The sequence below is a fragment of the Paenibacillus sp. NPDC101420 genome, assembly GCF_050277435.1.
In the GTDB taxonomy this organism is placed as follows: domain Bacteria; phylum Bacillota; class Bacilli; order Paenibacillales; family Paenibacillaceae; genus Paenibacillus_AQ.
This window is the reverse complement of sequence record NZ_JBNNSE010000002.1, coordinates 115,344-230,686: the sequence shown is the minus strand read 5'-3', so window position 1 is coordinate 230,686 and position 115,343 is coordinate 115,344. Positions and strand designations below refer to the sequence as shown.

The window sequence follows — 115,343 nt, the reverse complement described above, 5'->3', positions numbered from 1 at the left end:
ACTTTTATGATTTCTGATTCACTTATTTGAGGAGCTTGGTCATTATGTACACCTTCTGCACCTGCATAAATAGGTAAGCACAAGATGAGCATTAAGGCAAAAGGGAATAGTAATAACTTTTTCAACATCTTCATCCTCCAATATTTCAGATTAGGAGCGGCCGTTCCCTATCGAAAATATTACCATATAATTCTTGTAATAATATAGATATTTAGAATTATTTTCTATTTTTAGGTATGTAAGTAATAAGTATCTTTTGTGCTTTTTTATAATTTTTTGTATAACTTTGTCACATTTCTGTTATCGAATAACCCATTTGCTTACACACACTTTATTTGGTACAATTACCACGTCTAAACACGTAAAAAAATACCAAAAAACCCTCTATTCATAATGAATGAGGGCAGAACACGGTTCTGTTCGGACAAGCTCCACCTTGTTGAACAGAGGAGTTTTTAAATAATGCTGTCTATTACTAAAAGGGGAGGTGAACCCTCATGGCAAAAGACGTAATTTGCGAAGTTAACTCCTGCACCCACTGGGCAGAAGAGAACAAATGCAGTGCTGATTCTATCTTTGTAGCTTTCCACAGCTCCCAAGAACCTACACGTGCAGAAGAAACAGATTGCAAGACTTTCGAAAGCAAATAAGGTGATGATTTGAAGGGACCCTCCACGGTTCCTTCTTTTCTTTTCTCATTCTATCAAGAATGAGAATTATTATCAAGTGGCTGAAATAAAAAGCCAGGGAGAAATTCCCCGGCTATGATTTATTGTATACCTCTTATGTTATTTGGAAGCACTAACTCCTGCATTTTCTCTTGCAATAGCGGCAGCCTTTACCATGTTACGAAGTGCATCTTCTGTCTCCTGCCAGCCACGTGTCTTAAGACCGCAATCCGGATTAATCCAGAACTGTTCAGGATCAAGCACCCGCAGCGCACGATCAATATTAGCTGTCATCTCTTCTACTGCAGGAACCCGTGGACTATGGATATCATATACACCAAGACCAATTCCTTTATCATACGCCTGCTCCTCAAAGCTAACGATCAGTTCCCCATGGCTACGTGAAGTCTCAATAGAGATAACATCTGCATCCATCGCTGAAATGGAGTCTATCATGTCATTAAATTCGCTATAGCACATGTGGGTATGAATTTGTGTCGTAGCCTTCACATGATTCGTCGCGATACGGAACGACTTCACCGCCCAATTCAAGTATGCCTCATGATCTTCAGCCTTCAAAGGAAGTCCTTCACGGATAGCCGGTTCATCTACTTGAATCATCTCTATGCCTGCATCCTCCAAAGCTTTAACTTCATGACGGAGCGCTAAGGCAATTTGATTCGCTACTGCTTCCCGACTAAGATCATCACGTACAAAAGACCAATTGAGAATTGTAACAGGACCAGTCAACATGCCTTTAACAGGAAGGGAAGTTAACGACTGAGCATAGACGCTTTCTTTTACAGTCATAGGCTGGATAAAAGCTATATCCGCATAAATAACTGGTGGCTTAACGCAGCGTGATCCGTAGGATTGAACCCAGCCATTGCTAGTAAATAAGTAACCATCCAACTTCTCCCCGAAAAACTCCACCATATCGGTTCTTTCGAACTCACCATGCACGAGTACATCCAGACCCAGCTTTTCTTGGAAAGTGATTGCATCTGCAATCTGCTCACGAACGAACCCGTCGTAACGCTCTTGATTCCATACGCCTTTACGCCATTTCAACCTTGCCTGGCGCACTTCTACAGTCTGTGGAAAGCTTCCGATTGTTGTCGTTGGCAGAAGTGGCAGCTGCCACTTCTCCTGCTGCACCTTCAGGCGTTCAGCAAAAGGTAGGCTACGTTGGTCTGGTAAATCTGTAAGTCCGAGAACTTGCTCGGCCACATCCTTACGACCGCGTTCAGGAAGTGCACGGAAGGCAGTAAGGGCTTCACGACTGGCCGTCAACGCAGCAGCAGCTTCTGCTGTACCCTCTAAGGCTGCAGCAAGCAGGCCAAGCTCTCTAAGCTTCTCATCAGCAAAAGCTAAAGCAGCCTTGACGGTGGCCTTCAGCTTCACCTCACCCTGAACAGTAACCGGAACATGCAGCAAACTGCAAGAAGGCTGTATAATAAGACGATCAAGTGATACATGTACACTCAGCTTCTCGATTAGCTGCAGCTTAGCATCCAGATCTGAGCGCCAGATGTTGCGTCCATCAATAATACCCGCTCCCAGCCACTTATCCTCAGGCCAGCCAAGACGTTCAATCGATGCCAGGTTCGTCCCGCCATCATGGACAAAATCAAGACCTAAACCTTGTACCGGAAGCTTGAACAGTGCCTCCAGCGGTTCAGCAGCTTCAAAGTAAGTCTGCAGAATAATATTTAATCCAGGCACGGATTCAGCAATTTCTGTGTAAATCGAGTTAAGTAAGGATAATTCTGATTCATTAATTCCTGTAACAATCGCTGGTTCATCAATTTGTACCCAGCTTACTCCTTCTTGCTTCAGTTCCTGCAACAGCTGAACGTAAACCGGAAGAAACCGAGCAGCAATCTTCGCAATATCCGCAGATGCAAAACCTTTTGACAACTTAAGGAATGTATAAAGGCCTAAAACCACAGGTTTACCCTCAATTCCCGCTTGGGACTTGGCAAAACGATAAGCAGCCAATGGTTTATTCTCGGTCAGACGCGGCGTTTGTGCACCGATCTCTGGAACGATGTAATGATAGTTCGTATTGAACCATTTAGTCATCTCGCAAGCGGTAGCCTCAGCATTTCCTCTAGCCATCGCAAAATAAAGATCAAGCCCAATATCGCCACCATCATACGCATAACGTGGAGGTACGATCCCGAACATTACAGCTGTATCTAGCACATGATCGTAGAACGTAAAATCATTTACCGGAATTAAATCAATTCCTGCCTCCTGCTGAGTCTTCAAATGCTGAAGCTGAATTCCTGTCATTTCAGTACGGAACGCTTCCTCATTTATTTTTCCCGCCCAGAAGGCTTCCAACGTTTTCTTCCACTCGCGGTTTTTTCCGATTCTTGGATAGCCAAGATTGCTTACTTTTACTTTGTTCGTCACTTTGCAGCTCCCCTTCTCCATCTTCTTATTTTGGACTCGATATCACTTGCATTCCTATAAAAAAGAGCGCCCTTCCCTAAAAAAGTCAAAGGGAAAGACGCCCATAATATACCTATGGTTAACGTCTAACACCTTCCTATCCTCCGTAGGTGAAGCAGTGCTGTTGAAACAGGCAGGTCTCCTGGCTAGCGGTGTCAGCATCCTTAGCAGTCTTCCCAGCAGTAGTAAATTGCCAGTGACATATGTTGCTATGGACTCTTCCGTTACAGTGGCGGGACCGCATCGGCTTCAAACCGAATTTCCCTATTAAGCCTACCGAATTACTAATTTCCGGCAAGCACCTGTCTCCGATATTGTCAAGCTAAAACGCCTTCGGTGTCCTTATACGGACGGTAGGCGTTTATGCGAGAATTATAAGAAAGTATTTCGTGATACTTATACTTTCTTATCATCCATAAGCTAAAACGCCTTCAGCGTCCTTTTAAGGACGGTAAGCGTTTATGCGAGAATTATAAGGATAAAGTGAGTGTCTTAAATCTGATGTCATCATACGTGAAAGCCCCCGTCATCTGCAATAGATTACGGGGGCTTCTGTTATATCGATTCCTTATAACGGATTTAGAAAAACACGAAATATACTACTGCAGCAAGTACTATGCGATATATAGCAAATGGTAAAAGCTTAATCCGGTTGATCAATTTCAAGAAGAAACGCATTGATAATAGTGCAAATACAAAGGCACTGATAAAGCCTGCAATGAAGAACGGCAGGGCATCGATGGTGAAATATTGCCAGTTCTTCATCAGTGAGAGTAAACTGGCGCCTGCCATGATTGGAACAGCCATAATAAACGTGAAATCAGCAGCAGCGCGATGACTCATACCCAGAAGAACACCACCAGAAATCGTCGACCCGGAACGAGAAAATCCCGGCCACAAGGAGAAGCACTGGACCAGACCAACACCTAGCGCCTGCTTATATGTAATCTGATCGACACTCTCCGTTTGAATCTTCTTTGGTCCGAATAGATCCGCAATAATCATTAATACAGCACCGACTACTAGACCGATTAACACGGTGGATGTAGAGAATAAATGCTCGTCAATATAATCATTAAACAGAACCCCCAGCACGCCTGCTGGCACTAAACCTACAAGCACCTGTGTAAGCTTAAGGTGGCCGCCTTTTTCAAGCTGTGGTTGTTGCTCGGTTACAGGATCCAACTGCTTGCGGCTGAAGCGCTTTAAGCCCAGCAATTCAATGAACCTATTTCTAAAAATAACTACAACTGCTAATATTGACCCCAGCTGTATAACCACTTTGAACGTATTGGCCGTATATTGTCCAAATAACTCTGTCGATTTTAACCACATATCATCAACAATAATCATATGACCTGTGGAGGATACCGGAGCAAATTCAGTCAATCCTTCAACAATCCCCAAAATAATAGCTTTAATAATCGTTAATAGCTCCATTTGTTCTCCTCCTTTTAATCATAACTTTTAACTATAAGTCCTTCGCGGCTCAACCTTCGGTGTTCATTTTCCGGCTGCGCTTGCGGAAGAACAAATACCCAAGGATCACTACTCCACCTGCAAGAAGCACGTACACTACGTTGGAGTACATATCCATATACATGGCGATGTCTTCCCAGGACTCACCCAATGCCGCACCAATAAGCACCAGCAATAGATTCCATCCCAGCGTACCAATCGTTGTGAAGATCATAAACACTCCAAATTTCATGCCCGACATCCCTGCAGGGATCGAAATCAAACTACGCACTAGTGGAACCATCCGACAAAATAATACGGTCCAATAGCCATATTTGTCAAACCAAGCGTCAGCCTTGTGGATGTCCTTTTTGCTAATTCGGAGTAGGCCGCCCCAGCGTTCAACGATCTTTTCCAAGCGATTTACATCCAACAAACGACCGATATAATAGAGAATCACTGCACCCAGCAGTGAGCCAAGCGTAGCAGCAATAATTACACCAGGAATGGTCAAATTCGTTGTGGTTGTCATGAATCCGCCAAAAGGAAGGATCACTTCGGAAGGAATCGGTGGAAATATATTTTCAAAAGCGAGCATCAGGAAAATACCAAAGTAACCAAACTGCTCCATAAAATCTGTAATCCATGCTTGCATTTTGTAACCCCCATTATTCAGATCAAGTTCTTCTTCAAGTTGCGTAAATAACGGCTGCGAATAAAAAAGAAGTAAAGTCCCTGGACAGCCAAATATCCCAATAACACCGCCCCGGTCTCCACAGCAATAGATAAGTAAAACAACCGCTGAAGCGCAATAAAGGCAAACACACTATGCAAAATGGCTACCCCAACCGGAACAAAAAACAACAACGACAATTGTATCGTTACAATTCGGTTTAGCTCTTGATCTGTAAGTCCCATTTTGGACAATGTAGAATATTGATGGCGATCATGATCTAGATCTGTATACAGCCGGAAGTAAAGGAAGCTGCCTGCTGCAATGAAAAAGACAGTGCCCACCAGTAAAGAAGCGAATAGCATCGTGTTGTACAATGTTCTTTGTATTTCAAACAGCGTGCCGCTAACAACAATCGCGTATGGCGAGTTACTTTCATAGGACCGTTTCCCTTTATGAGCAAGATCCGCCGCTATACCTACTGTTCGCGGGAAATCATCCATGTAAAATCCTGTATACAAATCGGTCTGTACGGGATGAATGGCCTTGTAAAGCTCATCGCTAATCACAACACCACTGAAATCTCCCCCATCCCTTCCATCCAGCTCCGGCAATAGATATTCGGCAATCGGAACATGCTGGGTATAGCCCATTTCTCGAATGGAAAGACCTTGCTTCAAGGAGTATATCGGCTTTACTCTACCCGCTTGCAGACTCCGGTCTCGTTGCGAACCGATCATCACCAGTCCTTCATCTCCACTTAGAGGCTGCTCATCCGTCGTAAACCCTGCACGAAGCAGAGCAAGCTTATAATCACTGTAAGCAATCAAGGGAAGCCTTAACGTGCGATCTGGCCCGGTCTGAGATTCCACCTCTGCGTATTTAATCGGAATACTAAGTGTCTCATAGGGTAAACCGAGCGTTGTAAGCTCTTCCTGAATTTCGTCCAAATGCTGATCAAAAGGATCCTGCAATTGATTGCCTTTGGATACATAACCAACTGCTGCGGGATAGTCCAATTTCAACTCTCTGGAAAGCGTATGGATCGATGCGAATACTCCCACTGAAGTAAAAGATACTGCAGATACAATCGTCACCATAAAAAACATTCGGGCATTCTCTTTCCAGCGGTAAGACAAGCCCGATAAAGTAATGATATTCGTGTGGTTCCAATACAGGCGCCGGATCGTCTTAAGTAGTTTAACAGTGTAAATACTGAGCTGAGTATAAAAGAGATAGGTACCCGCAACCGTAATTATAACGACGGGGAACATCACCTTTTCAACCGAAGCCGCTTGTGCTGTAGCTGCCATAAAATAGCCCGTTAACAGCAATAAAGCAGACAGTATAGATAACACCAGGGAAACTTTAGGTTCCTCTTCTGCTTTTCGTTCTCCCTGAAACAGCCGCATCAACGATTCATTCCCAATAAAGAAGAAAGTGCTCAGCGAGATTAGAATAAACAACAGCGCAAAGCTGCATATCGTAAGTACAAGCGCCTGCCATGGAAGATGAAACGTTAAAAGAGGTATTCCTAGAAAAGTAGACCCAATCATCAAAAACAGCTTGCCAAGAATTAACCCTAATAAAGTACCTGTCAGGATGGCAGAGGTGCCGATCATCATATTTTCCAAAAAAACCATCGTGTTGAGCTGGCGCTTCGTCATTCCATGCATCAATAAAATCCCAAACTCCATCTTACGAGACTGTAGGAACGATCCGACCGATACGAGAACAAACAAGGAGCAAAACACATAAATAATGGCTTCTGCCGCCATCATCGTATGAGCTGCCGTACTGTACACCAAGCTCTTAGAGATATCCGGATGGTAAATAAACAAAGCGCACACAAAAAAGATCATCACTGAAAAAGCACTGACGACAAAATAAGCCGCATATTTACGCTTGTTACGTGTAACATTCCTATAAGCGAATTGCCGAAAGGTCATGGCTAGTTCCCCCAAGCAGAGACAACATATCAATAATACTTTGGAAGAAAGCGCCTCTACTGCTCCCCCTGTACATTTCACTATAGAAACGTCCGTCTTTAATAAAGATGACTCGGTTACAAAAGCTCGCGGCCACTGCATCATGTGTGACCATCAGCACCGTTGCCCCTTCTTCCTTATTCACCTCTGTCAGCATATTCATGACTTCACCTGAAGCTTTGGAATCCAGATTCCCTGTAGGCTCATCTGCTAAAATCAGAGCAGGACGATGAATCATCGCGCGGGCGATGGCAGTCCGCTGCATTTGTCCACCAGAAATCTCGTATGTCCGTTTTTGCAGCAAATGCTCAATGTCCAGCATACTTGCTACTTCTTTCAACCTGCTCTCCATTTCCGTTACATGGACACCAGCAAGTGTGAGAGGCAGTACAATATTCTCCTCTACAGTGAGCGTATCCAGTAGATTGAAATGCTGAAAGACGAAACCGAGCTCATGGCGGCGAAAGAGTGCCTTTTCTTTTCTGCTAAGCAGATTGGGATCTCGCTCGTTGATCAGAATCTGACCGGAGGTCGGCTGGTCGATGGTGGCGATCGTGTTGAGCAGCGTTGTTTTTCCACTCCCCGAAGGACCCATGATGCCAACGAACTCCCCCTTTTCAACAGAAAAGCGGATATGATTCAATGCCTGAGTGGACACTTTACCCTCATATATTTTTGATAAATTATGAACATCTAGAATGGGCAAGTGTTACCTCTCCTTCTTTCGACTGGATTGCCTTCATTATACAAAGTGTCTACTCAGGTTGCCATTTCTCTAACTTACAATGACCTTACATATTTGTAAGGTAGGACTCCCTAAACACTATCCGCACGGTCGTGCCCTTACCTTCTTCTGAGCAAATGCTCACCTCGTGACCCAGCTTGCCGCAGATCTGTTTCACAAGATATAGACCCATCCCCGTGGATTCTTGAAAGGTTCGTCCATTCACACCTGTAAAATAAGGATCAAACACACGCGGCAGATCACCTGCTGGTATGCCAACTCCTTCATCTCGTATCTCCAGTACAGCTCTTTTTTCCTCTTGTATGTACCCATGAAAATATACATGCTTGCCGACTTCCGTCGTATAACGGATTGCATTCGTAATGATCTGCGTAAGCACAAAACTTAGCCACTTTTCGTCTGTGGTTACGGCAATTCGCTCATCTATTTTAATAGTAGGAAATATTCGGTTACGTATGAACAGACGCTTCTGCTCTGAGGTCACGCCACGTACGAGGGTTTCCAACTCCAAACGTTCCACGTAAAAATCATGCTCAAAAGTATCTAGCCGAGCCGTATAAAGTACGGTGTCCAGTCCTTTTTTCAGACGATCGAGTTCATCTCCTATCGCCGTAAAAGGCGGTCCGTCCTTATCTTGAATCATTAAATGGATGACAGACAATGGTGTCTTCATCCCATGTACCCACTGATTAATAAAGTGAATATGTTCTTCCAGCTTGTGGCGGTAGCTATGTAAATCATTTTTGTAGAGTCGGAATTGTGACCCTAGTAGACCTCGCAAACTCACGGCAAGTGGAGAATCCTGTGAAGGGCCACCCGCTTCATCTAGAGAGGAAGGTACAGTTTCCAGTCGTTCATAGAACGTACGATTGCTGATATACCGATAAGCGAGGTAGCCAAGCAGCAGACAGGTACTGAGAAGAGCAGCGTACAGACTTACGCTCACACCACTGCCCCCATCCAGCCGATATACTAGTGTGATCAAGATGAGCTGTGCTAGATAGACAACAATTAAAGGGATCTGCTCCCTTAAAAATAGCTTCACTCCTCATCCCCCCAATTCGGAATCAAGCGATAGCCTTGACCTCGAACGGTTTGTAGACCGTCCGTAATCTCAAGAGCGGCAAGCTTTTTACGCACACGAGTGACATAGACATTAAGTGTATTCTCATCCACGAAGGCTTGATCATCCCAGATTTTTTCGAGCAGTCTGTCGCGGGTAACGATAGTTCCCGACTTTTGCATCAGCTCATCTAGAATCTTGGCTTCTGTGTGACTTAAGTCCACTTTGGTTTCTCCTCTAGTAAGGATTAGTCGCTCCACATCCAGCGTCATTCCGGCAACGGTCAGGGTTCGCTCATTGTTGCTTCCCGCATAGGTGCCGTACGCGCGTCGTAGCTGGCTTTTGATTTTGGCCATCGCAATTTCATAATCAAAAGGCTTCGTAATATAATCGTCAGCCCCGTTCTCCAGCGCCATCACTTGATCCATTTTGCCATCGCGGGCAGATATAAAAAGGATAGGGCAGGTGGAAATCCCACGAATCTGGCGGCACCAGTAATACCCATCGTATTTTGGTAAATTAACATCTAAAAGAACCAGGTGCGGAGCGAACGTCTCAAACTGAGCACGAACCCGCTCAAAATCATTCACAGCCTGTGTTTCATATCCAAACTTATGTAAATAATCCTGCAGCAGAGCCACCAGTCCACGGTCATCTTCTATAATAAATATTTTGAACATATCATGCCTCCGGTCACAGCCTTAACATTATAGTACGTGTTCAAAAAGTACGGTTTTCAGCACCGAGAAGATTGGATGAAGGTAGAAACTGAGGAGCGGAGCGTAGTGGAAGCTACGTGAGCACCGGAAGTTTCGCCTGAATTCAATATTCGATATCGAATAATCTTCTTGGAATACTTCGTGATCAAAAGCGGACTTTTTGAACAACCTCTTATAAGGGCTTTGCCAAATAATATATACATCGCGGACAGGGTTAGTCAAATTGTTAAGGGGATTGAGCGATAGATCATCAGCGTAAAGCTAGGCAGGTCGCCAAGCGTAACGTGAGGCAGATATATAATGGTTATGAATTAAACTATCCCAAGCCCAACCTCTAAAAAAAGACCCGTGAATGAGCATAATCATTCACGGGTCTCACTATATAGTTAGTTGCAGATACAGTAGCGGTGGACATCACAGAGTCGATAATACAAACGTCGAATGTTGATATCACATCGAACATAAGTAACCAATGTTTTGCTGAAGCAATTAGAATTGGATCCAGCTATTTCTACGGGATTTATACCGTTCTTTTGGCTGGATTCGCTCAATCCGTGCAAATCTAGGGCATTTTTACCCCTCTTTCGCCCCATTTGGGCCAATTCCCAGAAATCTAGGGTATTTTTACCCCTCTTTCGCCCCATTTGGGCCAATTCCCAGAAATCTAGGGTATTTTTACCCCTCTTTCGCTCCATTTGGGCCAATTCCCAGAAATCTAGGGCATTTTTGCCCCTCTTTCGCTCTATTCGGGCCAACACGCACAAGACAAGGGTACTTCTGCCCTTGTCTCCCCCTAATAAGCCCACTCCCTAAAACCGCTCATTCTTTGCCTCGAAAGTTCTACCCTCAACCTCGCCAAAGCCTATCTGCCATCCAGCAGATTGCCGAGTCCCCCAAGTACGCTGCCTTCTTCTTTGCGTCCGCTGTTACCAGCTGCGGACAGAATGCGGTCAGCCATACGGCTGAACGGCAGTGACTGCACCCACACCTTGCCGGGTCCGCGCAGCGTGGCGAAGAACAGGCCCTCGCCGCCGAATAGGGCGGTTTTGACACCTTTTACATATTCAATATTATAATCCACGGAAGACGTCATAGCGACAAGACAACCTGTGTCCAGCTTGAGCGTCTCTCCCGGCTGCAGTGTGCGTTCCATAACGTAGCCGCCAGAGTGTACGAATGCAAGACCGTCGCCCTCCAGCTTTTGCATAATAAAGCCTTCTCCACCAAAAAATCCGGTGCCCAGCTTGCGCTGAAATTCAATACCGATCGAGACGCCCTTCGCCGCACAGAGGAATGAATCCTTTTGACAGATCACTTTTCCAGCATATTGCTGAAGATCGAGCGGGATGATTTTCCCTGGATATGGAGCAGCAAAGGTGACACTTTTTCGTCCATAAGAACCGCTGTGTGTGAATACGGTCATGAACAAGCTTTCTCCTGTCAACAGACGCTTGCCCGCACCCATCAGCTTACCCATCAGTCCGCTTCCGCGCGTCCCCCCACTACCATCACCAAAGATCGTCTCCATCGTAATTTCCTGATCCATCATCATGAAGCTTCCAGCTTCGGCAATTACACTCTCTCCGGGGTCAAGCTGCACCTCCACACACTGAATTTCCTCGCCCATAATGACATAATCAATCTCGTGAGCACTCATCCCGCAGTTCCTCCTTATTATTAAAGTCACCATGTGACTCTTCGAATGAAAATTAATACGCGCGTTGTGATTCACGGTTTCGCCAATCATAACTATCCATGTTATTCGCCTATATCCAGCAAAAAAAGTCAACCAACATTCTGGCTGACCTTAATCGTAGTATCCCCGAAAAATGCAGGTTATCCCAGCCGACAAAACGACTACATCCAACAGGATGAATACAGTACCTACTTTGACTCCTACATCCACTGATCAGCAGCGACAAAATACCGTCTTATCCACTCGCGCCGCCACTTCGCAGACTAATCCCCCATAGGTATGATGATTCAGACATATTCATTGCGCTGTTTTTCTTACTAATATCCAAGTTTCAACCATTACCCAATCAAGAGTATCTTTTTCAAGTCTTGATAATATGTTACAATACTTTTTATACTTAAACGTTTATTTAGTAGTCTAATTCTAATGATAAAGGTGAAAAGAATGAAACCACAATCGGAATATGCAATTCTGCTATACTATAAATTTGTAAAAGTGCCTGATGCCGAACAATTCGCTCAGGAGCATTTGGCTTACTGCAAAGAGCTTGACGTAAAGGGACGAATTCTCATCTCAGATGAGGGCATTAACGGGACACTGTCCGGTACGATTGCCCAAACCGAGCAATACATGAAGGATTTGCGCGCAAATCCGCTGTTTAGCGATATCGTCTTCAAGATCGATGAGGCTGATGGTCATGCCTTCAAAAAGATCTTCGTTCGTTATAAAAAGGAACTCGTGACGTTCCGGGTCGAGGATGAACTGGACCCTAACGTGATCACCGGAGAGCATCTGGCGCCTAAAGATTTCTATGAAATGATGCAGCGCGATGATGTGGTAATTCTGGATGGTCGTACCGGCTACGAATTCGATCTTGGTCATTTCCGCGGTTCCATCCGCCCTGAAGTAGACAGCTTCAAAGAATTCCCGGACTGGATTCGCGAGAATATGAGCGAGCTAAAAGATAAACCAATTCTAACCTACTGTACAGGTGGAATCCGCTGCGAGAAATTAAGCGGGTTTATGATGAAGGAAGGCTTCCAGCAGGTGTACCAGCTGGATGGCGGCATTGTGACTTATGGTAAAGACCCTGAGGTACAGGGAGAACTGTTCGATGGAAAATGTTATGTCTTCGATGAGCGGATCTCCGTACAGATTAATCATACCGACGGGGATATCATTGTCGGACGTTGCCATCACTGCGGTCAGCCAGCTGACCAATTCATCAACTGCGCCAACGATGCTTGCCATCTTCAGCATATTTGCTGTGAGGACTGTGAAGCACAGCACAGTGGTCATTGCTCGGACGAATGCGAAGCTATCACGAATGCGGTGGGCTAAATAAAAGGGCAAGCTGGTCGCAAATTTCTCTACACGATTCAAAGACGAGCACAAGAGAGTCTTAAATTAACTAAAAGGTGGCGCACAGGATTTTCACTGTACGCCACCTTTTGTTATGAGCGAAACGTCCAAGCAACGCCCCTGAGATCTTCAACCCTTTTAATTACGTCACTTATCCAACAAAAAAAAGTCAACCAGAAATTCTGGCTGACCTTAAATGTAGTATATCCCCGAAATAAGCTGTTTATACAGCCTTATTCACATTACCGTACCATCATGCGGTTTACGCAGCGTAGACTGAATCTTTGGCGCCTTCACTAACTTTGGTTTGCCTAAAGAGGTTGTAAAGGTGATCACATAACCTGCGACAACTACCGCCATCACCGTATACATCGTTTCTCTAACAGGCATATAAAAGAGTGATAATGCCAGAACGACTACGTCCAACATGATGAATACTGTACCTACTTTAATTCCCTTCCATTCACTGATCAGCAGCGACAAAATATCGTCTCCACCACTTGCGCCGCCGCTTCGCAGAATAATTCCCGCGCCTAAACCTGTCAGTACGCCAGACAAAAGGGCTGCTAATGCCAAGTTGCCCTGCAAGTTGATGACCAAACCGGAATAACGTTCCATGAGTCCGTAAAAGATTGTAAAAGCTCCTACAGAAACAAAGGTGTTACACACGAACGCTTTCCCTTTGAACATCCATGCAATCAAGAGTACTGGAACGTCTAGAAGCAGAGTTGAAATTGAAGGTGAAATTCCTAATACATATTTGCCGAGTAGCGATAATCCTACGAATCCGCCCTCAGACAAATGGTTCTGAAAATTGATGTGATAATAAGCAAATGCAAGCAAAAATGTTCCAAACAAAATGACTGTCAACCGGAGCAGTACATTCACTCCGTAATTGTGGTTCCTCATACAGGTCTCCCCTTATCGTATATGGCGGCTAAACGTCCCACCAACCTCTACGACGGGTAAAACCGGAGGTATTGCTCCTTCGCATATATATACTCCTTCCCCTCGCAGAGGCGGTTCGTCGAGTAACAACGGTTCACGCACCTTCTACAGGGAAGCTAAGTATAAGACAGATCATAACGTTTCCAAATCGTCCTTTGGGGAATCGTCCTTCGGGGACACATGGTATCCTGATCCTTTCTGTAATTTAATAAGTTCTGAATACATTATACCACGGAGATCCCCTACTCTAAACACTTCGTTATAAAAATAGGCAGGAATCACTCCACGGTACGCAACAAACGATTGACTGTTTCGCGTCTCACACCGATCAATTGTCCAATTTCTTCCTGTGTCAAAAGCTCTGTTAGCGCTGCGCCATGAGAGTAGTCATTGAACCAACGGGTTAAGAGCTCCATACGTTCTGCGGGTGTTCCAACAGTAAGGTGATCTAGCCGAGTCTGCATAAACCTTACCTTCTCCTGAAGAAGGATAGCGATCTCCATCGCTCGACCTTGCTCATCCCGTACCTGTTGATACCATTCCGCTGAAGGAACTGCCTCCACCTCGCTCTTCATCATCGCAACCGCTGTTCCATGCGCCTCCTTTGGCGAAATGAGTGAATGATGGGGAACCATCTCACCAGGATACAAGATGTTGAACAACACCATGTTCCCATTTTCATGAAGCCTTGTTACCTTGAACAGCCCATTTTTCACCTTATATAAGAATTCGCAGCTGTCCCCTTGACGGAACAAGACTTCCCCCTTGTGCAGTATCATCTCGCTCGCTCCTTTGCCCTCTTGTTATATATATTTTCAATTATACAAAAATAAACCTCAATGAAGGAGATTATTCTCGCAAGGGTTGAGGGGCATACGTGGTCAAAGTTTAGGTAAGAAGAACGCCTTCGGCTTCCTCTTAGGGACGATGATCTTTTCTGCGAAAAATAGAAGAATAGTTTTTAGCGTAAGTATAAAAATTCTTATATTTCAAAAAAACTGCCGAGCACCAGAAGAAGCGTCTGGCACCCAGCAGTTCAAATTATTTATTTTATTACTTTGCCTCAAGAGGTTTCTTCCATAATCCGAGCATTAATCCGGAAATAACAGATCCGATCAGAACGGCCAATAGGAACAACAACGCATGACTCGAAAGCGCGGCTACAAAGATCCCACCATGCGGTGCTGGAACGTTGATATTCCAAAACTGAGTGAGACCACCAGCTACAGCTGAACCTAGGATACAAGAAGTCAGGACACGCAGTGGATCGGCAGCGGCGAATGGAATCGCCCCTTCTGTAATGAACGATAAGCCCAATACATAGTTTGTTAACCCTGATTTACGTTCTGATTCTGTAAATTTGTTCTTGAAGAAGGTAGTAGCCAGCGCTATTGCAAGTGGAGGAACCATACCGCCTGCCATTACAGCCGCCATCATGAATCCGTTAGTATTTCCACTGGTAGTGAATACCCCGATGGCAAAAGTGTAGGCCGCTTTATTGAAAGGACCTCCCATATCAATAGCCATCATTCCACCGAGAACGAGACCCAGAATTACTGCATTAACGGTTCCAAGATCGTTAAGCCAATTAATGAGTCCTACGTTCATCCAGCTAAAGATCGGATCGAACAGGTAATACATCAATCCACCGGTTATCAATAGACCAAATACCGGATATAACAGAATCGGCTTTAATCCGTCGAGCGTTTTTGGCAGACCTGCAAACAGTTTGCGCAGACCGATAACAACATAACCAGCCAAGAAACCTGCAGCCAGACCGCCGAGGAATCCAGCGTTGGAATTCAAGGCCATGTAACCGCCAACCATACCTGGCATCAGGGCTGGACGGTCACCAATACTAATCGCAATAAATCCAGCAAGAACCGGAATTAGGAAATGGAAGGCACCATCACCGCCACCAATCGTCTGCAGCAGTTGGAACAGAGGGTGATTCTCTCCACCGACTTGTTCAATCAGGAAGGAGATCGCCAGCAGAATACCACCGCCGACTACAAACGGCAACATGTGGGAGATACCGTTCATTAAGTCCTTGTATATTTTACTCCCGATACTGCCGGACTTCTCTTTCGACTCTCCTTCATTACCACTACGACCTTCATTATGGTAAATCGGTGCATCGCCGTTCATTGCTTTGCGAATGAGCTCTTCCGATTTGCGAATACCGTCACTAACCGGTCTTTGCAGTACTGGCTTACCATCAAAACGGGCCATTTCCACTTGTTTATCCGCTGCCACAATTACACCACTTGCACGCCGAATCTCGTCGGGTGTTAAGACATTTTTGGCACCTTCTGAACCATTTGTCTCTACACGGATATTAACTCCCATTTCCAGAGCCTTCTTCTTGAGCGCATCTTCAGCCATAAAGGTATGCGCAATTCCAGTAGGACAAGCAGTAACAGCTACGACGAATGCTTGGGAATCCGGGTTGCCGACGATTAGCTTTTCAGGTTCTGACTTCTTGACAGCTTCAGCAGCTTCGCTCTCTTTCTCCTTGGCTTCTCCTTCCGCCTGCTTCGCATCGAACAAGGCGGATACCTCATCTGGAGTTCGGTTATTCATCAGCTGTTCAATGAATTCACTATCGATCAACAGTCTGGACAGCGAGGCCAATGTTCGAAGATGCATGTTGCCCGCTCCTTCTGGGGCGGCAATCATAAAGAAGATCCGAGCCGGCTCATCATCAAGCGATTCGAATTCCACGCCCGTCGCACTCTTGGCAAACACAACGGTCGCTTCATTCACCGCTTTAGTCTTGGCATGTGGCATTGCGATACCGCCACCAATCCCAGTACTGGACTGCTCTTCACGCTTGAGGATCATCTCTTTAAATAGAACAGGATCATTGATACGACCACTTGCGGCAAGACTGGCAATCAATTCATCAATTGCACCTTCCTTAGTGGTTGCTTTTAAATCCATAATCATTGTATCTTTTATCATCAAATCCGTAATTCTCATATCTTCCAACTCCCTTGAGTACTTTGAATGCTGTTAGCTTACACTTCTGAGATGTTGATCAGCGGTCTCAGCTGCTCAATGAATGCTCTATCTGCCAGGTCATCAGAGAAAGCTGTTGCGCTACCTGAGGCAACACCTGCACGGAAAGCTTCCATTAAATCTCCAGTCAAAGAAAATGTGCCAACGAATCCAGCGATCATAGAATCGCCTGCGCCTACAGAATTTTTTACTGCTCCTTTTGGAGCATTGGCGTGGTATACCCCCTGTTCCGTAATGAACAAGGCACCTTCACCAGCCATTGAAACTAACACATGCTTCGCGCCAGCTTCGAGCAGCTTGCGGCCATAAGTAATAATTTCTTCCTTAGTCTGTATCGTAACGCCGAATAGCTCTGCAAGCTCATGATGATTAGGCTTAACGAGCAACGGCTGATAAGGGAGTGCCTTTTTCAGCGCTGAACCTGTAGTATCAATGACAAATTCGGCCCCTCTTTGCTTGCATACAGATATCAACTTGTCATAGAAATCAGCACCCAGTGAAGGAGGAACACTTCCGGACAATATCACAACATCGCCTGCATTCAGAACAGCCATCTTCTGTAATAATGCCTCTGCCTCCGTATCTCGGATGATGGGTCCTGCACCATTAATCTCCGTTTCCTCTCCATGCTTAAGCTTGATATTAATTCGGGTATCATCAGAAACAAATACGAAATCACTTGAAATCGACTCTTTCCGCAACCATTCCTCAATATATCGTCCAGTGAATCCACCAAGGAAGCCTATAGCTTTATTCTGAACCTCAAGTTGATTTAACACGCGTGATACGTTGATCCCTTTACCTCCAGGAAGCTTCAAATCACGTTTCATCCGGTTTAAGCCACCTAGTCTCAAATCTTCAACTTCCACGATGTAATCGATGGAAGGATTAAGCGTTACTGTATAGATCATAATTATCCCTCAATTATTTTGGTTTTCTAAGCCATAGATTACCGGCTAAACATGCGGCAAATGTAATTTCTCCAAACGATCTTACAATGATTCCATACCACTCAAATTAAGACATTTTCTAACCGTAGAACATCCTCCACCTAAAGGTCATACCAGCGAGAAATCTACGCCCATTTGCGTAATCTCACGGATGAACTTATCTGACGCACCAGAATCAATAATGCAGTGATCCATTTCCGTCACGTCGGCAACCTTACAGAAGGATACTTGACCGAGCTTGCTATGATCAGCCAGAAGAATTACTTGCTTCGCAACCGAGATCATCTTACGTTTGGTCGCTGCTTCAAGCATATTAGGTGTAGTGATTCCTTCTCGTAAGTCTAATCCGTTGGTTGCAAGAAAGGTTTTATCAACTCTTACCATCTCTAAAGAGCGCTCTGTCATCGGTCCTACAAAAGCCAATGTATCCGGCCGCAACATTCCGCCTGTAATCGAGACTTCTATATTGCGACAATCCCGCAGTTCATTAAGCGCCATAATCGAATTCGTAATGACTTTGATATTAGAAAAAGCCCTCAGCTCTTTGGCAATCTGTAGCGTTGTGGTTCCAGCATCCAGCAGAATAGCATCGCCTTCCTGAATCATCTCTACAGCCTTGCGTGCTATCCTCTGCTTCTCATCCAACAATCGATCTTCCTTATCTGGATAAGTCGCCTCAAAGTTAACGCTCTGCAGGGAAACTGCCCCGCCGTGCGTTCGTTTCAGCAACTTGGCTTCTTCAAGCTCTTTCAGGTCACGGCGCACAGTAGACTCAGACACGCCCAGTTCCTGACTTAGCTCCTGTACCGAAGCTCTTGAATTCTTTTCCACAAAAAGCACGATTCTTTGTTTTCTCTCTTCCTCAAACAACATCGTGGTTCGCTCCTTTAAGTTACAGTGCTATCCCATTTATTAAATGCGCTTATCTTTGGAAATCCATGACCATTATTTGATTATATCTGACTGTTATTGATCATTTGTGCTCGTTTATGATTTTAACAGCGTTTTCATCATCTGTAAAGCGCTTTAACATTAAAAATCATACTCCGGCAAAATGTAATAAATGGAATGATTTCATGCTTCGCTCAAGGTGAAACAGGCCCATAAGAAAATTACATACCAATTGCCTATCTCCTCACTGGTGTTTAAAACATATTAATACTACATATAGGAAAAAGCGGGTGATCAGAAATGGCCAACGGAAGAAACAACAAAAAAATGGGCGGTAACAGCAACGCTAAGAGTAACGGAAATAGTAATGGAAAAAACAACGGGAACGGTAATAGTGAGGAAACAGCAGAATTAAGTGCTGAAGATTATGAAATCATTGCTGCCGCACTGGCCACTTTAGGGGAATTTTTTGCTTTTTTATCTCTCGTCAAGGCAAGACAAGTTACGAAGGAAACCGGAGGCGAGATTGAAGTACCAGAAATATTCACCCTTTCCACGAAGAAGAAACCTTATAGACGGAAGTTAAGATGATCCACAAAGCCCCCGAGTGATTTATATGATGATGTACAGTTATGTGTTGTGAACAACTTACTTGGCGTAGCCTCAGTCATTGGGTCATCCTCCACGGATATGCCAAGAACTACCTATAGGAGAGTAATCCATTCTTTTGAATCAAGTCATGTGAATTAGGGTTATTAAACTACATAGATTATATTTTGAACTTGGGGGATGTTCCTATTGCAACAACAGAAGTATTTTCGGACAAGTCTTGCTATTATCGCTTTTTTACTTATTTTGTACTTGGGCTCCAAAGTAATGTTTCTATTCGCACCACTGGCTGCCATTATCAGATTATTACTCGTTCCCATGGTACTATCAGGTTTCATGTACTACTTATTACGACCGTTAGTAAGAGTTCTTGAGAAAAAAAAATTAAACCGGGCGTTCTCCATACTGCTCATTTATTTCTTATTTGCCGGTTTGTTTATTCTCTTCTGGGTTCTAGTCTGGCCGACACTGCAAGAACAAATTCAGAACTTTATTGATAACACGCCTTACCTTGTTCAGGGATTACAGGATCAGTTCAATACATTAAGGGATAATCCGACACTCTCACGCTTTTTCCAAGGGGACTCCGACATAGCTGCCCGTATATCAGAATATCTTAGCGAGGCTATTACTTGGGTAACCAATTCGATGTCCAATTTGATCGGCGTAGTTTCCAGCATTGTTATTCTAATCGCTACCTTGCCCATCATTTTGTATTACATGCTAAAAGATGACTATAAGCTGTCACCAAAACTACAAAGCTTAATCCCTAGAAAGTACCGTAAAGAAGGCAAAGAAATGTTCGGGGATATCGACAGCGCATTGAGCAGTTTCATCGTCACACGTGTGGTGCTAAACGTCGTACTCGGTATTATGTTGTATATCGGTTTCCTTATCATCGGATTGCCTTATTCACTGCTGCTCGCAGTAATTTCAGTACCGCTCAATTTCATTCCTTATGTGGGTTCTTTCCTTGCGGGAGTACCGGTAGTTATTGTTGGATTCATTGAATCACCCACGATGGCAATATGGTCGCTGGTCGTCATATTCATTGCACAGCAAATCCAAGATAATGTACTCTCACCGATCATTTACGGCAAATCATTAGATGTGCATCCTCTGACCACGGTCCTTCTTGTTCTTATAGGTGGGGATTTCTACGGTATTATTGGTGTGCTTATTGCGCTGCCCGTCTACATGATTGCCAAAATTATTTTTCTGCGAGTGTATGAGATTATTGTTGCAGATCGAGAGGAAGAGGCTGAGCCTCTCAAGCATGAGAATCTATAGCACTTACGAACTGAATGAGGTTCCATAAATAAAAAAAGGTACGTCTCCAATTGGAGATGTACCTTTTCGTGCTTCTTTATAGGATTACTGAAATTAACCTCGCAAAGAACGAACTACAAATATATGATTGCCTTTCATAAGGTTCTGTCCATCCTGAAGTGTAACTGAACCTTTGGTATGCGAAATGATGGTCGTATTCAGAGCAATCAGCCGATCTTCTTTCCAAACACTTACAGCCGATTTAAAATATACTGCATTATCAAATTGCTGCCGTTCCCTCATCACATAACCCACAGAATGCAAGACTGGAGGCAGTGCTCTTTCTCTAGGAGCCAAAGCTTTAATGACCACAATATCCCGAAATGGCACAGCAATTTCCTGATGACCGATGACCGCTACAGAAGCGGAAAGATCCCATTTGCGAAGAATGCCTTTCATGATCGTGTAAGGTTCGTCCCCGCAGTACATGATAACCGGTTTACCAACCCAATGCTTCATTGCTCCCTCCCCCTTCCCAACATCCCATTAGTTATATGTCCGAAATGAACCAATCGATTCCTTTCATTCCCTTCGACTCCAAAAACTGATTGACCTTCGAAAAAGGACGGCTACCAAAGAATCCACGATACGACGAGAGCGGACTCGGATGTGGAGACTGAATAACCTCATGACGACTTTGGTCTATGAAGGCACCCTTTTTCTGTGAATGACTTCCCCATAAAATAAACACCATCGGCGTAGTTCTTTCATTTAACTTCTTCATTATAGTGTCTGTGAATGTCTCCCAGCCTAGACCTTTATGAGAATTCGGCTCTCCCTCACGTACCGTTAGTACCGAGTTGAGCATAAGCACTCCCTGTTCTGCCCATCGCAGTAAGGATCCGTGATTTGGAATTGGTACACCGATATCCTCCGATAGCTCCGTATATATATTACGCAGTGAAGGCGGTATACGCACCCCCGGATTTACCGAGAAGCTTAAACCTTGTGCTTGTCCCGCTCCATGGTATGGGTCCTGTCCCAAAATAACAACCCTTGTCTCACTATAAGGTGTATGCTTTAACGCCGTGAACAGTAATTCTTTTGGCGGATAGACTGTATGTTCCTTATATTCACTTTCCAGATTAGCCATTAGCTCCAGAAAATAGGGCTTTTGCATTTCATCCTGTAATATCTCATCCCAATCGTTGCCGAACATCCCCAATTCTCCTCCTCTAGCCGAAACCCAGAACCTTACTCTAACTATTTCCGACCATAATCTGCTTTAATTTCGCCCCACTCTTTAGTCTGCCACTTAAGCACTTTATTGTCATATGTATTGGTTTGCAACCAACGTTCTGCCCGATCAATAAGTACCCATATTTCCTCTGTTGAAGCATCACGTGGCAAGGTTGTAGCAACCTTTTTCTGCTTTACCCACTTCATTGCATTCACAGAGTCACTGTAGACCGTTTTAGTGCTTCCTTCTTTCTTCAGGAGCGCCAAGGCATGCACAATCGCTAAAAACTCACCTAAATTATTAGTGCCCTTCTTGATCGGCCCACAAGAGAAGATAATATCTCCGGTTTGCGTATCCACACCCTTATATTCGACGGGACCCGGATTGCCACGAGTTCCTACATCCACAGAAATGCTGTTGTAATCGATCTCCGCTGAGGTTTCCACTGTAGCACTTCGTTTAAAAGAACTTGTCCCCTTAGACTTAGCCGCACCGGATGCTGATGACCCTGTTCCCCAATTACCTTTCCAGCCCGCTGTGTATGCCGCATCTGCCGCCGCTTTAGATTCATACGATTTATATTTGGCTCCGGTATAGTGATCGGTCTGCGCCTGGCATTCCGCCCAAGTGCTATAGACTCCCGGCTGCTTGCCTTCCCATACTACATAATATTTCTGTTTAGCCATTGGTACAGCTCCTTTTTTCACCTTAACTTATTGTAATCCAAAATGCTTCTTCATCAAAAGAAGAATGTTATTTTTCGTGAATTCCTTCGAATAATTCATATTTTCCAGGTCATACTATACGCCAGAGATGTCCAGGCCTATATTACCATTTGTAGAATGATCGGTAAATATTATTGTGTACTCAAGCAGAAAAGTCTTCATCGTCTCTCAAGGACGGTAAGCGTTTGTGCTTACACCACATTAATACTAACTAATCAGTCTATATTAAGCTCGAAGGATATCAGTACAATTACTTAGGGAGGTTATACAGATGAGAAAGATAGCAAGCGTAGCCGCAGTATTTGCAATTGTGCTGTTGGTCGGATGCGGAAACTCAACCAATAACAACGCCAACGTTACCCCTACCGCCACTACTACACCTGGTAACACCAATAACGCTGGCAACACTAATAACACCACTGATGCTGTAACCTCAGCGTCGGTAGTGGATAATGAAGAGGCCTTTAAAAAGGCAATCAGTGCGGACGGTACTTGGATTGCTGCTACGCTGAAAGACTTAACCTTCACCGAGGATCTCGTGCTGGACGGACAATTCACGAATAAAGATGAACCTGCTCGAAAAATCGCTCTCTACACACAAGATGCAGAGCACAATATTACTAACTCCTATAAACTAACTGCACCAAAACTTACGATCAAAAGTAAAAACGCCCGTATTCAAGGCGGCACATTTATTGGTGATGTATACGTCGAAGCAGATGGCTTCAGTTTAGTAAATGCAACGGTTGAAGGGAATGTTTACTTCGCAGATGCTAAGTATCAATCCACCTTCGATACCTCGGATCAAGGAAAAGTAACGGGTGTTACAGAAGTGAAAAAATAAGTAAAAAGGTGCTCTCAAGTCGATAAGACCTGAGAACACCTTTTTTCATGACTTCATTATTCTTGATAAAACCCATTTTTGAAAAAGGTATACCATCCATCGATTTGTTCTAATGGCATAACCTTTAACTTCTTCAAGACTTCCCTTGTAAATTCCAAAGAAGCCGTACCATTAGCAGTAATGATATTGTCACTCGAAACGGTCTGTTTTTCTAAAAAATTTGCGTGTCCTTTATAATTAGGAGCGAACTCTTTTAAGTAATCTAATGAATTTCCAGTGTGAGGAATCTCATCTAAATAGCCATGTTCTGCCAAAAAGGTTGATGCGTCACATATAGCCGCTATAGGAGTTCTATTCTGAATACAACTTTCAATCACTGGAGTAATCGCTGAATTATCTTTCCAGCCTGTACCCCCAATTAAAATTAACATTTCAAACTGGGCGGGTAAACTATCTATAGTATAGTCTGGAATAACAGTAAATCCGCCCATAGATTGTACATTGTCGCTATTTAAAGAAACTGTCTTAACTTTGTATTCACTTTCTGGCTTGTTTAGTTCGGCACTTATATAGCCAGCTTCCCAATCTGCATATCCATTAGAAATAAAAATCAATACTTCTTTTTTCATTTACTGATCCCCCTCAAGTTTCAACAACGTATCTGCAACTTCCCGCCCGTTAACCAACAGGACAATCCGATGTTCCCCGGGATAATGACGACGAGTGGTTAAATCCGCCCAGCGATGCGTCCGTTTGCCTGACAGAAATGTACCCCCAGGTACTGTTTTATCCGATAGTAAGAAAGATTTACGAGAGGTTCGACCTGTAGCCTTCACGAAATAGATGCCATATTCTATTCGAACACGGGCAGGAGTTCCTTCACAAACTTGAAGTTCGTATTGTAATTCAGAGTTTTCTCCAATTCGCAATTGGGTAGGATCAATCGTTATAGAAGCACTCGTTATGAGTGGTGTTGCTTCGTCTGCTTGCTCCGCATATCCGAATAAAGCCATAATCTCCGGATTAGCTTTACGGATTAAAGAACGACAACCATGCCGCACAATCCAGTCTGTGAGGGGATCTATACCTATCCAGCGGCGAGCTGTCTCAAGTACCACCTCAGGGTGATCCTTAGCAATATCGTTCAGATTGTTAGCCACGCTTTTGCGCACATATAAGGAGGAATCCTTCTTCAGTTGCTCAAGTACAGGTAACACAGGGGCTGGATCTACCTTAAACATGGGGAGCGCCTGTCCCCATGGTAGACGAGGGCGACAACCCTCACTTGCTAATCGTCGCACATGCTCATCGGGGTGCTTCGACCATACTAGCATTTGCGCCATCATCCGCTCCGGTTCACGCAAGAGAAACGGTCTAACCGCAAACTCTGCTGATGATTTCGGTGTGAACCTTTCCAGCGCCAGCATAGACAACTCCCAATGCTCAGCCCCTTGACCAAATACCTCTACAAAATCTGGAAAGATCAAGTATGGAAATCCCACACAATCCTCAGTAATAGCGAACAGAATCGCCAGCGCTTCCTCATAAGGAAGCTGTAAATGACTTCCCAGTGTCTCCGTAATCCGCCGCATCCTTGCCTTCAGTTCGAGCGTATCCCAAGGTTCCGCCATAGCCGAAATTACAAATGCATCAGTGTCGAAAACACTATGTACACTGCGAATCTTTTCGCCAAAACCATGCAGAAATTGTTCATTGTACATCGCTTTTAAAGGTTCAGCCATTGTGTATCCCTCATTTTCTTCTATAAATCATCAGAAGTTAATCTGTTATGAAATCGTAGCACACCCAATTTGACAACAGTGTGTCAACTTCGGCTATTCCCTAATCTAGAACATTAACCTGCCTAGTATCGAGATTAATCATTCGACTTCTCGTATCATTACGCGAAATATAAATAGGTTGTCCGGTAGAGTCGATCCAATATGAGATGGGAATCGAAATTCCACAATTTCGGTAAGATCCGTCAGCATGGCTTGTCCCAATAATCATCGTGTTATATTTCACAGCAATCCTAGTGGCTTCCTCGATCCATAATTCAAATTGTTCTTCGCTGAACATGCCTACCCCAATCGGATGTGCGATGAAATCTAACGACTTAGCCTGTCCTTCCAAACCAACGTATCCTTGCAGAAGCTCAACACACAGCAAATAACCAATACTGAGGCCATCCGCTTCCGCAACTGACGGGCGATACAGCTGTTCATCCATCGGCGATTTGGCTCGTTCCAAAATGATGTCCCCAGAAGGATGAATCATTAGCGCTCTATCCTTGTTATTGCTGTTCCTATATCCTGTAATGATCAGCTTTTTATATATTTTGGCAACTTCACATAAGGTCTTTACACTGGCTTCATCTGCTACATAACCTTCTGGATACAACACCCCGTCAAAAGAATCCTGTCTGCTCATTTCTTTGAGCAAATGCTCCAAATGTGGTTCGTGATTAGGTTGCGCTACGAGTAATCTCATATTTCCCCTCCAACGGTTAATTAATTAGCACCTTCACCTGTTCTAAGCTTTGCTCTGCACGACTGTTCAAAGCTCTCTTATCTTTAAGGCCAAGCTCCTTAAGCTCATGTCCAGGGTCAATGACCAGCGGCTGTGAGATTACATTTTCGAGAATTTGCACAGCAACTTTACAGGCCTCAAATAATAGTTCTTTTGGGATCACTTGTTTATGAGAGCCAATAATTCCTACCAGTTTCTCTGCGTAGATCAATCTAACCAGACTATCCGCACTCATCATATTCCGCGAGGCAAAAGAAGATACCTTCTCCACAATCCAGCTGTCTTGATAGTTTCTCGATAAGGCATCTAGTGCAGTAATTGCATCCCAATCTCGGATCGACAACTGCTCGGCGTACGCCAAGGCCATTTCATTGAGCCATTCTATCTCTTGTTCTCTAGGAATTTCAAAACTCTTATACTCTTTCAGCAAACCTGCCTTATGCATATCTAAAAAATGACCCAGAAATCGTGTGTATAACTCCTTGGCTCTTTGTAGCTGTTCTGTCATTTGGCGATCATCCTTTCACTACACAAATCATATCCGTCCGCAGGTTTCTTTTCAAACCAGAAAGTAAAAAAAAGGCAGACAGCGAAACAACTTCGCTACCTGCCCTCGGATGATCTTCGGATTTTAATACAATTACAACCAAATTTCGCATATTTTTGACCGAAATCAAGTAATTCCTCCTCAAATTCATCCGCAAATCGTGGTAAAATAGTTCCTTAGGATTATTTATATTCATACATGTTGAAGATATCACCGGAGGGAATACCATGCCACATACACTTAATAAAAATATTGATTTTTTCATAGCCGCTTTATCCCAAACTTATATCACTGCCCTACAGCTTGACCCTGATGGAATGTATTCTGAGGTTGCCTCAGGAATCGTTGAAGAGTTCTCCGATGTACAGGTACGCCTTAGAAGATATGACGGCTCCGTATCACACTATGCTAGGGACAACACAAAATTCCAGCGCAATAAAGGTTAGATGAGAATGCATACCAAAAAGACGTGACTGGAGAAATCATCTATAATGATCTTTCCTCCCGTCACGCCTTTGCATCCTCTATATCCTGCTAGTTAAGTACAATCCATTCCCCTTCGGCATTCGCTGACTGTACTTCCGCCTCTATGATTTCCAAAGAATCTGCTGCACTCTCAGGCGTACAAATGATAATAGGCTTATCTTGAATAATCGCATCCAAGAAATAGACCAGCTCTCTGTAGTAACCCGCATCCGGGGAAAGCTCCACCGTAAAGCCTGCTCCATCATTGGGATTCACCTTGACTCCACTACCATCAAATACAACATTTCCTCGCTCGAAGTTAACCCTGTACCCCATGTAGAATCCAAAGTCGCCCTCCAGCGTCCAGTCCACCTGAGCATTGATCACCTTTGCATCCTTATAAAAATAGTGTGTAGAAGCAATATCATATCCGCTTCCCGGTAGAACATTCCGGCCCAAAGTCGATACTTTATCCGGTCTGCCAAACAGATAGTTAATCATATCCGTATCGTGAATATGCATATCCACAATGCATCCACCGCTTAGCTTCTCATCCAGAAACCAATCTTTAGGAGCCCCTGAACCACGGTAGAAATATCCTTCTGTCACTTTACCAAATTGCTCAGTTTCCACAACTTCTTTCAAATATTCATACCCTGGCCAAAAACGAAGGCACTGCCCGATCATCAATTTCTTTCCACTGCGCTCCGCTGCTTCTACCATTTTCTGTGCTTCTACTGAAGTTCTAGCCATCGGCTTCTCACAAAAGACATGATATCCTCGTTCCAGCAAAGAACAAGCCATTTCAGCATGCAGGTAAGTAGGAACTGCGATATCGATCATATCCAGTTCCTCATTCGCTATCATTTTCTCCAGATCATCATAGAGACTGTAAGCTGTTAAATCATACACTTCTCGAGCGGTACTCATATTGCCGTCCGCTTTACCGTCTTTCAATTCCTCAATTCGCAAGTCACAGATGGCTTTAAGGGCAATGGGATGCCCCTCTTCCGTTAAGCGAACATAATTATCAAAATGCATCCGGCCCATAAATCCAAAGCCAATCAAACCTATTTTCAACATAGTGAAGCCTCCCCAGCTAAATGATTAATAATTAAACAAGCTCTATCCAAGCACCTTCCAGCCCAGCGGATTGTATCTCAGCCTCAATGATTGCTATAGGCTGAGCATCGCCTTCCCCCATACTTTAAGCTTTGAAAGTGGTACGTCCGAGAATGGCATCCATAGCTGCAGAAGTATTAAAAATAATTTGCTCCGTATAATGTGTGTATGACGGTATCATTTCACCGGTAACATAATTGTTGTATCCAATGTCTTCAAGCGCTTTCATGACTGCTGGATAATCCACATCCCCAGCGAGCAGATCAACAAATCCGTGAAGCCCACCAGCCGTCCGACGGTAATCCTTGAAATGCACCTTTTTAATTCTATGGCCTAGAATCCGTATCCACTGCTCTGGATAACCGGAATGCACGATATTTCCAACATCAAGATAGGAACCTACATAACTGGAACCGACCGTATCAATAAAAGTACGTAATTCAAGCGGAGACAGCAAGAATTTATTCCACACATTTTCAAGACCAATAGAAACGCCTGCTTGCTCAGCATCCTTGGCTAAATGACTAATCGCTTCCAGCGCTCTATCATAAGCTTTTTCATAATCAACAACCTCACAGCCCTCGATGAAATCCACACCAACAGCGCCAGGGATGACAAGAATTGTATCTACACCTAGCGCAGCCGCCAGCTCCAGTTGCTTTTTGCATACATCGATTGCCTTGGTTCGATTCGCTTCAGATTCACTAGTCATCGCATAAGACCAATATAGACCTGTTGCCAGCCCCGCGATCTCCAGACCCGTTTCATTAATAGAATCACGAAGGATACGCGCTTCTTTCTCAGTGGTTTGCAGGCCAAGTTCACCTGACTCATTTAATGACAGCTCGATCCCCTCAAATCCAGCCGCTTTGGCTAGACGTACACATTCTTTAATTTCAGTTCCTTCGCGAAACGACCAGATGTTTATTCCCTTTTTCATTTGAATCCTCCTCCTATTTGTTCTTTTCCGTTTTCCACTTCCTAGGCTTAGATGCACTTTGTATCCTTTAATTATTTATATTATACTAGATTCTAAATTCGATTTATTTAGGCGAAGAAGAGACTTTTTGCACTATTCCGGTCTATTCTATTAAACATTCAGGAGGCAGTGACATGTCTGACAAAGATCCCTCTTACCCACTGAGAAAGCAGGTACCCTCTCGTGATTGGGCACCCGGAATTCACTATGCACAATTGCAGACACTTCCACCTTGCACCTTCCAAAGAAGAAGGCTATATGACTTCGAGCTACTATATGTTCGCCAGGGCAAATTATTAACAAAGATGGATAAGGAAGAATATATACTGAACGCTGGGCAGCTTATTTTCCTCTCATCTGGGGTATATCATCAGAATATTATCCTGTCAGATTCAGACACTAAGCTTATTGGAATCCATTTTGATTTCTTTGGGGAATCAATTATTACACATGATGAAGATATGGTAGTTAATGAGGATGAAGTCATACACGATAAATTCGCCTTTGAAGCTATAACTGTCCCCTTCATGCCATTGTCACAAGAACCGATCTACTCCCCGCCACCCGAATGTGTTCATGCCATGGAACAGCTCGTTCATGAATTCACTATGCGGCCTGCCGGCTATGAGTGGGTCTGTCGAGGGCTACTACTTGGTATTCTGACTTCGCTGCTTCGAACGCAAAGCTCCCGAGATGCAGCTAAGTCTTCAGTTCATACTGAGCGGATCAGGGCATTAATAGACGAGATAGAAGAGCGGTTAGCAGAACGCTGGACCAATAAATCCATGGCCACATCCATGAATATGCATGAGGACCACTTTGCCAAGCTCTTTCGTGAGGTCGCAGGTATGCCCCCCGGAGAATACCTCCGCTCGATCCGGCATAGGGAAGCGCGTAAGCTGCTGCGAGAAACGGATTGGCCGATTGAACGGGTGGGAGATCAGGTCGGTTATCCCGATATCCATTATTTCAGCAGGGTGTTCACGGCAAATGAGGGGATTTCTCCGCGGGCGTATCGCAAGTTGTCCCGGATTCTCTAGATACGGAAACCCCAGAACATCTCAATCCAAGTAAGAAGAACTCGCCAAAAACATTGCGGTTGATGGATTCATGCTTATGATTAAAAAGCAAAAGCCCCCTTCCCTGAAAAATCGAAGAAGGGGGCGGCTCTAAAACTAATTAGGGAAAAACTCCCTGAAAATAATCAAAATTCGCTCTAAACGAACGAAATCAGGGAATTCCTCCCTAATAATAAGGGGGATTCCTTTAATTGCTGTCGAATCAGCAAAACTTTAGGGAGGTTTTCCCTGATTATTAATCTAATGACCAAAAATCCCGAAATTTCAGGGAGAAATTCCCCAATTACTCTATCGAAGCGGTACAATTCAGGAAAGTTTGAGACAACAGCGGCCGCAAGTCCAAATATTCTCCGTAGTTACGACTGACTCCTTAAATGTATGTCTTAAAGTGAAGTTACATATTCATATCCAGCCACACACTTTCCATCCCGTTCAATTCCAGCTCTATTCTCAAATCGTTCTCCATCAGGATCGTCGTCTTTTGGGTCTCCGCTGTGTTATTTACAGCACAATAGCGGCCAGTCTCAGGGTAAGCATGACACTCTACATTCGGATTCAATGAGAACCAAGAATACAATTGTTCCTCTTGATGTGCAGCCCAAAAGATCGCCCGGCTCAGTAATCTAGTATTCTGGATACTATACGGCAGCCCTGCAATATAAACGCCTCGACCCTGCCCAAATGAATTCACGGCAAGATTGCAGCTATTGTCGTGCACATCCAAGACTTGTGCTCCAATCTCCGCTTGATAAACCATGGTCATCCCTTCACCATAATCAATGTCGCCTTCCAGATCTTCCGTAATGAAATGCTCCTTTACTGGCGTTACCTTAGGCTTACTAACGCTTGCTGTAAAACCCATTTCCTTTTGAACACCTAAAATATCCGCTAGTTGAAAAAGAACCCCTTGATGCTCATATGCCGTTGGATCACCAATTCCAATAAAACCGCCGCCTTGATGCACCCATTCACGAATGCTAGACACCACTTTTGGATCACTCCAATGATCTCCGCCACTCCAAGAAGTATGGACATCACCCGCGTTAATGATCACACCGATACTAGGATCAATCCCGTGTTGTCTAATATCATCAAAGCTTATAAATTCAATGTCGAAAGGCAATCCTGCGAGTGACTCCAGTGCCCCTATGTAGGAATAACATCTTTGATTCCATAAAGAGTGAGCCACTTGGTGCGTCTGCCAGCTGCGAATGTACCCCCAAGTATTAAGAATCGCCACTTTAAACGATGCCTTATACGGCTGAGTCCCTTCAGCATTTGCATGAATTCCTTTAAACTGAGTCGCAATCTCCGTCACATGATCAATAAAATTAGGGAATTGGTACGCCAGACTTAGATATCCGCCATACCCCATTCTTCCAACCGATTTACGCATAAGTGCCCGGCGACATTTTATCCAGATCGGCATGGACTCTCCAACAGGATCTCCACCTTCAAAGAATATATCTGGGAAGAAGTAAGGGTAGAACCGGGCTTCGGTATCCTTAATAGGAATATCCGCGATCATACGGGTCGTAACCCCATCTCCGGCAGCCCCGACCACTGCATCTAGCCCAATCTCGGAAAAATATTTACCATAAGGCTCTGTCCCTGCCCAGTGATCCCCAAAGAACATAATGGCTTTCTTACCGAAATCATGCACCATATCAACACATTGTTTGGCATAACCTGCAATGAATTTCTGATTAAATTCCATCCAGTCCAAATACCTTGGCGTCGGATTCATAAACGGTGTATTATATCGTCCTTGATCCACAAAATCTTCCGCAGTCAGACGATATCCATAAGCTTGTTCAAACTGATCTAATGCTAATGGACTTACGCAGCTTAGATAGCCAAACCAATTAACTTGCTTCTCCTTACCTTCCTTATTAAAAATCAAGTCGAAATTATAAAAGAAGGTAGTAAAACGAACGATATCAGTCTTCGGATGCTTTGCTAGCCAATCTTTCAGCACCTTCAATACATGCTCTTGCGCCTCGGGATAACGAACATCCAGTGGTAAGCGATGCTCTTCCGTCCAGTTATTCGTGATGTGATTGTACATAGAGACCGGTTCCCAAATCTGATAGGCCAAGAAACTGACGGTATATTTGTGAAACTGTTCCGCCTGCTCAAGCGTGACGATCCCCTCTGCATAACTCCAATGTGCCGAAGGTACTATTTCTCCTGTGGTCCGGTTTACAACCTGCCAATACTTTTTAATATCCACATCTGTATTAGGAACAAATTGATCTGCAAAAAAATCTGCCATAATATCGATGGTCTTCACCTTCGGTGTCACAATCAATGGTGCAGACATCAGATAAATCTGCTGTCTATACTGTGGATGCTGCTTTGCCCACTCGTTGTCCTCACGTACCAGACAAAGCGTTGAATAGATTTGCAGACCCATATCAAGAATGTCCTGCGATAGACTCGTGCCATCACTGTCACGTACAGCATCTACACCCCATCTCTCTACAAGATCAGCTATGACCTCTTCCATTCCTGTTTCACCAGGTAGTGTAAATCTTCCTTTGTCCACACAAATTCCCTCCATAACTTTGTAGTTCAGCCCTTAATTCCACCAGCGCTTATTCCTTGGAGCAATTGTTTTTGTCCTACCACATATAGGAGAATCGTTGGAATGAGTACCAAGATCAATGCGGCAAATAGTGCGCTCCAATCTGTAGCATACCTTTGAACCTCAAACAGATTGGCTAATCCCACCGGTAATGTTTTTTTGCTATCCGTTTGAATTAGAACTAATGCCAGTGGATACTCATTCCAAAAGCCCATCGCTGCCAGCATACAGACCGTTACAATTCCCGGCTTAGCTAGTGGCGCAATGATTCTGACGAGTACCCCTGTATTCCCGCAACCGTCAATCTTGGCGGCCTCTTCATAATCTCTAGGGACAGATCTTAGAAATCCGCTTAACACAAAGATCGCAAAAGGAAACTGAAGGACAGCATAGATCAAACCGAGCATCCCGCGATTGTCCAGCATTCCGAAAGAATTCACCTGAATAAATAAAGGAACCATGATATAAGAAGCTTGGAGAAAGATACAGGCCATATAAATATTAAGAATCATTTTGGAACCCCAAAACTTAAATCTCGTTAATACATAAGCTATAGGGACCACAAAAACAACTAGAATCGCAGTGGAAAGCACCACTAGAAAGATAGAATTCAGGAAATAACTTCCCATCTTGGATTTCTGAAAAGCACGTACATAGTTATCCAAGTGTAAGGCTTGTGGAAAGGAGAAAGGATCGGTTAGAAATTCCGTGTTGCTCTTAAATGAGGCTAAAAGATTCCATACAAACGGATATAACAAAACAATAGTAGCTACAATCAGAAACAGCCGAGTGATCCAATTGATAATGTTCATTTTTATAAGACTCTGTTGATTACTATTCACCCTTCTCCCCTACCCTTCTGCTCGATTTGTAAGTAGTCTAGACAGAAAAGAAAGGATAAAGGCAAACGCAAGCGTAAAAATCGCGATAGCCATGGCATAACCAAAATTCGCATTTTGGAACCCTTGAGTGTACATGTAATGGAGTAATACAGTAGTACCACCGGCCGGCCCACCACCGGTCATGATTGTTACGACGATAAAGCTTAAATTGATCGTACCAGCCAGGGACAGCACGAAGGTTATACCAATGATTTCTTTTAACAGTGGGATCGTAATGCTGACAAGCTTCCGGAAATATCCTGCACCATCAATGGTCGCCGACTCGAACACATCCGCAGAAATCCCATCTATTGCAGCGATATACATCACCATATAGTAACCAACCGCCTGCCAGATCAGAGTGACCGCTACGCACCATAATGCAGTTCGGCTATCCCCAAGCCAAGTCATAGTCAGTTGATCCAGCCCAATACTTGAGAGAATATTGTTCAAGATCCCCATGTTCGGATGAAACACAAAGGACCATATGATCCCGACTACCGTCAAAGAGATAATGCTGGGGAAAAAGAATACCGTCCGGTAAAAGCCTCTCTCTTTCAGCTTCGTCTGCGTCAATAGAAAAGCAAGCACTAAGCCAAAGGCTAAGGTAACCACCGGCACGACCAGCATCAGCTTGAACGTATTACTAAGCGCTTTGAGGAACATCTCATCTTGGAACATATATTTATAGTTATCCAGAAAGATAAACTTGTTCTCATCACTCATCCCGGTTGCATCCGTAAAAGACATAAAGAATGCCCGAAAGGTTGGAATGATCATAAATACGAGAGTCAACAGGAGCGCAGGAATGGTACATACGGCTATGAATAGCTTCGGATTTTTAGTTTTCGTTGACTTAGTCTTTAATTTTCTGTTTCTAGGAGCTACTTCCGTTAGTTGCATCTCAGACATCTTTCTCACTCCTCTTCATGCAAAATGCATCCTGTTCATAGATGTCTGTATCCATTCTTAACAGGATGCATTGGCATGAGATGCTATAAATTATTTACTAGCTGCTTTCTCTTTACGAATCTGTGCAAAAGCTTTTTCAACATTATCCATCCATTGGTCAGTGGTCATTTGACCTGTCATGACTGGCGTCATCGTATTCTTGAACATTTCAGTGACTACACTAACTTTGGAGCCCTTCGGTAAGGATTGCCAGCCTTGCAGAATTGAAATGGAACCATTGTAAGCCTCAAACATGTCATATACACCTTTGGTCAAGTATGGCTTCGACAGCTCCTTCGCACCATTAAGTGCGTACGCACCATTAGCTTTTTCCGCGAATAATTTAACGGACTCATCCGTATACAGGAACTTTAAGAATTCTTTAGCCAGCTCTGGATTTTTAGCTTTTGCTGGAATGGAGAATTGCTCATAGCTGGAAAGCACATACTTCTGATCTCCTTTATTAAATACAGGGACGGTTGTCATCCCAAATTCAAAGCCATTTTCTCTAGGTGAATCCTTCATTTCATTTTCCATCCAGTTGCCGTTTACAATAAACAACGCTTTCCCCATCATCATATCAGTCTGCGATTGGGTATGGTTCAAGGCAACTGTGCCATCCATCAGATATCCGTCTTTAGATATTTTGTAGAATATATCCAATACTTTTTTGATCGTGTCGTTCTTAAATGAACCTTCCTCATAAGCAAAGACTTTATCTAACGTTTCTTTACCGCCCGCACTAGCAATCGCAGGATACAGAATTTCTTCCAAATAGTCCGGATAGATACCTTGATAAGTGAACAACGCTCTTTTCGTTTTCGTTCCATCTGCATTGACCAAGAAGTTCTCTTCTTTTTTCAGCTCATCGCCTAATGCAAAGAACTCGTCCCAAGTCTCAGGAACACTCCAGCCTTTTTCCGCGAACAAAGTTTTGTTGTAAATCAAGCCCATCGGTCCAGCGTTAAAAGGTGCCAGATAGATCTTCCCGTCTTGATACGGCTGAAATCTTGTGCTGTCCAGCATTCCTGGAAGAATCATTTCCTTTAGCGTCTCATCTTTGTCTAAGGCCTTGCTTTCGAATACATCACTGATATCTAGAAGTCCTTTTTCTTTAATGAGGGAAAGCATAATCCCACTTTGCTCTGTATCCGTAACAGATAGGAAGTCAGGAGGATTACCGGCAACAATCTGTGGTCTGATCACTTCACCAACCTTAGGGTTGATCGTCATATTCACTTTTACCCCTGGATAAGTACTCTCGAATTTACTGACAATTTCATTCCAATAATCGGCGCCATATCCCCCTTGGAATACAGCAATACTCAGTTCCTTGTTATCAAAATCCTTCTTAGCATTCTCTTTAGAAGTATTCTCGGCGTTCGTTGTACTTGTCGCTTCCGCTGTACTCGTAGCTTTTGTAGAATTCGAATCCTTTGAGGCAGCTGGTGTATTCGTGCTATTCCCACAGCCAATCAATCCCACACCCAGCAGCGAAACTGCTAATAACGTACTCATTGTCTTTCTCATAAACGCCCTCCTTAAGATGTTCTTACTAATGACCCAACCACAGATCAAATATTGAAAACGCTTTATCTGATAACTTAAGTATAGAAGTGTTTACGTTTTATTTACATTTACAATACAAACGTACCTATGTATTATTTTATCCATCTCTCATTCAGGTTTCAGATATGCTTATTCATCAGAATCACATGACTTGTAAACTTAGCGGTTAAAGGAATGGATAATACTAACGATTCCATAGATTATTCTTGCTTTTCGCCCATGCATATATATTCCATTCTTCTTTTTATGTTAACTTGTAAGTAAAGGATATCGAATGGGAGGTCATCCACCTGAGTCATAACAAAGGGAAGCGGTATTTTCCTAGTCCCCCACAAATCATAAGAAAAATTAAAATTCAAAATCGCTTAACCGTTATCTTCTTAATCGTTTCCGTGATTCCAATCATCTTTATAGGTTTCTATTCCTATACTATCTACTCCAAATCCATTAACAATAAATTAAGCAAATCTACCTTTCAGGCTTTGACACTGCTCAATCGAACGATGTTAAGCGAGCTTAATAACTATCAATATCTTGCCGGATCTGTTTCTACCAATCCTATTATTCAGGAGCGTTTAACGGCAGCACCTAATGAACCCGCTCCTAGCAATGCTACTATTAACCACGCTATGGATAATGTGTACAGAACCATTTATCCGGGATATGTTCAGAACGTTCGGATCATAGATTCCAAGAACGAACCTATTTATGAATTAGGCTATGACGGCATTCCCAATCCAAAGTATGGGGAAATCATGAAACAGGTAGATCTGAATGCCCCTTATGACAGTCTTAATTATGTAAAAAGCTATCGTGCTTCCCATACGATTGTCCTGGGGCGTAAAATTTTTGATCAAGAAGACATTGGCGTTCCATTAGGTTATGTGTTTGTTTTTATCGGCGGGGAGTTATTCTCAAAAGTCATTCTTTCCAGTGTGGACTTAGGAACAGGTTCTAATCTGCTTATCATGAATAGAGAAGGAATAGTGATGTCCTCCAACCTAAAGGGTACAACACTTGGAGAAGCCTATGATAAAGGTCAACTGTTTAAGCAAATCAAGGAACAAGAGGCTCAGAAGAACCATTCCTTTCAAGGCTTAGTCAATGGCAAAATGCATCAGATCTCCTATATCAATAATAATCAATTAGGCTGGTACATGATTTCTACGGTTCCTTTCTCTTATATTAATTCTGAGACAAGTAAAATCACCACTGGACTCCTTATCGTCGTCAGCATCATTGTAATCCTTTGTATCCTAATTATCATCGTCTTGTATAAAAGTATCCTAAAGCCTATCAAACAAATTATTGTCTTCTGTAATCAAATTTTTTATGGCAATTTATCCAATCGTATAGAAGATCACAGCAACGATGAGATGGGTGTTCTGGCTAATAGGATTAATAGCATGGTCAGCCGGATTGAGCAACTGATAGAGGATCAACAGAAAGATCAAAAGAGGCAGCGTTCGCTTGAATTACAAATGCTGCAATCACAGATTAACCCTCATTTTTTATTCAACACTCTAAATTCCTTGCGATGGCTCGCAATGATTAACCAGGTTCCGGTGCTAAGTGATGGTATCTCCTCTCTCGCAGAATTACTGCGCAGTACCATCATCGATCAAGATGAGGAAATAACCATCAAACAAGAGCTTAATAATCTGGACAATTACTTTGCTATTCAAAAAATACGTTATGCTGATCGATTTGATGTTGAATATGATCTAGATGAATCGGTATTACATAGTCTGATCCCTAAACTTATTCTGCAGCCGATCGCTGAGAACGCTATCATCCATGGGGTTACGGATATTGGAGGAAAAGTTCTTATCCGCATTAGGGCATACGCAAAAAATGAATACACACTTGTTATAGAAATCATTGATAACGGAAAAGGCTTTGACACGAAAAAATCGGAAAAGGCTGATACGCTGTCCGGTATCGGAATTTCTAATGTAGCCGATCGCATTAAGCTTCAATATGGTGAGAGCTACGGACTATTCATCACAAGCTTGGTGGGTCAAGGAACCTGTTGCCGCCTGATTATCCCCAAACAAACCTACGAAGAAGATAAGGGGTGATACTAGTGTATCCAATGTATAATGTAATGCTGGTGGATGATGAACCTATTGTAAAAGTCGCGCTCAGAACCATGATTCCATGGGAAGAGCTTGGATATATGATCTGTGCTACAGCCTCTGACGGAGTTGAAGCTTTAACCCTTGTTGAGAAGTTTAATCCACATATCATCATTACAGATCTCAAAATGCCCAATATGGATGGTTTGCAGCTGATAAAAGAACTCAATAACAGAGGGTTTGCCGGAAAAATCCTGGTGGCAAGTAACCATGGGGAGTATGAGTTGGTTCGTGAAGCATTAGTTCTTGGCGCTGTAGATTATATGCTTAAGATTAGTATGAAGACTGCGGACCTCATCCAGTTGCTGGAGAAATCCACGCAGCTAATCCAAGAACAGCTTCAGTCCAAGCAGCAGCTAGAGACACAATCTCAGCTATTGCAACACAATTTAAAGAGTGTGAAGAATGCGATTTTAAAAGATTATTTTACCGACCCATATTATGATATGAATCAGCTTGAGCAGCAAAATTCTATAACACTCGCTTTTAGTGAAAATAGCTGCTACTTGTTCTACATCACCTTTGAGCAAAATACCGCCAGCCCTAGCGCACGTAAAAACCAGCTATCGGTATCCTTCATTGAAAACATCATCTTAGATATCCTGGAAACCGTAGATCAATTCGAAATTATTCAGCTTGAATCGAATGCATTGTTGCTGCTAATCTCCACTGATACCTTAGACAATCAGCAAATTATCCGTACCGACTTTATCCATAGAGTTATTCAGTTGATCAAAATGTATATTTCCATTACCCCTACCATTGTTTATTCCCAGCCCATTAGAGGATACGCTGAGGCGAAAGTAATGCTAGAGCGATGTAAAGAATCCTTGGAAATCCAATTTTACAACGAAATAACGATTATTGATCCCGAGATTGTCCATTTAAATGATACGCTCGATTTCGAAAACGTTCATGAGTTCTCTACGAATTTAATACAGGCCTGGAAACGTTCGGGCGTTGAAGCCGTTAATCAAGCCACTCAAAATTTCCTTGAGACCTGCAGATCGAAACAAATAAAGCCGGCTGAAGCCAAAACATTCATCGTTAATTGTCTGCACTATCTTCCATTATGCGATGCTCACATTATCGTTGAAGATCCAAAGCTTTTGAAAACAACTATTGAGAATATTGCAAACAGTAAACGAAGTGCTGAGATTCTAACGCAGATGGAGCTTTTATTTCAATTATTCTCACATCAAAAACAACAGATTGTGACTACCCATAATAGGGATGTTAAACAAACAATTGATTATATCAATGCAAATTATCAGAAAAAGCTGACCTTATCTCTGATTGCCAAGCAGGTCAACTTAAGTGAGAACTATCTATCCAGAATCTTTAAAGAAGAAGTCGGCCAAAGTATCATTCATTACATTAACACCGTAAAAATGGAGAAAGCCGCAGAGTTAATTCTAAAGGGCAACCCTTATGTCAAAGAGATTTCTACGCAAATCGGTATACATGATCAATTTTATTTCACCAGACTTTTCAAGAAGCATTTTGGAGTTAATCCGAGTGAATATAAAGATTATGTTCAAGCGACGCTTGGCTCAGGAAATTAAGATCCTTTCTTTTACGACGAAAAGCCGTTGCTGTAGATCAGCAACGGCCTCTTTTTTGGTATTACAACACTTTCCGAAACAATTCATTGTTTAATCGCTCCAGCTGCAGAAGATGATGACGATAGTGCATCTCAATAAGCAGGAACCATTCCTCCGCGGATAGTCCACCAAATCGCGGGTGAGATACGGTATTTTGTTTGGACGCTTTTTCAAGAGACGGTTCGATCTCTCTCATTCTTTGGATGACTGAATGTAACCCTTGAATTAATTGTTCCTTGCTCTCCGGCTGCTCCGGCGTATATTGGGCGGAAGGCGGAACCTGAATACGAATGGGCGGAAAACTGCCTTGTGCAAATATAGCCGCACCATCCTCGGTTTTCCCCACATGAGATACCAAGGGATCTTGGTTGGGCACTAGACATTGATCAATATTACGAAGCTGCATATACAGTGCCGAGTTAATGAGATGTTGAACCATCTGTCCGATGGACCACTCGTTTTCACTCGGCTTTTGCATCAGCTGCTCCAGATTGAATCGCTCTACTTCTTGAATATAGTATGTCGCAGTTTCTTCAAAACGTTGTAAGGCTTCTTTTGTTGTAATCATTATATATCAGCTCCTGTAGTCATTGATTATCCAAGTATATAAAAACGCTACTGACAGCGTTATGTCAGTAGCGTTTTAACATTATTTCTAGTTCGTTTCTAACTTGATGGCGAAAAGATTCCGGCTCTAGCACAACCATGCCACCTCCCCAGCCCAGCACCCATTGCAGCAATTCCGCTGGCTCTCGAACCCGAAAAGTAACCCGTAAGCCTTCCGCATGATCCTCTATAGTTTCCATATAAAAATTGTTCGATTCCCTTACCTTATCAGCTATGTCAGAATGGACTAAGATAACCACATGAACGTTGCGATCATCAGGAGGTTGGTATACCTCCAATTGAAAATCCGCTGGCCGTATAAATTTATCTTCCAGTTCAATAAGCTCCCTCATTCGGGATAACCGGAAATGACGGATGTCTTGACGCAATTCACACCAGGCGACGAGTACCCATGATCCTTGATGAAGCACAAGTCCGTAAGGAGCAACCGTACGAATACTTTGACGGTTCCCATCGGCTTCGGCGATTCTTTTGGAATAACGAAATCTTATTTTCCTTTCCTCCAATATCGCTCGACGAATAGCTTCCAGACATGCCTTTTCTTGTATTGGTGCTATATCTGCTGCGGATGCAAATAAACGAAAACTTTTGCGGATCTGTGATGCTTCAGTTCGGATGGCTTCTGGCAGGATAGCTTCTATTTTCGCTTTAGAACTTCTAGCCTTATTGCCATAGTGGGCATCAAACCACTGCTCGATAAAGTCAGTCCCGATAAGCAATGTCACTGCTTCGTCCAGCGTGAAACTAACGGGTGGCAGGAAATAGCCCTCAATCAAGGAGTAGCCTTGCCCTGGCGCTCCTATTATGGATACGCCCGCTTCACTCAGTGCCTGAATATCCCGATAAATAGTTCTCACGCTCGTTTCAAACGTAGCCGCCAAATCCTCCGCTCGCAACACTTTATTACGCTGCAATTCAAGCACTATAGCTAACAGACGGTCCATTTTGTTCATACGGCTCTCCCTCCCCGAGAAATTGATTTTCTATCTCTAACGGCAATGTAAAAAACCTCTAAAAGCTTCTTTATCTATAAATCATTTTTATATTAGATATTATAAACATTAATTTTACTTATATCGCTCTAAAAGGGTATAGTAATATAGGGTTTATAACCATTATTTATATATAGAGTATACCCTTATAAGAGGAGAGATCATATTGGAAAGAGTAGTTGGAACAGTGGTACGTGGACTCCGCGGGCCTATCATTAACAATGGGGATAACATTGAAGAAATCGTAGTTCAGACGGTATTGAATGCAGCAACAGTCGAAGGTTTCTCGATCGAGGATCGTGATATTGTAACCGTAACGGAATCCATTGTGGCTCGGGCACAAGGAAACTATGCGACAATTGATAATATTGCTGCTGATATAAAGGCAAAATTCGGTGAAGAAACTGTGGGTGTTATTTTCCCTATCCTTAGCCGTAACCGATTTGCTAACTGCTTGCGTGGAATTGCCAAAGGAGCAAAAAAAGTAGTCTTAATGCTAAGCTATCCATCTGATGAAGTGGGCAACCATCTTGTAGACATCGACGAATTAGATGCTAAGGGCGTTAATCCATGGACGGATGTGTTAACAGAGGCTCAATTCCGTGAGTTTTTCGGCTATATTAAGCACCCATTCACAGGTGTTGACTATATCGAATATTATAAAGGTTTGATTGAAGCTGAAGGTGTGGCTTGCGAAGTCATCTTCTCCAACAACCCAAAAACCATTTTAAACTATACAAAAAATGTATTAACTTGTGATATTCACACTCGCTTCAGAACCAAACGCATTCTCACAAACAACGGTGCTGAAAAAGTATTTGGCTTGGATGATATTCTTACACAATCCATTGATGGCAGCGGCTTTAACGAAGCTTATGGTCTGCTTGGATCCAATAAAGCAACAGAAGAAAGCGTAAAACTATTTCCAAACAACTGCCAACCTATCGTAGATGGTATCCAAGCAAAAATCAAAGAAATTACAGGTAAAACTGTAGAAGTTATGGTTTATGGCGATGGAGCATTCAAAGATCCAGTCGGTAAAATATGGGAACTGGCAGATCCAGTTGTATCCCCTGCTTACACTGCCGGACTTGATGGAACACCAAATGAAGTGAAATTGAAATATTTGGCCGATAACAACTTCTCTCATCTTCGTGGTGAAGAGCTGAAACAAGCCATTTCTAAATACATCCAGAATAAAAATGATGACCTGGTTGGTGCGATGGAAGCACAAGGGACTACTCCTCGTAGATTAACGGACCTGATTGGTTCATTATCTGATTTGACTTCTGGTAGTGGCGATAAAGGAACACCGATGATTTATATTCAAGGTTATTTCGATAACTATACAAAATAAGATTAGTACAAAAAGGGAGTCTCCTCTACGAGACTTCCCTTTTTTTACTTTGCGGTGCCCTCTTTCATATCAAGGCATTGATAGATTAGGGAATTTCTCCCTAAAATTCAGTGAATTTTGATCATTAGGCCAACAATTAGGGAATTCCTCCCTATAATTCAACTAATTTAGTGGTAAAAGTATATTTTGGCCCGATTTTTAGGGAGGAATTCCCTGATTCCATTCATTTAAAGCAATTATCGGCTTTTATTAGGGAGCTTTTCCCTAATTACTCACAATCCACTGGTATAGTGACAGCACGCCAAGTAAATCCATGTACACTCTTTAAATCAAAATACACCTTTAACCGTACGGATGAACATCCGAATGGTTAAAGGTGTATTGTCTCTGTCTACTTTTTAATTAGAGTTAATTCCAGATCTCTTCAGCGATCTCTTTAATATAAGCAAGCTTGCGCCATTGCTGCTCTTCTGTAAGGTGGTTACCTTCTTCCGTGGAAGCAAAGCCGCATTGCGGGCTCAGGCAAATCCGGTTTAGATCGACATATTGCTTCGCTTCCTCAATACGCTTCAGAATATCTTCCTTGCTTTCAAGCTCACCAAATTTGGAAGAGAACAGGCCAAGCACGACCTGCTGATTGTCTTTTAGGAAGCGTAATGGTTTGAAGTCACCAGCACGTTCAGTATCAAACTCCAGATAGTAACCTGAGTAGTTATTGATGTTCAGAAGTGTTTGCGCGATAGGTTCATAACCTCCGCCTACACCAGCATAAGTAGAAACATAATTGCCTCGGCATACATGTGTCGTTACAACGAGATCTTCCGGCAGTCCGGATACCACTTCTTCGTTCAACTTCGCAAGCTCGTTCGCATATTCAGCTACATTCACACCAACCTGATTCATAAATGCTATAAACTGTTCGTCGCACAGCGCTCCCCACGTGCAATCGTCGATTTGAATGCTGCGGCAGCCCGCTGCATAAAAGGCAAGAATTGACGCTTTGTATGCTTTGGCAATATCCGAAATTAGCTCTTCACGATTCGGGTATAATTCATTCGTGCTTTCCTTATTTTCTACCCGATCCAGCTCAAACAGGAATTGCGCTGCTGCAGGAATCGATTGACGCGCAACAACATCCTCACCAGCAGCGCCTTTTAAGAATTCATAATGCGCTACAAAAGGGTGGCTGCTGTAGCTTATTTTTCCGGTCAGTCGTGCGGTTTCTGGTCTGGATTCTGCGCCATTAAATTGGTAGCCTTGATCAATAATGGTCCGCTCTACACCATCAAAACCCCAGAAGAAGTCGAGATGCCACCAAGAGCGGCGGAATTCGCCGTCGGTTACAGCTTGAAGACCTACCTCTTTTTGTTTTTGCACGAGCTTTACAATCTCGTCGTTCTCTACTTCCTTCAACTGCTCGGCAGTAATTTCGCTGTTCTTGAATTTTAATCTAGCCTCTTTCAACGCTTGAGGACGCAGGAAGCTGCCAACAATATCATATCGAAATGGAGTAACGGTTCGCTTTTTAGGTTCGGTTTGAGTGCTCATATATTAATCTCCTCGTGAACAAATTATTAAAATTAATATAGCATATCCGATTGCCTATACCGTTACACCAATGAGTTATGGCAGGTTATAAGTATTAGCTATACCTAATAAATAAACGATTGTGTGCGCTAGTATTGCCCCAGAAGCCCCTTCTTCATGGCTATTTTCTCACAGCGATCAAACACAACGAGCCCTAGAATCAAATAAACCAGCGAATTTAATATTAATACGCCATAGTCAGATAAAGATAGATCCGTTAACGTTAGATTCTCCAGCATCACCGTTCTTACCATATTCACGCCTTTAACGAATGGGGCAAAAGCTAAAAACGGAGCTACAGTGATCGGAACAAATACAAGTCCCATCAAGACAAATTGGAAAATCTGTAGAAATGCTTGAATTTGTTTCACAATAATAGCCAAACCAGCAATCATAAAACTAACGCCTACCATGCTTATCATAGTAACTATAATGATTGGGATCGTTGTCATGGGATTAAGACTCAACCATTGTCCCGAGGTTAGCATCGCACCAAACAGCAAGAGAATCATAATGACGGACTGTAAGCCCAATTGACTGACGATCCGCGTGAGCATAATTTTCCACACACCCATGGGAGACATATATAACTGCTCTAACGTTCCACGCGTCGCTTCTGTGATTACCGAATAACCAATAAAGTTCATCGTCATCATCGTTAAGCTCCAAAAGACCACACTTACAATTGAATATTGAACATTCGTATCAAAACTGGCTGGATCTCCTATGAACATAATTCCAAAAAATGCAGCCAGAAATATAATATAAAAAGTGACTACTAATGCAATCGTGTTCGGTAAATATCGTTTCAACTCAATATATTCCTTACGAAAATTAGCATTAAATAAATGGAGCCATTTCATGAGTCTTACCTCCCTTCACAATCTGAATAAACACTTGTTCAAAATCAATGGTTATTCGATCAATACTTTCCACCATCGTTCCTTCCTCTTTCAGAAGATCGAACAACTCGTAGATATCCTGACCATGCTCTAAATTCACTTCCACGATCGTTTCATGAGAGCTTGCTTTATAAGTACTTAAAGGGAATATACTCAACAGTTTGTTCTCCTGTTCAGGGCTTAATTGCTCACCTAATTTAATGGAATATGCCCTTGTTTCAAATAACTTAAGTAAATTCTCCACCCTGTCGTCAATCACAACTTCACCTTTGTTAATGATAATGGCACGGTCACACAGCTCCTGAACGACAGGCATATCATGTGAGCTAATAATGATCGTACGTTTCTCTTCCCTCACTATCGTTTTTAGAATATTTCGTAATTCATAACTAACCTCAACATCCAAACCGAGCGTTGGCTCATCCAGCAAGATGACATCCGTATTAGCTAATAACGCCACAGCAATTGCCAGCTTTTGCTGCATCCCACGAGATAATCCATTAACCAGCTCATTCTCTTTTTCTTTAAGGTTGAATTGCTCTAATAATTTATCTGTCTGATCGGCAATTTGCTTCCGAGAGTACCCCCGGTTACCTGCAAAATATTCTAAATTTTCCCGAACCGTAAGACGCCAATATAAATTCCGGTTCCCTTCTAATACAGCACTGATATGCTCTAGCGCTTTGAGTCTCTTCTTGCAAATATCTAAGCCATTAATGGATATAGAACCCCCATCCGATTCTAACAAACCACAGAGCATCTTTATCGTTGATGTTTTCCCAGCACCGTTGGGGCCTAGTAAACCGAGCACCTCTCCACGATTCACATGAAAAGAAACATCACGAACGGCATGAATCTTCTCTTTCGTCTTTCTTTTCTCGTATACCTTGCTAATCCCCCGTACTTCTATAATTTTCTCCACCTTATAACCATCCTCTCCCGTACGATTTAAAAGAGTGATTCCATTGTTAAATTTATTTTATTTTAGTATCTAAATTTAGATAACTGGCTCCAGATGGATACTTTCTCCGTCTGAGGAATGAGATTTGTATAGAGGACAACTATGATAAGTCTATAGGAAATATCACAATTGTTAAGAATGACTGGGCGAATGTCCGGCATGGAGCAAATGTAGGTTATTTCATCATAGAAAACGAGGCGGACATCATGAATCACAACAAGAAAAATCCATTTTGCGTGGTGGGTATTAGTAGGACTTGCTTTAATGGTTGGAGTTGCAAAAAGTGGCGTTATGACCGCAGGCGGGCTATTTTTGACACTAACAATGATCTTATCGTTATTGCCGCAGACATTAATGAGGTAGCGCTAGAGAAAGTAAGCCAGAAACAGAATGTTTATGGAATGAAATTGCATGTTGTCTCAGATGAGGATTGGCAGAAAATTAATTCCATCGATGGAGGATACTCAGCTCAATAACGATAATGACAGCCCTCAAGCTAAATGAGGGCTGTCATTTTTTCATTACAAGGCCATTAGAAGATCCATATGAGTAAGAAAATAACTGCAATTATTGCCACCACGATAAAGAGATTGATTACCTCGCTCCAAAATCCAGGAACACCTTGTGTATGATATTTTTGCGCATTGACATCATGGTTTGCTTTATGACCGCCAGGGTCCGTCACATTTGGATTAGGTCCTGGATCAAAAAAGTCAGACATAGAAATCAACACCTTTCTCGATTATAAACCATATTATACCAGTTAATTCCCTTTTTAGTAATAACCTTCTTAGCTCAATTCATTTGAGAATAAAAATAAGGTAAGTGTTTCTTTGATAGAGCTTTTTCGATTAGTTCTTGATCGTATCCATATTTTTGCAATGCAGTAATAATCGCTTGTGTCCTGTCTGATCGTTGTCTTCTTAAATTTGATTCTAGCTGTATTTCTAGAGGAACCGTAGGAATAGTGTACCGTCCGATTGTTACATTCCTAAAACGATTCCAAATGAATTGACCACCTTCCCATATCCCATCACCATCCATAGAATCAGGAATTCCCGCTGAATTGGAGATATGAACAACTTCCACTTTAAACCCATCGATGATCCAACTCCCCTTTGTCCATGAGAAGCCCGAAGAAAAGGTCTGAGTGTATGTAGGTTCTTCTAAAGAGGATAACCAGTTCTCCCCATGAGGGAATTCACATTTATCCAGCAAGGAATATTCCTTCAGAAGTTCTGCAAATTGTGCAACCCCTTCTTTATTTTTTGTATAAATATCAACGTCTCCCGGAGTCATTTCACAGCCCTGTAAAACCGAACCCACCGAGCCAACCAAGATCCATTCTAATTTCGAATTCACTTCCGATGAAAAATAAAGCTCACATACCTTTGACAATGCTGTTTCCCAGCTATTCATAATTCCACCCCAAATTGACTAGTAAGTTCGAGTACATGAAACCTTAATAACCTCAGATGCGTTAAAGAACTATACAAATTCACAGGAGGTTTTTAAAATGAGATACAGTGCTGCAGGCGCGCGAATAACCTGTCCTTGTTGTCAAAACGATACCTTTCATCTGGATTATAAACTGCTTAACACAAGTGGAGCATCCTTTCTAGGATTTGACTGGGCGAATAAAAACGCTGCTATACTTATTTGTAAGAGATGCACCCATATCTCATGGTTTATGGAAGAACCAACATCAGATAACTAAACACTACCTGATTTTTCTACATCTTCATTATAAAATATTTCTATAGACTATGCGTTCTTGAGCTGGATGCAATTGTTCTTTTGCATCCAGTTAAATACCTCTAGATAACCATCCCCGATTGTCTTAAGCCTCTTTGGATAACGATCCGAAATATTCTACAACTACCTTACGAAATTCCAGAGCAGCTCGCGAAATATACCGACTCTTGTGCCATATTAAAGCAATTTCCCGTACCAATTCGTGATTCTCTATTTGGAGATATTTGATGTCTTCCCGTGAATTTCTTGCTGTACTTGGTATGAAGGCAAGACCAATCTCAGCTTCCACAAGCGTGATCAACCTTGCAGGCTCATCCCCCTCATATACATATTTAGGCGTAAATCCGACCGATTGGCACACAGAGTCTATTAAATCCCGAGTTCCATAACCACTCTTAACCCCGACGAACCATTCATCTCTCAGCTCTATCAAAGATACGCTGCTTCGATCTGCCAACCGATGCCCCTTAGGAACCGCTACAAGGATTGGGTCGATAAATACGACTTGGCATTCGATGTCGTTCCCTTCTATAGGGGGAGATGACAGGCAGAAATCCACCTCTCCTCTATCCAAAAGTGTAACCATTTCCTTCGTAGTCAGCATCTGCACATGAAATTGAATATCAGGTCTCTTTTTTCGAAACTCGCGAAGGATACTGGGTAATGTACTGGCGGTGGTAACCGCTAATTCTAGCGTGTTATGTTCCGGGTGAGATAAATCGCTAAGCTCCTGCTTTCCCTGCTCCAATTCAAACAAAGCTCTTTCTGCACGGCGAAGGAATCTGCTTCCGAACTCATTCAGACGCAGGTTCCGCCCTACTCGATCGAATAAAGGGACCCCTAGATCCTCCTCCAAGCGCTGTATTGTTTTGCTAAGTGATGATTGAGTAACGTGCAGATTGCGCGCAGCTTCGGTCACATGTTCCAACCGAGCTACCGCGAGAAAATATTGCAGCTGTAGAAGTTCCATTTCGCACCCCATTCATTCCTTTAAGTCAATGAGAATATAACATAAAATGCGTTGGAATGAATAACTAAAATCAAGTAGGATGACATTAATACGCTTTAGGGGGACACAAAATGAGTGCTCGGAATTGGTGGTTAATGATTTCAGTGGGTCTAGGGATACTATTGAACCCATTAAACTCTTCAATGGTTTCTGTTGCTATTCCAAGATTGCAAAATGTATTCCAACTTGACTATACAGGTGTTTCCTGGATTATTTTTTCTTTCTACATTGCTAGTAGCATCGCTCAACCTGTCATGGGAAAGGCCAGCGATTTATTTGGTAGGAGAAAAATATTTCTTACCGGGCTTGTAGTAGCCTTCATTGCCTCATTATTAGCTCCATTCGCACCAAGCTTCGCGTGGCTCCTCGTGTTCCGCATTGTGCAAGCCATTGGAACTAGCATGATGGTTGCCGTTGGGATGGCTATAGTGCGAATTCATGTAACGGAAAAACAAGCGACAGCGCTGTCTGTTTTATCCATCTTCCTATCTGGTGCGGCAGCCATTGGACCCTTTATTGGCGGGGTTATTATACACTGGTGGGGCTGGCCCGCTATCTTTTTCGTTAATATTCCATTTGTGGTAGTGAGCTTTCTATTGTCTTGGAGAAATATTCCTAAGGAAAACTCGTCATTAACCGTTGCACCGGGCATGTCTCTTCGCAAATGGTTCGATTGGATAGATGGATCTGGGATTCTGCTCTTCACAATGGGTCTGGTTGCCCTGCTCATTGGATTGCTCTCAGCAAAATCATCCGGGCACATTGCTTTAGGAAATGTCATTGTTTCACTGATAGGACTCGCTCTGCTAGGGGTATTCGTACGACATGAGTTAAAAGCGACTTCGCCTTTTATCCCTTTACGCACATTTGCTAAATATCCTGCAATGACATGGGTTAATGTGGAATTCATGCTCGTTAATGTACTCTTTTACTCACTCTTTTTCGGAGTTCCGTCCTACTTGCAAATGGTTCGCCATGTCAACGAGTATCAAACAGGGATACTTATGCTAACCTTAGGCCTATGCTCTCTAGTTACTTCTCCAATAGCAGGACGATGGATCGATAAATCCGGACCAGGACCGGCACTACTAGTGTCTGCAATATTGATGACTGCGGGATCGGTATGGCTCGTGACATTGAATCAATCTTCACCGGTTATTAGCGTGTGCCTGGCTTTGGCTGCATTCGGGATTAGCAATGGGTTGAATAATGTAGGTATGCAAGCAGCTTTGTTCCAAAGTTCACCCAAGGAAATGATCGGCGTAGCATCCGGTTTATTTAATACTTCAAGATATTTGGGAACCATTCTCTCTTCCTTGTTGATAGGCATCGTAATGAGAGGCAAGTTCAGCTTTGAGGGATTTCAAGTACTTGGGATTATTCTCACGATCATTGCATTGTCTTTGGTATTCATGAGTCGGCGGCGCCGGAAGTCAGGGGAGTTGCAGGAGAGGATAAATTGATGTGAAAAAAACTTTAATAAAGAAAGTCCCTATGACTAATCACATCATAGAGACTTTATAATTGCAGTATTTTTAGTTGTTCCACACTAACTTAATTACGATGTTCGTGTTCATGATCCTCTTTCAATTGCTGCACTTGTTTACCCGTCAAGTCAATAGACTCTGTTGTAGTGGTATTAAATGCGGAGAGTTGAACATCCAAACTAGCAGCCAACGTATGGGAGGTTCCTTGCGCATCCTTACCCACAAACGTAAGATCTAACTGCTGGTGCTGAAGCTCATTCGCTGGAGTGATATCAGCATTCAAACGGATGCTTTGAATCTGTACACCGTTCGTCAGAGCAATTGCTTGGAAATCAAACAGGTTACGCTGAATTAGATCTTCTGGATCGTTCGAATCTACAGTGGTTTCTTTACTGGACTCATGATCCTTCTCTTCAGAAAGATTCTTGAACAAAACCGGGGCTAACGCCTGCACCACTGCCGGGATTTGCGCATTGTCAAGCTGCAGCGAGATATGCTTGGCACCGTCTTTATCGGTGGTAGATGTGATTTCGTTCTTCAAATTCCCAATCAGCGCATCCATTATTTTCTCTTCTTGGCTGCTTAGCCAAGCTGTTTCCGTTGACTCTTTCTCGGTTTCCTGATCCTTCTTATCCTGTAAATCCTGCTTTACGTAATAAGTATCGGAAGCATCACTCTTCCAGACTTGTCCGTCAGACTGACTGTAGAGGCTAAGTACCTGAGAACCTTGTGACCCGGTAATCTTCACATCGCCGCTGACCGCTTCATTTTGCAGGTTTGCTTTTATACTTCCTTGTGCCTGACTCAGAATACTTCCGTTATCTTTAAGCAACGCATTGGCTTGTACGGTAACACTCTGCGTATTCCCTGCCGTATTCTTAAGCGCAGCTTTGTAATCCTCATACCCGGAGGTTCCCGCAAACGCCGTCAACCCGCTAACTAACATAATAGCCCCGCTAATTCCTGCTGCACCTCCGGTGATTAGCCATTTCTTCTTCATCCTTTTCCCTTCCCTTCATAACTTTTTTGGTCTTTCATATTAAGTTTAGGCGCAATTCCTAAATTCATCGTGAAGAGTCTATTAAATAAATCTTAACTACGATACATTTTGGAGTTCCTCGGTCACATTTTTTCTGTGAATAAATAATCGGGCAGGTGAGAGCAAGTAAACTACACTAATCAATCCAAATAAACCGGCACTAACTTGAAAAGGTAGCAATTCATCTCCTGAGCTTCCCAACCATCCCCCTATCAAAGGGCCAATAACCACACCTAAGCCTTCTATAGAGAACAGTAATCCCCAGCTTATACCCACAGAATCTTCAGGAATATAACTGGCCATTAAGGCATTCCAAGAGGGTAGCAAAGCAGCATAAGCACACCCCAGCAGAAGTGAGAGGCCAATGGCGGCGGAAAAGGAGCTAATAGAAGTTAAGCCGAACAAGGCAACTGCAAACACGCCGAACCCAACAACGAGGAACCATTTACCCCCGACATGATCAAACCATTTTCCCATAGGCACGAGAAATAGAACTACCCCAGCTCCTCCCATAAATAGCACGATGGACAGCTGAGAATGCGAAAGGCCCAAATGCGAAATGGCAAAGCTTGTTAGAAACGGAACCAGTATCCCGCCCGCTGTAGTTTGCAGTAGCATACCAGGAACCAGAAAACCGCCCTTCTTCACTTTGTTCCACAAAGAAACAAATTGTTGCCCTACAGATATATTCACGTTCCGCACCGATACCTTATTCATCTTCACAAGACCTACCATGATCCAACCAGCTACAAAAAATAATCCAATCACACCAAGGGACAACGACATCCCACCGCCAATTAACAGATTCATAGTCACGGGTCCCAGACCTAAACCAGCCATCCAGTATACATATAAGGTTCCCATCTGCTCTGCTCGTTTCTCCTCTGATACCTGGCTCATACAAATGATCCAGATCGGTGAGAATCCAGCTCCCAAGCAAGCAGAAGCTACTATAAGTATCCACGGACTATGCGTTGTAACCATCAACAATAGTCCAATAAACCCGAGGAAGAACCCTCCATGTAGTACGGTTCGCCCATGAAATCTGTCTAAGAGATAGCCGATGAAGCTTTTGATCAAACTGTCCGTCAAATAGTGAGCGGAGACCGCAATGCCAACTACTGAGGTTGTAAGTCCCCAGCTAGTCAATACATAGGTTGGTAAGAAAGTAATCAGAACAGCTCCTCTTATCCACTCTATAAAGAAAAGGAGCATTGCAAGACGGGTGAACGTCTGCTGTCGTTTTTCTACTTTGCTAATAGTATCCATGAATCGTCTTCGCCTGCCCTTCAACTATCATAGATTTCGCTGATGGAACTGACGGCTGTCTTAGCTTAATTGCATCTAAAGCTTCGGAGACGATACAATCTGAAGTGTATTTTCGTGAAAAAGCCTTCATACGCTGCTCCCTTTCTTCTCTGTACGCCATATGCTCCAATCGCTGAAGCTGCTCTACTAACTGCTCCTCATTTCGTGCGATCTCTATCAGATGGTGCCCAGATAACCATTCTGCATTGCCTGCTTCCTGGCCGGGGAGTGGTCGATAGACGATAACCGGAAGTGTTTGAGCCATCGCCTCAGTCAAGGTAATCGCGCCCGCTTTGGTCAATAGACAGGAAGATATACACATCAGCTCCTGCATTTCTTCCGTATATCCCAAAATGTGAACTCGAGAATTCTCTTGAAACAGCTCCTTCGTAGCTGATCGAAGCTTATGATTATTTCCGCATAATACGATGACATCGAAGTTTGATTTAAGCAGTACTCTTTTTATTAAACTGCTAATGTCACCTAATACGCCGTAAGCTCCTGCCGCAAGTAATAGATAACGACGATTTCTGTCTAACTTATGCTTGCGCAAAAGTCCTTCTCGATCCAGCGTTTGCTCAAAAGCCTCTCGTATTGGAATCCCGCTAACCACAAGCTTCTCTTCAGCAATCCCAGCCGATATCAGCGTTGCCTTCATGCTTTCCGTAGCGATAAAATATTTCGTAGTTTGAGGATGGAGCCACCTGCCATGAACCACATAATCCGTCATCACCGTGAACATGGGAATTCGACTTCCTGTTGTTGATGCAAGCTCAGCAGCGGCCAAATAAGGGAAGGTGTGAATAATAATATCCGGCTGTATCTCGTCGATGATCCTTTGCACTTTTCGTTTGCCCATAGAATGGATGAGTCTACCCATGAACTGCTCTGGTCTCATCTTGCTAGTCACTGTGTACAGTAATCCATAAAGTTCTTGTGTAAAGCCCGTACTGTTCAAATAGAATCTTCGGGACAGTTCATTCAGGTAAGGATGGACTACAGCGAATAGATCCATGGTGGTAATCCGACTGATACCTATTCGTCTAAATGAATGTTCGATGGCCTCAGCCACTTTCATATGCCCGTCTCCAAATGCCGAAGTAACAATAAGTACTTTAGGATCTGTGTTCATGACAAAGCTCCTTTTTCTCATGGCCTCCTCTAACTCTAACTCTGAATCGTAAAGGGATAGTAAAGGGATTCTTAACTGAATATTAACTTCAATATTTTCTAAAGAGAGACCTCGTCTGTCTTTGTCTTGGTTAAATAGATAACTAACCCTAGAATAATAACAATAAAAATAATACTTGTTCCCGTTGTGCCCAGTTCTAGCCCACCTTCACTTCGGTCCTGTGAAAGATAGTCACCTAGTGATGCTCCTAATGGGCGAGTCAGAATATAAGCAAACCAGAAGGCAGTTACTGCATTTAGCTTAAAGCGATAAGCGAGTGTTATCGCGCCAATCAGAGCGGCAAAAATAATAGCTGAAAGTAGGTATCCCCAGTTCAGACTTTCTGCAACTAAATCACCTGCGGCTGTCCCTAAGGCAAAGGTAAATAGAATCGTTAGCCAATAGAACATCTCGCGCTTTTTGGTAGTAATCGAATGGATGGATAACGTCTTCTGACTGGCATACCAGACTCCAAAGGTCAGGATTAAGAGTACAGAAAAAACAATAGTGGTCGTCTCCAGCGATACGCCCAGATTGTCCACCAGATTGTCAGTGATGAGCGTACCGACCACACTGATTAATACAACTGCAAGCCAATATAGAGCAGGTACGTATTTTGTAGCAGTCATCTGGAAGTATAGTGCTGCAATCAGTAGTCCACCCATCACCAAGGTAGTGTTGGTCAAGCCCCAGTAGAGGTTAAAATTGAGAAAATCCGCTGCCGTCTCCCCCACGGTGGTAGCCATAATCTTTATGATCCAGAAAAAAATCGTAACCTGTGGCACCTTGTTCCATAATTTCTGATCTTCTTTTAATAATGAACTGGTTTCCTTCACCAATCATCTCCCCTTCCTTTAGCGAAACAAATGTTACAAGAATCAAGAATAGCTCTAAGGCTAAACTTCCTTCCGATCAAAGAAGATGTAACCCATCGATAGAAATAACATTAATCCTGAGAGTAAGAACAAGGAAGTTGTGGCAAGTCTGCCTGCGGAAATCGTATGACTTAACCATAGAGAGTACCAATCTGTATAAGAAACTATAGAAAAGGATGAGAATCCACTTATAAAGTAAGGCACAGCTTTGGCTCCGCTGAAGACAAAGATTGAGAACACTAGAAACCCACCTGCGCTGCGAAAAAATTGAGCGATGAACACAAACAAGGCAGCCAGTGACCACATGGAGAGAAACGCCGCTGTATAAGCTTTTATCAAGCCAATAATGCCTACGCTCCCTATATTCAAAGTTCCAAACAAGAAGCTACATAAAGTGCTCACTATCCCTAATAGAAGAAGCAGTCCTCCGATCGCTATCCCAAGCGTGAGGAACTTAGCGGCGTACGCTCCCAATCGCGTTATCGGTTTGAGTAACGTCAGCTTCAAGGTACGAGAGGAAACCTCTTGTGGAAAAAGCTCAGAGATCTCTACGAACATAAACAATGGAATTAGGAATGTTGTGTAAATCCCCAGCATCTGGACTGGATAGGAGGAGCCAACAGCGACAAGGCCCAAAATAGGGTGAAGCGCTTGAAATAAAAACACTAGCAATAGTGGAATAAAGGCAGAAATAATGAAGAACATTAGGGTCTTTTTGCGGTAAAACATCAGTAGCAGCTCATTTTTAATACCCGCTCTTAAGCCGTCCATTCTCAAGCACCTCCTTTCCTCTTTTCAGCTCTGTAATGTAAAACTCCTCAAGCGATAGGCTGTCGGTAAGCAGCTCCTGCACTTCACCCTCACGAATCAGAACGCCTTGATTCAGAATCCCTACTCTATTACATAGCTGTTCCAATTCATGAATCATATGGCTGGAGATGAGAAAGGTGATACCCTGATTAACAGAAAGCTCTTTAACTAATGCACGGAAATGAACAACCCCCTCGATGTCCAGTCCGTTCGTCGGCTCATCCCAAATCACCAGCGCTGGGCTATGGATGATGGAAGCAGACATGGCGAGCTTTTGCTTCATTCCTGTAGAGAAATGTCTGATTTTTTCTTTGGCGAACGAGGCAAGACCCACCGTTTCCAATACCTCGGCGATCCGTTCTGGACGAATATTCGGATAAAAGCTGGCTGTCAGTTTCAAATATTGTACAGGTGTAAGATAGTCGTAGAAATCAGCCGATTCGATCATGCAGCCTACTTTCCTCATACTAGAGGAATAGGATAACTCCAGATCGTGCCCGAATAATGAGATACTTCCGAAGCTTGGTGAAATCAGACCCGTTATTACTTTTAAGAGTGTTGTTTTCCCTGCACCGTTAGGTCCAAGCAATCCATAGACATCACCCTTTTGAAGCTCCAAGGAAATCCCGCTAATCCCACTGCCATTACGAAATTCTTTGGTCACACCTGTTAGCTTGACTACGCTCTCCATCTTAGTTCCCCCTTTTCTTCAATTCTTGTCCTCCAATTTAGCAACTCCATTTTCCTGCAATATTAGACTAAATCGTAAATCTAAAGTGCCCGTGAACAGACCCTTAAATAATTCTTAACTCCTTGTATTTTTTAAAAAAAGAGGTGCCTCAGAAGCCATGAAAAATGGCTAACTGAGACACCTCTTGTGGTTGGGTCAGGATTAATGTGATCGCCTGGAGTAACTCTAAACATGAAAGCGATAGCCGGCACCCCATAGGGTTTCGATATAAAGTGGATTTGCAGAGTCCTCCTCAATTTTCTCGCGGAGCTTACGGATATGGACTGTCACCGTCTGGGTATCACCTAAAGAATCAATTCCCCACAATCGCTCAAAGAGCTGATCTTTACTGAATACCCGATTGGGATGCAGCGCCAAGAAATACAGCAGATCAAATTCCTTGGTCGTTAAGGTGACCTCCTCATCCCTTACAAAGGCACGTCTAGAATCAGGGTTTAACCGCAACCCCTTAATTTCCAGTTCATTCGTTGAGGAACCTCGTCCCTTCAGCCGATCATAACGCGAAAGATGTGCTTTCACTCTGGCAACAAGCTCGGCTGGCTTAAATGGTTTTGTGATATAATCATCTGCACCAAGGCCCAGCCCACGAATAATATCTATATCCTCTAGTCTGGCGGTGACCATAAGAACCGGAATATCCAGCTCAACACGAATTTTCTTGCAGACCTCAAATCCATTCAGCTTGGGTAACATCACATCCAGTACGATCAGATCATATTTCCCCGTTAAGCCCATCTCCAAGCCTTTTTCTCCATCCTTGGCAATTTCCGTCTGATACCCGCTCATCTCCAAATAATCACGCTGTAGCTCAGCAATAACAGGCTCGTCTTCAACAATCAATATGGTTCGGTTCATCTCCGATGTCTCCTTTCACGATCGGCAAGGCGATATAAATAATAGTCCCTATCCCTTCCGTACTATTCGCATAAATCGTACCCCCATGCCCAGCGATGATTTGTTTAGCAATAGCCAGACCTAATCCACTTCCGCCAGTATGCGTGTTTCTGGACTGCTCCCCACGGTAAAAACGTTCAAAAATATGCTCCGTTGCTTCTGGAGGAATTCCAGGCCCATTGTCTTCAATAGCGAGAATAAACTGCGCTGCTTCCTGCCAGCTGTGAACTGTAATTTTCTTTTCAAGCTTATCCATGTATTTGAGACTGTTCTGAATTATGTTGCCAAGTACGCGCTTAAAGGAATCACGATCTACAGTGACCCATACTTCCTCGCCACCTGTCATTTCGATGTTTAGGGCGACCTCTTGCTTCTCCAGCTCTACCTTTAGTTCCTCTGCCCAATCATTTAAGAAGGGTATAATTCTTACGGATTCAAAAGAAAACGGCAGTTTTTGCATATCCAGCTTGGAGTATAGAAACAATTCATTAATTAGATGATCCATTTCTCCAGCTTTGGCCGCAATCGTACGCATGTATTTTTCATTTTTTTCTGGAGAATCCGCTATACCTTCCAAAATTCCATCCACATACCCTTTAATAGCAGTGATGGGTGTCTTTAAATCATGTGAAATGTTGGTAATTAGCTCTTTCCGGTTCGTCTCATATTGCTGCTGTATAAGAATAGACTGTTGAAGCCTATATCTCATTTCTTCAAAAGCCATCCCTAGCTGTCCTAGCTCATCTTTACCATTAATCTCCACCTGAAAATCCAAATCCCCCTCGGTGACTCGTTTTGTCGCTTTACGAAGTTCCAGCAAGGGACGGATAATCCGTCTGGACATATATTTAGTCAACAATGTATGTGTCAGTACCAGAATGACCAATGTAATCAAAAATAGTGTCGGAAAGAACGTTCGCACAAACTGGACAAGAGGATCGATCGGAGTCAGAAAAAATATACTTACTGGCTTGGCGTCCTTGGATAACAGATCAAACTGGCCTACTTGATACCATTCATTATTAAATTGCTGTCTAATAGGTTCTATATGCGATCTGTCTCCTTTGTATCCAGGCAAATGATCGATTAATCCTTGCTTAAGCTTCAGATCCTCTGAAGCAAACAATGTCTGGTCCTCAGAACGGATATAGACAGACGTATTTTTTTTGAGCATATCTGCCGATAATTCATTCAGGAAAGCAGTATCTGTCAGTAAATCTGTATTTTGCAAAAAAGTATGTTTAATAAGATTGCGGGTATCGTTCTCTTCCATTCCTTCAAATTTACTTTCATACGTGCTCTTTAAGCTCTGCACATCACCGTGATAGACAATGCTCATTAACATAGCCGTAATGATAAGGAGAAGAAGAGGAACTACAAGCATTGCCGCATAGGATAGCAGAAATTTCCAACGTATAGACATAATGGAATACTCACCCTACCTCTTCTTGTTTCTTGATGAGCTTATCATACGATATCTCCGTACTAACCACCATAAGAGCAGGAGGAGCACAATCCCGCAAACGGTATAACTAATCGGACGTATATATTGTTCCACAATACTCCAATTATCTCCTAATCGGTAACCTAGATAGACTAACGCTAGATTCCATGGGATACAGCCCAGCGCTGTAAATACAATGAATTTCCATGCCTTCATTCCAGCAATCCCTGCGGGTAGTGAAATAAATGTTCGGATAAAGGGTAACATACGTGTAAAAAACACAGTACTCTCACCATAACGCTTGAACCATCGCTCGGATTGCTCCAGATGATGCTCATTCATGAGGATATATTTACCGTATTTCTCTAATAACCGTCTACCTCCGGCTTTCCCAATATAGTAAGCAATGACGGAACCTAATAGATTCCCAAATATCCCAGCGATAGCAACTTCCAAAAAAGTAAGTGAGCCTTGCGCAACCAGCCAGCCGCCGCTGAGCATTATAACTTCACTGGGAATGGGGATACAGGCACTCTCCAGGATCATCCCTAACCATATGCCCCAAATTCCCATCGTATTGACAAGTTGGAGCGCAGTTTCAGATATCCAAGTTAATAATTGATGCATGAGTGTTCACTCCGCTTCATAAATTTTACTGTTCCTTAAGAATATAAGGCTATAATTAAACAAAAAGCCGGGGGAAGTACCATAATGAAAAAATTACAAGCACCTAAGTTTTTATATGGTCTATTCGTAATAGCTATTATTCTGCTGATGATTCCCAAATTCTCTTATAACGATCCTGATACCTTCTGGCATATTGAGCTGGGACAATATATGATCGATCATGGACAAATCCTGCATCATGCCATACATACTTTTTACGGAGATGAGCTTCCCTATGTCCCTCATGAATTTGGATTTCAGCTGCTCGTCGCTCCGCTTTATGCTGCATTTGGATGGCCAGGGGTGTATATTTTGACCGCTGTGTGTTTGTTCTTTTTAGTACTCGGTTTGCTTCGGCTAGGTAAGGTTTCCCGCAAAGAGCTGGGACTTCAACAAGACCATGTGCTGATGCTCCCTTTTGTACTGCTAATCACCTGCTGGATTTACTACAATTATTTCAAGGGTCGTCCGCAGATGATCTCCTCGTTTATGATTGTCTGGTTCTTCGTTTATTTACGGGAATACCAGATGGTAGCTCATAAGAAATACGCCGCTGCAATGGTTGCTCTTTCTATAGCTATTGCCAACTTTCATGCAGGTGTATGGCTTGTAATTGCTGTATTTACAGGGATGGCTCTGCTAGAATCCTTGATTAACAAAACGCTCAATTGGCGTAAAATCACAGTCTTTGTTCTAGTTTGGTTAGCTGGCCTTTTAAATCCCGGTGGTGCAACAAGCCTCTTATTTATTTTGACGGTTACGAAAAAGAACTTTAACCTGCTGATCAACGAATGGCAGCCTATTCAGTTCAATAGTTTGGAGAATTTACCCATTCTACTCTTGCTTCTGTTCTTTGCCTGTACGCTTCCTTTCGCACTTCAACGTAAACCATTCCGCTTCTTTCTTATGCTTGGGATTCTGTATCTTGGTGTATCGAACTTCAAGCAGAACCTATTTATGTGGCTGTTTATTCCTTATTTTGCAGCCGTATTCTTTGACGCCATTCCATACTTCCGTAAACCCGGTGTTCTAGTTCGGCAAAGCACTTTACGACTGTGGCTTACAATTGGGCTACTCCTAAATATTGTGTATATATTCTTTGCACCCCCTGTTATTGATGCAAATAATTATCCTGTTGATGAAATGAACTATATTATGCAGCATACACCTGAAGGTACTCGTCCAAAAGTTCTTGCTCGCTACGGTTCATCCGGGTATGTCATGTTTCGAGGTGGTGATGTGCTGTGTGATGGCAGACAGGATCCCTTCGTTACGCAGGCTTCACTTGGAGTGCTCGGCTGGACTGCTTTTGAGCGTTCCATGTACGGATTCTCAGAATATCTCCCTGAAATTGTAGAATATGACCATCCCGATTATGTAATTACCGGCAATGGCGTCTCACATAAGCTATTCAATGAATGGGCACAAAAATTCGGGCAACCCGTTTATTCAGGAACCTATGGCAGTGTCTTCTCACTCCTCAAAGCGACGGAGTAACTTATTTTCGAATCACATATCCTAGGCCGCGCATCGTCTGTACAATACTTGGCTGTCCCACCTCATCAATTTTACTCCTAAGGTAGCTGATATACACGTCAACTACCTTAACATCCACCTCGGAATCATATCCCCATATGGTTTCTAGCAGCATCTCCCGAGTCATTACTCTGCCTCTATTCTCCATTAGCACTAATAGTATTTCGAATTCCCGTTTCGTTAAATTAACAAATATCTTCTTCTTTCTCAGCGCCCGTCCGTCAATGTCTATCTCTAAATCGCGAAATATTAGCATCCGTCCTGTGTTAAAAGTGCCTGCCCTTCTTAACAGAGATCTCATTCGTGCCAGCAGCTCTTCCATAGCAAATGGCTTTAGAATGTAATCATCCGCACCGCTATCCAGACCTCTAATTTTATCCGCGAGCCCCGCTTCCTCCGCAATGATTATGATTGGCGTTTGTTTAGTCTCACGTATTCTGCTACACAACTCCGTTCCACTTAGCCCAGGGATCATTAAATCCAGCAATATGAGGTCCCATTCCTCTTCTAGTGCTAACTGTAATCCCTTAAATCCTTCGTGAGTAACGGTAATAGAATACGATTCATGACGCAATTCCAATTCCATAACCCTAGCTAGACGCTTCTCTTCTACTATTAATAATATTTTATTCATAGGCTTCCTCTCCATGTTCGACCTATATTAAAACTTAATTTTCGAGGCTGTATTGCCAGTCTACTCGCTATCTATTAAATATTTATTAACTCCTTCTAAAGGAGAATGGTTTAAAGCGCACAAGCACAAACGCCTTCGGCGTCCCTTTAAGGACGGTAAGCTTTTAAGCGAGAAATATAAGGATGATTTATTACGTAGAACATATAAATTCTTATATTTTAAAAAAGCGATGACCCCTGGCGAAATAGCCAGTAGTCACCGCTTGTATAAACTTAAAATTAAATACTACCTCTCGTGCACAATAATCCCTTTAGAAACACGCAGTTTCGGATATTCGCCCATGATTTCCGGTATATCTTTTAGCGAAAACTGATGGCTAATCAACGACTCAATCTGAACGATCCCCTTCTCAATTAACGCAATCGATTCCTCATGTGTATATGGATTAATGAAAGAGCCCATGATGTTCAACTCTTTTGTAAAAATTTCGAATGGTGAGACTTGAATCAACGTGTCCGGGGAAGCAACTCCAAACATTAAGACTTGTCCACCCTTACGCGATGCCTTAACCGCCAGCTCCATGGAATCCGCCCGGCCTACACATTCGATCACAATATCAAATTGATGATGGAGAGCTTCCATCACACCTTCTGCTGCAGGAGATACGGCTTCATCCGCACCTAATTCGACTAATCGGTCATGCTTGAACACTTCTGGCTCACTGACAATAATCCCTTTAACACCCGCAGCCTTGACGAGCTGCAAGAACAATTGACCAATAAAACCTCCGCCGATAATCAGGACTTGGTGTGCCTTACGGATATCCAGCTTCTTATAACCGTGAAGTACACAACCTAAAGGTTCAATCATCGCCCCTTCGATCCAGCTCATTTCATCAGGTAGCAAGTAACAGTTCGCTACAGGAACAACACAATACTCGCCCATACCACCGTCACGAGTCACCCCAACAGCCTGCAAGTTATCGCATAAATGTACTTTTCCATTCCGGCAAAAATAACAGTTTCCACAATAGATGTTCGGATCAACCGATACACGGTCCCCCACTTGTAAGGTCGTAACCTCATTACCTACAGCCACTATTTCGCCCGCAAGCTCATGTCCTAACACAATCGGAGCTGTCACCTCCGCAGACCCTGGGTATCCATGATAAATATGCTGATCTGTACCACAGATCCCGCAGCATTTCACACGAAGTTTAACTTCTTTGGAGCCAACAGCCGGAGCTTCCCAGTCCTTAAATTCAATGTGCTCAGTTCCTTGAAATACAGCCGCCTTCATCTTAACTCATCTCCTTAAATCCAAGTTTTTGTTAACCCGCAGCATTCATTGCCGTTACACGTAAAGTCTCCCAAGGCAGTGCCCCGGCATCCACATGATGCACACGAACCGTCTTCTCCTCACCCGGAATCAGATCAAAGAAATTATCGTCCATAATCACCCAAGGTGCATCTAGTTCGATCATCACCATCCGGGCAACGCGATCTGAGATCAAATGGATATGTCCTTTCGCTTCATCCACGGAGATCTGAACATGTGCGGGTTGATAATCCATATCCTTATAGTCTCTTAAATAGAGTACATAATCTTCTGTTACCCGTTTCTTCGAACGAAGTACGACCACAACCTCGCAAGCGCTATGTTGCTGCAGTACCTCAGCTTCAGTTAACTTGGCAAAATTAACTTTACTGTTCAAATCAACGGTAACGTCGAATGCACGCTGATATACAATTGTACCATCCATCCGATAGATCGTTAATTCCGCCTCATCCTGATAAGCTTCACGGCGATCATTGAGAGCCCATAACTGCAGCAGTCCATTCGGATCATGATCCACACATAAGAGTACCGATGCAAAGAATTTACGCGCATAGTGGTAGCTCGCCTTTGGTAAACCATAATAATCGATAACAGACCAGCTTGTTCCCGGCCAGCAATCATTGAACTGCCAGAATAAAGCCCCGCTTGTATCCGGCTTATTACGGCGGTAATGCTCAATGCCATACCTCAATCCCTCTGCCTGGGTCAGCATCGAGAATTGAATATATTCATTGATATCCTTCGGAACTCCTGTATAACCTTCCATGAGCATAATGCCCTTAGGATAATGGACATCTTTATTACGATACTTCATTTCATCGCTATCCCAATAGAACTGATTGTCCGGCATATTCTTCGCTAGGGTGTAACGATTGGAAGCGGCATGCAGCCCGAATTCACTGGCGAATTTCGTGAAATCTGACTTGAATCGTTTGAACGATATCCCTTCAACACTATAATCCTGTGTCTGCGGTTCACCAAACTGACGTGGCTCATTATTCCCATGCCAGACTTGCCAGTTATGGGTATCGCCCACCTCACGTGAATTGTGATCATTGCCGCCAAAAGGCGAGCTAGGCCAAAACGTTCGTGTGGGATCGAGTTGCTCTAGTACTGCAGGCATGAGCTCATGATAAATTTTTTCTCCATAAAAGGGATGTGTGATCTCGCCGTTAGAGGACAGTGCCTCATACAACCAATCATTCTCGTTATTCCCACACCATAGAGCAAGGCTCGTACGACTGCGAAGACGTTTTACGACCTGCTCAATTTCGCGGTGAACATTATTCATGAAATTACGATTGTAATCTGGATACAATGCACAAGCGAACATGAAGTCCTGCCAGATTAAAATTCCTAACCGATCACATTCATCAAAGAAAATATCCCGCTCATAAATGCCTCCACCCCAAGCGCGAATCATATTCATATTGGCATCCTTGGCCATCTGAAGCAGATGTGTATAGCGGCTATCTGGCACGGTCGCAATAAAGCTATCAATAGGGATCCAATTTGCACCTTTAGCAAAAACTTTTACGCCGTTCAATACAAAAGTAAAAGCATGGCGCCCTTCTTCATCCAACTGCATCAATTCGATCTTTCGAATCCCAAATGGCTGCTCATAGGTATCTATTAGCTCCCCATCAGCAAATAACGTAACGCGTAGATGATATAAGAAAGGCGTTCCTAGATCATGGGTCCACCATAACTTTGGATCCATTACCTGCAAGGTAACTGAATGATGAAGCGTACGCGCAGTAATCGCCCCGTCAACTGTAATCCCTGAAGCTCTGTCCAAAGCAACATTCGCTTCCGCAACACGTTCCGTCCCGTCTAATAGTTCCACACGCGCCGTATACGAACATCCGCGATCAAAGGCATGTGCGCATAAATCCACATCAACCACACCTACTTGACCCTCTATCGAAGTTGTACGGGCAAACACATGATCTAAATGTGCATGACGCCGTTTGATCAACTGTACCTCTTTCCATATGCCTGCACAGACCAGACGCGGACCCCAGTCCCAGCCAAAATGACTCTGCGCTTTACGTGTCCAAATCCGCTTCTTACTATAGCCCGACCAATAATATTGGACTTTATCGCCAGCGTGTACATGAATAGGATCAAATTTTACGGCAAGCGTATTTTTCCCTTTATTTAATTCACGGGTTACATCAAATGAATGGCTAATGAACATATTATCTGTTGATCCAAGCTCCACACCGTTGAGATATACGGTTGCATAGGTATCTAACCCTTCGAATAATAGCTCCATCTTCTCACCAGGTTTAAGATCAGAATCGTATGAAAAGACCGTACGATACCACCATACCTTTTCTTCAATCCAACGGCATTTCTGATCTTGGTGGCCAAAGAAAGGATCATCAATAATGCCTTTCTCCCGAAGCGTCGTATGGATGTCACCGGGCACTGAGGTGGTCATCCAGAAATAATCAATAAACTCTGGCGATGCAACTTCAAGATCCCGGGCTTCCCCCACATGAAAATCACGAAGTTTCCAGTTTTCAGTTAATTTAATGTTCATTCTCTTCATCCTCTCTCCCAAATTAAAACGCCAAAACCACTTCGGTTTTGACGTTTTATTGTTATACGTATATCAAGCTATCTAAAATTTCTTGTACACTAAGTTCTGCGCAAGCCATTGATGTATCCGCGACTCCGTAATACATTTTAACAACATCGCCTTCCACGAGTGCACCGCAAGAGAATACAACATCGCCGAAGAATCCGTTCTTCTCATAATCCGCTTCCGGCTCCATGATAGGAGCATTGGAGCGCGCAATCACCTTCGAGGGGTCATTTAGATCTAACAAAACTGCTCCCATGCAATAACGATGTTCCAGCGTGGCTCCATGATACAGCTCCAGCCAGCCTTTCTCGGTCTTGAATGGAACCGCACCGCCGCCAATCCGGCCGCTATCCCACATCCCCTCACGCAAACCGATCAGATGCTTATGGTTACCCCAATATAATAAGTTGTCCGATTCTGCGATCCATATTTCCGGATCTCCCGTACTTTTCGTTGTTGGACGGTGCAATGCATAATATTTGCCGTTAATTTTCTCTGGGAAAATCAATACGTCTTTATTATCCGGCCCAAAGATCATGCCGTGGTGAGTTACATTCACGAAATCTTTAGTTGATACCAGCGATTCTCCAACGCCCACAGGGGAGACTGCCGAGAAATAAATATAGTAGGTATCCCCAATTTGGGTTACCCGAGGATCTTCTACCCCGAAGGTCTCCAGTGAATTGGAAGGGTACACAAATGGCTTCTCATCCACCGTAAAATGATGTCCATCCTTACTTCGAGCGATTCGGATATAAGATAATGAAGTCAAGTACTGAAATGTAGCACTAGCGGATTTATTCTTAATCACACGCGGATCAGAGAAGTCGAAGCGCTCATCATCTGTATTCAGATCCAAAATATCCAATTCATTGGTCTCCGGATTATAAATCGGAGCTTTCACAATTTTTGGATCCTTGCTAATTGGGCGTTCTGCTACACGGAGAAACATTAATATTTCACCATTATAGCTAGCAATACCGGCATTAAATGCACCAATCACTTCAAAGTCATCGTGATACGGCTTAACGTCCGCCGGTGTAATAAGTGGATTTTGTTCATAACGATAGATTTTCATGTTGTAATAACTCCCTTAACCAAATGGATTTCATACTTATAAAATTTCAAATTGAGCAAAAGGATCAGGGATTGTTGCTCGTTGTGCTTCCGCATCGCTGATTCCTGCATATATATTAGCTGTACCGTCCTCATGACGTACGAGCCCGCCGCTGAACACAACATCCTCCAAATCAGAACGTTTGGCAACGCCTGGCAAGAACTGATTGCGTACAGCGATTAATTGAATATCCGAGTACTCACCTGTTGCCGGATCGATAGCGAATACCATCGGGTAATAGTGACGATCGCCCGAATCATCAAAAGATGCGATATGCCCAAGAACACCGAGCAGTCCGTTCTTTAGCAAGTGTGCTTCATTCGCACCGCCCCACTCTTCATCAACAAACTGTCCATCCAATAACGGTGTTTCTTCGATCAATGGAATGGATAACGCTTCTAACGATGCAATGCGGGTAAAGCCGATTTTACCGCGTCCTCCTTTATCTCCTTGAGGGCGGGTCAGTACTCCGATGCTATCTTTCAGATCCACTAGGCGCAGATCTTTCATGCCATCCGGTCCTTTAAAGAATGGTTCTAAGCTCGCGATGTTCTTCCCGCGGTAGAATACTGTACGCCACATTAAGGCATCAGCCTTTACCGGATGTGGATAAATTTGAACGCCTCCAACTATCAATTCGCCATTAATTTTCGTGAAAAAAGGATCTTGAAGTTCAAGGGTAGGCGCTCCTTCACGGGGTACCCATTGTCCATCACGTTCGACAAAAAAAACGACATCGGAATGCTCGCTGTCACGGGATTCAACCCGACCCGCAATCACCCACTCACCCTCATCTTGGAATGGAACTGTAATATTGTAGACATCTTTATGATCTACACCTGTGAATGTTAATTTCTGTGTATTGGTTACGGATACGTCTTTCATCGCGTATTCCATGAGCAGTTGTTCACATGTCTTCACAGCATTCTTGAGCAGTTTCATAATAATAAAATTCCTCTCTAGTCAAATAATAGCGGCGCACGCATCCATATTGCGGCTTCATTCGGCAACAGAGTTACCAAGTCTGTACCGCTCACTATGTCTCGGCGGCTTGATAATATATTAGTTGCTTGCCCATCCAGCAGCTCACTAGGATCAATCTGTATGCTCTGATTATCGTAATTCAAGGCTACGAGCGCTCTGGTATTGGTTTCTTTCAATGTTCTTACATATAAAATAAGATTGCCTCTGCGTTCCAGCACGTCATAATCCCCGAATTGAAATACATCCTGTGTATTGCGCAAGTGGAGAAGCTTTTTATAATAATGTAATAATGAATTCGGTTGATTGCATTCGGACTCCACGTTTAATTGCTGATAATTTGGGCCCATGCCAATCCATGGTGTTCCTGACGTAAACCCGCCATGTGGACTTGCGTTCCATTGCATTGGTGAGCGAGACGCATCTCTTCCCTTTGCATTCGCAATTTTCAGGGCTTCCGCCCGGGTTATCCCCCGCTGTAGTGCGATTTCATATGCCTTCAATCCTTGGATGTCCCGCATCTCTTCCAGCTTATGGGCTACGAAATTCCGCATCCCAATCTCTTCACCGAAATATAGGAAAGGTACCCCTTTTGCGGTCAAGGCCAGCGTTGCCATAAGGCGGGCCCGTTCTTCCTCAATCTCCGCGTCCCCTTCGCCAAAACGCGAAATCACGCGATCCATATCATGACTGCCGAAGAATAACGTTGGAATCTGATCCTCACGGTGTACCTGCTCCATCATCTTAAGCTCGGCGAACAAATTCTCTGGACTAAATTCCTTCTGGCTTCCCAGATTAAAGTTAAAGACCACATCAAACTTACCCGTTCCGCTGTAACGCTTCAGCATGTCCATATCTTCAGAGCCGACTTCACCTACCATGAACATTCCGCTATGCGCATGAACAAACCTGCTAATTTCCTTGATGGCATCCATAATTCCATCTTGATTCTGATCATGTACATGCTTCTGCTCACCCGTTACTTCATCCATCGGGTTATCCGGGAATTGATCGGACACCGATAAGAAGTTGATAACATCTAACCGGAAGCCACTTACGCCTTTGCCCAGCCAATAAGCCATAACATCCTTCATCGCTTCTTTAACTTCGGGATTCGCCCAGTTCAAATCGACCTGTTCTTTCGCAAACCCATGATAGTAATACTGTTCTGTTGCAGCATCCCATTCCCACGCGGTTCCACCAAAAAACGATTCCCAGTTATTAGGTACGCTGCCGTTCACAGCATCCTTCCAAATGTACCAATCCCGCTTCGGGTTCGTCCTTGAAGATCGGGATTCCTTGAACCATGCATGCTCTGAAGACGTATGATTCAGGACAAGATCGGCAATCACTCTGATCCCGCGAGCCTTCGCTTCCTGAATAAACCGTTCGAAATCTTCCATCGTTCCAAAGTCTGGATCAATCTGACAATAATCTGCAATGTCATACCCGTTATCTACTTTTGGAGACTTATAGAACGGCGTTAGCCAAATCCCCCCAATGCCAAGTTCCCGCAAATAATCCAGCTTGGAAGTAAGACCGTCGAAATCACCAATCCCATCCCCGTTACTATCACAGAAGCTTGGCATATACACTTCATAGAATACCGTCCCTTTCCACCAAGGCTGTTCCAACCGATAACCCCTCCTGTGCAGACCTATTTCAAGTTAAATTGCATGCCTTCCTGGAACTTCTTGCCGAAAATAATGAACAAAATAATGATTGGCAAGGTGAGCATCACTGCACCGGCATACATCGGACCCGGATACGATTGATACGGACCGAACATTTGAGATAATAAAACGTTCAATGTTAACATGCCGTCACTTCGGACGACGATCATATCCCATAGGAGCTCTGTCCAGCGTTCCATTAGCAGGAATAGGAATACAACGGTCGTAATGGACTTCGACATCGGCATCATAATCTTATACAGGATTTTGAAATCGGATGCCCCATCCAGCTTGGCAGCTTCAATGAAAGCGTCGGGTACCGCCTTAAAGAAGTTGGTGTACATGAAGATCCCCCATAAACTCATCGCCTTGGGAATAATGAGCGCCCAATACGTATCGAACAGTCCTACTTTTTGAATAATCAAAAAGTTAGGGATGATCAGAATGATTGCCGGAAAGAACATATGAAACAACACAAAGTTGTTAATAGAGTCTCTCCCGCGGAATTTCAGCTTCGCCAACGCATAAGCGACCATAATCGCGAACATCATCATTAAGGCTGTAGATACCAGGGAAACGAACACACTGTTAAAGAAGGCGTGAATCCATGGTCTTGTAATCCCGGTCTCACCACCTGTAAAGAGCCATTGATACGAGCGCAGCGTAAATTTCGTCGGTATCAGCTTCCGGTCTACCTGTGACCAATCTGCAAGTGAGTTCAATACCATATATAAATAGGGGAATACCATAATCACGAGCAGTACGATCGCAATCAGATAGCGGATCGACAGCCGGAGCTTGATGTTTGAATTAGACCCAACCATTGCGCTTACCCCACATTTCCAGAATTTTTCGGATTACGAATATAGATATAAATGTCGCAACCGCAGCCATAATCGCGATAGCTGATGCGTAACCTGCCTGCAGGTTCTTAAATGCCTGACTGTATATTTCCATTTGCCATGTATTCGTTGCATAGTTCGGTCCGCCGCCTGTTAATTGGTAGACCTCAGTAAAGATACCGAATGTTGCACCAAAGGATAAAATTAAGGTTGTATAAATCGCAGGGTAAAGCAAAGGCAACGTAATTCTCCAGAACCTTTGGCTGTCCTTCACGCCATCAATTGCCGCTGCTTCATATACTTCCTGATCAATGCTCTCTAAACCTGAAGTAAGAATTAACGCATAGTAACCTGTAAATTTCCAAGCCATAATCATCGCAACGACGAACAATGCCGAGAAAGATCCCCCGAGCCAGTCAATATCAAGACCTAACCGATCCCTTAGAAACGTTTGAACAGGACTTGTATGTGACAAAAAGCCTTTAACAATAAGGGATGCAACAACCCCTGAGGATAGGTAAGGCAAGAAGAATCCAATAAGAAATACGGTTTTTAATTTAGGTAAGCCTTTTACAATTACCGCTACAAAAAGCGACATGGCTGTGACAATCGGTACAAATACGATCATAAATTTGTACGTTACCCAAAATGCCGATCTTACCCCTGGTGTGCCTAATGCTTTGGTAAAATTCTTGAATCCTACAAAATCATAAGTCGGTGAAATCAAGTCCCAGTTAGTAAAAGACAAATATAGAGACCAAATAAGCGGGCCCAAGAAAAACACAGTCGAAAAAATAAGGTAAGGGCTGGCAAAAAGCCAGCCTAACCGATTATTATTTTTTTCAATCATTATTGAAGTTCCCCTTCAATCGCCTTCTTCATATTGTCCCAACCCGTTTTTGGATCAATCTCACCACGAACGATTTTGTTAAAGGCCTCTTGACCAATAAAGGTTTGCAATTCGTTGAATTTCGGATTGTCCATGGATGGAACAGCATTCGGGATTGCTTTTGCATACTCTTGCAATACAGGCGTTTTTTCAAATACTGGTTTAAACACTTCATTTGTACCTACATCATCACGTGCTGGAGGCAAGTTAGTTTCTTGGAAAAAGGCAACATCGTTTTTGTCATCCGAATATACCCACTTGATGAATTCTATTGCAGCAGCTTGTTGCTCTGGACTTGCCGATGCATAGATAACAATTCCTTTAGCATCCGCAAATGTTTTTGCATTCGCTGGATCCATACCGTCAGGAACAGGAGGCAATGTTACTTCAAAGTTCTCCTTGTACTGAAGCTCTGGATATTTCTCAGCCCATGTGCTGAATGTCCAAGGTCCTACATCCGTAAATACGCCCACTCCATTTTCAAAAGGTTCTGTTACATTCTGAGACAACAGCCCTTTCTCCTTACGAAGATTGTCCACGAAAGTAAGAACGTCTACACCAGCTTTTTCATCGCCAACAAATTGGCTGCCTTCAATGAATTTGTTGCCATCTGAAGCTGCATTGTACAGCATAAAGAAGTCGAACCATCTTTTCCAAGAGGTAGGGTCTGCTAAGTCAGGTTTCGCCCAAAGATATTTATCTGGGTATTTTGCTTTTAATTTTTTCGTTGCCTCAATCACTTCACTGTATGTTCTTGGAACTTCGTTTACACCAGCTTCTCTCAAAATATCCGTTCTCCATCCGAACAACATTGCATTGGAGTAGATTGGAAGAACATATTGATGGCCATCGGCAAATTCCCAAGGCTCAATCGTTTTGGTCATATTACGTTTTGTCACAATATCATTGAAGCCAGCAATCGTATCTAATGGAACTAACGCTTTACTGTTTGCAAGTTGTGCTGCAAAACCACGGCTAATGTTCTCAGTCATCGTCGGAGCGCTTCCACCCGCGATTGCGGCTTGAATACTTGCCTCAGAAGTAGGGGACTCCTTGATCGCACTTACGTTAATTTTCACCTTAGGGTTAACAGTCTCATACTCTTTGGCGATTTTCTGCCAATATGCTTGTTGAGTCGGGTTAGGTGCAGCCCAGAACTCAATAGTTGTTACTCCATCTGCTGAAGTGCCTGAATTACTGCTCTTTGATCCACAACCGGCAAGAATCGTGAATACAAGCGTAAGTGCAAGCATTACTGAAAGCTTCTTCTTCATAAAATAAACCCTCCCTGAGTATCGATGCACATCAGTGCAGCATTTTGTAATTCCTAGATATAATTTTGTAACGTTACAAAATTAGATAAATGTATACCTGTAAGCGGCTTTGTAAGCGTTACAATTGCTATTATTATAGTTTTTAGAGAAAATGTCAACCTGTTATTCGAGTATTAATGAAAAAGACACAATTAATCACATTACAAATTAACTTTACTTAAATAGTTTGTAATGTTAAAATAATTTATAGTTGTAATGTAGTTTTACAGCATAATCTTTAGTATTATGAGAGACAGTATGGAAGAATATTCATTACACTTCTAATTAGAAAGGACGTATCTTCGCATGAAGGTGAAGGTAACAATGCAAGATATCGCCGATCGATTGAATATATCGAAGAACTCTGTTTCTCAGGCTCTGTCCGGTAAAGACGGTGTGAGTGAGGAAACGAGACAATTAATTATCGATACTGCGAATGAAATGGGTTACACCTATTCGCGAGGGCGCAAAAGCACAGAAGAAGAAGCTGGAACCTTTGTCATTTTGGCATCAGAATTTGCATTTTCCAAACGTAACTTTTTTGGAGAAATTTATTTGAGTATTGAGAAGGAAGCAGCGAAGCGAAATAAGCGTATGGTTATTCAATCTATTGATCATCACGCTTCCGAACAATTGATTCTGCCTCCTATATTATTTGATCCTTCCGTAGAAGGAATCTTGATTCTGTCCCATATTACGACCCCATATATTCAAGCAGTGACGGGCACAGGGATTCCCACCGTGTTAATTGATCACCATCACCCTGATCTTAAGGCCGATAGTATTCTTACCAATAATCGTTATGCCGCTTATACAGCGGTGCAGCATTTAATTGAATTGGGACATACCCGTATTGGCTTCATCGGCAATATTCAATTCTCACCAAGCTATTACGAGCGTTTAGAAGGTTATCGCCTGGCTCTATACCAATCTGCCATTGAATACAACCCAATATGGGTGTTCGATCGTGCCATTGAAGAAATGGATGATGTGTTCAACGCTGTACAAAAGTTGGATAAGCAGCCTACGGCTTGGTTCTGTGTCAATGACGGCTTTGGGTTCTTAATCAATTCCGTGATGTACAAGCTTGGGTATCAGATTCCCCAAGATGTATCTATTGTGAGCTTTGATAATGGACAGTTATCGCGGATAACAACTCCTTTGACTACAACGATGGATGTAGATTTGTCTTACTTTGGACGAAAAGCTATAGAACAACTCTTCTGGCGCATTGATCATCCCGAGGAGCCTTTTATAGAAGTTCTCCTTCCTACCCATCTGATCATTCGGGAATCCACACAACATCCAAATACATAATCAGTTCATATAGACAGGAATGTTGTATGGAGAATAAATACACGCACATACAAAAAGGGAGGGTCCCACAAGCCATGAAATGGCTGTGGAACTCTCCCTTTACTTTCAGATTAGGATGTATGTTGACGCTCGTTGTGGTCACTACGTGAATGGACCGTTGTTCCATTCATCCTACTACCAATATCCTCGGATTCCGGTCTGCATGCGGATCAGCGCTTCCAAATAATAATAGTCTCCCCAAATCATATGGCCATCAGGCACACGTCCACCTCTGACATGATAGGAACCATGCTTTAGAAGCCCCTCCGCCTCCGGATTTCCGGATGTCGCATAATGTTCTGCTAAGGATTTCATGCTGCGGAGTAAGGCTGCTTCATAAATAGCACGATCCGGGTCATCTGCGTCCAGAAGATCCAGCAGCTCCAAAAGACCGGAAGCCGCAATGGCTGAAGCCGAGCTGTCACGAGGAGTACTCGCTTCCATCGGCACATCAAAATCCCAATACGCCACATTATCCTCTGGAAGATGGCTGATAAAGTAATGAGCCAGACTTTTAGAGGTATTAAGAAAGTCTTCCTCTCGTGTATAACGATAAGCCAGGGCAAATCCGTATATTCCCCACGCTTGACCACGTGTCCAGGTCGATCCATCCTCATAGCCTTGATGTGTTCCTCCACGAATTGCACTTCCTGTAGCTGGATCAAAGTAAAAAGTATGATAAGAGGAAGCATCCCCACGCACAAGAAATTTCCGGCTCTTTAACGCATGTTCGAGTGCTATATCATAATAGCGATTGTCCCCCGTTTCCTCCGCAGCCCAGAACAGCAGAGGCAAATTCATCAAGCAGTCAATAATGATACGTCCCGCATTCTCGGGGTCACTCTCTAAACCCCAGGCCTGGAGGATTCCAGCGTTTTCACGCCAGCGCTTGCATAGTGTATCCGCAGCCTGTAGACCGACAGCTCGGGCTTCTTCGCTGCCTGTTATTTTCCACTCTGCTACTGCAGTCAGTGAGTACAAAAAGCCAATATCATGATGGTCCAGGGCGATGTGATGATCCAGACGATGCTTAAAGTCTCCTAACCAAGAAGCTGCCGCCTCCTTATAGAATGAATCTTTGCTATATTCATAAGCAAGCCACATCATACCAACATAGAATCCCTCTATCCAATCGTCATTGTCTCCCCATTCGTATTGTTGCCCCTCAGCGATATGAGGCAGTTTGCCCGGATGGCCCGCGATATTACTCTCGATCTTGCGAATAGCATCCTCAATTGCCGTTGTCCACATCTTTGTCTCTCCTTTCCGATAAATCAACTGTATGAAGTACTGCTTGGTTACGAGGATCGTAGATAACAATCCTTCCGTCCGACTGCCGCTGAATAATCGGCGGTGATGACAGACTCTCCTGGTTCTCTGGGGTATTCGTAGCTCCGAAGACTGCAGATATTAATACATGATCTCCCGGCTCCAATCTGGAGATCAAGCTCGGAAGAAACGTCCGAGGCTTCAGCAGATTAGTATTCGGTTCGGGTAGCACGCATTCTCCCCGGTCAAAACCGTTTAGCATATGTATGGCACTGATTCCCCAAGGCAATTGCACCGAGACAGCAGTGTTAGATACATGAATGGTTTCCCGATCACTGCGTGAGAAGCCAGCAGACTGGCCAATGGCAAATCCACCCTCCGCTACGTCGAGACACCGGGCGCTGTGAATGCTGTGAATACGGACATGCCACAGACCCGCTGGTATAATCCATGTCTTCACATGTACATCGCTCCAGGGATGCCAGCGTGAATATACATAATTCTCTCCAATTTCCCACGTCTCGCAGAATCTGCGTACCCGGTAATGCTCATCGCATTCACACAATGCTAATGTAGAGTCGTAAGCGCCTTGAACTAAGCCATAACCCGCCTTCGGCACACTGAATCCGAACAGCGTGGAGTAAGCAAACTTGGAATATTTAGCTGCGCTATGGGCCATATCAAAGTTAGCCATCTGACCAGAGGTATAGGCAATAACATGCTTATTTCCTTCTGGACGACTCACCAGCATACGCGCCTCTTGAAGCGGCAGTTGATCTTTCAATACAGGCAGTGGTTCTTCTTCCGCTTGCCAAAAAGGATGATCGTCCGGCAAGGCAAGAATAAGCATAGCTTTAAAGGCCCAATACGGTGATCCGGGGGCATTGTAGTTCTCCGTCATTACCAGATTCGGGTACGCATATCCGATACTTAGTAATCCGTCTATTCCCATAATAGGCTTCTCAAACCACCAACGAAAATGACGCATTATAATTCCTTTGAGAACGCCATATGAAAAAGGAAGGACCTCGGCATACACCAGCGCACTCCAGAAAGAGACCTGCGCAAAACGATAGGTCAGACTACGTCCGAAAGGAATCGCACTTCCGTCCTCAGCAAACCAATACATAAAATCTTTGGCAAATTGTGCGGATCTTTCCCGGTAAACTGCAGCCCTCTGAGGATCATCATCCGCCATCAATTTAGCATATATCAGCGTATAATAATGCATAGCAAAAGCAATATAATAGTCTCTCTGATCGGTCAGCCCGTCGGAATACCAGCCATCACTCAAGTAGTAGGTATCAATCTTCTCCAAATAATGATTCATTATCTCTTGATCGTAGGGCAATCCGACTTTCTTAAAGCCCACATTCACAAGAACCGTGAACATCAGCCAGTTATTCGGGTTCGAACGATCCACATGATTGATCTGGTTCAACCAGTTATATACCTGCATTTTCTGAACATCACTCAGTGGCTCCCACAGCTTATGCGGCGCAAGAGCAAGCCCCAGTCCCAATACAGCTTGTTCCACCATGCGCTGGTCTTTAGTCGAGAATTCACCCCAGTATTCTTCATGCTCAGGGTCAGTCCCATTGACGATCCCCTCGAGGAACATCGGCCAAAGCGCACTCTCCCCTCCCCCGCTGGCATGGGGAACAAGCCCCCATAACGGACGAGCGAAGGCTTCCATAAGCGCGGTAGCTTCATTGTATATTGATCCTGTAGCTCCCATATCGATTCCTGCACATCCAGAAGTAAATCGACTCTCCAGCGGAGCATATAGGTCATTTAAGAACATTTGTAATTCATTTTTAGTACCCTTCAGTTCCACAGTAATGGTTCCTCCAATCCAAACTTAATGCCAAGCCGCATATTCACTGGGCCTCATGCCCATTTCCCGTTTAAACAGCTTGATAAAATAACTTTTGTTGGCATATCCCAGATACTCGGAGATTTCTTCCACAGTCTTTCCAGACTGATTAAGCAGCTCTTTTGCCTTCTGGAGCTTTAGCATGTTTACGTATTCGATGAAATTCTGGTTTGTTTCCCGTTTGAACAAGCGGCTGAAATAGCTGGCATTCAAGTTCAGGCGTCCAGCCATGTCCTCCAGCGTTATTTTCTCCGTTACATGACTGATCACGAACTGCTGGGCTTTAATAACCTCGCTCCGTTTGGACTTAATAGAGAATATACTTATTTTCCGCGCTAATTCTTCCAAGTACTGAACTAACCACTCTTCCAAATGCTCGAGGGTATCAATGTCACTCACCACGCTAAACAGCTTTTCTTCCGCCATAGGCAATGGAGACTGCAGCAGCTGTTTCGTCTTCAATTGCAAGTCCATCAGCAACCGGAGAACACATTCCTTAACTTCATTTGGATGAAACTTTTGCGTTGCCACCCATTCTCGCCATTCCTTTACATGAACACGAAGCTCTGTTTCCCTATTCAGGGCAATATCATCATTAATAACAGCGTACAGACTTCCATATTCGGCATAAATATCATCCCGCGAAAAGCTAATCTCTTCAAAACGGTGAATGCCCGCCGCCGGAAAATAAAACCGCTGGATCTTCTCCTTTAGCATCCGCTGCAGTGTTCCGCGAATTTCCTCAGGACTGCGCGCCTCAGCACCAAATATGCAGGAGACAGACAGCTTGAGATATTTCTGTACTGCAGAGGCTGCATTTTGAATGGAATGATAGATCGCTTGGTGGTCTCTGGAAGACTGATCGCTGCAGAAAAGAATAACAATCTCCTTATGGCTGTATCTCGAAATAAATAAACTGTGATCAGCCTCAAGCACTTCCTGCATAATATTCTCGACGGCAAAAGAAATCGTATATTCACTCATACGCCGCACCCGTGAGGCTTCCTCTGGACGGTCAATCACTATAAGCATTGGAATGTAGGTCTTGGCATGGATCATAATTCCGTTTGACCGGGCTTGCTCGATCCAAGCTACCTTGTCCCAAGATTGGTATAACGTATCTTTTAGAAACTTTTCTTTTAGCGCAGCACGGTTTTGTGATTGCTTTTGCTTATATACCTGCATCTCGGTATGCTGCTGCCTGTTCAGACCCACTTCCTTCACAAGTGTTCTGAGTGCATGTTCCAGCTGCTCGATATTCAGTGATTCTTTTAAAATATATTCTCCTACGTTTAATTTCAGCGCCTGCTGAGCGTATTTGAACTCGTTGTGGCAGGACAGAATAATCGCACGAATCCCGGGCTTCATCGCTCTGAATTTCTCAAGCATCTCCAGTCCGTTCATCTTAGGCATGCCAATATCGGTGATAATCAGATCCGGTGGATTCTGCCGTGCTTTTTCCCAAGCCTCAAGACCGCTATAATAACATCCGGTGAGTTCAATCCCGAGCTCACTCCATGACACGGCCTGCGACAAATAACGGATAACCGGATAGTCATCATCCACCAAAATTGCCGTCAGCATTCTCTATACCCACCTTTCCGTAGTTCAGTGGAAACTCCAAACAAATCTCCGTACCCACATCAGGTTCGCTTGATATATTCAACTTAAATGAAGCACCATAAATCATACTGAGGCGTTGGGCCACATTACGTAAGCCTATGCCTGAGAATCCTTTTCTGTCCTCTTCTGCAATTTGCTCACTACTGTATGCGGTTTCACGAAGTCTTTTTAAATTCTCCTGTGACATTCCGATACCATTATCCTTAATGGTGATAACCAAGGTTCCTGTAGTTGCAATAATACGAGCTTCAATAAAGATCTCACCACCAAACTGCTCGAAACCATGGATGATGGCATTCTCGATCATAGGCTGAATCATAAACCGAGGCACCAGTGCTTCAGCAGTTCCGTCTGCTAAATTCATTTCCAGCCTGACCTGATTGGCATGACGAAAATTCATCAAAGTCACATAATGAGATATCGTATCTGTCTCCTCACGAAGCGGGATAAACTCATTGTCTCTGTTAAAGGTCATACGGAGCAAAGACGACAACGAACCAATCAACTCGGCGTTCTCCTTGTCTCCTTGCATCAGAATATTTAACCGGATCGAATTCAACAGATTAAACATAAAGTGCGGATTGATCTGTGCCTGCAGCATTTCCAGTTCAGCTTTTCTTTTTCCTGTTTGCTCATAGGTGATTTGTTCAATCATCGACTCGATTCGATCTAGCATTTGGTCGATGGTACGAGCCAGTTGAGCCGCCTCATTATTCCCACGGATTAGCGAACGTTCGTCCAATTGACCACGACCTATTCGCTTTACAAAAGCACTTAATTTCACGATGGGCTGAGTCAGCTTAGAGATTAGAACGGTTAAGAGAACGGAAAAGAAGGTAAAGAATAGAATTTGCACGGCTAAGCTGATAAATAAAATCTGTTTATTCTTTGACAATGCCGCCTTCATAGGAATAATGCTCACCATCTGCCATCTGTTGCTGCTCAGCTCCTGGTCAACATACAAAAATTTCTCCCCACTGATCTCGACAGTATCAAGCCGACCTTCCTTTTTCCACCACGTCATTGTTTCACCAATTCGGGCTGGATCAGCATGTGAGACTACAGTTCCCTTGTCATCCAAAAGCATCATCTCTTTGCCATTGTCATTGTTCAGATAAGGGCGGAGTTTACGCTCATTGATGTTAATAATCATATATCCGATCGTGCTGCTGGAGGTCGATTGTATAGGTCTCGCAATAGTTACCCAATTGGCTGAGCCCTTATCAGAATAGTTGTAGTAGGTGTCGTGCTCCGCTCTCCAGAAAGTCGAAATCGGCTGAGTTTGTTTCAATAGTGACATCCAACGCTCGCTGTAAAAGGTTTTCGGATTAAAGTCGCTATAAGGATAACTCGTATAAATAAATCCATTCTTACCGATCAGTGTCACTTTCAAATACTCTGAAAGAACGAACATATCATCCAGCATCCGCGACATACGGTTATACTGGATGATCTCTTTCGCTGAATGGAGCGACTCTGGAACAGCAGACATCATCTGCCTGATTTCACTGTTCTGAAGCACAAAATTGGACTGCTCCAGCGTTTGTTCAAAAATGGCATTCATATTGGCACTGGACGCATTGAGAGATTCTCTTGCGCTGCCAACGGCCTTCTCCAGAATCAGATCCCGGGTTAAATAATCTGTAACCATGTAAATGCAGACTAGCGGGATCAGTACGCAAATCATTGAAGACCAGACAAGTTTCATTCGAAGTGATTGATGCTTTCTAAACACGGATGACAGGCCCCATATCTGTTTTAAATTTGGAGCAGGAGGCAGAAATGCTTTCCTGCCCCCACATTATAAGCCCCCTTGGGGAAGCGTACAATCAGTCTCCGCCTACTTTCCGCTGTTGTTCTGAACGACTTCCGAAATTTTCTTATCGATATTGGTAACGGTGACATCCAGATCCTGTTGGCCAAGGAGATACATTTCCGCTTCTGGAATAACGTTGTTCTTAGCTTCATCCGCATATTTAGCCGGAACTTGCGTCGCACCAGGTGCCGAATTCTCCATCGTATATTTCAGGGATTCAACATCAATCATAGATGGATCCTTAGAACCACTCACAATCGTATCCACCAATTTGTTCGTATCCGACTTCGCCCAGCCAGAGAAGACACGTCCGCCAATTTCCAGTCCTTCTGAGGTATACCAGCGTACAAAGGTGTAAGCAGCTTCCTTATGCTTGGATTTAGCAGCGATCCCCATATAGGTTGGTTGAACAGGTGAGTAATGTTTGCTCTCACTATCCAGTCGAGGGATCGGCGCAAACGCGGTAACGAAGGTTGCTGGAATGGCATCCGTTCCACCCGATTCCGCAACCATCCAGTCACCCATCGGAAGCATCGCTGCTAAACCATTAAAATACTGATTCCGGTAGGCAAGCTTCTGCGAAATAATATCCTCGTAAGGAGTAGCACTCTTATCTTCGTACATCATTTTCTTCATCATCTGCAGATTAGCCTTAAATTGCGGGTCCAGGGCATTGGAGGTTCCGTCAGATTTTAGAAAAGTATTATCCTCAGGTTTACTCATCAGCTGGAGTTGGAAATAATCTGGCCAATTGTGCAGATATGCGCCAAAACGCTTCGTTGCGCCCTCACCCTTGGTCAATTTCTTGGCATACTCTTCGAAATCCGCCCAAGTCCAATCGGTTGGAACCGGCAGACCAGCCTCATCTAGCATTTCTTTGTTAAGAAGCACGAACCAGCGCTGCATAGATGACGGTAACGCATAGACTTTGCCATTGACCGTAGTGTCCACTAGATATTCATCGGAGAGCTTATACCCTTCTTTCTGAATATATTCGTCCATCGGTGCTAACACACCGATATCTGCACGCTGCGAATAGTTGGTATACGGCAGTTCGACAATATCCAGCGGGTCACTTGCAGCGGCCATCAAATCCAGTTTCTGCATAGAGGCTACAGAATCGCCTTTTTCATTCAGTAGATCCACTTCTACATGAATGTCGGGATGCGCCTTCTCAAACTCTGCGATAATTGTGCTCCACTTCGCTTTGGCTTCCGTCTGCCAGGTACTCAGCTTCAGCGTAACCTTCTCTGCTGCAGGCTCCTTATTTCCACCAGCATCAGGCGCATCTGTTGCTCCTGCATTATTTGTTTTCGCATTTCCACCGCAAGCGGCCAATGACAACGCCATAGATGTGATCATAAGCACGGATAATAATTTCTTTTTCATATAGACCCTCCTATAAATGTGTTGGGTATACCTCGCTTTACAGCCAAAGCTATGTAACTGCTTACAAGAACATCCTAACATGCAGGATAGACGAGGAAAGTTCTCATATTCTACCGAAGAGAAACTATTTTGACTTTTATTATCCTTTCACGCCTCCGAGGGCAATTCCCTCAATAACCTGCTTCTGACCGAGAGCAAAAATAATCAGCAGTGGCAGAATTGCAGATACCGCACCAGCCATCATGAGGGAATAAACATCCCCGTATTGGTCCCCAAACAACCGAATACCTAACTGAATAGTAAACAGCTCTTTAGATTTCAAAAAAATGAGTGGATACTGATAGTCGTTCCAGGTCCAGATAAAACGCAGAATAGCGTAAGTAGCTACAGCGGGACGGATCAGCGGAAATGCAATTTGTAGAAAAGAACGAAAATGACCTGCTCCATCCATCCGCGCCGATTCAAGATACTCGTTGTTTACCCCCATAAAAAATTGCTTGAGCATAAACGCACCGATAATACTAAAGCTGTTAATTAAGATCAATCCTAAATGCGTATCAATCAGATTTAGCCAGTTAAATAGTAGAAACTGTGGAACCAACGAAGCCTGCGGAGGAACCATGTAAAGGGCCAATACAACTACAAACATCGCATCTCTACCCGGAAAACGCAGCTTGGAGAACCCATAAGCAGCCAGTGCGCATATCAGCACATTAATTATAGTCGTTGCCAGCGTAATATAAATGGAATTTCCGTAATAACGAGCGAAATCACCTGACCAAACCTGTTTATAATTCTCAATGAGGTTCCACTGCTGCGGCAGCCATTGTATCGGAAAATCAAACACATCTTTCTCCAGTTTAAAGGAAGTGGATAACATCCATAGAAACGGTAAAAGAAATGCGATACCTAACAGTCCCATTGCGATTGTCCAGAACGTTCTGGATAGAAGCTCTTTTCTCACTGTAATTTCTCCTTTCTGCCTTTAATAATTGACCCATTTTTTTTGCGCTAACATCTGCAGGGCTGTAATGATCAGGCAGATGAGGAACAGGACAAGTGCCATGCTAGAGGCATAACCAGTCTTCAATTGATTGAAGGCGGTGTCATATAGCTCATAAACGATAACGGTCGTGGAATTGGCCGGTCCACCCTGTGTCAGCACTTGGATCAGATCGAAGATTTTAAATGAACCAATGACCCCTGTAACCAGCAGGAAAAAGGTAGTTGGCGAAATGCAGGGAACCGTGATATTGCGGAATTTCCGCCAGCTATTGGCCCCATCAATATCAGCTGCTTCATAAAGGTCCTTCGGAATACTCTGTAACCCAGCGATAAAAATAATAATGTTGTAACCGAGTTGAATCCAAATCTGGATCAACATAAGCGACGGCAAAGCATAATGGATATCAGCTAACCATTTTGGCGGATTACTCCACCCCAGTGACATCAGGAATTGATTTACAGGTCCTAATGAGGGATGAAACATTACCTGCCAAACCATAGCGATGGCAACTACACTGGAGATGTAGGGAAGGAAGTAAATCACTTTAAACAAGTCCTTCAGGAACACCTGTTTATCAATCAGGATCGCTAACAGCAGAGCAACGATGATCGTAACCGGTACTGTGATAATAAAGAGCAGATTGTTCAGCAAGCTTTTCATAAAAGCATCATCATGAAACAGTCTTATGAAATTATCCACGCCCGCAAACTTAATCCCCCCTAACCCAGCTACAAAGTTCCAGTTCGTGAAGCTTAACAGCAGTGAGCCCAGCACTGGGATCAACGTCAAGATGATCAGCCCCAACATCAGTGGAGCGACGAATAAATACCCAGCGATTGCTTCGCGCGTATCCATTTTAAGATGAAATTTTCGTATCATAGTTCTCCTCCTTTACTTATCCATAATTGTAGAAAAAGTAAGCCGTAATCATAAGAACTAGAATTGTTCATTTTGGAACTAATTTTACCGATCCTTTAGTTGCGAAGTTTTCTAGACAAACAAGTATAAACGCCTTTGGCGTCCTTATAAGGACGCCAAAGGCGTTTATGCGAGAAATATAAGACATAAAGTATATTGTAAAACTTATACTTTCTTATATTTGCAAAAAAAGCGCGAGCCAAGCTCCCGCCATCCACTACATTTCTATTTTTCCACGTAAAGTAAAGATCGTTTTACACGGACGCAACCTCTACAACACCTTTTCCATCCCCACCCGTGCTTTTCAGCTTCTTACTAAAAATCACAAACAAGATGACGCCCATTAAGCTCGTTATAACTTCTGTTATGGTCATTGACCAGATCACGCCATGAAGTCCAAAAACAGAATGTAACACGATAATCATAGGGATAAACAATACGCCTTGTGTGATGGCCATAATGTTGGTTGGTACTCCCTGTCCTGTCGCTTGAAAAATACTCATAAACAAACCTGTAAATCCATTAAATAAAGCAGAAATCAGCATGGCTACCAAAATATAAGTTCCCATACTTAACACTGAAGGGTCATTAGAGAAGAAGTGCAGGATCGTTCCTCTAAACAGAAACACTAGACCTACAAAGACAAAAGCAATACCTCCGATATAGGCAAAAGCATGTTTAATTGTTGATTTAAGTCTCGCCATATTTTGACTAGCAAAGTTAAACGCAAATAGCGGAATCAAACCTAAGAATAAGCCCATTGATAAGAACTCCGGAACTTGCACAATTCTTAAGGCCACACCAAATCCGGCAACCACATTTTCTCCATATTGAATCGCGAAGTTATTTAACAAAAGCGTGCTCACAATCACAAAACTAAATTGCAATAACTCTGATACACCTATTTTGTATACTTCTAATTGATCTCGAACAGATATCTTGAAATGCTTCAAAAATCCTCTTAGATGCTCACTTTTCGTTTCTAAAAAATAGACATAATAAATCGCGGAACCCACATTCGCTAAAACCATCGCCAACGCAGCACCTGCCACATGCCATTTCAGCACAAGAATAAAGAGTGGATCAAAAATTAAACTTAAAGCCGTACTAATAAAGATACCGTACATCGATTCTTTGGAGGCACCTTCGGAACGGACTAGCTGTTCCAAGGCAAAATTAAGCACAATGGCAAATCCACCGACAAAAAGGGTCAAAGCATAAGCCTTAGTAAAGTCTAGAGTAGCAGCATCTGCGCCTAGTAATCGCGTAATTGGATCAATCGCTAACATCGCTATTAGAGCAATAAGAATACCCACTATAATGCTTCCATAAAAAGTGTATCCGGCAACCTTCTTTCCCTTCTCCGTATCCTTTTGCCCCGCGAGCCTTGTAATAAATGTTCCGCCACCTACGCCAAGCATATTCCCAAAGGCCATAAGGACTGTGAAGATGGGTAGACCCAGCGTAATGGCAGTCAGCATACTAGTATTGTGGAGTAAGCCAATGAAATAAGCATTGATTACATTATAGATGGTACCAACAGACATCCCGATCATCATAGGAATGGATAAATGAGCAATTGCCTTCTTGATCGGCGCCGATTCTAAATAATATTGATTGGAGACTTCTGTTTCCATGATTAACCCTCCGAACGTTTATAGACTTGAATTAACTTTTTGCAGTAAAGACTTTAAGTTTGCTGTTTCTTCCGGACTGAGTGCTTTTGTAATGCTTGCTTCTACCCCTGAGAAAATCTCATTGAACTCCTCGACCAAAAGAGCGCCCTTTTCCAAAACAAAAATGCTCTTCTGCCGTTCATCATTTTCAGGTGTGACACGCTTGATATAGCCTTTCTTTTCTAACCCTTGAAGCATGCTGGTGATACTCGCCCCTTTTCTATTAAAGACTTCCGCCAAATCCTTTTGAATTACACCTTTTTCTTGATGCTCAAAAATATAACCGATCATGCGTCCTTGCTGTGAATTCAGCCCTAGCTCATTCAGCCTGGCGTCAGCTGTACTTTTTAGTTTCATCCCGATCTCTCGAATCAAATTAGAAAATGGTGTATTTTCAACGGGTTTGCTCATTATTATTTCCTCCGCATTCGTATTAGTTAGAACTCTAAGTAACATCATTATCATAATAGTTAGAACTCTAACTGTCAATATTCTAACTAAATAAACTGGTTTTATTCTTCCTTTAAGGTAAGTACATTGACGGCGGTGAATGTTTGGACTTCCGGCCACTGTTCCCTTGTAGAATGTTTTTTTAGTTCACCTTATTAAAAAACGCCCCTCTCCAGCACATGCCCGTAGACATGTACTGTAAAGGAGCGATTAGAGAAACTTACTTCACAAGTTCTTCCAGCTTTCCGAATAAAGCGGTTTTCGATTTCAGCTTTGAAGCATTGCCGACCACCGTGAAATAGTTCTGTTCCGTCACAGCCTTAAGTAAATCGGTGTACTGTCTGATATCTTCTGGTGTTGTCGACAAGATTTCATCCCGCTCTCGCTGCAGTTCGGCCTCCGTCACCTGTTCAAAATAATGTCGGTCCGCCCGCCGTCCCTGTGCGCTGGGACTAAGAGGCTGATCCAGCATAGATAAGGTACCGATGATCGCTTTGGTCATCTCATCGGGATCTGCTTCATACCCCTCAACAAATCGATAAGCCTGATCATAAACCTCCAGCGTCTCCTGCAAATTCGGATCACGGTAGGAGGTGAACATCATCATCCCATCTCTGCGCAGAACCAGGTTCCCGCCATACGCACCGCCCTTCACACGTACGGCATTCCACAGATAGGTAAGGCTCATGATTTTCTTGAGCACCTGCATTTTGCCTGAATATGTGAATCCTAGCTTAGTGAAGTCGTATCCTTTGACCACATATTGCACCTGGCTGGAAGACATGAATCCTTCATTGTCCGCATGTCCCTGTGCCGTAATCTTAGGCTTATTTACTACTGGCCGATCCTGGATACCCAGCTTCGCTGCATTAGCTATGAATTCTTCATACAAATCAGGCGTACCAGTTACGCTGATGATCAAATTGTTTTTATTGAACAAATCCCCACAGATGTCCTTCAGTGTGTCTGCCACCTGAGCTCCCTGCTGATCGAACGTCTCGGCAAGCTCGCGGATAAAGCGATAATAAGTAACGCCGCCCTGTTGTTCCTGATACGCTCCCATGTCCGAGAAATAGGACATCAGACGGCTGGCCGCAATCTCATTCCCTCTTTGATTCAGAATCGATTCCATCTGCGAGGCTTCCCGGCGGACGATTTCCTGCAGCTTGGTCAGATTGTCGAGCGCACTTGTGTAGAGTATCTCTCGCAGCAGGTCCAGTGATTCACCAATATGCCCCGCCATCACCTTCACCAGCGCAGAGAATTTAGGCTGATAGCTCGCCCCCGTAGCTTTTGCAGCGCCATAGAGCTCATTCCTGAAATATATGCCCCCGGTTTTGATCCCGATTTCACTGGTGAGCTCTTCGATGCTGTAGGACGCAGTCTCCATTTGGCCCAATACCTCTGCCAATAGCACCAAATAAGGAATCTTTTCAGGGGCTATAACACCCGTATCCCAATAAAGCTTGCAGTAGGTAATCTTATGGGTAGCTACCTCATGGTGGATCACTTTTATTCCCTCATGGATTTGTTCATGGGTCGGCACCTGAGGTTCTACGCTGCGGTTAATATCCTGTAAAGACAAGCTCGGTAGCTTCTGTAAATCTTCGGCTGCATCCGCACGACTCTGCCGCGCCAGAAGATGCTGTGTACTCTGAACAAGCTGCTCCAACTGACCTGGTTGCAGTGACGCTTTGTATTCACTCAATTGATGCTGAGTGGATGCTTCCTTTTCCGCTGCAATCGTCTTGGACGGGTTCAGTACCACCACACTGCAATGATCACTGTTCAGCAAATAGTCCTCAATCAGCTTCTCAAAATAACGGTCCGCAAGCTTTTCCCGAATGACCGTGAGCACCTCTTCATAGCGCATGTGAGTAGTCGGCTGACCGTCATAGAGCCAGGACTTCATCACTTCGATATTGTAAGTAAGACCCTTCGGATACTGATTAAAGTCCGCTTCCCGCAGTTCAAATTCCTTACTGTTGACCGCTGCCAGCACCAGCTTCTCATCTAGTCCGTCCTGGACCAAACGCTTTAATGTAGTCTTCACCAGCTTCACAAAGGCATCTTTGGAGGAGGCATTGGAATGCGTCAGCGTAATACCAAGCAGCGGTTGAACCATACTGTCGGAATAAAAAGCAAACGCGTCTTTGCCAAGTCCGCTTTCGAGCAAGGCTTGCTTGAGCGGAGCTGCGTTGCTGTCCATCAGCATGCTTTTTAAAATATCAAAAGCAAGGTTCAGTTCCCGATCAGTAGAAGTTCCAATCACATAATTTAGACTCAAATAAGTCTTATCAGTGGCTGTTTCTGCTTCCAGAATCGGATAATCCGCTACCAGCTCCGTCATTCCAATGGGCTGTTGTAGGGCAATGGAAGTATCGAAGCTATTTCGTTCATAAGAACCAAGATATTCCTGGTCTATAAATTGCAGCTTTTCTTCAATATTAACGTCTCCGTAGAGATAAAAATAACTGTTAGACGGATGATAATAGTTGCTGTGCGCCTTGAGAAACTGCTCATAGGTTAGCGCAGGAATTTCCTGTGGATCTCCACCTGAAGAATGACGGTAAATCGTGTCCGGATACAATGACTTTTTGATTCTATCCATCAATACCGTAGTCGGCGAGGAATATGAACCTTTCATCTCGTTGTAAACCACGCCTTTATAGATTAACTCATCTTCGGGATGCTGAAGCTCGTAGTGCCAGCCCTCTTGCTCAAAAATTTCTTGTTGCTTATAAATATTCGGTTGAAAAACACTATCCAGATAAACCTCCACCAAATTAGAGAAGTCCTGATCGTTCCGGCTCGCTACTGGATACATCGTCTTATCCCCAAACGTAAATGCGTTCAGGAACGTCTGCATCGAGCCTTTCAGTAATTCTACAAAAGGTTCCTTGACCGGATATTTCTCTGAACCACATAATACGGAATGCTCCAAAATATGAAAGACCCCCGTACTATCTTCAGGCGGGGTCCTGAAGCTTACACTAAATACCTTGTTGTCATCCTGATTCTGCACGAACAGCAGCCTGGCGCCGCTCTTCAGATGTTCCAGCGTGAATACGTTGGATTCGTTCTCCGGGATAAATTCCTCATTAACAACCTGAAATCCATAATAAGTGTTCCCTGTGATCAAACGGCTCATAGATTTCCCTCCTCTGTTTAGGGATATGATAACTCTACATGAGCTTATCATATCCCTGGGCGATTATTCCATCAGTAGAAGGTCTCCGGGATTAATTTCTGGTTCACATAAAACAAGACCACGCCAGTATAATTACTGACAAAGCCTTGTTTTATTTCAAATGATCTTTTAATATTGCTCCTAGTTCAGCTGTGTATTTAGTCAACCTTAAGCTTATCTCTGTACGCATAACATCTCGAGTTAAACCAAAGCGTTCCTGATATCCTCGGCAAAAGATTTTGTAATACACCAAGAACTCCTCCTGTTCATCTGCCAGCACCCTGATATTCCGCTGTTTCAGCTCTTTTTGCAGGCGATAAGTATCCTGCATGATCCGGCGTTGAATGGCTTGACCAGCCATCAGATAGGCACGTTTAAGAATGTTGCTGGAGGGCTCGATCTCTTTCAGGCTCTTGCTAACCATAGTATCTATATAAGGAAGCAAAATGAGGTCTCGAACCATCGTACGTTCCTCCATAGTTATCATTTTATCTGGGTTCTCACGCTGCTGTTCCTCGTACTGCTCAACATGCTCGGTCATGATCATTTTCGTTTTCCAGCGTTCATTACCCTCAAGTTTACTCATTTATAGTGACCTCCAATCTGTTCAGCTCTTTCTAAGGCAACACCGGATTCAAGCATAGATGAAGCTCTGATTAGAGCTTTACTGCCATAACGAGCTTTTATTTGATCGATTGCACGTTCTTTGTTGTAAGCCCGAACCCTGTCATCAAAGAGTGTAAGTTGGATGACGCTATCATCTGATAGGTTAGTCAAGGAAATCGCTAATCGACCTATGGGAAGGCCCGACCAGTTGTCTGCAAATAATTTTTGCGCAGCAGCAGCTACTTCGTGTGTTAGTGATGTGGGTTCGGGCAATGTCATCTGACGCTCGTAAGCGTTTGAACGCTCTCCGTTCGTCTCTAAAACTGAAATAGATACTACCGATCCCATATAACCATACCGCCGGGCTCGCTGGCATACTTCAATGACGAGCTCAAGCAGCACAACCTCAATATCCGTATGCCTGGTGTATAAATTCCAGCGCAAAGCCTTACCATGTCCCACTGATTTGATTTGATGACGCATTCCTGTGACCACTGGACTAGGATCTAGCCCGCGCGCAGTTTGCCAATAATATTCCGCTTGAATATCACTTTGCTTACCCATGGTAGTTCGCATTCGTCGCTTAAATTCTGACAGTTCCATTCGCGCAATATCTCCAATTGTGGATATACCCATACGCCAAAAATTCTTGGTCATTCTAGCCGCTACCATAAACATATCCTGCACGGGAAGTTTCCAAAGGGTCGTCTCTAATTGGTCAAAAGAAAGTTCATATATCCCATCCTTCATCTTTTTGGCGTAGTTATCTGTCGCCATCTTTGCCATAACCTTAGTAGATCCAATACCTACCCGTGTCCAGACTCCCGTCGAAAGTAAAACATGGTGCTGAATTTTATGAATCATATCCTGCAGCGATCCTCCGAAATACGCAAGAGATCCTGTGACATCCAGAAACTGCTCATCGATACTGTAGGGTTCTACCAGATCGGTATATGTTCGGTAAATCTCTGATATTAAGAGTGATACTTTAATGTAAGTCCCCATGCGTGGCCTTATTACGATTAGCTCTGGGCATTTTGCTAAGGCTTCACCTACACGCGAAGCCGTTGTTACCCCCTTCGCTTTTGCAAGCGGGCAGGCCGCCAACACAATACCGTTCATTCTTGTTGGATCCCCCACTGCAACAGGTTTATCTCGATATTCAGGGTGGGCAGCTTTCTCCACAGAGGCGTAAAATGCCTGGCAATCAGACAGTAGAATGACGCGATTCTTAGGCATGACGTTGTTCCTGCACGGGCTGCCATGAAAGAATATTTGCTGCCAAGAACATGCGAGGCGTTCCTGTAGTCAGACAGCTTGCTCGTATGCGTCCGTCACGGATACTGTGTATTTCAATTTTCCGCTGGCTGATATTTCTCGATTTGTCCTGGTAAATAATTTCAATTATTTGGCCGATGCTGATTTGCATGCGATCGCCTCCATAAAAATAAGAACACTTGTTTGTATTATATGCGTAATCGGGAATTTTAAGCAACAAAAAAGGTGAGGTAATTTCCCCCACCACACCGGATCTGATTTTTTTAAAACTGAGAATAATCTAATCCAGACCGAACGAGATCACAGTTCATTAGAGTGCATCCATGTGCTATAAAAAATGAGCATCCAGACCTGCGTATTCAACAGAGATTGAACAGACAACGAAAAAAGTTTACACTTTGATAGAGTAAACAACAGTAGTAAATTATTGATCTGTACTCAAAAGCTTTTTCTAGAAAGGAATTTTGCTAATGTTCCGTTCCTCCTACACCTTTCGTTCGGAAGAAGAAGCTTCCATGCTTCTGTTTGATTCTATCGGTTGGGAACAACTCGATTCACCTGCCTACTCCTTCAACGGCCAGAACCGGACGGAGAGAAGCTGTGTTATTTTTCAGTACACATTATCGGGAGAAGGTAGAATTGAAATAGATGGGGTTGTTCATCGGTTAACGAAGGGCAAAGCTTTTCTAGTGACTGTCCCCAGCATACACAGGTACTATTATCCGGAAGAAGGCACCGAGCCTTGGGAAGTTTTATGGCTCAATCTGCGGGGGCCTTTAGCGATTTCACTTTGGAACCAACTCGCTGCTCATTGCGGTCCAATTGTAGAACTCCCCCAAGAATCGGTTTCGATGGATTTATTGTGGAGTACATTCAAGGACATTCAGGTTCATGAAGAAAGGGATTTGCATCTTTTAACGGGAAAAGTCTTTCAGTGGATCTTGTCCATGGAGAAAACCCTCAAGAAACCAAATTTGTTAACCACCTATATAAAAAATGACAAGCTTCACGCCGCTATTCAATTCATGAAGGATGATCTGCATAATAATAATCTAAGCTTAGACGATGTTGCCGCTCATGTTGGTGTTTCCAAACATCATCTTTGCAGACTGTTTCAAAAAAACATCAATCTTTCACCCTTTGAGTATTTAAAAAGACGGCGGATCGAGTTGGCAGCTTCCAAGCTTAAAACAACAGATTTGAGTATCAACCAGATTGCGACGGAAAGCGGATTTGATAATGCCAGCTACTTCGGAAAGGTTTTCCGGTCCTATTTTGGGGTCAATCCTTCGACTTACCGCGAACAGGATCTGGCGTTCCAAACCAAACATGTATTTTTCGAAAATTGATCCATATAACAAAGGAGCAAGCCAGTGGCTTACTCCTTTTCTTATTAAACCTCTTTGAGTACAAATAATAAGCTTTTGAAATCGCCCTCAAGCTGTGGAAGTGAGAGTCCGAAGTGCATCAGCTCATCCCCTCTGTACACTTCACCGTTAAGCTCAAGTTTGTAGTTCTTAGCTGGGTCGAGTCCTTTCAACCGCAATCTACGGAGAGGTGCATTAGGCTCGGCCAGAACTCTGAAGTACGTGGCAAAGGCTTCTTTTTTATCATCCGAAACAAACATCCACGCAGTCTGATTCCCCTCAAATGGACTGAGCAGTCGATAGAAATCACCGAACTGAATCAGCATTCTCAGTTCCTTGTACTCAGAAACCTGCTTACGGATATCTTCGCGTTCAGCTTCAGTTAGCTTGGTCATATCTAGTTCGTAGCCGAAGTTACCAGACATCGCAACATGACCGCGTGTTTCGAGTGGTGTGATACGGTGCACCTGATGGTTAGGAACAGCCGATACGTGAGCACACATAGAACTTGCAGGATACACCATGCTTGTTCCATATTGGATCTTCAATCTTTCAATCGCGTCCGAATCATCACTGGTCCAGGTCTGTGGCATATAGTACAGCATTCCCGGATCATATCGTCCGCCGCCGCCGGAGCAGCTCTCGAACAAAATATGAGGGAAACGGGTGACGATACGCTCCAGCACATCATAAAGTCCAAGAATATAGCGGTGAGCCGTTTCGCGTTGACGTTCCGCTGGCAGAAGAGCAGATCCAATCTCCGTCATATTCCGGTTCATATCCCATTTCACATAAGTAATCGGAGCCGATGACAGCACGGAGCTAACCGAATCAACGATATAATCACATACATCCTTACGGGATAAATCCAGAACGAGCTGCTGGCGAGCTAACGTTCTTTTGTGACCTGGTACATGAAGACACCAATCTGGATGTTCACGATAAAGATCACTTTCTGGCGATACCATTTCCGGTTCGAACCATAATCCGAATTCCATGCCCATTGCCGTAATATCTTCTCCAAGTTTTCCAAGACCTTCAGGAAGCTTGCGGCGATCCTCTACCCAATCTCCGAGGGAGCTATCATCATTGTCTCGTTTCCCAAACCAGCCGTCATCTAAGACAAACAGTTCAAGGCCAAGATCTTTACCTGCTTGAGCAATTTCTTTGATTTTATCTGCGTTGAAATTAAAATAGGTCGCTTCCCAGTTGTTGATGAGAATAGGGCGCTTCCGATCACGGAATTCACCTCTGCATAACCGGGTCCGGTACAGACGGTGATATGTTCTTGATAATCCGCCAAGGCCTTGGCTGGATCTTACCAGCACTGCTTCAGGAGCCTGGAAGGATTCTCCCGGTTCAAGCAACCATTGAAAATTAAACGGTTGAATGCCGATGCCCACTCTGGAAATACCGTATGGATCCACTTCTGCTTGCGCAAGAAAGCTTCCGCTGTACACAAGGCTGAACCCGTATACTTCACCGTGGTCCTCTGTTGCATCTTTTGCAAGCAAAGCCATAAAAGGATTCTGCGTGGAGCTACTAGCGCCGCGCTTACTGTCAATTCGTTGGATACCAGGCACGAGTGGTCTTTTGTGGATATGACGTTCTCTTGTCCAAGTACCAGATAATTGTAGCATGTCATAATCAGAATCATGGAAGTCAACATTTGCGCTTAACACACGCTTCAGCACCACATTGTCCTTACCTTGATTCTCAATCCGTACAGAACGTGTGATCACATCCTGATTATTAAACACGGTGTAGCTCAATACAGCAATCAGCCCGCTTTTGTCATCTTGAAGAAAAAGTTCCAGTGTCTCTGCTTCTTCTTTACTTTCAACATAAGTGGAAGGCAATCCCTTTAACTCAGGCTTCCCTTTATTGATCTTATAGCTCTTATAAAGGAAATCCGTAACGGTCGTACCATCTACCAAATGAACCTCAAGCGCTGGTTCCCGGAAATCACCATTCCCATAAGACGGAAATTCACTCGGAATAGTGTCGAGGGAGATTCTCTTGTCCTCCATTGTGTAGGTCGGGCTAAAAGAGCAACGTTCCACCAAATTCAGCGGTTGCACTATTCCTTCTAATTTAGGACCCCAATAGACATGCGCTGGAAGCTCACCTCTAACGACTTCAATAACGTAGCTGGACCGCTCAGACTGTAAATGAAACACCTTGCGGCTGTCATCATAATAAATGCTCATAATATCCTCCTACTCTTCTTATCAGATCTTGTTGTAATATAACTGACTTAATTTATCTTGTTGTTTGAAGTCTATTTTAAAGATAATTGGAAGGGGATACAATCTTAATATCTATACCTTAAGTAGTAAAATATTGATCTATAAAAAATTCAATTTCATGTTATTAAGCTTTGCAGACCAATAAATGATTATTAGCGGCTATAGTAAAAAAAATACATAAAAAAAGAGGCCCCAAGATAAGGGCCTACTTCCTGTGAATCTTCCTAATTAAATATCAAATACGGAACGTACAGTAAGCTGTGCACGAAGTTCTTCCACCGTAGCTGGCTTGTCGAGATCTTTTTTAGCGATGATAATGGTCCTAGTTGTACCACCCGACATATCAAAATAGTTGTCGCTGAAGATGGCATCTCTCTCCTTGAAGTCTAGGCCGACAAAACGAGCATACGTCTTAGCCTTCACGGTAATGACAAATTTTTCTTCTTCCTCGGTAAGCATAGCTTCAAGCTCAGGGTCAACGAAGCTAAAATGCTTCGGCTTAACAAACAGGACCGTGCCGCCACTCTTTGTCTCTCCCTCTACCTCAAAAGAATATTCCAGATAAGTCTCACGTTTCTTCCCTTTCGTATCCAGTATGTGGCCGAAATCAAGCTGTTCGAACTCAGCAGTACTTAACGCGGCAATCTCCACTGGCTTTGTGCCTTCCAGCAAGACCTCCGATGTCGTAGTAAGCAGTCTCCAACTCAGTTCACCAATAACTTGTTCTCTGCTTTCGTTAGAGACATGAAGGGAGACCTTCGTTCCTTCGTCATGGGCAGAAACAAGAATCGGCGCGAAGAAATGTTTAGCCGCATAATGCATAGCCTTCCACCGGCCATAATAGTCGATACTGGACCAAGAAGCTACCGGCCAGCAGTCATTCAACTGCCAGTACAATGCACCCATGCAGCGACCTCTATGTCTACGCCAGTGCTCAACGCCGCAACGCATCCCTTCTGCTTGGATCAGCTGTGAGGCATACAATACAGAATCAAAATCTTTCGGATATTTGTAGGTCTCCCCAATATAATAGAGAATTTTCTCATTCCCGGTATTGTTCTTCTGATGGGACTCCATGACATAAGAGAAGATATTGCGATCCTCCGGCAGCGTGAACGACTCGATGGTCTTCAGGCCCGGAAACGACTGTAACCCGAATTCAGACATATAGCGCGGATATAGCTTCCGGTAATCGGTAAACGGTTCCTTCCCATGCCAGACTCCCCAATAATGCATATCTCCGTAATTCTCGTCATTTGGCTTGTCAAAGCTACCTTTGGAGGATGGTGAAGCACGCCAGTAGAAGGTATTCGGATCAATTTCTTTAGCGATTGCCGGTAGAAGCACCTCATATTGCTTAATATAATCTGCCTTAAGCTGCAGTGAGTAATGCTTCTCCCAGTCCCATTCGTCCCAAGCCAGCTCCTGCTCGTTGTTGCCGCACCACAAGCCTAGCGAAGCATGATGGCGAAGACGTTTCATGTTATCGATGGTCTCGTGAGTGATATTCTCCTCGAAGGCTTCCGTCAGAGCATAAATGCCGCAGGCATACAGATGATCCTGCCAGACAATGAGGCCATATTCATCGCAGAGATCATAGAAATAATCATCCGGGTAATACCCGCCACCCCATACGCGAATCGTATTGAAATTGGCAGCGACACAGCTTTGGAGCAAGCGATCCGTGCGATCCCTAGACACGCGAGGTAGAAGATTGTCTTCCAGAATATAGTCGGCACCTGTAGAGAAAATAAGCACACCGTTGACTTCAAAAGCAAACGATTCTCCCCACTGATCTTCTTCCTGCTTCACAGTAATGGTTCTAAGTCCAATCCGAAATTCTCTACGATCTAACTCCTGTGACTTTTCCTCAATTACAACCTCTACGTTATACAGTGGCTGAGCACCGAGATTATTCGGCCACCACAGCTCTGGCTCCATAATTTCCAGTGCAATATGTTGATCCGTCCCAATCATTTCAGACACACGATGCTCAATGCACAGACCCGCTGGTGTGTGAACTTTAACCACAATTTCTCGATCAGCCGCTTGCCAGCTCTCTGTTCTAACTCGAACATCCAGCATGACCTTATCCTTCTCATGGAATTGCGTAATATAAACATCATCAAGGCGAGCACTGTTGTAACCCTGAATAGAGAGACTACGCCAGATTCCTAGATCGGGTAACTTTGGACCCCAGTCCCAGCCGAACATGGAGTGCGCTTTGCGCAGATGCGATATCCCCTCTACCGCATCAGCACATCCACTGAGCGGCAATTCTGCTTGCTTCCGTAGAGTGAATTCTACTGGGGAGCGAAAAATGGCGTGGATAGTATTATCACCAGGCGTCAATACAGCCTTGATATCCACTTCATACGTCCGGTGCATATTGTCACTGTTCAGAATATTAGTTCCATTCAGGGAAAGCTCACAAAGCGTATCGAGCCCTTCACACAGCAGAAATACTCGGTCATGCTCTAGTACGCCTGCTTCCAGCTGAAAACTACGCTTATATTCGTAATCGTAATTGGACAGTTCCAGAACCTCATACTCCTGCTCGCGGTAGAACGGATCTGGCATTTCACCGGCATTCAACAAATCATGGTAGACAGAGCCTGGCACGCTGGCTTCCAGCCATTTCGGTTCATGAAGCCGTTTCATTTCCCATTTTCCGTTTAGATTGACAAGTTGCATATTTCCGCCTCCACAAATGTGCTATTTTGACTTCTTGTATTAAAATTTTAACAATAATATGTATACATTTCTTCTATTGTGTTCGCAAAAATAGTGTGCTATTTTGACATCACTAACACTGGAGGAAAAACATGATCAAATACACTGAGGCAAGCCATATAAACCCCGAATTGCTAGCTGATCCCTTCTGGGTAGAATCTCTGAGTCAGGTATCCCCAGAACATACGCATGATTTTTATGAATTTTTCATACTCACTGAAGGCCGATGCCGGCATATCGTCAACGGGGCTGCCCAGCTTCTTCAATCTGGCTGCCTTGTCTTCATCCGGCCGGATGATACCCATCGCTATGAAGCTGACGGGGATAGCGATTGCCGCTTTCTGAACATTCCCTGCCGAAAAAACCTCATTAATGATGCCTTTAGTTACCTGAATGAAGAAGAATTCCTGCACGGGCTATTACATACTCCGCTCCCTAGAATCGCCATGTTATCTCAAATGGAGATGGATGATTTCATTCGTTCTTTCGAACGCATCCGAATGCTTTCTACCTTAGACAAAGTAAAGTCCAGGATTTATCTGAAAGGAATACTCGTAGATACACTTACCCAGCATTTTTTCTCTCCAGAAACCATCGAGCAGCCAGAATTCCCACTGTGGCTCGAACATGCCGTTTCCAAGATGCATCTAAAAGAAAACTTAAACAAAGGCCTTCATGCCCTGTACGAGTTATCGGGCAGAAGCGCCGGTCATGTCAACCGGGCCTTTCGCCAATACTTGAACCAGACACCAACAGAATATATCAACCAACTTAGGCTCAACGTGGCACGTAATCTGCTACTTACTACAGAACTACGTGTGGTCGAAATTGCTCTGGAGTCCGGCTTTGACAATGTCAGCCATTTCTATCATCAATTCAAAAAGTACTATCACCAGGCCCCGCTGGATTTCCGCAAAAATGCGCATGCTAATAGACTAGTTTAATTAACATTTGAAAACATAGAAAAAGGCTCCCCCTCTGCCTGAATGCAGAGAGGAAGCCCTTACAATAATTATTTTGAATTCCACAGCTCCATACGCTCTGCGTACTTTTGGTTAATGATTTCTTCTACTTTCTCATCCCCAGCCTTTTTCATTTCCGCAAGCATCTTATCGAATGTCGCGTTGGCTTCGGCTTCAGTAGGAGCAATGATTACTCTCGTAATGCTTTGATCCATAATATCTTTTACCTTCTGTGCAGTCAGTGCTTCAGGTGTTCCGCCATCAGGGCTCAAGTTGTCATATGCCGCTGTATCCCATACGGAATCCCCAAGACTCTTGATTGCCATCTGATCTACTTCACTGCGTTGATATTTAACGGCCATATCGTAAGGCTGTTCATTTGCATCCAGACCATTCTTGATAAACCACAACCATTTGCGGACACCGCTCTTCTTGACTGTGTCGTCCCAGTTTTCCTTGAAGCTATCCAAGAATGCAGGGTCCGGTTGTCTCTTGCCATCCACCATGGTGTATTGAACGCCTTCTTGGCCCCACAGCAGCAAATGCTGTCCTTCATCACTTGCCAAGAAATTGAACAGCTTCATTGTTTCTTCAGGGTGCTTGTTGTTCTTCGTAATAGCGATAGCATCCCATCCAAGTGAGCTTCTTGGTCCAAATGTCGTTTGGGCAGGGTCTACTCCAGGGGCAACTACCTTGTATGGGAAGAGCTGATTATCTTCTCCGCCATCCTTCTTCAAAGTTCCGTTCCCGTTACCTGGATCCCAGTAAGCGCCTGGTGTGGAGAATACTGCGCCAGTAGCCAACTTTTGAACCCAAGTTTGCGTTTTGCTAATCGCAAATTCCTTCTCAATCAGACCTTCTCTGTATAATTTATTTACGTAGAGCAACATTTCACGATACTTTGGATCCTTAACATCATATTGCAATGTTCCATTGTTATCATAGTAAGTTTTCAGACCCCACATGCCTTTGAATGTTCCAAGGTTGGCGCCCATATTCTCGCCGTTCATGGTCATTGGAATGGATTCTTTTCCATCAATCGTCTTGTTTTTTGCTTTAAAATCCTTCAAAATCGCTTCTAATTCATCTGTTGTAAGCGGTGCTCTGCCATCTGCTTTGTCCGGAGCCAGATCTGCAAGCAGATTTTTTCTCATCAGCATCCCGAAGACTGGATCACTATCTAGTCCATACCAGTTAGCCAAGTAATAGTTCTTTCCGTCTTTATAACGAGTCTTGGTCAATGTGTCGCCATACATTTCCTTGATATCAGGGCCATTCTTCTCAATCAGCTCATCGAGTGGAATAAAGGCACCGCTTGTAATGTATTTATCAAGTGAAGCATCCCCACGGCTCATCACGACCACATCCGGATAGTCACCGCTGGCAAGCATCAAGCTTAGCTTCTCTGTCGGATTTCCTGTTGGCTGCTGAATAGAGATCTCAATGCCAGTCTTTTTAGTGATTTCTTGGGCGACAGCATCAGTAAAAGGCTCTCCCTTAGTATTTGAATCAAACCATGTAAGTGTAATCGGCTCTTGTTTTGTATTGTCTCCAGCCGCTTTGTTTGTATTGTCTGTTCCATCATTAGAGCCACAGCCCGCTAATAGTGAAGCAGATAATGCAGCAGTTATACTTACGCTCAACAATTTGTTTTTCTTTATCATAGACACCCTAATTCCTCCCATTAATTAAGTTACGTCACAAGTCTATCAAGCAACCAAGCAAGTCTGTCCGCTCACCCCCCTTCAGGGCCGCCAGCTGGACAACTCCTCTCCGGCTGGCGTTCGGTTATTTAATCATATTAACTCTTAACAGCTCCCAAAGTCATACCCTTAACAAAATACTTTTGCAGGAACGGATATACTAGAACGATAGGCAATGTTGCAACCATCGTCGCTGCCATCCGGATCGTATCGCTTGAAACAGCATTTCGCTTGGCGGAGTTTGCCAGCATTTGCGATTGCGATACCATACCTCCGGTCTGGAACTGACTCAGTATTTTGACGAGGACCGCTTGCAAGGTCTTCAGGTCTGAGCTGTAAGTAAATGCATAGGAGTCAAACCACGAGTTCCAATGCGATATTGCCTGAAAGAGGCCCACTGTCGCAAGTACTGGTGTTGTTAACGGCAGCACAATCCGGAAGAAAATCATTAAGTCGTTCGCTCCATCTACTTTCGCTGACTCCTCAATCTCACCAGGTAATCCCTCCATAAAGGTACGGACAATAATCATATAGAAGACATTCATCAAGCCTGGCAGAATAAAAACGGAGAAAGTGTCGATCATATTCAGGGCTTTAAGCACCATGTAATAAGGAATCAGCCCGCCTCCGAAATACATCGTAAAGACGAAGTAAAGGTTCCAACCCTTGCGTCCCATCAAATTCCGCCGGCTTAGCGGATAAGCAAGCATCGTAATCACAAGAACCGATAGTGGTGCACCAATTACGGTCCGTTTAACTGTTACCCATATCCCATTCATAATTTCGGTATCTTTCAAAATTTGTTTGTAGCTATCAAAGGTGATATCTCTTGGCCAAAAGTAGACGCCACCACGAACAGTATCCTCAGCAGCATTTAATGAAAGAACGAGAATATTCCAAAAAGGTAAGAAGGTAACTAGCAACACAAGGATAAGAATCAAATATACAAAACACTTAAAGATATGATCTCCGTATCTGTTCAAAAACATCTCAAGCGCTCCTCTCCATTTTGTTATTTAGAACAACGCTTGGTCGTTCACTTTTCTAGAAATTCGATTCACGATTACAACAAGAATGAAGGCAATAACGGATTTGAATACCCCCACGGCAGCCCCGTATGAGAACATGCTGTTTTGTAACCCGTATTTGTATGCATAAATATCGATAACTTCCGAGTACTCAAGTACAGTGTTATTTTGCAACAGATATTGTTGTTCAAAGCCGGCATTCAAAATACCTCCGACTGCAAGAATGGCCAATATCACGATAGTTGGACGTAAAGCAGGGAGCGTAATATTCCACATTTGCTTGAATCGGCTTGCTCCATCTACTCTTGCGGCTTCGTAAAGCTCTGGATTAATAGCGGATATTGCAGCTAGGTACATAATGGCGCTAAAACCCATTTCTTTCCACATATTAGATAAGGCGATAATCCACCAGAATAAAGGTCCGTTTTGTAGAAAAGCTACCGGTTCGTTAACAATCCCGAGCGTTACTAAAAGATTGTTGAACATCCCATCGGAAGCTAGCAGCGTAATTACAATGTTAGCGGCGATAACCCATGAGATAAAATGCGGTAGATAAGAAACCGTCTGCGTAAAGCGTTTGAAAAATCCCTGTTTTGCTTCATTCAGCACAAGCGCGAGTATGATCGGCGCAGGAAACCCGAATAACAAGGTCAAGAGGCTTGTCGCAAGCGTATTACGCATTACACGGTAGAAGTCTCCTGTGGTAAAGAAATATTCAAACCACTTAAAGCCAACAAAGTCAGCATGGAAAAATTGTTGAAAAAATGTTCCTCCACCCGGTTGATAGTTTGTAAATGCCATATACATACCAAACATAGGTCCATAGGAAAATAGCAATGTCGCAATTATGGCAGGGAGCATTAGCAAAAATAACCATTTCTGCTCTTTTAATCTGTACCAAAAATTATTGCCCCTGACTGTTTTGATAGCGCTTGCTTTATGCATCAAATACCCTCCCTTTTTATTTAGTGCAGCATGCCCTGCTACATCTCGATTCAGCTTCTCTCCTATTTATCTTAAGTCCGTATAGAGCTCCTTTCTATACTTCAATCCTCCGAATGATAGCGCTTTTTAAAGGAGTTTCTTAACATTCGAGCATTGGATTTCGATATTCAGTCTGATATGATAAACTTGGCTTTCCGTGAATTCACAGTAAAGAAGGGACTTCTACGATGCGTCATTTTTACAAAAAGTATATTTATATGCCTTTTATCGACCTTAGCTTTCGCTCCAAGCTATTCCTCGTGTTCGTTCTGGTCACCATTCTTCCAATGATGCTTTTTGTCTATTTTTCATTCGAACTTACAAAATCAAAGCTGACCGATCAAATCTACATCAATATGATGAATTCAACGGCCCAGATCAACAAGAACCTGGAGAACAAACTGGACAGCTATGAGCATATTTCCGCTTCTATTTACTTGGATAATAGGCTAGCCACTTACCTCACGAGCGAATATCAAGATGATCCATCTTATCTAGACGTCTATCAATATATTGGCAATCGTATAGACACGGTAATGGCTGCCTATCCCGATTTTGGTAGCGTTTTCATTTATTCCGACAATCCATCACTGCCCAAGGATAATTACTATATCAAGCCGGTTACACCCGAAGTGAAGGAGACAGAGCTGTACAAGCAGCTGATGCAGTCTCATGGGAATATTATTCATCTGTCCTCACCACAGTCACAAGATAATCCCGCAATGTTTACATTAGCTAGGTTACTGAACAATAATCGCAACCAATATCCCTACGGTATTCTGGTCTTCGAAATATCCGAATCGGTGATCTATTCTTTAATGGAGAAAGAAGCAGGCGGCAAAGATATTTTTATTGTTAATGACAAGGGCCTTATTTTATCAGCCGCCGACAAACAATTATTAAATACAAGCCTGCCGGAAATGCTTGATCAGAACTTTGATGAATTGCCTTCTGGCAGATTTGATACTACCTATAAAGGGGAAAAGGCTTTCGCCGTCTATAACACGCTCACAAATGGATGGAAAACCGTCTCTATATTCCCTTATGACAGTATCATTCAGGATGCAAAATCACTGTCAGAGCTCATCATCAAAATTTCTTTAGGCTTTATAATCGTCGCATTATTGCTGATTTATATTACTGCATCGATGTTTAGCAAGCGTATCCGAATGTTAATCCGAATGATCCGGCGGCTAGAACGTGGTGACTTCAACCCTACGAATGATGAATATTTAGGTAACGATGAAATTGGCCAGCTTCATTTTGCCTTCAAGCAAATGACTACACGCTTAAAGAGTCTAATCACCGAAGTGTATCAGAAGGAGCTACAGAACAAGGAGGCAGAGCTTGACCTGCTTCAGGCCCAGATCAACCCCCATTTTCTGTACAATACACTTGGCTCCATTTCGTCTCTTGCCCTAAAACATCAAGATACTCGCATTCAGGATTTGGTGCTTCATCTCGCCAAGTTTTATCGCATCTCCCTGAATAAAGGAAAGAGCATCTTAACTATTAATGAAGAATTGAAGCTGACGCAAAGCTACAATGCGATTCAACTGATCCGATTCAAAGGACAACTGAACATCACCTACAATATTGATGAAGCGATCTTACCTTACTCTACAGTCAAGCTAGCCTTGCAGCCTTTTGTAGAAAATGCGGTGCTTCATGCTGTGTGGAATCAGGAAAGCCCGCTAAATATTCATATCAAAGGCATAGTCGAAAATAGTGATATTATTCTATCTGTAATTGATGATGGCATGGGGATGAGCCGTGAGACACTTCACACTTTACTTGACGATAAACCCGGGCGAGGTTATGGGATTTCAAACGTAGATCGACGGATAAAACTGAGGTTTGGTGAGCATTACGGCGTTACAGTGTTTAGTAGGCTCGGAATAGGAACCACTGTGCAAATTCGCTTACCACAAAAGGAAATGTAAGGAACGACGCATCTGAATAACCGCAAAGCTTATTGAAAAATCAGAAATATTGATTAACAATTAGGGAAATCCTCCCTGGAATTTGGCGATTTTTGCTCATTATACTGATAATCAGGGAAATCCTCCCTGATTATTTGCTGATTTGGAGGTAAATTCAGAATTCGCCCGATTATTAGGGAGGATTTCCCTAATTACATCGCATCCAAGAATTTTTTGGCTATTTTTAGGGAGATTTCCCCTAATCGCTCTCACCTAGCCTAGTTACCACGAGCTTGCCACGAGCCCCTCGATATAACCATTATCATTTTAATAAAGCTTCAGTGAACACCAAAAACGAAGGAGCTAAGCATCTAGAGATTGCTTAACTCCTTCGTTCATTTGTATATTTGCAATGTTTTACTTCATAATCAAGTTATAAATCACTTGGGTCGCTTCTGCTCGGGAAGCGATCCCTTTTGGTGCAAATAGACCTTCATTTTGACCTTGAACCAGTCCTAGGCTGGCTGCTCCCTTTACAGAAGCGGCTGCCCAAGAGGAGACCTGCTTCATATCTTTGAATGCCGCGTCAAATGAAGCAACAGTTACTTTACCATTCTTCAGCTCATAAGCTTTCATTAACATGACCGTGATTTCTTCACGGGTAATCTGTGCAGCCGGCTCGAACTTGGTCGCACTTCTGCCGCTCACGATGCCCGCCTTGTAAGCGATAGAAATGGACTCCGCGTACCAAGCAGACGGTGCAACATCAACAAAGCTAACATCCCCCCTTGTGGTCAACCCTAGGGAATGAACGAGCATAGAGGTGAACTCGGCACGCGTAATCGCACGGTTTGGTTCAAACTTGTCTTTGCCAGTCCCTTGAACATACAGCTTCGCCGCCAGCTCTTGGATTGCAGGACTAGCCCAGTGATTGGCTGGCACATCGACAAAGGTCCGTTTGAGCTCCAGCACAGCATATTTACTGAAGTGGTTAACTTGTGCTGTCAATACACCATCAGCATAATTCGCAGAGATATATTCCAGCTTACCGTTATCCGCAATATAGTAAATGCCTCCACGCTTGGAATCAAAGCCTTCTCCCACTGTCAGGCTTAGCGTAATGGGTTGATCGAACGCAGAAAGCATTTCTGTTGTGCCAGTTTTCGTGGTCACCGACAGACTGAACTCATAGATATCACCCATGAGTCTAACCTGTGCATGAGTAGTTCCCGCCGCTGCTGTAATGATCTCATTAGCCTTATTGCTCAGTGGTACTAATTTCAGGGTTATCGTGCTATCATCCCGCTGAGCTTCCGGTAGCTTGATCTGCAACTGACGGAGCAGATCCGCAGGCACCTTCATGGAGAACTTACCGGACTTCAAAACCAGCGTATGATTCGCCAACTGACGAACTACATCAGAAGATAATTGTATTTGCTGTATATCTCCCTTTATCTCCACGTTTACTTCACCAGACTCACTATCTACTTTCAGCATCTCTGACGTAAGGATTAGAGTGCCCGCGCCATTCTCTTGATCTACAATGCTACCAGGAGTACCGTTGTTGTTACCCGGATTCGCAGGGACTTCAGGATTTCCCGGTTCTACAGTGGAGGCTGCTTTGACTGTAACTTCTGCCGCAGCTTTGAAGCCGCCGTCTACCGTTTCCACAGTAATTGTGGTTTTCCCAGCATTTACAGCCGTTACCGTTCCGTACACTACGGTGGCAACAGACGTATCGCTCGAAGTCCAGTGTACTGCTTTATTCGCCGCCTCTTCCGGAGATAGCGTAGCCGTCAGCTTTCCGGTTTCACCAGCGGTCAATGTTAGCTCTGTCTTATCTAGCGTTACACCTGTTACTTTCTTAGGTGCAGCTGTTAATTTTACCAATTTTGATTCAGTCGGCTGCAAGGACAATGCGAGTGTTCCTGAAATCGTCGAAACCTCTCCTGTCCAAAGGTCTTGCATCGTGTACGAATCCGCTGCGTCCAGTCCGGCTCTACCAAGATTCACCGTTTTGTCTGCAGAAGCATTGGCGCTGTAGTTGAATACAGCCAGATAATAATCGTTGCCGTCTTTCATCACAAAAGTATCCGCTGCATTTGCATTCGTATTTCCTTCCAGCGGCTTGAATACTTTTCCTTTTAATGCTAATTCGAGAACCTCCTTGTTGTTAAACAAGGCAGTCATGTACTCCTGTGCCTTTGGATCGTTAACATCATCAGAGCCGAGAAGTACGGTACCGGCGATGACGCCAGAGTTCATTCGACTGCGAGCTTCAGTTAAGCTGGAAGCGCGGGCCAACGCTAAATGATCGGGATCCGTATAGGTGTAGATCGTGCCATTTTGCCAGAAGCCATAAGTTAACGAATTCAGCATGTACTCCGTTTCATTGATCTTGCCGTAGGTGTCGCAGGAAATACGTCTGCTGTGTGCATATTGGCTTGGAAAGATTGGCGCAATAGATGCGCTAATGAACATTTTTCCATCCAAACGATCCTTCACATAAAGCATTCCTTCATTGTAAGCTTGAATCCCTGTCGTTATGGTTGGATCGAAATGTTGTCCCTCAAGCGAACCGTGCGTCAAGAAATCCAATTTGATGAAGGTAAAGCCCAGATCCTTAAATTTGTCCAAAAAATAATTCATGCGCAGTTTAGCACCTGGATGTGTCACATCCAGAGGAAAAGCCCCATCCAGCGTCGGCAGCGGTTTGCCCTCGGCATCTTTGAGGACAATATCGCCATACGTATACTTATTGTCGGTACCCTCTACCGGCTGGCTCATATTGTTGCCCCAATATACAAATGGCGCCCAATAAATACCTGCATGCTGACCATTGCCCTTAATTACTGATACAGCGTCAGCAAGCTGCTTATCATTCAAATTGTCCCAATAGGAATCCATATTAATAAATACATTACCGTTATTATTGAAATCATTTAGGTGCTCCTTATAATAATTGGAGACATCCACAACGTCTTGGTATGAAAGTGTACCTTCGTAAGCTCCCCAGCTGTTAAAACCAACAGGTACGCCTTGCGGCAACTCAGGATTCAGCAACAGTGGAGGTGTGATGATCGCATTAGCTTTTCCGTATTCCTCGAGTCCTGTGCGGTAATCACTGAATGCCCCCACCATAATCATCGGCGAAGACAACTCTGCACCTGTAAGCATGCCATGAGGCTGGGTATCCCGTGTAACGTCGCTGGCTGCCCCGCCATAAACCGCTAGCTCATTCAGCCGATTAGAAGAACCTTTCCAGTCGATCCCGGTCTTCCACGTATCATGAGTGACCGACCCAAGCACAAGACCGCTGCGTGTCGAGTTATTAAAGATAGTCGTCATTTCATAGCTGGTATCCGCACGGTTCATAGATTGAGATTTATAACGAATCCAAGCATCATTGTCAAAAGGAACGGTTAGTACCCGATTATCTGCACTGGCACCGACATCCACTCCACCTGAACGTTTTACGGTAATAGGTGACATATAATTAGTCTGTAGCACCGTATCGCTAATGGCATCCAGACGAGTTAAGAAATACTTCTGATCGTCATAAAACTTGTAAACCTGTTTGAGCGTTGGCTGTCCAGCTGAGGTGTGAACAAAAGTAAGCTCCACTCCTTTGCCAAAGCCATCCTGAATTTCTACTGGAGCACCAGCACTTGCATGATTCTCATAGCTTGTAGTCTCAACGAGAGTATCACCGAGTTTGATGCTGCTATAGATTCCTTGCAGCTTCTGACCATCCGTCCACTTATAGCTTGCGTATCCAGACTTAGTATTAAAGGAAACCTCATATTGTCCATTCGATACGAGCGTTCCATAAGTATATTCGGTAACGGTGATGGCCCCGTAGTTATTTGAAGTCCCTGGTGTCCCCAGATCACCATCCTCTTCAACTGGAGGATTAGGATCTGTACCCAATGCCGGTTCTACAATAATTCGATCCAGATCTGGCGCGTACCAGTTGCCGTCTGAGAATTTGATTGTATTCTCGCCTTCGTTCAGGGGCAGTGTAAGCTCATATGTGAGCGCCGTATCCCAGTCTGGTGTCTTTGGCAGTTCATAATACTGCTCTGCCCCACCATTAGCGCTGACGTATAAGCTGCGCGGGTCACCTGAGAAATAAGCTACCGTGATCCGATAATCCCCTGTCATCGGAGCCGTAATCTTATTGAAAGTTAAGGAACTGCCGCCATTCAGATACCCTACCTTCTGTCCACCGGAAGCATTCGGGCTATCGCCAACTCGCGCTTCTCCAGTTAAATCATTAACCGGAGACTCAGCTTCATAACTGATCGTATACGGAATGACTTCAATCCGGTCGAAATCTGGAGAGTACCAGTCATGATCCGAGAAAGTGATCGTGTTCAGCCCTTCCTGCAAGGAGGCTTCTACATCATAAGTTCCTACCGTATCCCAGCTTGCTGTCTTTGGCAGATCAACCAATTCATCCAGTCCATCATTCACCTGCATATAGACAGGCCGCTGGTCACCGGAAATATAGGAAATACGGATCAAATACGTTCCCGCTGCCGGCACAGTGACATTTGTGAACTGTAAAGTACTGTTTTTATTCATATCCTTTACAATTTCCCCACCGGAACCAACGCTGCTGTCCGCTATTTTGGCGTTGCCTGTAATTATATTTTCAGGCGCTTCAGCTTCTATGATTGCACCATGCAGCTTCTCCTTCCAGTCGCCTCCAGATCCTTCACCTGGGTCGCTGTCGTCCAGTCCATGAATTACGATCTTGTCGATGTCTGGAGAATACCAGTTGTTGTCATCAATCAGGATGCTGTTCTCTCCAGCATTCAGCGGAAGTGTCACATCATAAGTTCCCACCGTATCCCAATCCACTGTCTTGGGTGGTTCTTCAAACTGCTTATCGCCGCCATTGGCACTGATATTGAATGGCCGCGAATCGCCAGAGATATAGTACACTGTAATTTTATAATTCCCACTCTCACTTACAGTCACATGATTGAACTGCAAAGTGCTTCCTTGATACATGCCTCCGACTTTCTGCCCCCCGGAAGCCGCTGGGTGTTCAGAAATAGAAGCATTGCCAGTCATAGCATTTCCATCAGCTTCAGCTTCATAGGTAGTATTCTCCGTATCATCGGCATAAACCGTACTGACAAACTGACCGCCACTGCCTATTACCAAGCAGATGATGACCAAGAACAAAAATCCTCTTTTCATTGCTTTCCCGAACATTTAATCCCTCCGTTTGTAGGTCTCCTTGCACTTTTGTGATATTCGGGCTATATCTGTCCATCAAGTCATCAAAGGAGTTGGTTAAGAAGCATCTTGAAAGCGCTACCGATTTTCGATGAACTAAAACACCTTTGATTGCCTTGATGAATGAAGCCCCTCACATGTGCCAGTTATAATACATGCTTAATTGTAAAAAGCAGAGGGATTAATATCCATATCGCAAGTTTACTATTCGTAAGGGAAAGTAACTTTATTTCCTATTTGCCGAACCGAAGCGCTGGCACAATCATAGACTCTTCCTATACTCGTTAGGTGTAACTCCTTGGTTCTTCAGAAATAGGGAGATAAAATAAGACGTGCTTTCGTAACCGACTCTTTGAGCGATATCCTGAATTTTGAGCGAGCCGTCAGCCAGCAACTCTGTAGCCTTATCGAGCCGGATACGTGTTAAATAATCGTGAATCGTGATACCAGTCTTGTCTTTAAAAATGGAGCGTAAATAGTTGGGCGATAAATAAACCTGATCAGATAAGCTATTGATCGTAATCGGCTGATCAAAATTCTGGTCGATCATACTGCGAACCTTGTGAACTAGCTTCGTGTTTTTGTCCATAAGCCGCTCACCCAGCAAGCTCATAGCATTGCCTGCAGTGCCCAGGATCAAATCCTCAATCTCATTTAAAGTCAGTGCATTATAGATGGAATGATATAACTCCGCCCGTTTAACCCCCTCAGTAACAGGTTGATGCAGTTGCTCCAGCAGCTCGTCGACAAGATCAATCGCCCAATCGCAGATATTTTTTTTCTTGATTCTTAGTGTGGCTAGCCCCTCGAAATACTGATGCAGCTTCTGTGCGGCTTGCTCGAAATCTAGCTGATTGATAGCTTCAAACCACTCTTTCCTATTAAAAGGTGGCACATGCTCACTATCAAACTGGTTTGAAATCGCCAAGGCATGAATAATTGAACCCGTACCTTTATAGAAACGCTCGTTTAGGATTTCACGCGTCTGCTTATACAGACAATGAACCTCCGTTAATTCGGTTTCCTGTGCACCGACTGCTGCCGTCACTGTGAAATCCAGTCCACTTCGGATAGCCGCGGCCAAATCCTCCCACGCATAATACCCAGGCTGTTGGCGTGCTTCCATAAACACACCTACCTCCCCATCTTTGTAGGGCACAAATACCGTCTCTATATTCTTCGACTTGAAGAAATGATCCAGAAAAGCTACCAACCGGTTCTTACAATCCTCCAGACTCTGCTGTTCCCCCTCTGCCTCAATCGGATCGATACTGAACAGCGCCATTGCGTAGCGATTCCTCTCAGACTCACGGGTAAGCTTGCAATAGCTGGTCGCCAGATCAGCGGCATGTTCCGCATTTTTTTCATAGGAAAGCTCCTTAAGAAGGTTCGTTTTAGCCGCCTCCATGGAACGTTTCTTCATTTGAACTTCCTCACAGCGCTGCTTCACCTTTGCGATAACGCTTCCAATTTCATTCAAGTCGAGGGGCTTCAGTAAATATCCAACAGCACCTACATTTAGAGCCGATTTTACATAGTTGAATTCGTCATGCCCAGTCAGGAACATTAACTGCATCCAGTCATAGCTCTCATGTATTTTTTTAGCCATTTCAATACCGTTCATAATCGGCATCTGGACATCTGTAAGAATAATATCAGGTCTAATGGCCTCTATCTTCTCTAGAGCCTCTCTACCATTACTCGCAGTTCCGACGACATAAATGCCCATTTCTTCCCAGCGGATATAATCTCTCATCATCTCAAGGCCTATTTCTTCATCATCAACTAGAAAAATACTATACACTGATGTCCCCTCCTCTTTGTTGTCTCCATCTGTTTCTTCTATTATATTCTTTTCCCCTTAGGCTACTATGATCCAAATAAATGAAAGTTATTTTCAGGCATGAATCGTTAATTTGCAGACATCGGCAAAAGGGCTATCCGGTCCATAACAGACCGGATAGCCCTTTAATCATGCGCTAATAACCCTGCATAATTAAAGCGGGGGTTCATATCACCCCCGCTGAATCATTATACCAACTCTAACTGACTGTTAAAATAGTAGCTTCCTCCTATTTCTCCTTGAACAGTAGCTCTTCTATCTCCCAACCGAAGTGTCACGGTTCCTGGCGAGTAGGTACGGATCGTAGCTTCCACTAATTGACCATTGTCCCAAGCTACATCAACCTCAGCATTTCCTTTGGCCCGCAGTCCAGATACCGATCCTGTACCCCATGCTTTTGGAAGTGCAGGCAGCAGATGAATCTCACCCTCATGGCTTTGCAGCAGCATCTCGGCAATAACAGCCGTACCCCCGAAATTCCCATCGATCACAAAAATATTGCACTCCGCTCCTCCAATGCCCGATTTGGAAAAGCTAAATAAATTATCGAAACTGAGTCCACCAATCAAATGAGAAATATGATTAAAGGCCTTTTCCCCGTCATATAATCTGGCAAAGCCGAGACCGAACAATGCGGCGGTAAATTCCACATCCTCCAGTTCTTCCTGAACCATCCGGTTCTCAAGTGTTACTCTCACCGCAGCGCTAAGTTCAGGTGTCTTACCTGGTGTGATCTGATTACTTGGATAAACCGCGAACAAATGGGCCAAATGCCGATGCTCCGGCTGCGCTTCCTCGTAGTCCTCGAGCCATTCTTGCAGCTGTCCTCTCTTGCCGATCTGAAATGGTGGCAGCTTGGATATTGCTTGCTCCAGCTGCTCCTGTAGTTCCTCATCCGTATTCAGTAGTTTCGCAGACTTCAAACAGAACTCAAAAAGGTCTTTCACCAGCATCTGATCCATAGTGGTACCCATAGACAGCTGCTGTGCCCCATCGCTGCTATCCGTAGGATAGAAATGATTCTCCGGCGAGTTCGAAGGTCCGGTCACCAGCCAGCCGTATTTTGGATGAATGGTCATATAATCTAGGAAGAATGCTGCGGCTTCTTTTAGCACTGGATATGCCTGTTGCTCCAGAAACACACGGTCTTGACTGTATTCATAATGCTCCATCAGATGCGTCGCAATCCATAGTCCACCTGTAACGTTTAGCCCCCAAGATGTCTCCCAGCCCGGAGCCGTGAATCCCCAGACATTCGAGAATACATGTGCTACCCAGCCTTTGCTGCCATAGAAATCGCGAGCGCTTGACTTTCCAGCATGAGACAAACCCTCAATATAGCGCATTAATGGTAAATGACTGTCCCCAAGATTTACGACTTCCGTCGGAAAGTAATTCATTTGCGTATTGATGTCCAAATGATAGTCACAGCTCCACCCCATACGGCAAGCCTCACCATCATTCCATATTCCCTGTAAATTCAGCGGTAACGGGGAGTCTGCCCGAGCTCCAGCAATAGTCAGGTAACGTCCGTACTGCAGGAACAACGCGAACAACTGCGAATCTTCCTCCTGGCCCTGTGCCAGTAATCGAATACGCCTGTCAGTCGGCAGATTCACCTTCCCAGTGGTACCTAATTGGATATCCACCTTACCATATTCTTGCTCATAATCTTCGATATGATCTTCTTTTAACTGCGCATATCCTTTAATCAAAGCCTGCTGTAATGTGCTGCTGCTCTCCATTTCCCACTCCGAGTTACTACGGTTGTAATCGGTGCTGACGGCAAAATAAATTCGCGCCTCATTGGCCCCAGCAATTCTCAATTGACCGTCCCCTCTGTACATCGTACCGCCGGAAATGCTTACCTTAATTTGTCCCTTTGCCCATACCCCGCAAGTGCCGTCACTATGCACATTCTCTGTGGCTTGTCCTCTGAATTCAATAGTGTCGTCATTCACGACTTGAGTCGTAAACGACTCTGAACCACCCTCCAGACCGATCGTAAAGGATACACCTCCCGGTTCATCGCTCCAAATTCTTGAGACCACCAGATCATCAGCATGGGAGGCAAAAATCTCACGATGCAGCGTTGTTCCTCTACTTTGAACCACCGTCTGAGCCACCGCACAGGTCAAATCCAGCTCTCGCTCGATAGCTGCTGCTGGCCCGGAATCCGTGTCCTGTTCTGCAAAGTCAATGACAACCTCGCATAAACCAAGGTTCGTACCGAAATTTCGTTTCTTCGGCTGCAGATGTTGTTTGGCTAGACGGTCACCTTCATTATAATCGCCAGCAAAGAAGTACTTCCGCATCTCTTCCAGCGCAGCTTTGCCTCCGAAAGGAGCAGGCTCTGACTCAGCTTGACCCGACCAGTAGGTAACCTCGGTCATGTTCCATACCTCACGATACGGAGCAGCTATCACTACTGCACCTATTCTTCCATTACCTAGTGGCAATCCTTGTGACCAATCCGTTGCAGGGGTAGAATACCATAATCTAAAATCGCTCATTTTATTTTCTCCTGTCCATAGTAGAATCTGTGCAAGCGCGATAACCCTCTAAAAAATGTTGTTAATTAATCCGCTATATAATGTGAAATAATTCATAATTCCATCTCTTTCAAGATGAATCATACTTTCTTAAACCTATCCATTATGTTGCGGATTCACTGTATTTATCGTATCATTTGAATGAATCACTGTCTTTGTTGACCTGTTCGATTATTTGACGATTTGTACGGTAAGATAAGAAAAGAGGGGCCGCATGAATAAACTATCTGAAATGACTCCGTATGTCGGCGCAATCATGCCTTATGTGTACGACGGCAGCAGCAATGAGCATCTGAGAGTCGGTAATGCATACGCGTTCCACTTGTTTACTGATGGCCCCGGTGAGATGGAAATCGACGGAATACGTTATCCGATTGAACGGAGGACGCTTGTCTTTCTCCGTCCCGGTCAACCCCATGCTTTTCATATCGTGCCTTCTCATCCACTGTCGTCCTACAACATCTATTTTGATTTATGGGACAACCGCTCTCCAGTATCCAATAACCTTTCATTTATCCATGCCCCTGAAGTCTTACAATTTGAAAAAAAAGCCACCGAAGCACCCTGTGCCGAGCTGAACGAGTTGCCTTGCGTATTTCCACTAGCTAAATATCCCCTGCTATACGATAGTCTTGTGATGATTGCCAAGTCTTACAATGACGCGCTGTTCTATCGTAATGAGACGGCCAATAGCTATCTGTACGGCTGGATCTTGAGCTGGTATAATGCCCTCCATCAGCATCAGCCAAGTGATTATCGTATTGTCCGCCTGCTGGAATATTTGAACACCCACCCCGAGCGTGGTAAGTCTATCGAAGATTGGGCACAGTTCTGCGGGCTCAAGCGGACATATTTCCATGAGCTGTTTCTACGGGAGACCGGAATGACGCCGCGCGTCTATCATCATAATTTAGTCATGAGGCGGGCGGCAGGACTGCTTCTGGAGAGTGAGCTTAGTGTGACTGCGATCGCTGAGAAGCTGGGTTATCCTTCCATCCATCCTTTCTCCAGACATTTCAGTACCTGCTACGGCATTAATCCAACACAATACCGCCTTAATCCGCAAAGCCGAATACGAATGTAAGACTCCAACAAAAAAGAATACGCGCTATCCGCGAGAAGCGGTTACGCGTATTCTTTTTTCAATGTGTATAATCAGTTGGCTTTTGCCGTTAATTTGAAGATTTTGGACTCTGCCGGTTCGAGCGTAACTACAAGCTCTCCCGCTGTTTCCCCTTGTATGCCTTCCCATAGATCAAGCAGTTGGTAAGCTGTTTGACCCTTCAGCCCTGCACGCTCCAAGGAGATAGATTTATGAGCAGAATTCGCAGCATCATAGTTGAAGACAGCAAGATAGAATACATCATCTTCTGCATCTTCAAGTACGAAAGTATCGGAAGCTTGCTTGCCAAGATCCCCTTCGACAGGGTGGAAAGTCTTCCCTAGGCGGGCGACATCCATAATCTCTTTATTGCCCAGCCACGCTTTGGCCCGTGCGGCTGCTTCTTCTTTTCGGAAATCATCGCCTAGCAGAAGTACCGTTCCAGCGATGACCGAAGCAGTCAGTCGGCTCCGTCCTTCATGCCAGCCAGTGGCATCTTGGTTGTGGCTCTTGTAGAGCACGGAATGATCCGGGTCATTGTAATGGTACAAGGTATGACTCATCCACCACCCATGTGTCAACGAGTTCAACAAATATTCCGTATCGTGTATCGTGCCGAAGACATCACAGGATACCCGGCGGCTATGCGCAAATGCATAAGGGAACAATGGAGCGATGGATAGATTGATAAAGAACGGCCGGCCGATCACCTCTGGTGAGAGCTTGTTCTGCAAGTAAGTCATCCCATAGTGATATGCCGCAATTCCCGTCGTAATCTCCGAATTGTAATGTTGCCCTTCCAGTGCACCATGTGCCAAGAAGTCTAGCTTGACATACTCGAAGCCTTCCGAGATGAATTTATTC

Annotated in this window: 94 protein-coding genes, 1 pseudogene and 1 riboswitch (2 of these 96 cut by a window edge); of the genes and pseudogenes, 18 read left to right on the top strand and 77 right to left on the bottom strand. The window is 43.8% G+C overall.

What is annotated here, in order from left to right; all coding sequences use genetic code 11:
- Positions 1-128: the beginning of a hypothetical protein gene (locus tag ACQKMP_RS09805; protein ID WP_339242926.1), read on the bottom strand. Its footprint begins 652 nt before the window's first position; the window shows 128 of its 780 coding nt (coding positions 1-128); the start codon lies at positions 126-128; its stop codon lies beyond the left edge, outside the window.
- Positions 129-497: 369 nt separating this feature from the next.
- Between ACQKMP_RS09805 and ACQKMP_RS09800 the strand changes: the two genes are divergently transcribed.
- Positions 498-650 carry a DUF1540 domain-containing protein gene (locus ACQKMP_RS09800; RefSeq protein WP_076120659.1) on the top strand — a complete coding sequence of 51 codons (153 nt, stop codon included), beginning with the start codon at positions 498-500 and terminating at the stop codon, positions 648-650.
- A 138-nt stretch (positions 651-788) separates the two neighbouring features.
- Here ACQKMP_RS09800 and metE read toward each other — a convergent pair whose 3' ends face one another.
- The 8 genes from metE to ACQKMP_RS09760 form a co-directional block, all read right to left on the bottom strand.
- Positions 789-3,110 (bottom strand): 5-methyltetrahydropteroyltriglutamate--homocysteine S-methyltransferase, encoded by a 2,322-nt coding sequence (gene metE / locus ACQKMP_RS09795; protein WP_427469307.1) that lies wholly within the window; start codon positions 3,108-3,110, stop codon positions 789-791.
- Positions 3,111-3,243: 133 nt separating this feature from the next.
- A riboswitch (cobalamin riboswitch) is annotated at positions 3,244-3,449 on the bottom strand.
- Positions 3,450-3,707: 258 nt separating this feature from the next.
- Entirely contained in the window at positions 3,708-4,568 is an 861-nt protein-coding gene (locus ACQKMP_RS09790; RefSeq protein WP_042190575.1) for an undecaprenyl-diphosphate phosphatase, read from the bottom strand.
- A gap of 49 nt (positions 4,569-4,617) precedes the next feature.
- Positions 4,618-5,241, bottom strand: coding sequence for a DedA family protein (locus ACQKMP_RS09785; protein ID WP_042190577.1), 624 nt, complete (start codon positions 5,239-5,241; stop codon positions 4,618-4,620).
- A gap of 17 nt (positions 5,242-5,258) precedes the next feature.
- A complete protein-coding gene (locus ACQKMP_RS09780) occupies positions 5,259-7,208 on the bottom strand; it encodes an ABC transporter permease (protein ID WP_427469306.1) in 1,950 nt (649 codons plus the stop codon).
- Entirely contained in the window at positions 7,183-7,953 is a 771-nt protein-coding gene (locus ACQKMP_RS09775; protein WP_283908473.1) for an ABC transporter ATP-binding protein, read from the bottom strand. Before ACQKMP_RS09775 ends, ACQKMP_RS09780 begins: the two co-directional genes overlap by 26 nt.
- A gap of 85 nt (positions 7,954-8,038) precedes the next feature.
- Positions 8,039-9,037, bottom strand: a complete 999-nt coding sequence (locus ACQKMP_RS09770) for a sensor histidine kinase (RefSeq protein WP_427469305.1) — start codon at positions 9,035-9,037, stop codon at positions 8,039-8,041.
- Positions 9,034-9,735, bottom strand: coding sequence for a response regulator transcription factor (locus ACQKMP_RS09765; RefSeq protein WP_283908475.1), 702 nt, complete (start codon positions 9,733-9,735; stop codon positions 9,034-9,036). The genes ACQKMP_RS09770 and ACQKMP_RS09765 overlap by 4 nt, the downstream gene beginning before the upstream one ends.
- Positions 9,736-10,636: 901 nt before the next feature.
- Positions 10,637-11,431 carry a TIGR00266 family protein gene (locus ACQKMP_RS09760; RefSeq protein ID WP_427469304.1) on the bottom strand — a complete coding sequence of 265 codons (795 nt, stop codon included), beginning with the start codon at positions 11,429-11,431 and terminating at the stop codon, positions 10,637-10,639.
- Between the two features lie 483 nt (positions 11,432-11,914).
- Between ACQKMP_RS09760 and ACQKMP_RS09755 the strand changes: the two genes are divergently transcribed.
- Positions 11,915-12,811 (top strand): rhodanese-related sulfurtransferase, encoded by an 897-nt coding sequence (locus ACQKMP_RS09755; RefSeq protein ID WP_042190591.1) that lies wholly within the window; start codon positions 11,915-11,917, stop codon positions 12,809-12,811.
- 258 nt (positions 12,812-13,069) lie between these two features.
- On the opposite strand, the gene ACQKMP_RS09750 is transcribed toward ACQKMP_RS09755, so the two are convergent.
- The 6 genes and pseudogenes from ACQKMP_RS09750 to ACQKMP_RS09725 form a co-directional block, all read right to left on the bottom strand.
- Entirely contained in the window at positions 13,070-13,741 is a 672-nt protein-coding gene (locus tag ACQKMP_RS09750) for a YitT family protein (protein ID WP_042190593.1), read from the bottom strand.
- Positions 13,742-14,058: 317 nt separating this feature from the next.
- A complete protein-coding gene (locus tag ACQKMP_RS09745; RefSeq protein WP_427469303.1) occupies positions 14,059-14,559 on the bottom strand; it encodes a Crp/Fnr family transcriptional regulator in 501 nt (166 codons plus the stop codon).
- Positions 14,560-14,833: 274 nt separating this feature from the next.
- Positions 14,834-16,762 (bottom strand): PTS fructose transporter subunit IIABC, encoded by a 1,929-nt coding sequence (locus tag ACQKMP_RS09740; protein WP_427469302.1) that lies wholly within the window; start codon positions 16,760-16,762, stop codon positions 14,834-14,836.
- A gap of 38 nt (positions 16,763-16,800) precedes the next feature.
- Complete coding sequence (gene pfkB / locus ACQKMP_RS09735) at positions 16,801-17,712, bottom strand: 1-phosphofructokinase (RefSeq protein ID WP_427469301.1); 912 nt, start codon at positions 17,710-17,712, stop codon at positions 16,801-16,803.
- Between the two features lie 147 nt (positions 17,713-17,859).
- A complete protein-coding gene (locus ACQKMP_RS09730; RefSeq protein WP_341060304.1) occupies positions 17,860-18,447 on the bottom strand; it encodes a DeoR family transcriptional regulator in 588 nt (195 codons plus the stop codon).
- Positions 18,448-18,450: 3 nt separating this feature from the next.
- A pseudogene (locus ACQKMP_RS09725) lies at positions 18,451-18,633 on the bottom strand (DeoR family transcriptional regulator); the annotation flags it as partial.
- Between the two features lie 309 nt (positions 18,634-18,942).
- Between ACQKMP_RS09725 and ACQKMP_RS09720 the strand changes: the two are divergent.
- The gene (locus ACQKMP_RS09720; RefSeq protein ID WP_042190603.1) at positions 18,943-19,233 is read left to right on the top strand and encodes a hypothetical protein; all 291 of its coding nucleotides are present in this window, start codon (positions 18,943-18,945) and stop codon (positions 19,231-19,233) included.
- 198 nt (positions 19,234-19,431) lie between these two features.
- Positions 19,432-20,541 (top strand): AI-2E family transporter, encoded by a 1,110-nt coding sequence (locus ACQKMP_RS09715; protein ID WP_427469300.1) that lies wholly within the window; start codon positions 19,432-19,434, stop codon positions 20,539-20,541.
- A gap of 93 nt (positions 20,542-20,634) precedes the next feature.
- On the opposite strand, the gene ACQKMP_RS09710 is transcribed toward ACQKMP_RS09715, so the two are convergent.
- The 3 genes from ACQKMP_RS09710 to rnhA are packed head-to-tail and all read right to left on the bottom strand — an operon-like array spanning position 20,635 to position 22,446.
- A complete protein-coding gene (locus ACQKMP_RS09710) occupies positions 20,635-21,039 on the bottom strand; it encodes a hypothetical protein (RefSeq protein WP_042190609.1) in 405 nt (134 codons plus the stop codon).
- A gap of 31 nt (positions 21,040-21,070) precedes the next feature.
- A complete protein-coding gene (gene ung / locus ACQKMP_RS09705; protein WP_427469299.1) occupies positions 21,071-21,739 on the bottom strand; it encodes a uracil-DNA glycosylase in 669 nt (222 codons plus the stop codon).
- A 44-nt stretch (positions 21,740-21,783) separates the two neighbouring features.
- Complete coding sequence (gene rnhA, locus ACQKMP_RS09700; protein WP_042190614.1) at positions 21,784-22,446, bottom strand: ribonuclease H; 663 nt, start codon at positions 22,444-22,446, stop codon at positions 21,784-21,786.
- A gap of 310 nt (positions 22,447-22,756) precedes the next feature.
- On the opposite strand from rnhA, the gene ACQKMP_RS09695 reads away from it, so the two are divergent.
- On the top strand, positions 22,757-23,329 hold the full coding sequence (locus ACQKMP_RS09695; protein WP_042190616.1) for a hypothetical protein: 573 nt from the start codon (positions 22,757-22,759) through the stop codon (positions 23,327-23,329).
- Between the two features lie 56 nt (positions 23,330-23,385).
- Here the strand turns inward: ACQKMP_RS09695 and ACQKMP_RS09690 are convergent, their stop codons facing one another.
- From ACQKMP_RS09690 to ACQKMP_RS09670, 5 genes are all read right to left on the bottom strand, one after another.
- The gene (locus tag ACQKMP_RS09690; RefSeq protein WP_339797721.1) at positions 23,386-23,958 is read right to left on the bottom strand and encodes a type 1 glutamine amidotransferase family protein; all 573 of its coding nucleotides are present in this window, start codon (positions 23,956-23,958) and stop codon (positions 23,386-23,388) included.
- Positions 23,959-25,071 (bottom strand): hypothetical protein, encoded by a 1,113-nt coding sequence (locus ACQKMP_RS09685; protein WP_427469298.1) that lies wholly within the window; start codon positions 25,069-25,071, stop codon positions 23,959-23,961. It lies immediately after the preceding gene.
- A gap of 100 nt (positions 25,072-25,171) precedes the next feature.
- Complete coding sequence (locus ACQKMP_RS09680; protein ID WP_341128863.1) at positions 25,172-25,819, bottom strand: hypothetical protein; 648 nt, start codon at positions 25,817-25,819, stop codon at positions 25,172-25,174.
- Between the two features lie 16 nt (positions 25,820-25,835).
- A complete protein-coding gene (locus tag ACQKMP_RS09675) occupies positions 25,836-26,366 on the bottom strand; it encodes a hypothetical protein (RefSeq protein ID WP_341128864.1) in 531 nt (176 codons plus the stop codon).
- A gap of 7 nt (positions 26,367-26,373) precedes the next feature.
- Positions 26,374-26,535 carry a hypothetical protein gene (locus tag ACQKMP_RS09670; protein ID WP_427469297.1) on the bottom strand — a complete coding sequence of 54 codons (162 nt, stop codon included), beginning with the start codon at positions 26,533-26,535 and terminating at the stop codon, positions 26,374-26,376.
- A gap of 97 nt (positions 26,536-26,632) precedes the next feature.
- On the opposite strand from ACQKMP_RS09670, the gene ACQKMP_RS09665 reads away from it, so the two are divergent.
- Positions 26,633-26,851, top strand: a complete 219-nt coding sequence (locus tag ACQKMP_RS09665) for a hypothetical protein (protein ID WP_042190628.1) — start codon at positions 26,633-26,635, stop codon at positions 26,849-26,851.
- Between the two features lie 88 nt (positions 26,852-26,939).
- Here ACQKMP_RS09665 and ACQKMP_RS09660 read toward each other — a convergent pair whose 3' ends face one another.
- Both ACQKMP_RS09660 and ACQKMP_RS09655 read right to left on the bottom strand, forming a co-directional pair.
- Complete coding sequence (locus ACQKMP_RS09660) at positions 26,940-27,953, bottom strand: Gfo/Idh/MocA family protein (RefSeq protein ID WP_042190630.1); 1,014 nt, start codon at positions 27,951-27,953, stop codon at positions 26,940-26,942.
- Positions 27,954-28,077: 124 nt separating this feature from the next.
- On the bottom strand, positions 28,078-28,932 hold the full coding sequence (locus ACQKMP_RS09655) for a sugar phosphate isomerase/epimerase family protein (RefSeq protein ID WP_042190633.1): 855 nt from the start codon (positions 28,930-28,932) through the stop codon (positions 28,078-28,080).
- Positions 28,933-29,105: 173 nt separating this feature from the next.
- Here ACQKMP_RS09655 and ACQKMP_RS09650 point away from each other — a divergent pair, with 173 nt between their 5' ends.
- On the top strand, positions 29,106-30,011 hold the full coding sequence (locus ACQKMP_RS09650; protein ID WP_427469296.1) for a helix-turn-helix domain-containing protein: 906 nt from the start codon (positions 29,106-29,108) through the stop codon (positions 30,009-30,011).
- 433 nt (positions 30,012-30,444) lie between these two features.
- Here ACQKMP_RS09650 and gnpA read toward each other — a convergent pair whose 3' ends face one another.
- From gnpA to ACQKMP_RS09630, 4 genes are all read right to left on the bottom strand, one after another.
- Positions 30,445-32,598 carry a 1,3-beta-galactosyl-N-acetylhexosamine phosphorylase gene (gnpA, locus tag ACQKMP_RS09645; protein WP_427469295.1) on the bottom strand — a complete coding sequence of 718 codons (2,154 nt, stop codon included), beginning with the start codon at positions 32,596-32,598 and terminating at the stop codon, positions 30,445-30,447.
- Positions 32,599-32,624: 26 nt separating this feature from the next.
- Positions 32,625-33,479, bottom strand: a complete 855-nt coding sequence (locus ACQKMP_RS09640) for a carbohydrate ABC transporter permease (RefSeq protein WP_427469294.1) — start codon at positions 33,477-33,479, stop codon at positions 32,625-32,627.
- Positions 33,480-33,488: 9 nt separating this feature from the next.
- The gene (locus tag ACQKMP_RS09635) at positions 33,489-34,430 is read right to left on the bottom strand and encodes a carbohydrate ABC transporter permease (RefSeq protein ID WP_427469293.1); all 942 of its coding nucleotides are present in this window, start codon (positions 34,428-34,430) and stop codon (positions 33,489-33,491) included.
- Between the two features lie 90 nt (positions 34,431-34,520).
- Positions 34,521-35,999: a carbohydrate ABC transporter substrate-binding protein gene (locus ACQKMP_RS09630; RefSeq protein WP_427469292.1), complete on the bottom strand. Its 1,479-nt coding sequence runs from the start codon at positions 35,997-35,999 to the stop codon at positions 34,521-34,523.
- A gap of 431 nt (positions 36,000-36,430) precedes the next feature.
- On the opposite strand from ACQKMP_RS09630, the gene ACQKMP_RS09625 reads away from it, so the two are divergent.
- Positions 36,431-38,119, top strand: a complete 1,689-nt coding sequence (locus ACQKMP_RS09625; protein WP_341124437.1) for a sensor histidine kinase — start codon at positions 36,431-36,433, stop codon at positions 38,117-38,119.
- Between the two features lie 14 nt (positions 38,120-38,133).
- Positions 38,134-39,741, top strand: coding sequence for a response regulator transcription factor (locus tag ACQKMP_RS09620; protein WP_427469731.1), 1,608 nt, complete (start codon positions 38,134-38,136; stop codon positions 39,739-39,741).
- Between the two features lie 61 nt (positions 39,742-39,802).
- Here ACQKMP_RS09620 and ACQKMP_RS09615 read toward each other — a convergent pair whose 3' ends face one another.
- Together ACQKMP_RS09615 and ACQKMP_RS09610 are read right to left on the bottom strand one after the other, a co-directional pair.
- Positions 39,803-40,345, bottom strand: coding sequence for a DinB family protein (locus ACQKMP_RS09615; protein WP_340974952.1), 543 nt, complete (start codon positions 40,343-40,345; stop codon positions 39,803-39,805).
- Positions 40,346-40,412: 67 nt separating this feature from the next.
- Positions 40,413-41,360: a YafY family protein gene (locus ACQKMP_RS09610; protein ID WP_340971965.1), complete on the bottom strand. Its 948-nt coding sequence runs from the start codon at positions 41,358-41,360 to the stop codon at positions 40,413-40,415.
- Between the two features lie 205 nt (positions 41,361-41,565).
- On the opposite strand from ACQKMP_RS09610, the gene ACQKMP_RS09605 reads away from it, so the two are divergent.
- Positions 41,566-42,756, top strand: a complete 1,191-nt coding sequence (locus ACQKMP_RS09605; RefSeq protein WP_076300779.1) for a coenzyme F420-0:L-glutamate ligase — start codon at positions 41,566-41,568, stop codon at positions 42,754-42,756.
- Between the two features lie 408 nt (positions 42,757-43,164).
- On the opposite strand, the gene ACQKMP_RS09600 is transcribed toward ACQKMP_RS09605, so the two are convergent.
- From ACQKMP_RS09600 to ACQKMP_RS09590, 3 genes are all read right to left on the bottom strand, one after another.
- The gene (locus tag ACQKMP_RS09600) at positions 43,165-44,304 is read right to left on the bottom strand and encodes a 5-methyltetrahydropteroyltriglutamate--homocysteine S-methyltransferase (protein WP_042190650.1); all 1,140 of its coding nucleotides are present in this window, start codon (positions 44,302-44,304) and stop codon (positions 43,165-43,167) included.
- Between the two features lie 128 nt (positions 44,305-44,432).
- A complete protein-coding gene (locus ACQKMP_RS09595) occupies positions 44,433-45,206 on the bottom strand; it encodes an ABC transporter permease (RefSeq protein WP_076284690.1) in 774 nt (257 codons plus the stop codon).
- Complete coding sequence (locus ACQKMP_RS09590; RefSeq protein WP_042190654.1) at positions 45,184-46,167, bottom strand: ABC transporter ATP-binding protein; 984 nt, start codon at positions 46,165-46,167, stop codon at positions 45,184-45,186. The genes ACQKMP_RS09595 and ACQKMP_RS09590 overlap by 23 nt, the downstream gene beginning before the upstream one ends.
- A gap of 245 nt (positions 46,168-46,412) precedes the next feature.
- Between ACQKMP_RS09590 and ACQKMP_RS09585 the strand changes: the two genes are divergently transcribed.
- On the top strand, positions 46,413-46,682 hold the full coding sequence (locus ACQKMP_RS09585; protein WP_379424475.1) for a hypothetical protein: 270 nt from the start codon (positions 46,413-46,415) through the stop codon (positions 46,680-46,682).
- Between the two features lie 56 nt (positions 46,683-46,738).
- Here the strand turns inward: ACQKMP_RS09585 and ACQKMP_RS09580 are convergent, their stop codons facing one another.
- The 3 genes from ACQKMP_RS09580 to ACQKMP_RS09570 all read right to left on the bottom strand — a co-directional run bounded on the left by ACQKMP_RS09580 (position 46,739) and on the right by ACQKMP_RS09570 (position 48,931).
- Positions 46,739-46,927, bottom strand: a complete 189-nt coding sequence (locus tag ACQKMP_RS09580; RefSeq protein ID WP_042129995.1) for a hypothetical protein — start codon at positions 46,925-46,927, stop codon at positions 46,739-46,741.
- Between the two features lie 74 nt (positions 46,928-47,001).
- Positions 47,002-47,625: a hypothetical protein gene (locus ACQKMP_RS09575; RefSeq protein WP_340971974.1), complete on the bottom strand. Its 624-nt coding sequence runs from the start codon at positions 47,623-47,625 to the stop codon at positions 47,002-47,004.
- A 421-nt stretch (positions 47,626-48,046) separates the two neighbouring features.
- Positions 48,047-48,931, bottom strand: a complete 885-nt coding sequence (locus tag ACQKMP_RS09570) for a LysR family transcriptional regulator (protein WP_339242994.1) — start codon at positions 48,929-48,931, stop codon at positions 48,047-48,049.
- 110 nt (positions 48,932-49,041) lie between these two features.
- On the opposite strand from ACQKMP_RS09570, the gene ACQKMP_RS09565 reads away from it, so the two are divergent.
- Positions 49,042-50,433 (top strand): MFS transporter, encoded by a 1,392-nt coding sequence (locus ACQKMP_RS09565; protein ID WP_379424476.1) that lies wholly within the window; start codon positions 49,042-49,044, stop codon positions 50,431-50,433.
- A gap of 91 nt (positions 50,434-50,524) precedes the next feature.
- Here ACQKMP_RS09565 and ACQKMP_RS09560 read toward each other — a convergent pair whose 3' ends face one another.
- From ACQKMP_RS09560 to ACQKMP_RS09520, 9 genes are all read right to left on the bottom strand, one after another.
- The gene (locus ACQKMP_RS09560) at positions 50,525-51,457 is read right to left on the bottom strand and encodes a hypothetical protein (RefSeq protein WP_427469291.1); all 933 of its coding nucleotides are present in this window, start codon (positions 51,455-51,457) and stop codon (positions 50,525-50,527) included.
- Between the two features lie 96 nt (positions 51,458-51,553).
- The gene (locus tag ACQKMP_RS09555; protein ID WP_042190672.1) at positions 51,554-52,765 is read right to left on the bottom strand and encodes an MFS transporter; all 1,212 of its coding nucleotides are present in this window, start codon (positions 52,763-52,765) and stop codon (positions 51,554-51,556) included.
- Positions 52,752-53,936, bottom strand: a complete 1,185-nt coding sequence (locus tag ACQKMP_RS09550; RefSeq protein WP_427469290.1) for an MGDG synthase family glycosyltransferase — start codon at positions 53,934-53,936, stop codon at positions 52,752-52,754. Before ACQKMP_RS09550 ends, ACQKMP_RS09555 begins: the two co-directional genes overlap by 14 nt.
- Before the next feature lie 98 nt (positions 53,937-54,034).
- Positions 54,035-54,814 (bottom strand): COG4705 family protein, encoded by a 780-nt coding sequence (locus ACQKMP_RS09545; RefSeq protein WP_156113166.1) that lies wholly within the window; start codon positions 54,812-54,814, stop codon positions 54,035-54,037.
- 57 nt (positions 54,815-54,871) lie between these two features.
- Positions 54,872-55,621, bottom strand: a complete 750-nt coding sequence (locus ACQKMP_RS09540) for an ABC transporter permease (RefSeq protein ID WP_042190678.1) — start codon at positions 55,619-55,621, stop codon at positions 54,872-54,874.
- The gene (locus ACQKMP_RS09535) at positions 55,596-56,351 is read right to left on the bottom strand and encodes an ABC transporter ATP-binding protein (RefSeq protein WP_042190680.1); all 756 of its coding nucleotides are present in this window, start codon (positions 56,349-56,351) and stop codon (positions 55,596-55,598) included. Before ACQKMP_RS09535 ends, ACQKMP_RS09540 begins: the two co-directional genes overlap by 26 nt.
- Before the next feature lie 225 nt (positions 56,352-56,576).
- The gene (locus ACQKMP_RS09530; protein ID WP_379424480.1) at positions 56,577-57,266 is read right to left on the bottom strand and encodes a response regulator transcription factor; all 690 of its coding nucleotides are present in this window, start codon (positions 57,264-57,266) and stop codon (positions 56,577-56,579) included.
- Positions 57,241-58,728, bottom strand: a complete 1,488-nt coding sequence (locus ACQKMP_RS09525; RefSeq protein ID WP_427469289.1) for an ATP-binding protein — start codon at positions 58,726-58,728, stop codon at positions 57,241-57,243. Before ACQKMP_RS09525 ends, ACQKMP_RS09530 begins: the two co-directional genes overlap by 26 nt.
- A gap of 15 nt (positions 58,729-58,743) precedes the next feature.
- Positions 58,744-59,376, bottom strand: coding sequence for a DedA family protein (locus ACQKMP_RS09520; protein ID WP_042190687.1), 633 nt, complete (start codon positions 59,374-59,376; stop codon positions 58,744-58,746).
- Between the two features lie 84 nt (positions 59,377-59,460).
- On the opposite strand from ACQKMP_RS09520, the gene ACQKMP_RS09515 reads away from it, so the two are divergent.
- Positions 59,461-60,912 carry a hypothetical protein gene (locus tag ACQKMP_RS09515; RefSeq protein ID WP_427469288.1) on the top strand — a complete coding sequence of 484 codons (1,452 nt, stop codon included), beginning with the start codon at positions 59,461-59,463 and terminating at the stop codon, positions 60,910-60,912.
- A 1-nt stretch (position 60,913) separates the two neighbouring features.
- On the opposite strand, the gene ACQKMP_RS09510 is transcribed toward ACQKMP_RS09515, so the two are convergent.
- The 9 genes from ACQKMP_RS09510 to ACQKMP_RS09470 all read right to left on the bottom strand — a co-directional run bounded on the left by ACQKMP_RS09510 (position 60,914) and on the right by ACQKMP_RS09470 (position 72,292).
- Complete coding sequence (locus ACQKMP_RS09510; protein WP_427469286.1) at positions 60,914-61,585, bottom strand: response regulator transcription factor; 672 nt, start codon at positions 61,583-61,585, stop codon at positions 60,914-60,916.
- A 285-nt stretch (positions 61,586-61,870) separates the two neighbouring features.
- Complete coding sequence (locus ACQKMP_RS09505; RefSeq protein ID WP_379424484.1) at positions 61,871-62,884, bottom strand: zinc-dependent alcohol dehydrogenase family protein; 1,014 nt, start codon at positions 62,882-62,884, stop codon at positions 61,871-61,873.
- A 31-nt stretch (positions 62,885-62,915) separates the two neighbouring features.
- Complete coding sequence (locus tag ACQKMP_RS09500; protein WP_427469729.1) at positions 62,916-65,465, bottom strand: beta-mannosidase; 2,550 nt, start codon at positions 65,463-65,465, stop codon at positions 62,916-62,918.
- 67 nt (positions 65,466-65,532) lie between these two features.
- Positions 65,533-66,594: a BtaManbiosPhlase gene (locus ACQKMP_RS09495; protein ID WP_042190695.1), complete on the bottom strand. Its 1,062-nt coding sequence runs from the start codon at positions 66,592-66,594 to the stop codon at positions 65,533-65,535.
- Between the two features lie 36 nt (positions 66,595-66,630).
- Complete coding sequence (locus ACQKMP_RS09490; protein WP_427469285.1) at positions 66,631-67,575, bottom strand: MTP-1 family protein; 945 nt, start codon at positions 67,573-67,575, stop codon at positions 66,631-66,633.
- Positions 67,576-67,592: 17 nt separating this feature from the next.
- Positions 67,593-69,248: an alpha-glucosidase gene (locus ACQKMP_RS09485; RefSeq protein WP_427469284.1), complete on the bottom strand. Its 1,656-nt coding sequence runs from the start codon at positions 69,246-69,248 to the stop codon at positions 67,593-67,595.
- 23 nt (positions 69,249-69,271) lie between these two features.
- On the bottom strand, positions 69,272-70,111 hold the full coding sequence (locus tag ACQKMP_RS09480; protein WP_076284699.1) for a carbohydrate ABC transporter permease: 840 nt from the start codon (positions 70,109-70,111) through the stop codon (positions 69,272-69,274).
- The gene (locus tag ACQKMP_RS09475; protein ID WP_179085781.1) at positions 70,098-70,976 is read right to left on the bottom strand and encodes a carbohydrate ABC transporter permease; all 879 of its coding nucleotides are present in this window, start codon (positions 70,974-70,976) and stop codon (positions 70,098-70,100) included. Before ACQKMP_RS09475 ends, ACQKMP_RS09480 begins: the two co-directional genes overlap by 14 nt.
- Positions 70,977-70,978: 2 nt before the next feature.
- Positions 70,979-72,292, bottom strand: a complete 1,314-nt coding sequence (locus ACQKMP_RS09470; RefSeq protein ID WP_339243014.1) for an ABC transporter substrate-binding protein — start codon at positions 72,290-72,292, stop codon at positions 70,979-70,981.
- 345 nt (positions 72,293-72,637) lie between these two features.
- Between ACQKMP_RS09470 and ACQKMP_RS09465 the strand changes: the two genes are divergently transcribed.
- A complete protein-coding gene (locus tag ACQKMP_RS09465) occupies positions 72,638-73,648 on the top strand; it encodes a LacI family DNA-binding transcriptional regulator (RefSeq protein ID WP_076284701.1) in 1,011 nt (336 codons plus the stop codon).
- Positions 73,649-73,822: 174 nt separating this feature from the next.
- Here the strand turns inward: ACQKMP_RS09465 and ACQKMP_RS09460 are convergent, their stop codons facing one another.
- From ACQKMP_RS09460 to ACQKMP_RS09400, 13 genes are all read right to left on the bottom strand, one after another.
- Complete coding sequence (locus ACQKMP_RS09460; protein WP_427469283.1) at positions 73,823-74,938, bottom strand: glycoside hydrolase family 88 protein; 1,116 nt, start codon at positions 74,936-74,938, stop codon at positions 73,823-73,825.
- Entirely contained in the window at positions 74,919-76,793 is a 1,875-nt protein-coding gene (locus ACQKMP_RS09455; RefSeq protein ID WP_427469281.1) for a DUF2264 domain-containing protein, read from the bottom strand. The genes ACQKMP_RS09460 and ACQKMP_RS09455 overlap by 20 nt, the downstream gene beginning before the upstream one ends.
- Positions 76,794-76,817: 24 nt before the next feature.
- Positions 76,818-78,416 carry a response regulator transcription factor gene (locus ACQKMP_RS09450; RefSeq protein WP_042190710.1) on the bottom strand — a complete coding sequence of 533 codons (1,599 nt, stop codon included), beginning with the start codon at positions 78,414-78,416 and terminating at the stop codon, positions 76,818-76,820.
- Complete coding sequence (locus ACQKMP_RS09445) at positions 78,391-80,190, bottom strand: cache domain-containing sensor histidine kinase (protein WP_256716403.1); 1,800 nt, start codon at positions 80,188-80,190, stop codon at positions 78,391-78,393. Before ACQKMP_RS09445 ends, ACQKMP_RS09450 begins: the two co-directional genes overlap by 26 nt.
- A gap of 105 nt (positions 80,191-80,295) precedes the next feature.
- On the bottom strand, positions 80,296-81,660 hold the full coding sequence (locus ACQKMP_RS09440; RefSeq protein WP_405174790.1) for an ABC transporter substrate-binding protein: 1,365 nt from the start codon (positions 81,658-81,660) through the stop codon (positions 80,296-80,298).
- A gap of 139 nt (positions 81,661-81,799) precedes the next feature.
- Positions 81,800-82,582: a carbohydrate ABC transporter permease gene (locus tag ACQKMP_RS09435; protein ID WP_042194330.1), complete on the bottom strand. Its 783-nt coding sequence runs from the start codon at positions 82,580-82,582 to the stop codon at positions 81,800-81,802.
- A gap of 63 nt (positions 82,583-82,645) precedes the next feature.
- Positions 82,646-83,545: a carbohydrate ABC transporter permease gene (locus tag ACQKMP_RS09430; RefSeq protein WP_042190714.1), complete on the bottom strand. Its 900-nt coding sequence runs from the start codon at positions 83,543-83,545 to the stop codon at positions 82,646-82,648.
- A 293-nt stretch (positions 83,546-83,838) separates the two neighbouring features.
- Positions 83,839-85,221, bottom strand: a complete 1,383-nt coding sequence (locus ACQKMP_RS09425) for an MATE family efflux transporter (RefSeq protein ID WP_076300765.1) — start codon at positions 85,219-85,221, stop codon at positions 83,839-83,841.
- Positions 85,222-85,239: 18 nt separating this feature from the next.
- On the bottom strand, positions 85,240-85,671 hold the full coding sequence (locus tag ACQKMP_RS09420; RefSeq protein WP_042190718.1) for a MarR family winged helix-turn-helix transcriptional regulator: 432 nt from the start codon (positions 85,669-85,671) through the stop codon (positions 85,240-85,242).
- A gap of 259 nt (positions 85,672-85,930) precedes the next feature.
- Entirely contained in the window at positions 85,931-88,861 is a 2,931-nt protein-coding gene (locus tag ACQKMP_RS09415) for an insulinase family protein (RefSeq protein WP_427469279.1), read from the bottom strand.
- A 151-nt stretch (positions 88,862-89,012) separates the two neighbouring features.
- Complete coding sequence (locus tag ACQKMP_RS09410) at positions 89,013-89,486, bottom strand: hypothetical protein (RefSeq protein ID WP_042190722.1); 474 nt, start codon at positions 89,484-89,486, stop codon at positions 89,013-89,015.
- Positions 89,483-90,745: a DNA polymerase IV gene (locus tag ACQKMP_RS09405; RefSeq protein WP_427469278.1), complete on the bottom strand. Its 1,263-nt coding sequence runs from the start codon at positions 90,743-90,745 to the stop codon at positions 89,483-89,485. The genes ACQKMP_RS09410 and ACQKMP_RS09405 overlap by 4 nt, the downstream gene beginning before the upstream one ends.
- Positions 90,738-90,935, bottom strand: coding sequence for a hypothetical protein (locus tag ACQKMP_RS09400; RefSeq protein WP_427469277.1), 198 nt, complete (start codon positions 90,933-90,935; stop codon positions 90,738-90,740). The genes ACQKMP_RS09405 and ACQKMP_RS09400 overlap by 8 nt, the downstream gene beginning before the upstream one ends.
- Before the next feature lie 319 nt (positions 90,936-91,254).
- On the opposite strand from ACQKMP_RS09400, the gene ACQKMP_RS09395 reads away from it, so the two are divergent.
- Complete coding sequence (locus ACQKMP_RS09395; protein WP_339797799.1) at positions 91,255-92,133, top strand: AraC family transcriptional regulator; 879 nt, start codon at positions 91,255-91,257, stop codon at positions 92,131-92,133.
- A gap of 44 nt (positions 92,134-92,177) precedes the next feature.
- Here the strand turns inward: ACQKMP_RS09395 and ACQKMP_RS09390 are convergent, their stop codons facing one another.
- Complete coding sequence (locus ACQKMP_RS09390) at positions 92,178-94,361, bottom strand: alpha-galactosidase (protein WP_427469276.1); 2,184 nt, start codon at positions 94,359-94,361, stop codon at positions 92,178-92,180.
- A gap of 267 nt (positions 94,362-94,628) precedes the next feature.
- Complete coding sequence (locus tag ACQKMP_RS09385; protein ID WP_427469275.1) at positions 94,629-97,094, bottom strand: beta-mannosidase; 2,466 nt, start codon at positions 97,092-97,094, stop codon at positions 94,629-94,631.
- A 131-nt stretch (positions 97,095-97,225) separates the two neighbouring features.
- On the opposite strand from ACQKMP_RS09385, the gene ACQKMP_RS09380 reads away from it, so the two are divergent.
- Complete coding sequence (locus ACQKMP_RS09380) at positions 97,226-98,077, top strand: helix-turn-helix domain-containing protein (RefSeq protein WP_427469274.1); 852 nt, start codon at positions 97,226-97,228, stop codon at positions 98,075-98,077.
- Positions 98,078-98,145: 68 nt separating this feature from the next.
- Here the strand turns inward: ACQKMP_RS09380 and ACQKMP_RS09375 are convergent, their stop codons facing one another.
- The 3 genes from ACQKMP_RS09375 to ACQKMP_RS09365 all read right to left on the bottom strand — a co-directional run bounded on the left by ACQKMP_RS09375 (position 98,146) and on the right by ACQKMP_RS09365 (position 101,771).
- Positions 98,146-99,759, bottom strand: coding sequence for an extracellular solute-binding protein (locus ACQKMP_RS09375; RefSeq protein ID WP_197071323.1), 1,614 nt, complete (start codon positions 99,757-99,759; stop codon positions 98,146-98,148).
- A gap of 137 nt (positions 99,760-99,896) precedes the next feature.
- Positions 99,897-100,787, bottom strand: coding sequence for a carbohydrate ABC transporter permease (locus tag ACQKMP_RS09370; protein WP_042190738.1), 891 nt, complete (start codon positions 100,785-100,787; stop codon positions 99,897-99,899).
- A 27-nt stretch (positions 100,788-100,814) separates the two neighbouring features.
- Positions 100,815-101,771: an ABC transporter permease gene (locus ACQKMP_RS09365; protein WP_042190740.1), complete on the bottom strand. Its 957-nt coding sequence runs from the start codon at positions 101,769-101,771 to the stop codon at positions 100,815-100,817.
- A gap of 227 nt (positions 101,772-101,998) precedes the next feature.
- Between ACQKMP_RS09365 and ACQKMP_RS09360 the strand changes: the two genes are divergently transcribed.
- Positions 101,999-103,753: a sensor histidine kinase gene (locus ACQKMP_RS09360; protein WP_340972030.1), complete on the top strand. Its 1,755-nt coding sequence runs from the start codon at positions 101,999-102,001 to the stop codon at positions 103,751-103,753.
- Positions 103,754-104,149: 396 nt separating this feature from the next.
- Here ACQKMP_RS09360 and ACQKMP_RS09355 read toward each other — a convergent pair whose 3' ends face one another.
- The 3 genes from ACQKMP_RS09355 to ACQKMP_RS09345 all read right to left on the bottom strand — a co-directional run bounded on the left by ACQKMP_RS09355 (position 104,150) and on the right by ACQKMP_RS09345 (position 113,338).
- Positions 104,150-108,958 carry an S-layer homology domain-containing protein gene (locus ACQKMP_RS09355; protein ID WP_427469272.1) on the bottom strand — a complete coding sequence of 1,603 codons (4,809 nt, stop codon included), beginning with the start codon at positions 108,956-108,958 and terminating at the stop codon, positions 104,150-104,152.
- Between the two features lie 286 nt (positions 108,959-109,244).
- Complete coding sequence (locus ACQKMP_RS09350; RefSeq protein WP_427469271.1) at positions 109,245-110,786, bottom strand: response regulator; 1,542 nt, start codon at positions 110,784-110,786, stop codon at positions 109,245-109,247.
- Positions 110,787-111,013: 227 nt separating this feature from the next.
- Positions 111,014-113,338 carry a glycoside hydrolase family 95 protein gene (locus ACQKMP_RS09345; RefSeq protein WP_427469270.1) on the bottom strand — a complete coding sequence of 775 codons (2,325 nt, stop codon included), beginning with the start codon at positions 113,336-113,338 and terminating at the stop codon, positions 111,014-111,016.
- 253 nt (positions 113,339-113,591) lie between these two features.
- On the opposite strand from ACQKMP_RS09345, the gene ACQKMP_RS09340 reads away from it, so the two are divergent.
- Positions 113,592-114,461, top strand: coding sequence for a helix-turn-helix domain-containing protein (locus tag ACQKMP_RS09340; RefSeq protein WP_042190749.1), 870 nt, complete (start codon positions 113,592-113,594; stop codon positions 114,459-114,461).
- A 71-nt stretch (positions 114,462-114,532) separates the two neighbouring features.
- Here the strand turns inward: ACQKMP_RS09340 and ACQKMP_RS09335 are convergent, their stop codons facing one another.
- Positions 114,533-115,343: the 3' portion of an alpha-galactosidase gene (locus ACQKMP_RS09335; protein ID WP_427469269.1), read on the bottom strand. Its footprint extends 1,256 nt past the window's final position; the window shows 811 of its 2,067 coding nt (coding positions 1,257-2,067); the start codon falls outside the window, past its right edge; its stop codon occupies positions 114,533-114,535.

Coding starts and splice junctions, on each gene's coding strand:
- ACQKMP_RS09620 (WP_427469731.1), top strand. CDS start 38,134: ATGTATAATGTAATGCTGGTGGATGATGAACCTATTGTAAAAGTCGCG.
- ACQKMP_RS09410 (WP_042190722.1), bottom strand. CDS start 89,486: ATGAGTAAACTTGAGGGTAATGAACGCTGGAAAACGAAAATGATCATG.
- ACQKMP_RS09760 (WP_427469304.1), bottom strand. CDS start 11,431: ATGAGTGCTCACGAGATTGATTATGTCATTATGGGCGAGGAAATTCAG.
- ACQKMP_RS09785 (WP_042190577.1), bottom strand. CDS start 5,241: ATGCAAGCATGGATTACAGATTTTATGGAGCAGTTTGGTTACTTTGGT.
- ACQKMP_RS09365 (WP_042190740.1), bottom strand. CDS start 101,771: ATGCATAAAGCAAGCGCTATCAAAACAGTCAGGGGCAATAATTTTTGG.
- ACQKMP_RS09740 (WP_427469302.1), bottom strand. CDS start 16,762: ATGAGAATTACGGATTTGATGATAAAAGATACAATGATTATGGATTTA.
- metE (WP_427469307.1), bottom strand. CDS start 3,110: ATGGAGAAGGGGAGCTGCAAAGTGACGAACAAAGTAAAAGTAAGCAAT.
- ACQKMP_RS09750 (WP_042190593.1), bottom strand. CDS start 13,741: ATGAGGAACCACAATTACGGAGTGAATGTACTGCTCCGGTTGACAGTC.
- ACQKMP_RS09790 (WP_042190575.1), bottom strand. CDS start 4,568: ATGGAGCTATTAACGATTATTAAAGCTATTATTTTGGGGATTGTTGAA.
- ACQKMP_RS09420 (WP_042190718.1), bottom strand. CDS start 85,671: ATGAGCAAACCCGTTGAAAATACACCATTTTCTAATTTGATTCGAGAG.
- ACQKMP_RS09655 (WP_042190633.1), bottom strand. CDS start 28,932: ATGAAAAAGGGAATAAACATCTGGTCGTTTCGCGAAGGAACTGAAATT.
- ACQKMP_RS09685 (WP_427469298.1), bottom strand. CDS start 25,071: ATGGCTGAACCTTTAAAAGCGATGTACAATGAACAATTTCTGCATGGT.
- ACQKMP_RS09535 (WP_042190680.1), bottom strand. CDS start 56,351: ATGGAGAGCGTAGTCAAGCTAACAGGTGTGACCAAAGAATTTCGTAAT.
- ACQKMP_RS09395 (WP_339797799.1), top strand. CDS start 91,255: ATGTTCCGTTCCTCCTACACCTTTCGTTCGGAAGAAGAAGCTTCCATG.
- ACQKMP_RS09720 (WP_042190603.1), top strand. CDS start 18,943: ATGGCCAACGGAAGAAACAACAAAAAAATGGGCGGTAACAGCAACGCT.
- ACQKMP_RS09375 (WP_197071323.1), bottom strand. CDS start 99,759: ATGATAAAGAAAAACAAATTGTTGAGCGTAAGTATAACTGCTGCATTA.
- ACQKMP_RS09360 (WP_340972030.1), top strand. CDS start 101,999: ATGCGTCATTTTTACAAAAAGTATATTTATATGCCTTTTATCGACCTT.
- ACQKMP_RS09660 (WP_042190630.1), bottom strand. CDS start 27,953: ATGTTGAAAATAGGTTTGATTGGCTTTGGATTTATGGGCCGGATGCAT.
- pfkB (WP_427469301.1), bottom strand. CDS start 17,712: ATGATCTATACAGTAACGCTTAATCCTTCCATCGATTACATCGTGGAA.
- ACQKMP_RS09510 (WP_427469286.1), bottom strand. CDS start 61,585: ATGAATAAAATATTATTAATAGTAGAAGAGAAGCGTCTAGCTAGGGTT.
- ACQKMP_RS09780 (WP_427469306.1), bottom strand. CDS start 7,208: ATGACCTTTCGGCAATTCGCTTATAGGAATGTTACACGTAACAAGCGT.
- ACQKMP_RS09425 (WP_076300765.1), bottom strand. CDS start 85,221: ATGGAAACAGAAGTCTCCAATCAATATTATTTAGAATCGGCGCCGATC.
- ACQKMP_RS09635 (WP_427469293.1), bottom strand. CDS start 34,430: ATGTCTGAGATGCAACTAACGGAAGTAGCTCCTAGAAACAGAAAATTA.
- ACQKMP_RS09595 (WP_076284690.1), bottom strand. CDS start 45,206: ATGAAATGGCTCCATTTATTTAATGCTAATTTTCGTAAGGAATATATT.
- ACQKMP_RS09440 (WP_405174790.1), bottom strand. CDS start 81,660: ATGAAAAAGAAATTATTATCCGTGCTTATGATCACATCTATGGCGTTG.
- ACQKMP_RS09415 (WP_427469279.1), bottom strand. CDS start 88,861: ATGAGCCGTTTGATCACAGGGAACACTTATTATGGATTTCAGGTTGTT.
- ACQKMP_RS09480 (WP_076284699.1), bottom strand. CDS start 70,111: ATGGTTGGGTCTAATTCAAACATCAAGCTCCGGCTGTCGATCCGCTAT.
- ACQKMP_RS09710 (WP_042190609.1), bottom strand. CDS start 21,039: ATGAAGCATTGGGTTGGTAAACCGGTTATCATGTACTGCGGGGACGAA.
- ACQKMP_RS09745 (WP_427469303.1), bottom strand. CDS start 14,559: ATGATACTGCACAAGGGGGAAGTCTTGTTCCGTCAAGGGGACAGCTGC.
- ACQKMP_RS09690 (WP_339797721.1), bottom strand. CDS start 23,958: ATGAAAAAAGAAGTATTGATTTTTATTTCTAATGGATATGCAGATTGG.
- ACQKMP_RS09460 (WP_427469283.1), bottom strand. CDS start 74,938: ATGTGGACAACGGCAATTGAGGATGCTATTCGCAAGATCGAGAGTAAT.
- ACQKMP_RS09585 (WP_379424475.1), top strand. CDS start 46,413: ATGAATCACAACAAGAAAAATCCATTTTGCGTGGTGGGTATTAGTAGG.
- ACQKMP_RS09765 (WP_283908475.1), bottom strand. CDS start 9,735: ATGTTCAAAATATTTATTATAGAAGATGACCGTGGACTGGTGGCTCTG.
- ACQKMP_RS09630 (WP_427469292.1), bottom strand. CDS start 35,999: ATGAGAAAGACAATGAGTACGTTATTAGCAGTTTCGCTGCTGGGTGTG.
- ACQKMP_RS09435 (WP_042194330.1), bottom strand. CDS start 82,582: ATGGGACTGTTAGGTATCGCATTTCTTTTACCGTTTCTATGGATGTTA.
- ACQKMP_RS09570 (WP_339242994.1), bottom strand. CDS start 48,931: ATGGAACTTCTACAGCTGCAATATTTTCTCGCGGTAGCTCGGTTGGAA.
- ACQKMP_RS09525 (WP_427469289.1), bottom strand. CDS start 58,728: ATGTCTATACGTTGGAAATTTCTGCTATCCTATGCGGCAATGCTTGTA.
- ACQKMP_RS09505 (WP_379424484.1), bottom strand. CDS start 62,884: ATGAAGGCGGCTGTATTTCAAGGAACTGAGCACATTGAATTTAAGGAC.
- ACQKMP_RS09650 (WP_427469296.1), top strand. CDS start 29,106: ATGTCTGACAAAGATCCCTCTTACCCACTGAGAAAGCAGGTACCCTCT.
- ACQKMP_RS09450 (WP_042190710.1), bottom strand. CDS start 78,416: ATGCTGACGGCAATTTTGGTGGATGATGACTATCCGGTTATCCGTTAT.
- ACQKMP_RS09715 (WP_427469300.1), top strand. CDS start 19,432: ATGTTCCTATTGCAACAACAGAAGTATTTTCGGACAAGTCTTGCTATT.
- ACQKMP_RS09540 (WP_042190678.1), bottom strand. CDS start 55,621: ATGGACGGCTTAAGAGCGGGTATTAAAAATGAGCTGCTACTGATGTTT.
- ACQKMP_RS09400 (WP_427469277.1), bottom strand. CDS start 90,935: ATGCAAATCAGCATCGGCCAAATAATTGAAATTATTTACCAGGACAAA.
- ACQKMP_RS09380 (WP_427469274.1), top strand. CDS start 97,226: ATGATCAAATACACTGAGGCAAGCCATATAAACCCCGAATTGCTAGCT.
- ACQKMP_RS09355 (WP_427469272.1), bottom strand. CDS start 108,958: ATGTTCGGGAAAGCAATGAAAAGAGGATTTTTGTTCTTGGTCATCATC.
- ACQKMP_RS09800 (WP_076120659.1), top strand. CDS start 498: ATGGCAAAAGACGTAATTTGCGAAGTTAACTCCTGCACCCACTGGGCA.
- ACQKMP_RS09575 (WP_340971974.1), bottom strand. CDS start 47,625: ATGAATAGCTGGGAAACAGCATTGTCAAAGGTATGTGAGCTTTATTTT.
- ACQKMP_RS09370 (WP_042190738.1), bottom strand. CDS start 100,787: ATGTTTTTGAACAGATACGGAGATCATATCTTTAAGTGTTTTGTATAT.
- ACQKMP_RS09580 (WP_042129995.1), bottom strand. CDS start 46,927: ATGTCTGACTTTTTTGATCCAGGACCTAATCCAAATGTGACGGACCCT.
- ACQKMP_RS09695 (WP_042190616.1), top strand. CDS start 22,757: ATGAGAAAGATAGCAAGCGTAGCCGCAGTATTTGCAATTGTGCTGTTG.
- ACQKMP_RS09490 (WP_427469285.1), bottom strand. CDS start 67,575: ATGAAACTGCTCAAGAATGCTGTGAAGACATGTGAACAACTGCTCATG.
- ACQKMP_RS09560 (WP_427469291.1), bottom strand. CDS start 51,457: ATGAAGAAGAAATGGCTAATCACCGGAGGTGCAGCAGGAATTAGCGGG.
- ACQKMP_RS09385 (WP_427469275.1), bottom strand. CDS start 97,094: ATGCAACTTGTCAATCTAAACGGAAAATGGGAAATGAAACGGCTTCAT.
- rnhA (WP_042190614.1), bottom strand. CDS start 22,446: ATGGCTAAACAGAAATATTATGTAGTATGGGAAGGCAAGCAGCCGGGA.
- ACQKMP_RS09340 (WP_042190749.1), top strand. CDS start 113,592: ATGAATAAACTATCTGAAATGACTCCGTATGTCGGCGCAATCATGCCT.
- ACQKMP_RS09520 (WP_042190687.1), bottom strand. CDS start 59,376: ATGCATCAATTATTAACTTGGATATCTGAAACTGCGCTCCAACTTGTC.
- ACQKMP_RS09680 (WP_341128863.1), bottom strand. CDS start 25,819: ATGAGATTACTCGTAGCGCAACCTAATCACGAACCACATTTGGAGCAT.
- ACQKMP_RS09755 (WP_042190591.1), top strand. CDS start 11,915: ATGAAACCACAATCGGAATATGCAATTCTGCTATACTATAAATTTGTA.
- ACQKMP_RS09465 (WP_076284701.1), top strand. CDS start 72,638: ATGAAGGTGAAGGTAACAATGCAAGATATCGCCGATCGATTGAATATA.
- ACQKMP_RS09515 (WP_427469288.1), top strand. CDS start 59,461: ATGAAAAAATTACAAGCACCTAAGTTTTTATATGGTCTATTCGTAATA.
- ACQKMP_RS09345 (WP_427469270.1), bottom strand. CDS start 113,338: ATGAGCGATTTTAGATTATGGTATTCTACCCCTGCAACGGATTGGTCA.
- ACQKMP_RS09390 (WP_427469276.1), bottom strand. CDS start 94,361: ATGAGCATTTATTATGATGACAGCCGCAAGGTGTTTCATTTACAGTCT.
- ung (WP_427469299.1), bottom strand. CDS start 21,739: ATGTTCGGCAACGATTGGGATGAGATATTACAGGATGAAATGCAAAAG.
- ACQKMP_RS09430 (WP_042190714.1), bottom strand. CDS start 83,545: ATGATACGAAAATTTCATCTTAAAATGGATACGCGCGAAGCAATCGCT.
- ACQKMP_RS09665 (WP_042190628.1), top strand. CDS start 26,633: ATGCCACATACACTTAATAAAAATATTGATTTTTTCATAGCCGCTTTA.
- ACQKMP_RS09555 (WP_042190672.1), bottom strand. CDS start 52,765: ATGGATACTATTAGCAAAGTAGAAAAACGACAGCAGACGTTCACCCGT.
- ACQKMP_RS09675 (WP_341128864.1), bottom strand. CDS start 26,366: ATGACAGAACAGCTACAAAGAGCCAAGGAGTTATACACACGATTTCTG.
- ACQKMP_RS09405 (WP_427469278.1), bottom strand. CDS start 90,745: ATGCCTAAGAATCGCGTCATTCTACTGTCTGATTGCCAGGCATTTTAC.
- ACQKMP_RS09495 (WP_042190695.1), bottom strand. CDS start 66,594: ATGAAAATCTATCGTTATGAACAAAATCCACTTATTACACCGGCGGAC.
- ACQKMP_RS09565 (WP_379424476.1), top strand. CDS start 49,042: ATGAGTGCTCGGAATTGGTGGTTAATGATTTCAGTGGGTCTAGGGATA.
- ACQKMP_RS09610 (WP_340971965.1), bottom strand. CDS start 41,360: ATGAACAAAATGGACCGTCTGTTAGCTATAGTGCTTGAATTGCAGCGT.
- ACQKMP_RS09600 (WP_042190650.1), bottom strand. CDS start 44,304: ATGAGCACTCAAACCGAACCTAAAAAGCGAACCGTTACTCCATTTCGA.
- ACQKMP_RS09550 (WP_427469290.1), bottom strand. CDS start 53,936: ATGAACACAGATCCTAAAGTACTTATTGTTACTTCGGCATTTGGAGAC.
- ACQKMP_RS09530 (WP_379424480.1), bottom strand. CDS start 57,266: ATGAACCGAACCATATTGATTGTTGAAGACGAGCCTGTTATTGCTGAG.
- ACQKMP_RS09470 (WP_339243014.1), bottom strand. CDS start 72,292: ATGAAGAAGAAGCTTTCAGTAATGCTTGCACTTACGCTTGTATTCACG.